General features: G+C 68.4%; 111 protein-coding genes and 1 tRNA gene (2 of these 112 cut by a window edge). 72 read left to right on the forward strand and 40 right to left on the reverse strand.

Features of this window, described 5'->3' with window-relative positions; all coding sequences use genetic code 11:
- The 4 genes from NK1_RS07345 to NK1_RS07360 form a co-directional block, all read right to left on the reverse strand.
- Positions 1-751, reverse strand: partial view of an ABC transporter substrate-binding protein gene (locus tag NK1_RS07345; protein WP_063007803.1) — the 5' portion only. 272 nt of this gene lie to the left of the window's left edge; only the first 751 of its 1023 coding nucleotides appear in the window; the start codon lies at positions 749-751; its stop codon lies beyond the left edge, outside the window.
- A gap of 5 nt (positions 752-756) precedes the next feature.
- Positions 757-1485, reverse strand: coding sequence for an ABC transporter ATP-binding protein (locus NK1_RS07350; RefSeq protein ID WP_245660383.1), 729 nt, complete (start codon positions 1483-1485; stop codon positions 757-759).
- A gap of 152 nt (positions 1486-1637) precedes the next feature.
- Entirely contained in the window at positions 1638-2669 is a 1032-nt protein-coding gene (locus tag NK1_RS07355; protein WP_063007804.1) for a FecCD family ABC transporter permease, read from the reverse strand.
- Between the two features lie 187 nt (positions 2670-2856).
- Complete coding sequence (locus NK1_RS07360; protein WP_036500482.1) at positions 2857-3441, reverse strand: TetR family transcriptional regulator; 585 nt, start codon at positions 3439-3441, stop codon at positions 2857-2859.
- Positions 3442-3540: 99 nt separating this feature from the next.
- On the opposite strand from NK1_RS07360, the gene bioB reads away from it, so the two are divergent.
- From bioB to NK1_RS34925, 5 genes are all read left to right on the forward strand, one after another.
- Positions 3541-4554 carry a biotin synthase BioB gene (gene bioB / locus NK1_RS07365; RefSeq protein WP_030514661.1) on the forward strand — a complete coding sequence of 338 codons (1014 nt, stop codon included), beginning with the start codon at positions 3541-3543 and terminating at the stop codon, positions 4552-4554.
- Positions 4555-4637: 83 nt separating this feature from the next.
- Complete coding sequence (gene bsaP / locus NK1_RS07370) at positions 4638-4862, forward strand: biotin synthase auxiliary protein BsaP (protein ID WP_036500577.1); 225 nt, start codon at positions 4638-4640, stop codon at positions 4860-4862.
- Complete coding sequence (locus NK1_RS07375; RefSeq protein ID WP_063007805.1) at positions 4862-5488, forward strand: DUF2567 domain-containing protein; 627 nt, start codon at positions 4862-4864, stop codon at positions 5486-5488. The genes bsaP and NK1_RS07375 overlap by 1 nt, the downstream gene beginning before the upstream one ends.
- 334 nt (positions 5489-5822) lie before the next feature.
- Positions 5823-9941, forward strand: coding sequence for an NACHT and WD repeat domain-containing protein (locus NK1_RS07380; protein WP_063007806.1), 4119 nt, complete (start codon positions 5823-5825; stop codon positions 9939-9941).
- Between the two features lie 104 nt (positions 9942-10045).
- Positions 10046-10213, forward strand: coding sequence for a hypothetical protein (locus tag NK1_RS34925; RefSeq protein ID WP_167354239.1), 168 nt, complete (start codon positions 10046-10048; stop codon positions 10211-10213).
- Between the two features lie 18 nt (positions 10214-10231).
- On the opposite strand, the gene NK1_RS07385 is transcribed toward NK1_RS34925, so the two are convergent.
- Together NK1_RS07385 and NK1_RS07390 are read right to left on the reverse strand one after the other, a co-directional pair.
- Entirely contained in the window at positions 10232-10876 is a 645-nt protein-coding gene (locus NK1_RS07385; RefSeq protein ID WP_063007807.1) for a DedA family protein, read from the reverse strand.
- 239 nt (positions 10877-11115) lie between these two features.
- Positions 11116-11892, reverse strand: coding sequence for an NUDIX hydrolase (locus NK1_RS07390; protein WP_063007808.1), 777 nt, complete (start codon positions 11890-11892; stop codon positions 11116-11118).
- A 104-nt stretch (positions 11893-11996) separates the two neighbouring features.
- Here NK1_RS07390 and nadA point away from each other — a divergent pair, with 104 nt between their 5' ends.
- Genes nadA through nadC form a run of 3 tightly spaced genes read left to right on the forward strand, consistent with a single transcriptional unit; the run spans position 11997 to position 15746 of the window.
- Entirely contained in the window at positions 11997-13049 is a 1053-nt protein-coding gene (gene nadA / locus NK1_RS07395) for a quinolinate synthase NadA (protein WP_063007809.1), read from the forward strand.
- A 41-nt stretch (positions 13050-13090) separates the two neighbouring features.
- Entirely contained in the window at positions 13091-14851 is a 1761-nt protein-coding gene (locus NK1_RS07400; RefSeq protein WP_374726742.1) for an L-aspartate oxidase, read from the forward strand.
- Between the two features lie 34 nt (positions 14852-14885).
- Positions 14886-15746, forward strand: a complete 861-nt coding sequence (nadC, locus tag NK1_RS07405; protein WP_063007913.1) for a carboxylating nicotinate-nucleotide diphosphorylase — start codon at positions 14886-14888, stop codon at positions 15744-15746.
- A gap of 6 nt (positions 15747-15752) precedes the next feature.
- Here nadC and NK1_RS07410 read toward each other — a convergent pair whose 3' ends face one another.
- On the reverse strand, positions 15753-16922 hold the full coding sequence (locus NK1_RS07410; protein WP_063007810.1) for a winged helix DNA-binding domain-containing protein: 1170 nt from the start codon (positions 16920-16922) through the stop codon (positions 15753-15755).
- Positions 16923-16931: 9 nt separating this feature from the next.
- The gene (locus NK1_RS07415) at positions 16932-17843 is read right to left on the reverse strand and encodes an alpha/beta hydrolase (RefSeq protein WP_063007811.1); all 912 of its coding nucleotides are present in this window, start codon (positions 17841-17843) and stop codon (positions 16932-16934) included.
- Between the two features lie 41 nt (positions 17844-17884).
- On the opposite strand from NK1_RS07415, the gene NK1_RS07420 reads away from it, so the two are divergent.
- From NK1_RS07420 to NK1_RS07440, 5 genes are all read left to right on the forward strand, one after another.
- The gene (locus NK1_RS07420) at positions 17885-18361 is read left to right on the forward strand and encodes a MarR family winged helix-turn-helix transcriptional regulator (protein ID WP_063007812.1); all 477 of its coding nucleotides are present in this window, start codon (positions 17885-17887) and stop codon (positions 18359-18361) included.
- A 101-nt stretch (positions 18362-18462) separates the two neighbouring features.
- On the forward strand, positions 18463-19329 hold the full coding sequence (locus NK1_RS07425; RefSeq protein WP_063007813.1) for an arylamine N-acetyltransferase family protein: 867 nt from the start codon (positions 18463-18465) through the stop codon (positions 19327-19329).
- 84 nt (positions 19330-19413) lie between these two features.
- Positions 19414-21180, forward strand: a complete 1767-nt coding sequence (locus tag NK1_RS07430) for a penicillin-binding transpeptidase domain-containing protein (protein WP_063007914.1) — start codon at positions 19414-19416, stop codon at positions 21178-21180.
- 233 nt (positions 21181-21413) lie between these two features.
- Positions 21414-22979: a serine/threonine-protein kinase gene (locus tag NK1_RS07435; protein ID WP_063007814.1), complete on the forward strand. Its 1566-nt coding sequence runs from the start codon at positions 21414-21416 to the stop codon at positions 22977-22979.
- A 101-nt stretch (positions 22980-23080) separates the two neighbouring features.
- Positions 23081-23686, forward strand: coding sequence for a maleylpyruvate isomerase family mycothiol-dependent enzyme (locus NK1_RS07440; protein ID WP_245660384.1), 606 nt, complete (start codon positions 23081-23083; stop codon positions 23684-23686).
- Positions 23687-23693: 7 nt separating this feature from the next.
- On the opposite strand, the gene NK1_RS07445 is transcribed toward NK1_RS07440, so the two are convergent.
- A complete protein-coding gene (locus NK1_RS07445; RefSeq protein WP_063007816.1) occupies positions 23694-24545 on the reverse strand; it encodes a helix-turn-helix transcriptional regulator in 852 nt (283 codons plus the stop codon).
- A gap of 143 nt (positions 24546-24688) precedes the next feature.
- Between NK1_RS07445 and NK1_RS07450 the strand changes: the two genes are divergently transcribed.
- The 6 genes from NK1_RS07450 to hisH all read left to right on the forward strand — a co-directional run bounded on the left by NK1_RS07450 (position 24689) and on the right by hisH (position 29926).
- Positions 24689-25723: an aldo/keto reductase gene (locus NK1_RS07450; protein ID WP_063007817.1), complete on the forward strand. Its 1035-nt coding sequence runs from the start codon at positions 24689-24691 to the stop codon at positions 25721-25723.
- A 29-nt stretch (positions 25724-25752) separates the two neighbouring features.
- Entirely contained in the window at positions 25753-26040 is a 288-nt protein-coding gene (locus NK1_RS07455; protein ID WP_063007915.1) for a putative quinol monooxygenase, read from the forward strand.
- Positions 26041-26203: 163 nt separating this feature from the next.
- Positions 26204-27541, forward strand: a complete 1338-nt coding sequence (gene hisD / locus NK1_RS07460) for a histidinol dehydrogenase (RefSeq protein WP_063007818.1) — start codon at positions 26204-26206, stop codon at positions 27539-27541.
- Positions 27538-28671 (forward strand): histidinol-phosphate transaminase, encoded by a 1134-nt coding sequence (locus NK1_RS07465; RefSeq protein ID WP_063007819.1) that lies wholly within the window; start codon positions 27538-27540, stop codon positions 28669-28671. Before hisD ends, NK1_RS07465 begins: the two co-directional genes overlap by 4 nt.
- On the forward strand, positions 28668-29300 hold the full coding sequence (hisB, locus tag NK1_RS07470) for an imidazoleglycerol-phosphate dehydratase HisB (protein ID WP_063007820.1): 633 nt from the start codon (positions 28668-28670) through the stop codon (positions 29298-29300). Before NK1_RS07465 ends, hisB begins: the two co-directional genes overlap by 4 nt.
- Positions 29297-29926, forward strand: a complete 630-nt coding sequence (gene hisH, locus NK1_RS07475) for an imidazole glycerol phosphate synthase subunit HisH (RefSeq protein WP_036500510.1) — start codon at positions 29297-29299, stop codon at positions 29924-29926. The genes hisB and hisH overlap by 4 nt, the downstream gene beginning before the upstream one ends.
- Before the next feature lie 2 nt (positions 29927-29928).
- On the opposite strand, the gene NK1_RS07480 is transcribed toward hisH, so the two are convergent.
- Positions 29929-30405, reverse strand: a complete 477-nt coding sequence (locus NK1_RS07480; protein WP_063007821.1) for a hypothetical protein — start codon at positions 30403-30405, stop codon at positions 29929-29931.
- A gap of 231 nt (positions 30406-30636) precedes the next feature.
- On the opposite strand from NK1_RS07480, the gene priA reads away from it, so the two are divergent.
- The 4 genes from priA to hisI all read left to right on the forward strand — a co-directional run bounded on the left by priA (position 30637) and on the right by hisI (position 33391).
- Entirely contained in the window at positions 30637-31368 is a 732-nt protein-coding gene (gene priA / locus NK1_RS07485) for a bifunctional 1-(5-phosphoribosyl)-5-((5-phosphoribosylamino)methylideneamino)imidazole-4-carboxamide isomerase/phosphoribosylanthranilate isomerase PriA (RefSeq protein WP_030514642.1), read from the forward strand.
- Position 31369: 1 nt separating this feature from the next.
- Positions 31370-32212 (forward strand): inositol monophosphatase family protein, encoded by an 843-nt coding sequence (locus NK1_RS07490; protein ID WP_063007822.1) that lies wholly within the window; start codon positions 31370-31372, stop codon positions 32210-32212.
- Positions 32209-32982: an imidazole glycerol phosphate synthase subunit HisF gene (gene hisF, locus NK1_RS07495; RefSeq protein ID WP_063007823.1), complete on the forward strand. Its 774-nt coding sequence runs from the start codon at positions 32209-32211 to the stop codon at positions 32980-32982. Before NK1_RS07490 ends, hisF begins: the two co-directional genes overlap by 4 nt.
- 61 nt (positions 32983-33043) lie before the next feature.
- A complete protein-coding gene (gene hisI / locus NK1_RS07500; protein WP_036500517.1) occupies positions 33044-33391 on the forward strand; it encodes a phosphoribosyl-AMP cyclohydrolase in 348 nt (115 codons plus the stop codon).
- A gap of 4 nt (positions 33392-33395) precedes the next feature.
- Here the strand turns inward: hisI and NK1_RS07505 are convergent, their stop codons facing one another.
- The 3 genes from NK1_RS07505 to NK1_RS07515 all read right to left on the reverse strand — a co-directional run bounded on the left by NK1_RS07505 (position 33396) and on the right by NK1_RS07515 (position 35274).
- Positions 33396-33992 carry a MarR family winged helix-turn-helix transcriptional regulator gene (locus tag NK1_RS07505; RefSeq protein WP_245660385.1) on the reverse strand — a complete coding sequence of 199 codons (597 nt, stop codon included), beginning with the start codon at positions 33990-33992 and terminating at the stop codon, positions 33396-33398.
- Between the two features lie 78 nt (positions 33993-34070).
- Positions 34071-34667: a hypothetical protein gene (locus NK1_RS07510; RefSeq protein ID WP_063007824.1), complete on the reverse strand. Its 597-nt coding sequence runs from the start codon at positions 34665-34667 to the stop codon at positions 34071-34073.
- 130 nt (positions 34668-34797) lie between these two features.
- Positions 34798-35274 (reverse strand): peroxiredoxin, encoded by a 477-nt coding sequence (locus NK1_RS07515; protein ID WP_063007917.1) that lies wholly within the window; start codon positions 35272-35274, stop codon positions 34798-34800.
- A gap of 98 nt (positions 35275-35372) precedes the next feature.
- Between NK1_RS07515 and NK1_RS07520 the strand changes: the two genes are divergently transcribed.
- The 9 genes from NK1_RS07520 (at position 35373) to NK1_RS07560 (ending at position 45272) form a co-directional block, all read left to right on the forward strand.
- Entirely contained in the window at positions 35373-36950 is a 1578-nt protein-coding gene (locus NK1_RS07520) for an anthranilate synthase component I (RefSeq protein ID WP_373282180.1), read from the forward strand.
- Entirely contained in the window at positions 36947-37981 is a 1035-nt protein-coding gene (locus NK1_RS07525) for a Trp biosynthesis-associated membrane protein (protein ID WP_084460667.1), read from the forward strand. Before NK1_RS07520 ends, NK1_RS07525 begins: the two co-directional genes overlap by 4 nt.
- A gap of 151 nt (positions 37982-38132) precedes the next feature.
- Positions 38133-38957 (forward strand): indole-3-glycerol phosphate synthase TrpC, encoded by an 825-nt coding sequence (gene trpC, locus NK1_RS07530; RefSeq protein WP_030514633.1) that lies wholly within the window; start codon positions 38133-38135, stop codon positions 38955-38957.
- Positions 38954-40228 (forward strand): tryptophan synthase subunit beta, encoded by a 1275-nt coding sequence (gene trpB, locus NK1_RS07535; protein ID WP_063007825.1) that lies wholly within the window; start codon positions 38954-38956, stop codon positions 40226-40228. Before trpC ends, trpB begins: the two co-directional genes overlap by 4 nt.
- The gene (trpA, locus tag NK1_RS07540; protein ID WP_063007826.1) at positions 40225-41016 is read left to right on the forward strand and encodes a tryptophan synthase subunit alpha; all 792 of its coding nucleotides are present in this window, start codon (positions 40225-40227) and stop codon (positions 41014-41016) included. Before trpB ends, trpA begins: the two co-directional genes overlap by 4 nt.
- A 50-nt stretch (positions 41017-41066) precedes the next feature.
- Positions 41067-42353 carry a prolipoprotein diacylglyceryl transferase gene (gene lgt, locus NK1_RS07545; RefSeq protein WP_084460668.1) on the forward strand — a complete coding sequence of 429 codons (1287 nt, stop codon included), beginning with the start codon at positions 41067-41069 and terminating at the stop codon, positions 42351-42353.
- A 31-nt stretch (positions 42354-42384) separates the two neighbouring features.
- On the forward strand, positions 42385-42837 hold the full coding sequence (locus NK1_RS07550; protein WP_062998966.1) for a TM2 domain-containing protein: 453 nt from the start codon (positions 42385-42387) through the stop codon (positions 42835-42837).
- A gap of 103 nt (positions 42838-42940) precedes the next feature.
- Positions 42941-44362: a pyruvate kinase gene (pyk, locus tag NK1_RS07555; protein WP_084460670.1), complete on the forward strand. Its 1422-nt coding sequence runs from the start codon at positions 42941-42943 to the stop codon at positions 44360-44362.
- A 1-nt stretch (position 44363) separates the two neighbouring features.
- A complete protein-coding gene (locus NK1_RS07560) occupies positions 44364-45272 on the forward strand; it encodes an acyl-CoA thioesterase (RefSeq protein WP_051024518.1) in 909 nt (302 codons plus the stop codon).
- 11 nt (positions 45273-45283) lie between these two features.
- Here NK1_RS07560 and NK1_RS07565 read toward each other — a convergent pair whose 3' ends face one another.
- The 4 genes from NK1_RS07565 to NK1_RS07580 all read right to left on the reverse strand — a co-directional run bounded on the left by NK1_RS07565 (position 45284) and on the right by NK1_RS07580 (position 47352).
- Positions 45284-45688 (reverse strand): hypothetical protein, encoded by a 405-nt coding sequence (locus tag NK1_RS07565; protein ID WP_063007827.1) that lies wholly within the window; start codon positions 45686-45688, stop codon positions 45284-45286.
- A gap of 107 nt (positions 45689-45795) precedes the next feature.
- Complete coding sequence (locus NK1_RS07570; RefSeq protein WP_036500531.1) at positions 45796-46425, reverse strand: arsenate reductase/protein-tyrosine-phosphatase family protein; 630 nt, start codon at positions 46423-46425, stop codon at positions 45796-45798.
- Between the two features lie 147 nt (positions 46426-46572).
- Entirely contained in the window at positions 46573-47154 is a 582-nt protein-coding gene (locus tag NK1_RS07575) for a monooxygenase family protein (protein WP_063007828.1), read from the reverse strand.
- A gap of 111 nt (positions 47155-47265) precedes the next feature.
- A tRNA-Leu gene (locus NK1_RS07580) sits at positions 47266-47352 on the reverse strand.
- A 197-nt stretch (positions 47353-47549) separates the two neighbouring features.
- Here NK1_RS07580 and NK1_RS07585 point away from each other — a divergent pair.
- The 4 genes from NK1_RS07585 to NK1_RS07600 all read left to right on the forward strand — a co-directional run bounded on the left by NK1_RS07585 (position 47550) and on the right by NK1_RS07600 (position 52827).
- Complete coding sequence (locus tag NK1_RS07585) at positions 47550-48176, forward strand: ANTAR domain-containing response regulator (protein WP_036500534.1); 627 nt, start codon at positions 47550-47552, stop codon at positions 48174-48176.
- 170 nt (positions 48177-48346) lie between these two features.
- On the forward strand, positions 48347-51157 hold the full coding sequence (gene polA / locus NK1_RS07590) for a DNA polymerase I (RefSeq protein WP_084460671.1): 2811 nt from the start codon (positions 48347-48349) through the stop codon (positions 51155-51157).
- Between the two features lie 190 nt (positions 51158-51347).
- Entirely contained in the window at positions 51348-51992 is a 645-nt protein-coding gene (locus tag NK1_RS07595; RefSeq protein ID WP_063007830.1) for a class I SAM-dependent methyltransferase, read from the forward strand.
- Positions 51993-52398: 406 nt separating this feature from the next.
- Positions 52399-52827 (forward strand): 2-isopropylmalate synthase, encoded by a 429-nt coding sequence (locus NK1_RS07600; RefSeq protein WP_063007831.1) that lies wholly within the window; start codon positions 52399-52401, stop codon positions 52825-52827.
- Between the two features lie 90 nt (positions 52828-52917).
- Here the strand turns inward: NK1_RS07600 and trxA are convergent, their stop codons facing one another.
- Both trxA and NK1_RS07610 read right to left on the reverse strand, forming a co-directional pair.
- Positions 52918-53283 carry a thioredoxin gene (gene trxA / locus NK1_RS07605; RefSeq protein WP_062998952.1) on the reverse strand — a complete coding sequence of 122 codons (366 nt, stop codon included), beginning with the start codon at positions 53281-53283 and terminating at the stop codon, positions 52918-52920.
- A 77-nt stretch (positions 53284-53360) separates the two neighbouring features.
- A complete protein-coding gene (locus NK1_RS07610; RefSeq protein ID WP_063007832.1) occupies positions 53361-53882 on the reverse strand; it encodes a 2'-5' RNA ligase family protein in 522 nt (173 codons plus the stop codon).
- 167 nt (positions 53883-54049) lie between these two features.
- Here NK1_RS07610 and NK1_RS07615 point away from each other — a divergent pair, with 167 nt between their 5' ends.
- The 4 genes from NK1_RS07615 (at position 54050) to NK1_RS07630 (ending at position 57902) form a co-directional block, all read left to right on the forward strand.
- Positions 54050-55132 (forward strand): isocitrate/isopropylmalate dehydrogenase family protein, encoded by a 1083-nt coding sequence (locus NK1_RS07615; protein WP_063007920.1) that lies wholly within the window; start codon positions 54050-54052, stop codon positions 55130-55132.
- A gap of 119 nt (positions 55133-55251) precedes the next feature.
- Complete coding sequence (locus tag NK1_RS07620) at positions 55252-56160, forward strand: ABC transporter substrate-binding protein (protein WP_157104129.1); 909 nt, start codon at positions 55252-55254, stop codon at positions 56158-56160.
- Positions 56161-57117 (forward strand): amino acid ABC transporter permease, encoded by a 957-nt coding sequence (locus NK1_RS07625; protein ID WP_084460672.1) that lies wholly within the window; start codon positions 56161-56163, stop codon positions 57115-57117.
- Positions 57114-57902, forward strand: coding sequence for an amino acid ABC transporter ATP-binding protein (locus NK1_RS07630; protein WP_063007833.1), 789 nt, complete (start codon positions 57114-57116; stop codon positions 57900-57902). The genes NK1_RS07625 and NK1_RS07630 overlap by 4 nt, the downstream gene beginning before the upstream one ends.
- Positions 57903-57912: 10 nt before the next feature.
- On the opposite strand, the gene NK1_RS07635 is transcribed toward NK1_RS07630, so the two are convergent.
- Complete coding sequence (locus NK1_RS07635) at positions 57913-58755, reverse strand: oxidoreductase (protein WP_063007834.1); 843 nt, start codon at positions 58753-58755, stop codon at positions 57913-57915.
- A gap of 90 nt (positions 58756-58845) precedes the next feature.
- Between NK1_RS07635 and NK1_RS07640 the strand changes: the two genes are divergently transcribed.
- The gene (locus tag NK1_RS07640) at positions 58846-59739 is read left to right on the forward strand and encodes a LysR family transcriptional regulator (protein WP_063007835.1); all 894 of its coding nucleotides are present in this window, start codon (positions 58846-58848) and stop codon (positions 59737-59739) included.
- A gap of 121 nt (positions 59740-59860) precedes the next feature.
- Here NK1_RS07640 and NK1_RS07645 read toward each other — a convergent pair whose 3' ends face one another.
- The gene (locus NK1_RS07645; protein WP_063007836.1) at positions 59861-60772 is read right to left on the reverse strand and encodes a LysR family transcriptional regulator; all 912 of its coding nucleotides are present in this window, start codon (positions 60770-60772) and stop codon (positions 59861-59863) included.
- A 71-nt stretch (positions 60773-60843) separates the two neighbouring features.
- Here NK1_RS07645 and NK1_RS07650 point away from each other — a divergent pair, with 71 nt between their 5' ends.
- The 4 genes from NK1_RS07650 to NK1_RS07665 all read left to right on the forward strand — a co-directional run bounded on the left by NK1_RS07650 (position 60844) and on the right by NK1_RS07665 (position 64325).
- Entirely contained in the window at positions 60844-62208 is a 1365-nt protein-coding gene (locus tag NK1_RS07650; RefSeq protein WP_063007837.1) for an FAD-binding oxidoreductase, read from the forward strand.
- A gap of 83 nt (positions 62209-62291) precedes the next feature.
- Positions 62292-63230: an SPFH domain-containing protein gene (locus NK1_RS07655; RefSeq protein WP_063007838.1), complete on the forward strand. Its 939-nt coding sequence runs from the start codon at positions 62292-62294 to the stop codon at positions 63228-63230.
- The gene (locus NK1_RS07660; protein ID WP_062998936.1) at positions 63230-63409 is read left to right on the forward strand and encodes a type II toxin-antitoxin system antitoxin; all 180 of its coding nucleotides are present in this window, start codon (positions 63230-63232) and stop codon (positions 63407-63409) included. The genes NK1_RS07655 and NK1_RS07660 overlap by 1 nt, the downstream gene beginning before the upstream one ends.
- Positions 63410-63518: 109 nt before the next feature.
- Positions 63519-64325, forward strand: coding sequence for a hypothetical protein (locus tag NK1_RS07665; protein WP_174552702.1), 807 nt, complete (start codon positions 63519-63521; stop codon positions 64323-64325).
- Here the strand turns inward: NK1_RS07665 and NK1_RS07670 are convergent.
- Positions 64300-65181 (reverse strand): class I SAM-dependent methyltransferase, encoded by an 882-nt coding sequence (locus NK1_RS07670; protein WP_063007839.1) that lies wholly within the window; start codon positions 65179-65181, stop codon positions 64300-64302. The genes NK1_RS07665 and NK1_RS07670 overlap by 26 nt on opposite strands.
- 475 nt (positions 65182-65656) lie before the next feature.
- Between NK1_RS07670 and rpsA the strand changes: the two genes are divergently transcribed.
- Both rpsA and NK1_RS07680 read left to right on the forward strand, forming a co-directional pair.
- On the forward strand, positions 65657-67126 hold the full coding sequence (gene rpsA / locus NK1_RS07675) for a 30S ribosomal protein S1 (protein WP_063007840.1): 1470 nt from the start codon (positions 65657-65659) through the stop codon (positions 67124-67126).
- A gap of 188 nt (positions 67127-67314) precedes the next feature.
- On the forward strand, positions 67315-68844 hold the full coding sequence (locus tag NK1_RS07680; protein WP_063007923.1) for a phospholipase C: 1530 nt from the start codon (positions 67315-67317) through the stop codon (positions 68842-68844).
- A 54-nt stretch (positions 68845-68898) separates the two neighbouring features.
- Here the strand turns inward: NK1_RS07680 and NK1_RS33520 are convergent, their stop codons facing one another.
- Positions 68899-69105: a hypothetical protein gene (locus tag NK1_RS33520; RefSeq protein WP_083870720.1), complete on the reverse strand. Its 207-nt coding sequence runs from the start codon at positions 69103-69105 to the stop codon at positions 68899-68901.
- A 290-nt stretch (positions 69106-69395) separates the two neighbouring features.
- Here NK1_RS33520 and coaE point away from each other — a divergent pair, with 290 nt between their 5' ends.
- Positions 69396-70592, forward strand: coding sequence for a dephospho-CoA kinase (gene coaE, locus NK1_RS07685; RefSeq protein WP_063007841.1), 1197 nt, complete (start codon positions 69396-69398; stop codon positions 70590-70592).
- On the opposite strand, the gene NK1_RS07690 is transcribed toward coaE, so the two are convergent.
- The 3 genes from NK1_RS07690 to NK1_RS07700 form a co-directional block, all read right to left on the reverse strand.
- Positions 70474-71154 (reverse strand): aldo/keto reductase, encoded by a 681-nt coding sequence (locus tag NK1_RS07690; RefSeq protein WP_157104130.1) that lies wholly within the window; start codon positions 71152-71154, stop codon positions 70474-70476. The genes coaE and NK1_RS07690 overlap by 119 nt on opposite strands.
- Positions 71155-71283: 129 nt before the next feature.
- Complete coding sequence (locus NK1_RS07695; RefSeq protein WP_063007842.1) at positions 71284-71808, reverse strand: ribonuclease FAU-1 family protein; 525 nt, start codon at positions 71806-71808, stop codon at positions 71284-71286.
- An 85-nt stretch (positions 71809-71893) separates the two neighbouring features.
- Complete coding sequence (locus NK1_RS07700; protein ID WP_084460688.1) at positions 71894-72457, reverse strand: DUF402 domain-containing protein; 564 nt, start codon at positions 72455-72457, stop codon at positions 71894-71896.
- A gap of 855 nt (positions 72458-73312) precedes the next feature.
- Here NK1_RS07700 and uvrB point away from each other — a divergent pair.
- Positions 73313-75496, forward strand: a complete 2184-nt coding sequence (uvrB, locus tag NK1_RS07705) for an excinuclease ABC subunit UvrB (RefSeq protein WP_063007925.1) — start codon at positions 73313-73315, stop codon at positions 75494-75496.
- A 71-nt stretch (positions 75497-75567) separates the two neighbouring features.
- Here the strand turns inward: uvrB and NK1_RS07710 are convergent, their stop codons facing one another.
- Positions 75568-76038, reverse strand: a complete 471-nt coding sequence (locus tag NK1_RS07710; protein WP_063007843.1) for a VOC family protein — start codon at positions 76036-76038, stop codon at positions 75568-75570.
- 76 nt (positions 76039-76114) lie between these two features.
- Here NK1_RS07710 and NK1_RS07715 point away from each other — a divergent pair, with 76 nt between their 5' ends.
- The 3 genes from NK1_RS07715 to NK1_RS07725 all read left to right on the forward strand — a co-directional run bounded on the left by NK1_RS07715 (position 76115) and on the right by NK1_RS07725 (position 78434).
- A complete protein-coding gene (locus NK1_RS07715) occupies positions 76115-77020 on the forward strand; it encodes an AraC family transcriptional regulator (RefSeq protein ID WP_245660386.1) in 906 nt (301 codons plus the stop codon).
- A 104-nt stretch (positions 77021-77124) separates the two neighbouring features.
- Positions 77125-77538 carry a DoxX family membrane protein gene (locus tag NK1_RS07720; protein WP_063007844.1) on the forward strand — a complete coding sequence of 138 codons (414 nt, stop codon included), beginning with the start codon at positions 77125-77127 and terminating at the stop codon, positions 77536-77538.
- A 443-nt stretch (positions 77539-77981) separates the two neighbouring features.
- Positions 77982-78434 carry a universal stress protein gene (locus tag NK1_RS07725; protein WP_063007845.1) on the forward strand — a complete coding sequence of 151 codons (453 nt, stop codon included), beginning with the start codon at positions 77982-77984 and terminating at the stop codon, positions 78432-78434.
- 27 nt (positions 78435-78461) lie between these two features.
- Here NK1_RS07725 and NK1_RS07730 read toward each other — a convergent pair whose 3' ends face one another.
- Entirely contained in the window at positions 78462-80849 is a 2388-nt protein-coding gene (locus NK1_RS07730; protein ID WP_063007846.1) for a HelD family protein, read from the reverse strand.
- A 202-nt stretch (positions 80850-81051) separates the two neighbouring features.
- Positions 81052-82392 (reverse strand): diguanylate cyclase domain-containing protein, encoded by a 1341-nt coding sequence (locus NK1_RS07735; protein ID WP_310406498.1) that lies wholly within the window; start codon positions 82390-82392, stop codon positions 81052-81054.
- A gap of 306 nt (positions 82393-82698) precedes the next feature.
- Here NK1_RS07735 and NK1_RS07740 point away from each other — a divergent pair, with 306 nt between their 5' ends.
- Positions 82699-83841, forward strand: a complete 1143-nt coding sequence (locus NK1_RS07740; RefSeq protein ID WP_063007848.1) for a beta-ketoacyl synthase N-terminal-like domain-containing protein — start codon at positions 82699-82701, stop codon at positions 83839-83841.
- 131 nt (positions 83842-83972) lie between these two features.
- Positions 83973-86927, forward strand: coding sequence for an excinuclease ABC subunit UvrA (uvrA, locus tag NK1_RS07745; protein WP_063007849.1), 2955 nt, complete (start codon positions 83973-83975; stop codon positions 86925-86927).
- A gap of 60 nt (positions 86928-86987) precedes the next feature.
- Here uvrA and NK1_RS07750 read toward each other — a convergent pair whose 3' ends face one another.
- Together NK1_RS07750 and NK1_RS07755 are read right to left on the reverse strand one after the other, a co-directional pair.
- Positions 86988-88286, reverse strand: coding sequence for a hypothetical protein (locus tag NK1_RS07750; protein ID WP_063007850.1), 1299 nt, complete (start codon positions 88284-88286; stop codon positions 86988-86990).
- Positions 88286-88507, reverse strand: coding sequence for a hypothetical protein (locus NK1_RS07755; protein WP_063007851.1), 222 nt, complete (start codon positions 88505-88507; stop codon positions 88286-88288). Before NK1_RS07755 ends, NK1_RS07750 begins: the two co-directional genes overlap by 1 nt.
- A 198-nt stretch (positions 88508-88705) precedes the next feature.
- Between NK1_RS07755 and NK1_RS07760 the strand changes: the two genes are divergently transcribed.
- The 3 genes from NK1_RS07760 (at position 88706) to NK1_RS07770 (ending at position 91363) form a co-directional block, all read left to right on the forward strand.
- Positions 88706-89674, forward strand: coding sequence for an NAD(P)H-dependent flavin oxidoreductase (locus NK1_RS07760; RefSeq protein WP_063007852.1), 969 nt, complete (start codon positions 88706-88708; stop codon positions 89672-89674).
- A gap of 241 nt (positions 89675-89915) precedes the next feature.
- Positions 89916-90743, forward strand: coding sequence for a class I SAM-dependent methyltransferase (locus tag NK1_RS07765; RefSeq protein ID WP_063007853.1), 828 nt, complete (start codon positions 89916-89918; stop codon positions 90741-90743).
- Positions 90744-90748: 5 nt separating this feature from the next.
- On the forward strand, positions 90749-91363 hold the full coding sequence (locus NK1_RS07770; RefSeq protein ID WP_063007854.1) for a TetR/AcrR family transcriptional regulator: 615 nt from the start codon (positions 90749-90751) through the stop codon (positions 91361-91363).
- Positions 91364-91385: 22 nt separating this feature from the next.
- On the opposite strand, the gene NK1_RS07775 is transcribed toward NK1_RS07770, so the two are convergent.
- Positions 91386-91760, reverse strand: coding sequence for a DUF1844 domain-containing protein (locus NK1_RS07775; RefSeq protein ID WP_051042309.1), 375 nt, complete (start codon positions 91758-91760; stop codon positions 91386-91388).
- 376 nt (positions 91761-92136) lie between these two features.
- Here NK1_RS07775 and infC point away from each other — a divergent pair, with 376 nt between their 5' ends.
- From infC to NK1_RS07795, 4 genes are all read left to right on the forward strand, one after another.
- Positions 92137-92817: a translation initiation factor IF-3 gene (gene infC / locus NK1_RS07780; RefSeq protein WP_063007855.1), complete on the forward strand. Its 681-nt coding sequence runs from the start codon at positions 92137-92139 to the stop codon at positions 92815-92817.
- Between the two features lie 66 nt (positions 92818-92883).
- Positions 92884-93078 carry a 50S ribosomal protein L35 gene (rpmI, locus tag NK1_RS07785; protein WP_030518931.1) on the forward strand — a complete coding sequence of 65 codons (195 nt, stop codon included), beginning with the start codon at positions 92884-92886 and terminating at the stop codon, positions 93076-93078.
- A gap of 73 nt (positions 93079-93151) precedes the next feature.
- On the forward strand, positions 93152-93532 hold the full coding sequence (gene rplT / locus NK1_RS07790; RefSeq protein ID WP_025348785.1) for a 50S ribosomal protein L20: 381 nt from the start codon (positions 93152-93154) through the stop codon (positions 93530-93532).
- Positions 93533-93603: 71 nt separating this feature from the next.
- A complete protein-coding gene (locus NK1_RS07795; protein ID WP_063007927.1) occupies positions 93604-94473 on the forward strand; it encodes a TrmH family RNA methyltransferase in 870 nt (289 codons plus the stop codon).
- A gap of 60 nt (positions 94474-94533) precedes the next feature.
- Here NK1_RS07795 and NK1_RS07800 read toward each other — a convergent pair whose 3' ends face one another.
- Positions 94534-96948, reverse strand: a complete 2415-nt coding sequence (locus NK1_RS07800; protein ID WP_245660387.1) for an MFS transporter — start codon at positions 96946-96948, stop codon at positions 94534-94536.
- A gap of 190 nt (positions 96949-97138) precedes the next feature.
- Positions 97139-97711, reverse strand: coding sequence for a TetR/AcrR family transcriptional regulator (locus tag NK1_RS07805; RefSeq protein ID WP_063007856.1), 573 nt, complete (start codon positions 97709-97711; stop codon positions 97139-97141).
- Between the two features lie 235 nt (positions 97712-97946).
- Between NK1_RS07805 and NK1_RS07810 the strand changes: the two genes are divergently transcribed.
- The 8 genes from NK1_RS07810 to NK1_RS07845 all read left to right on the forward strand — a co-directional run bounded on the left by NK1_RS07810 (position 97947) and on the right by NK1_RS07845 (position 106226).
- On the forward strand, positions 97947-99272 hold the full coding sequence (locus NK1_RS07810) for a DHA2 family efflux MFS transporter permease subunit (protein ID WP_084460674.1): 1326 nt from the start codon (positions 97947-97949) through the stop codon (positions 99270-99272).
- A 213-nt stretch (positions 99273-99485) separates the two neighbouring features.
- Positions 99486-100634 (forward strand): phenylalanine--tRNA ligase subunit alpha, encoded by a 1149-nt coding sequence (gene pheS, locus NK1_RS07815; protein ID WP_063007858.1) that lies wholly within the window; start codon positions 99486-99488, stop codon positions 100632-100634.
- A gap of 57 nt (positions 100635-100691) precedes the next feature.
- Positions 100692-103193: a phenylalanine--tRNA ligase subunit beta gene (gene pheT / locus NK1_RS07820; protein WP_063007859.1), complete on the forward strand. Its 2502-nt coding sequence runs from the start codon at positions 100692-100694 to the stop codon at positions 103191-103193.
- 36 nt (positions 103194-103229) lie between these two features.
- Positions 103230-103442, forward strand: a complete 213-nt coding sequence (locus NK1_RS07825) for a ribbon-helix-helix protein, CopG family (protein WP_062966132.1) — start codon at positions 103230-103232, stop codon at positions 103440-103442.
- On the forward strand, positions 103442-103786 hold the full coding sequence (locus tag NK1_RS07830) for a type II toxin-antitoxin system PemK/MazF family toxin (RefSeq protein WP_063007860.1): 345 nt from the start codon (positions 103442-103444) through the stop codon (positions 103784-103786). Before NK1_RS07825 ends, NK1_RS07830 begins: the two co-directional genes overlap by 1 nt.
- A gap of 50 nt (positions 103787-103836) precedes the next feature.
- Positions 103837-104619, forward strand: a complete 783-nt coding sequence (locus tag NK1_RS07835; protein WP_063007861.1) for an alpha/beta hydrolase — start codon at positions 103837-103839, stop codon at positions 104617-104619.
- Positions 104620-104658: 39 nt separating this feature from the next.
- Positions 104659-105144, forward strand: a complete 486-nt coding sequence (locus NK1_RS07840; protein ID WP_063007862.1) for a hypothetical protein — start codon at positions 104659-104661, stop codon at positions 105142-105144.
- Positions 105145-105185: 41 nt separating this feature from the next.
- Positions 105186-106226, forward strand: coding sequence for a hypothetical protein (locus NK1_RS07845; protein WP_063007863.1), 1041 nt, complete (start codon positions 105186-105188; stop codon positions 106224-106226).
- Positions 106227-106276: 50 nt separating this feature from the next.
- Here the strand turns inward: NK1_RS07845 and NK1_RS07850 are convergent, their stop codons facing one another.
- Both NK1_RS07850 and NK1_RS07855 read right to left on the reverse strand, forming a co-directional pair.
- A complete protein-coding gene (locus NK1_RS07850; protein ID WP_063007929.1) occupies positions 106277-106762 on the reverse strand; it encodes a carboxymuconolactone decarboxylase family protein in 486 nt (161 codons plus the stop codon).
- Between the two features lie 200 nt (positions 106763-106962).
- Entirely contained in the window at positions 106963-107919 is a 957-nt protein-coding gene (locus NK1_RS07855; protein ID WP_218023079.1) for an LLM class flavin-dependent oxidoreductase, read from the reverse strand.
- 294 nt (positions 107920-108213) lie between these two features.
- Between NK1_RS07855 and NK1_RS07860 the strand changes: the two genes are divergently transcribed.
- The gene (locus tag NK1_RS07860) at positions 108214-109755 is read left to right on the forward strand and encodes an amino acid permease (protein WP_063007864.1); all 1542 of its coding nucleotides are present in this window, start codon (positions 108214-108216) and stop codon (positions 109753-109755) included.
- Positions 109756-109790: 35 nt separating this feature from the next.
- Here the strand turns inward: NK1_RS07860 and NK1_RS07865 are convergent, their stop codons facing one another.
- Positions 109791-110657, reverse strand: coding sequence for an oxidoreductase (locus NK1_RS07865; protein WP_063007865.1), 867 nt, complete (start codon positions 110655-110657; stop codon positions 109791-109793).
- Positions 110658-110783: 126 nt separating this feature from the next.
- Here NK1_RS07865 and NK1_RS07870 point away from each other — a divergent pair, with 126 nt between their 5' ends.
- Positions 110784-111215, forward strand: a complete 432-nt coding sequence (locus tag NK1_RS07870; RefSeq protein WP_063007866.1) for a winged helix-turn-helix transcriptional regulator — start codon at positions 110784-110786, stop codon at positions 111213-111215.
- A 148-nt stretch (positions 111216-111363) separates the two neighbouring features.
- On the opposite strand, the gene NK1_RS07875 is transcribed toward NK1_RS07870, so the two are convergent.
- Positions 111364-111570: a DUF397 domain-containing protein gene (locus tag NK1_RS07875; protein ID WP_062966123.1), complete on the reverse strand. Its 207-nt coding sequence runs from the start codon at positions 111568-111570 to the stop codon at positions 111364-111366.
- The gene (locus NK1_RS07880) at positions 111560-112456 is read right to left on the reverse strand and encodes a helix-turn-helix domain-containing protein (RefSeq protein ID WP_063007867.1); all 897 of its coding nucleotides are present in this window, start codon (positions 112454-112456) and stop codon (positions 111560-111562) included. The genes NK1_RS07875 and NK1_RS07880 overlap by 11 nt, the downstream gene beginning before the upstream one ends.
- A gap of 723 nt (positions 112457-113179) precedes the next feature.
- Between NK1_RS07880 and NK1_RS07885 the strand changes: the two genes are divergently transcribed.
- On the forward strand, positions 113180-114916 hold the full coding sequence (locus NK1_RS07885) for a pyruvate dehydrogenase (protein ID WP_063007868.1): 1737 nt from the start codon (positions 113180-113182) through the stop codon (positions 114914-114916).
- Between the two features lie 62 nt (positions 114917-114978).
- Here NK1_RS07885 and NK1_RS07890 read toward each other — a convergent pair whose 3' ends face one another.
- On the reverse strand, positions 114979-115343 hold the 3' portion of the coding sequence (locus tag NK1_RS07890; RefSeq protein ID WP_063007869.1) for an acyl-CoA synthetase. It continues 1168 nt past the right edge of the window; only the last 365 of its 1533 coding nucleotides appear in the window; its start codon lies off the right edge, out of view — the gene reads right to left on this strand; its stop codon occupies positions 114979-114981.

A 115343-nucleotide genomic window follows, 5' to 3' on the forward strand; every position in this document is an offset into this window, starting at 1 on the left:
CCCACGACACCGCCGTCCAGGTGTCGGCCACGTCGTCGAGGGCGTTGCGGGCATCGGCGGCCTCGAGGACGGCCTGAGGCCCGCCGAATCTGCCGCTGGAGAAGATGGTTTCGCTCGCGGTGTCGAAGACGAACAGGGTTGGCGGTGTGGCGGCCCGCGGTGCGGCGCGCAAGCGCTGGAGGCGGGTATCGATGTCGGCGACGAGGGCGGTGGCCCGGTCGGAGTGTCCGGTGATCGCGCCCAGATTCGACAGATCCGCGCGCAGCGCCGCCCACGGTTCGACGGTGCCGCGTTGCCGCTGACCGGCGTGCGGTCGGCAGCTCTCGGTGAGGATGTAGGGCGCGATACCGTTGGCGCGCAGCGTATCCGGTGTGAGATCGGTGGCCTCGCTGTAGCCGTAGTTCCAGCCGGCCACCATCACATCGGGGCGCCGGGCCAGCACCGTCTCCCGGGACGGCGAGCTCGGCGCGACATTGTCCAACCGATCGACGACGTCACCGTAGTGCCGCCGCAGGGTCGCGACATCCTGTTGCAGACCGGCCACCGCGGCGACCGAATCCTGTGCGCCCAAGGCCAGCGTCATCGCGACCATATTGGTGTCGTTGACGAACATGCGCTGCGCCGGAGCCGGAAACCGCACCTGCTCACCGCAATTGGTGAGGGTCAGATTGCCGTCGGAGGTCTGCGCGGGGCCACACGCCACCAAGGACGCGACGGTCGAAGCGACGGCGAGCCATCGCAGAAGTCGCATAACGTCTATGCCTCCGTATTCGGTTCCAGCAGAAGATGTGTCGCGCCTGTCTCCGGATGTCGCACGCGCGCTGCCCGCACCCCGAAGACCGTGGCGAGAACCTCCGAACTCAACGCTTCTCGCGGAGCCCGCAGGTCCGAGGCGGATCCGTCGTGCACGACCAGCACCCGGTCGCAGTAGCGGTCGGCCAGGGTCAGGTCGTGCAGGGCGACCACGACGGTGCGGCCCAGTCCCCGAACCAGATCCAGCAGCGCGAGCCGGTGGGTGATGTCCAGGTGATTGGTCGGCTCGTCGAGCAGCAGCAGCGGGCTCGCCTGCGCCAGGGCCCGGGCCAGCAGCACCCGCTGCCGCTCACCCCCGGACATCCGCCACACCGGGCGATCGGCGAATCCGTCGAGATCGACAGCCGCCAAGGCCTCGCCGATCGCGCGGCGTTCGGCCGGACTGCCCGCGCCCCACGGCGGCAGATACGGCGTGCGGCCCAGCGCCACCACGTCGCCGGCGCACAGATCCGCCGGCGGCTGGTCGTCCTGCCCGACCATGGCGGCCGTTCGAGCGCGGCGTCGCGCCGGGAGGGCATGCAGCGCACTGCCATTCACCAGGACGCGGCCTCGGCGCGGGCGCAGAAGTCCGCCGATGGTGCGTAGCAGCGTGGACTTTCCGGCGCCGTTGGGTCCGACGACGCCGACCACCTCACCGGGACGGACGTCGAAGTCGGCATCTGCCAGTACCACTGCGCCGCGCGGCCCGCACGTCAGGTGCTCTACCCGTAGTGTGGCGGCGACCGTTTCCGGCGAGCGCTCAGCGGCGAGCGGGGGCGAGGGGACAGGTGCCGACGGGGCGGCCGGGACGCCTCCGTCCGCCGGGAACTGCGGCGCAGGCCCGTTCATGCCGCACCGAACCGGTAACGCCGCCGGCCCATCAGCAGCAGAAACACCGGCGCGCCGATCAGCCCGGTGAGCACACCCACCGGAATTTCGGTGGGCCGCACGAGAACTCGTGCCGCCGCGTCGGCCACGACCAGGAACAGCGCACCGCACAGCGCCGCGACCGGCAGTAACCGCCGATGGGTGGAGCCCACCAGCATCCGCGCCGCATGCGGTACCACCAACCCCACGAAGCCGATCCCGCCGGACACCGCCACCAGGACGCCGACCAGGATCGCCAGTCCGACGAACAACCCGTATCGCAGGGCCCGCACCGGCACTCCCACCGATGCGGCGGTCTCGGCGCCGACGCTCAACGCGTCGAGCCACCCGTGTACGGCCAGCAGAGTTGCCGCCGCGAGCGCAACGACGGTGGCGGGTACCGCGATTCGTGTCCAATCGGCTCCGGCCAGGCTGCCGAGCAGCCAGAACAGCACCGACTGCGCGGCCTTCGGGTCGGCGCTGCGGAAGATGAGGTAGCTGCTCAGCGCCGAAAACGCCGATCCCAGCACGGTTCCGGTCAGGACGAGGCGCAGTGGCGTCAACCCGCCCTGCGCCATCGCGATCGCGAACACCGTGGCCGCCGCCGTCAAGGCGCCGGCGAGCGCGCCGCCCGACAGCGCCCAGATTCCGGCGCCGGCGAACAACCCCGACGTGATCACGGCCGCCGCGCCCACTCCCGCGCCCGAGGACACACCGAGCAGATACGGATCGGCCAGGGGATTGCGCACCAATGTCTGCATGGCGGCCCCGGCGAGCGCCAGGCCCGCACCGACCACCGCGGCCAGGATCGTGCGCGGCACCCGCAACTGCCACACGATGGTGTCGAAGGCGGAATCGACCGCACCGGAGCCGCCCAGATGTCCGCCCAGCACCTCGAGCACCGCCGGGATCGGAAGCGGCTCGGCGCCACACGCGGTCGCCACCACCATGGCGACGAGCAGCGCCGCCAGTGTCACGGGGACGACGATCGTTGTCCGGACGCGATTCATCGCCGGAACTCCACAGGCATCACGCGACCTCTTCAGAGCAGTGCCCGGCGACCGAGGTCTGACTCCCGCAGCGGTCCGCACGTCGGCGCCCGCCCACGGTCACAGTGGCGCGACCGTTCCGGATTCTCACCGGATTCCCGCGCCGCCGGGGATGACGGTCCCGAATACTACCGTCCGAAATGTCCGGCTAGCGCACCCGGCTCCCGAGCAGATGCAGCACTCCGCCCACGAACAGTTGCAACCCGAAGTCGAATCGCTCGGTGGCCGAGGTGTTCTCGTAGAGCGGGGAATCCTCCTCCGCCAGCGCGCCCGCGGAGTCCATCTGCATCCGCGACTGCTCGTCCACCGTCTCGCCGAGGACGTAGTACAGCAGCGTGTAGGCCGCCAGATCGGCCTCCTCGTGGGTCATGCCGCCGCGAATCATCGCACTGGCCAAGCGTTCCCGGCCCTTGCTGGTGGTCAGGCGGGAGGCGTAGGTGGCCGAGACCACCTCCGCGCCGTCGCGATAGGCCAGCAGACACGACCGCAGCCGATGCGCCAGTTCGCTGATCTGGCCCGGCCAGTCCGCGGCGGCGACCGGTTCCTCCATCGGGGTGAGGATGCGGTCGGCGACCGCGCCGAGCAGCGCCTGCTTGTTCGGGAAATGCCAGTACAGCGCCCCCGGCTGCACGTGCAGAGCGGTGGCGAGGCGGCGCATGGTCAGATCGGCGAGCCCGTACTGATCGAGGATGGCGATGGCGCCGTCGATCACATCCGCCCGATGTAGCTGCACTTCTACCCCTCGCGTGTTTTGACTCACTGACCCCGCTACCCTAGCCTGAACACCGTTCAAGTTGCACGGCCGCATCGGCCGGAGGAAGGGATTCGTGCTGTGACGCAGGCACCCGTGAAGACCGACATTCTGGCCACCGCGCGCGAGCAGGTTCTCGAACGTGGCGTCGGACTGACTCAGGAGCAGACCCTCGAGGTGCTGCGCCTGGGCGACGACCAGCTCGAGGCGCTGCTGGAGCTCGCGCACGAGGTGCGGATGAAGTGGTGTGGCCCGGAGGTCGAGGTCGAGGGCATCATCTCGCTCAAGACCGGCGGCTGCCCCGAGGACTGCCACTTCTGCTCGCAGTCGGGCCTGTTCCAGTCGCCGGTGCGCGCCGCCTGGCTCGACATCCCGAGCCTGGTCGAGGCCGCGAAGCAGACCGCCAAGACCGGCGCCACCGAATTCTGCATCGTCGCCGCCGTGCGCGGTCCGGACGAGCGGCTGATGGCGCAGGTCGCCGCCGGCGTCGAGGCCATCCGCAACGAGGTCGACATCCAGGTCGCCTGCTCGCTGGGCATGCTGAACCAGGAACAGGTCGATCAGCTCGCCGCGATGGGCGTGCACCGCTACAACCACAACCTCGAGACCTCGCGCTCGCACTTCCCGAACGTGGTCACCACCCACACCTGGGAGGAGCGCTGGGACACCCTGCGCATGGTGCGCGAGGCCGGTATGGAGGTGTGCTGCGGCGGCATCCTCGGCATGGGCGAAACCCTGGAGCAGCGGGCCGAATTCGCTGCCAACCTGGCCGAATTGGAGCCCGACGAGGTTCCGCTGAACTTCCTCAACCCGCGCCCGGGCACCCCGTTCGGTGACCTCGAGGTGCTGCCCGCGGCCGATGCGCTGCGCGCCGTCGCCGCGTTCCGGCTCGCGCTGCCGCGCACCATCCTGCGTTTCGCGGGCGGCCGGGAGATCACCCTCGGCGACCTGGGCGCCAAGCAGGGCATTCTCGGTGGCATCAACGCCGTGATCGTCGGCAACTACCTGACCACGCTGGGCCGTCCCGCCGAAGCGGACCTGGACCTGCTCACCGATCTGAAGATGCCGATCAAGGCGCTCAACGAGACCCTCTGAGCGCTCGCGGCCGCGGCGGTTCGGGTATTGTCGAGCAGCTGGAGAGCTGCACTTCATGAGGGGTTTCGCGAATGGTGGTCCAGATGCCACAGCCTGATATGCAAGAGCGCTACAACCCGTACACCGGGAAGCGGATCGTCGTGGGCCTCGACGATCCGGTGCCGGCGGCCGCGGCCCTGGGCCTGGAACCGCCGCGCTTCTGCGAGCAGTGCGGTCGCCGGATGATCGTGCAGGTGAGTCCGGACGGCTGGTGGGCGAAATGCTCGCGGCACGGGGTGATCGATTCCCACAGCCTGGACCATCGCTGATGACCTCCCGCGGCGCCGCCGCAGCCTCTCCCGCACCGCGCGAGCTGCGCGCGGCGCTGTGGATCGTCGCGGCGGTGCTGGTGGTCAGCATCATCGGCGGCGGAGTGTGGGCCATGCTCGCACCGACCGAGAAGGTCTTCGTCGTCGAACCCGGTAGCGGTATGGCACTCACCGGGGAAAGTGCGCACCGCTTCGACGCGGTGGCGATCTTCGCCTGCGTCGGCCTGGTGACCGGACTGCTGAGCGCCGCCGCGGTGTGGCGCCGGCGCGCGATGCGCGGGCCGATCATGCTGGTGAGTCTGCTGATCGGTTCGCTGGCCGGAGCCTGGGTGATGTCGTGGTTCGGCGAACAGGTCGCGCGCTGGATCCACCCCCGCTCCCACAACCCGCCCGTGCACACCGTCGTGGAACTCGCGCCCACCGTCGAAGGCTGGACCGCGCTGCTGCTGCAGCCGCTGGTCGCCGGACTGGTCGTGCTCCTGCTCTCGGCGCTGAGCACCTCCGAGGACCTGGGAAGCGGACGCGGTGAACCGCTGGAACCCGCACCCCGCACCCCGCTGTCCGAGGTGACCTACGGGCCCTACCATCGACCCGGGTCGTATCAGAACGCCGACTCCCAGCGCTGAGTCGTTCGCGCCGCGGGTGTTGCGCTCGGGACGGCTCCGGAGACGCGCGCCCGGGTTCGGCCCGCGTCGGTGAGATCGATGCGGCGACAGCCGGTTCGGTCTGCGGACGGTTGCGGGGGATATGACTCCTGCCGTCGGTGGGTAGCCTGAATCCGGCACTGTGGGGAGGGGGCCGGCGGGTGGATCGGGGGTTTCGGGACCGTGCGAATATCCGGTCCGGAATTCGAATTATTGGCCCCTACCACGGCTTTCGTCATATCCTACGGCTCCCGGCCGGGTGGGCCCGCGAAGCTGCACAGTGTCCGAACGATCACCGACTGTGCAGGAGGTACCCGTGGAATCCGCACCGCCGCGGCGGGGACGGCCCCGATCCTCGCCGAGAACTCTTTTCTCCCAACGCTTCGCGGAACTGTTCGCCGCCGCCGGCAATCCCACGCTGCGACGGGTCGCGGCGGCAGCCGAGGCGCGGATGCGCGCCACCCGCGGCCCGGGACAGAAGTCTCCGGTGTCGGTGCAGCGCCTCAGCGATTGGAAGGCGGGCCGGAATGTGCCCGCGCGCTTCGAATCCCTGCTGCCGGTGCTGCTCACCCTGATCGACGAGGCCCGCAAATCCAGCCTTCCGGTGACCCCGTCGCTGCTGGATCTGCACCAGTGGCAACAACTGTGGACCGATTCGAACGACTGGGATCCGAATTCCGAAGCGGCCGATGTCGTCTGCCCGTATCTCGGTCTGGCGTCGTACCGATCCGAGGACGTCGACGTCTTCTTCGGTCGCGCCCGGCATACGGCGGACCTGGTCGGCCTGATCCGCACCACCGCTGCGGGCGACGGCGGACTTGTGGTTCTCGTCGGCGCCTCCGGGGCTGGTAAATCCTCCCTGCTGCATGCGGGAGTGCTTCCGGCCCTGACCGATTCGGATCCCGCATGGGCGATCGCCACCATGACACCCGGCCCGGATCCGATGCGGGCGTTGCTCGCGGCGGTGGATTCCCAGGGCGTCTCGTCGATTCCGCCCGATATCGCCGATCGCCGTGACACCGCCGCGGAGACAGGACGTCCGGACCTGACGGGCTCGTCACCGGGCGGAGAGTCCGACCGGTCCGAACCCGAACCGGGACAACCGGTGTCACCTGCGCACCCGCCGACGGGTGCGCGGCAGGTCGCGGTCGGCTCCGAGGTCGATCTGGTGGGTTCGGTACCCGATGCTGTCGCCCGATGGGCATCGGCCGGGCGGCGGATATTGGTGGTCGACCAGCTGGAGGAACTGTTCACGCTGTGCCGGGAGGAGCGCGCGCGTGCCGAATTCCTTGCGGTGCTGGAACATCTGGCCGTCGCGAACGAACATGCCCCGGTGGCGGTCGTCGCCGCGATCCGGGCGGACTTCTACGCGCGTTGCCTGGACGAGCCCGTTCTGGAAGACGCGCTGAAACATCGCAGCTATCTGCTGGGCCCGATGCGGCTGGACGAGTTGGCCGACGCCATCACCCGCCCCGCCGAAATGGCCGGATACAAACTGGAATCCGGCCTCGAGGAACTGGTGATCAGCGAGCTGTGTGGCCTCGGCGGCGGAGGGGACCGCCGAAGCTACGACCCGGGTGCGCTGCCGCTGGTGTCCCATGTGATGGAGGCGGTGTGGGAGCGCCGCGACGGCTCCCGGCTGACGATCGAGGGCTACCGAGCCGCCGGGGGAGTGCTCGGCTCGGTCGCGGCCACCGCCGAACAGGCATGGAACGACCTCACCGACCTCCAGCGCGCCGTGGGTAAACAGGTGCTGCTCGGCCTGGTCGCGGTCGGTGACGACTCCCGCGACACCCGCCGTAAGGTCTCGCGCGCCGAATTGCTCACCCGCACAGTCGAAGCCGCCGACGCGGCCCTCGACGCCCTGGCCCGCACCCGCCTGATCACCCTCGACGCCGACACCGCCTACCTCACCCACGAAATCGTCCTGGACGCCTGGCCCCGCCTGCGCTCTTGGATCGACGACGACCGCGTCGGCTACCTGGAACGCCAACGCCTGCACACCGATGCCGCCGACTGGGCGGAGCACGACCGAGACCCGTCGCTGCTGTATCGCGGAGCACGTCTGACCACGATGCGCGACCACGCCCGCAACGCCGCCCTCGGTCCGGTGGCGGCGGAATTCCTGGGCGCCTCGGAGTCGGCCCGCAAGCGCGCACAGCGCCGCGCGACGGCACGAAGGTCGGCGCTGGCCGTGCTGACCGTGGTCTCGCTCGCCCTCGCCGGTGTCGCATTCGTCCAGAGCCACAACGCCTCCCACGAACGGGACAACGCCGTGTTCCGTTCGGTGCTGGCCGAGGCGGATCGAGTGGAGGGCTCGGATCCGTCGCTGTCGGCGCAGTTGGATCTGGTGGCGTACCGGATGAATCGCGATGATCCGGGGGCTCGTGCCCGGATGGTGAACACGCAGACCATGCCCCTCGCGGCACGGCTGCCCGGCCACGACGGATGGGTCTATTCGGTGGCCATCAGCCCCGACGGCACGACAATGGCATCCTCCGGCGGCGACAACACGATTCGGCTATGGGACATTTCGGATCACAGCCATCCGCACTCGCTCGGCGCGCCGATTACCGGGCACACCGACTTCGTGTACGAACTCGCATTCGGTCGTGAGGGGTCTGTTCTGGCGTCCAAGAGCGCAGATCACACCGTCCGGTTGTGGGATGTTCGTCACCCTGGTCGTCCCGCGCAACTCGGACGCGAGATCCCCGCAGGATACGCGCGCGGGCTGACGATGAGCGCGGACGGCGCCACATTGCTCACGGCCGCTGACAGCGGCGGAATCGACGCGTTCGATATTTCTCATCCGGACAACCCGGTCACGGTCGGCACGATCATCCCACGTTCGGGAGCGCCGGGGGACTCGTACGAGATGGTGAGGTTCAGCGCCGACCTGCACCGGGCGCTCACGCTGACCCTCGACAAACACACACAGATCTGGCAACTGGACGATGTGCGGAAACCCGCAGTCCCGCAGGGAAATTTGGCCGAAAAGGTCAACTCTATCGCCTTGAGTCCTGACGGTGATACTGCCGCTGTTGCAGTGAACAGGACGGTGGAGTTGTGGAATGTCTCGGCGCCGTCGCACCCGCAGCGGGCGCCGTCGCCTCTCCAGGACGCACAGGTGACGATGCACGCGCCGCTGGCGTTCCGCGCCGACAGTCGAGTTCTCGCCGACGAGTCGAATGGAGTGGTGCGGCTGTGGGACGTGAGCGACATCGGCAATCCCTTGCCGGCCGGACGGCCGTTGGCGGGGGTGAAGGGAGCATTGAGCGGGTTGTCGTTCACCCCGGGCGGAGGGGAGGTTGCCACAGCTGGACAGGACGGGAGTGTGCGGCTGTGGTCGCTGCCGGGCCCGGTCGGGAGGGATAAGCCGCATGGCCGAGTGGTTGCGGTACGGAGCAATCGGGTGGCTATGCTCGACGGACCAGCTATCGAGATCTGGTCACTGGAAGGATCGGCAACCGCGCATCGGATCGGCCGGATCGCTCTGCACGGGGGCGGATCGCGAGGGCCGCTCCGTGTGACCATCAGTTCCGACGCTCGAAGGGTCATGGTGATCGATGCCTTCTCGAATCCCGAACTGTTCGATATCAGCGATGGGAAGACGATCGCCTCGCTCGGGCGAATACCGGTTGACCCGTCGACAGGCGGGCGCGATGACGGGATTGTTGATGCGGTTGCATTCGACGGCCGATCCGAACGAATAGTCGTCGCGGGACGTAGCGCCGACACAACGTGGTTCCAACTGTGGGATATTTCCGATCCGGCTCGGTTCGCGGCGGCGAGTGCACGGATGCCTATCACTGGCAGGAAGTACCCGTACATATTCAGCGTCGAATTCGTGGCGGGTGGAAGATATCTCGCCGTGAGCCAGCTCGGCGGGGCGGTCGGCCTGTGGAATATCGGCGAGCATGCCGAGCTCCGATACGTCAGCGAGGTGCGGGGCGGTTCCGCCGAATCTGGACTGCCGTCAGCCGTCACACCGGACGGTCGCATCTTGGTGACCGCCGCCGATGATCAAAAGATCCGCGTGTGGGACATTTCGGATCCGGGGGCGCCCAAGCTGGTCGGTGGCCCTCTCAGCGGGCATACATCCATGGTCGCGTCGTTGGTGTTCGCGCCGGACGGAAAGACACTCGCGTCCGCTGACAGAACCGAGGTCCGGCTGTGGGACTTCAGTGATCCACACCGTCCGCACGGTGTCGACCATGCTGTGGTCTCGGCGGGCAAGTCGATGTTGGGTCACATCGACTTCTTCCTCGACGGGAAACATTTGGTCGGTGGCGCCGGCGACAGAAGCGCACAGGTGTGGGATCTCGACCCGCAGCACGTTGTCGACCGAATCTGCTCCACTACGAAATCCGTACTCACCGAAGAGGTATGGCGCGAACACCTGCGGCAGAGGGCGTACCGGCCCCCATGCGGGTGACCGTTCTCGACCCCCGGATCGCCATTTATTCGATGGCGATCCGGGTTCACGGTAGTTACCGTTGCGTCCGGTCAGCCAGGAGGGGAGGTGTAGGAATGGCAGGAATGACGACGCGATCGGAAAGTGATTGCGCGGCAATCGAATCCAGTGAGCGGCCCGATCTCACCGCGTGGCGGCGGCGCCACGAACTTCGCAGATCCGCTGCGGCGCAGCCGGTGGCGAACAAGCGCACCTATCGGCGCACGGTCAAGCATCGGGACCGGCAGTGGTGAATCGGCGGGGGTAGGGATTCAGCGCCCGTCGTGGGTGGCGTGGTATTCGGATTCGATCTTCTTCTCTTGGCGTCGTTCGCGCAGCTTCCACACGATCAGCGCCACGACGACGATCACCACCACCGCGATCGCCATATCGCGGCCGACGGTCTTTGCCACCGTCTCGTAGGAATTGCCGGCGACGTAGCCGAGGACCACGAAGGTCGTTCCCCAGACGATGCCGCCGAAGGCGTTGAACGAAAGGAACTTCGGGTATGGCATGCGGGAGGCGCCCACCAGGGCGGGCATCACCGCGCGGAAGAAGGCGGTGAAGCGGCCGAGGAAGACCGCCCAGCCGCCGCGGCGGGCGAGGAAATCCTGCGCCTTGTCCAGGCGGCCGCGGTGTTTGTCGAGGAAGGAGGCGGCGAGCAGACGGCTGCCGAAATGTTTGCCCACCTCGTAGCCCACCGAGTCGCCGATGATCGCCGCGGCCACGACCAGCACGATCATCGCCCAGAGCACGACGTGACCCTGACTGGCGGCCACGCCGCCCAGGACGGCCGCGGTCTCCCCCGGAATCACGAATCCGACGAAGATCGCGTCCTCGGCGAACACCAGCAGCCCGACCGTGAGATAGACCCACACCGGCGCGATATCGAGAATCCGGTGCATCAGCGATTCCATTCCGCCGACGCTACCGTGCGCGGACCCAGGCGTCCGGCGGCGGTCGGCGCAGTGTTCCGGCGGCCCCCTGTCCGCGCGCCGACCACACGCAGCCCGCTCACGCGGCAGTCGATGCCCTCGGGCTCAGCGGCCGGCAACCCCCGATCCGATGCCGGACGATGTCGGATCCGGGCGCGCGACGGCGCGACCCGAGGTGGACCGCACTCCACGCATCGCCCGGAACACGCCGTGCAAGCCGTTCACCCCGGGGGTCGCAGCGCCGCGAATTCGTCGGTCACGCGGATCTCGTCGTCGGTGAACCGATAGACCGCCGCGGGCCGCCCACCCGATTTACCCGGCGCGGCGGTCTCTCCGGTCGGCGTGATCACCTTGCGGCGGCTCAACACTCGTTGCAGGTTGGTGGTGTCGACATCGTAACCCAGTGCGGTGCAATATATTTCGCGCAACGTCGACATGGTGAACGACGAAGGTGCCAGGGCGAAGGCGATATTGGTGTACGAGAGCTTCGCCGCCAGCCGGGTGCGGGCGTGATGCACGACGGTGCCGTGGTCGAACGACATGTTCGGCAGGGCCGACACCGGATGCCAGCGGGTGTCGGCGGGCAGTTGCGGGTCCGCGGTCAGCGGCACCAGTCCCAGATAGGCCGAGGCGATGCGGCGCACCCCGGGCACTCGATGCGGATCGCTGAAGACCGACAGCTGCTCGATATGCCACAGCTCACGTACATCGACCTTCTCGGCCAGCTGACGGCGGGCGGAGGTGTCGAGATCCTCGTCGTCGCGCAGCCGGCCGCCGGGTAGCGACCAGGTGCCGGTCTGGGGTTCCATCGCCCGCTGCCACAGCAACACCCCGAGTTCGGTGCGGAGGCCGTGATTGCCGCGCGGACTCTGCGGATCCACCGGTTCGCTCGCAATCACCGAGTGATCACCCCCCGGACCTGCGGTGACGGTGTCCATGAAGCGACGAACCTGGAACACCGCGGTGAGCGATTCGTGAATGGTGCTACTATGGGCCACGTTTTCGATTGTAAGTCGAAAACCGGGTTGAAGCGAATCGGCCCGGGGTGATGCGCGTGGCGCGAGTGCCGCGCGCATGAGGAAGGAGCCATGCCATGGCGTCAATGAGTCTGACGACAGCGACCACTGGTCCGACGACGCAGGCATTCGCAGCGCAGGTCATCGACGGTCCGGACGGGTTCGGCGGAGTCGAGGCCACGCCGGAGTGGGCGCAGGAGATCAAGCGGCTGGCGCGCGAGCGCAACGCCACCATCCTGGCGCACAACTACCAGCTACCCGAGATCCAGGATGTGGCCGATCACGTCGGCGATTCCCTGGCCCTGTCGCGGATCGCCGCCGAGGCGCCCGAGGACACCATCGTGTTCTGCGGCGTGCACTTCATGGCCGAGACCGCGAAGATTCTCAGCCCGGACAAGACCGTGCTGATTCCGGACCAGCGCGCGGGCTGCTCGCTGGCCGACTCCATCACCGCCGACGACCTGCGCGCGTGGAAGGCCGAACATCCGGGCGCCCTCGTGGTGTCGTATGTGAACACCACCGCCGCGGTGAAGGCGCTGACAGACATCTGCTGCACCTCGTCCAATGCCGTCGACGTGGTCGCCTCCATCGATCCCGACCGCGAGGTGCTGTTCCTGCCCGACCAGTTCCTCGGCGCCCACGTGAAGCGGGTGACCGGGCGGGAGAACATGCACATCTGGGCCGGTGAATGCCACGTGCACGCCGGCATCAACGGCGACGAACTGACCGAACAGGCCCGCACCCATCCCGATGCCGAGCTGTTCGTGCATCCCGAATGCGGTTGCGCCACCTCGGCTCTGTATCTCGCGGGGGAGGGCGCGTTCCCGGCCGACCGGGTCCACATCCTGTCCACCGGCGGCATGATCGACGCCGCGAAGGCGGCGCAGTCGAGCCAGGTCCTGGTCGCCACCGAGGTCGGCATGCTGCACCAGCTGCGCAAGGCCGCCCCGGGCATCGACTTCCAGGCCGTCAACGATCGCGCGTCCTGCAAGTACATGAAGATGATCACGCCGGCCGCGCTGCTGCGCTGCCTGACCGACGAACTCGACGAGGTGCACGTCGATCCGGAAACCGCAGCGCTGGCACGTAATTCGGTGCAGCGCATGATCGCCATCGGCAATCCCGGCGGCGGCGAATAGCACCGGCACCCGCCTCCGGGCGGGCCGGAAAGGTTCGATCGATGATGATGACGCCTTCGATCGGCTGGGAAGCCGAAGCTGATCTGGTGGTGATCGGTGGCGGTGTCGCGGGTTTGACCGCGGCCCGCACCGCCTCGCTGCGGGGGTTGCGGGTCCTGACCCTGAGCAAGGGTGGCCCGACGGATACGTCCACGCAATACGCACAGGGTGGGATCGCGGTGGTCGCGCCCGACGGCGACACCGTCGACTCGCATGTCGCCGACACCGTCGACGCCGGAGCGGGACTGTGCGACGCACAGGCGGTGCGCTCCATCGTGGCGGGCGGCCGGGATGCCGTCGCGGCCCTGACCGATCTGGGTGCGGTCTTCGACCTCGGGCGCGACGGCCAGGTCTCGCGCACCCGCGAGGGCGGGCACAGCACGCGCCGCATCATCCACGCCGGCGGTGACGCCACCGGCGCCGAGGTGCAGCGCGCGCTGAACGCCGCCGGACTGCCCGTGCTGTTCGGCACCGCCGCCCTCGACATCGTCACCGGGCCCGACGGGGTGCGTGGTGTGATCGTGGTGTCGGATCAGGGTTTCGGCATCGTCCACGCCCCGGCCGTCCTGCTGGCGACCGGCGGCCTCGGACAGCTCTACGCCTGCAGCACCAACCCGCCCGGGGCCACGGCCGACGGCATCGCGCTGGCGCTGCGGGCCGGTGCGCTGGTCGCCGATCTGGAATTCGTGCAGTTCCACCCCACCGTGCTGTTCAGCCCCGGGGGGCTGGGGCGTCGGCCGCTGATCAGCGAGGCGGTGCGCGGCGAGGGCGCGGTGCTGGTCGACTCGAACGGTGATTCGGTGACCGCCGGTGTCGATCCGCGGGGCGATCTGGCACCGCGCGATATCGTCTCCAAGGCCATCGCCGCCAGGATGCGACAGCTCGGCACCGATCACGTGTATCTCGACGCCCGCGCGATCGACGGGTTCGGGCAACGGTTTCCGACGATCACCACCTCGTGCCGCGCCGCGGGGCTGGATCCGCGCACCGATCTGATCCCGGTCGCGCCGGCCGCGCATTTCCAGTGCGGCGGCGTCGTCACCGATACGCACGGGCGCACCGCCGTCCCCGGCCTGTACGCGGCCGGCGAGGTGGCGCGCACCGGTCTGCACGGCGCGAACCGGCTGGCGTCGAACAGCCTGCTCGAGGGTTTGGTCGTCGGCGAGCGGGCGGGGGCCGCCGCGGCCGAGCGGGTCGCTTCCGCTCCGGAGGTGACGTCGGTGCCGGAGATGTCGCTGCCGCGCATCGATCGCACCGCGCTGCAGCAGTTGATGTCGGCACATGCCGCCGTCGTTCGCGACGGTGACGGGCTGCGCGGGGCGATGCTGCGCGTGCTGCATCTGCGGGGCAGCGGCACGGCGAAGTCCGGGACCACGGATGCGGCTGCCGATTCTTCGGAAGGTGATGCGGCACAAGGGGTTCCCGGTCCGGCGCAGGCCGGTTCCGCGGACGGCCGACGCGACCGCGAGGCTGCAGCGCCGGAAATGGCTGCACCGCAGTCAATTTCGCGGCTGCACGGTGAGCGGGCCGGAGTGCTGGCCGCCGTGGAGGACGCCGCTCTGACACTGGCCGCGCGGACCCTCCTCCTCGCGGCCACCGCCCGCGCCGAAAGCCGCGGCTGCCATACCCGATCCGATTACCCCGATCCGCGCGAGGAGTTGCGGCGCAGCGTCGCGATCCGGCTCGGCGACGACGGCCGCCCGCAGGTCGTCGCCGAGCCACTCACCACCGCCGACCCCCTGCCGGCGGTGAGCGCCCGATGACCGCCGCCGCCCACCACATGCCGAGGAGTAGATGATGGCACTGGATCCGCAACTCGACCCCGGGGAACTGCGCACCCTGATCCGCACCGCCCTCGACGAGGATCTGCGCTACGGGCCCGACATCACCTCGGCCGCAACCGTTCCCGCCGAGGCGACCGTCAAGGCCGCGATGGTCTCGCGGCAGCCGGGCACGGTCGCCGGCATCGATGTCGGGCTGCTGGTGCTCGACGAGGTGATCGGCGCCGGGAACTACGAGGTGACCGATCGCGTCGCCGACGGTACCCGGGTCGGCCCCGGCGACGCGGTGCTGACCGTCGTCGCACCGACGCGGCAGCTGCTCACCGCCGAACGCACCATGCTCAACCTGGTCACCCACATGTCCGGGATCGCCACCGCCACCGCCGCCTGGGTGGACGCGGTCGAGGGCACGAACTGCCGGATCCGCGACAGCCGCAAAACCCTGCCGGGTCTGCGTGCGCTGCAGAAGTATTCGGTGCGCGTCGGCGGTGGCGTGAACCATCGGATGGGCCTCGGTGATGCCGCCCTGATCAAGGACAACCACGTCGTGGCGGCCGGGTCGGTGGTCGCCGCGTTGCGCGCGGTGCGCGAACTGGATCCCGGCATCGAATGCGAGGTCGAGGTGGACAGTCTCGATCAGCTCGACGCCGTCCTCGCCGAAGATGTGCAACTGGTGCTGCTGGACAACTTCCCGCTGTGGGCCACCCAAGCCGCCGTCCAGCGCCGCAACAGCCGCTCGCCGCGCACGAAACTCGAATCCTCCGGCGGGCTCTCCCTCGAGGCCGCCGCCGACTACGCGCGCACCGGAGTCGACTACCTCGCGGTCGGCGCCCTCACCCATTCGGTGCGGGTGCTGGACCTGGGCCTCGATATGTAGGTCGGATCAGCTGGTGAGTTCGCGTTCCAGCGGAGTCCGGAAGCGGGGGATGGCGCGCACGTCGCCGTACCAGGCGGCGGTGCGCTCGACCTCGGCGTCGATCAGCGCCTTCGCGTCGGCGCCGACGTCTTCCAATAGCCGCCAGGCGATTTCACCGTCCGCTCGCTGCGCCCAGCCGCCGACGATGCGGCCGTCCACCCAGATACTCGGGCCGATATTGCCGTTGGTGTCGAACAGGGCCGGGGTGTGCGGGCCGAGGAACCAGTCGCGCGACTGCCAGCCCATCGGCGTCGGGTCCAGGGCGGGCAGCAGCGCCGCCCACGGTCCGGATTCGGGTTCGGGCTCCGTATCGTCGGACAGGATCACTCCGGTCCTGCCGTCGAGGTCGACCTCGGTGAGATCCAGACTCGACAGTGTCTTGCGCACATCCGTTTTCGTCCACCCGGTCCACCACACCAGATCGTCCACGGGAGCCGGGCCGAAGGCGCGCAGCCAGCGGCGGACGAGCTCGGCGCGCGCCGTGTCGAGTGCGATCGGCGCGGCCTCGGGCAGCCATGCCTCCCGGGGCGCCCAGGTGTACTGGCTGCTGGTCCAGCTGCCGTTGGGGCGTCCGCGCACGATGAGCCCGTCGCATCCGAGGATCAGCAGCACCCAGGTGGTGATGTTGGTCGGTTTCGAATACGGCTTGCCGGGTGCGGTATCGACCTGGGTGCGCAGCCGGGGCACGGCGGCCGACAGTTGCGCGCCGGTCGCGCTGCCCCGGGCCAGCAGTTCCCGATGGGTTTCGTCGGCCACTTCGGCCAGCCAGGCGTCGATATCGCCCTCGACGGCCTGGGCCAGGTACTTCCCGTAGTTGCGGCGCTGCTTGACCGCCAGCGCGTCGGCCACCGCGGCCTGCAGCACGGGAACCAGGCCGACCGGCGCGACGAACATGGTCCGGCGCATCGCCAGCAGTCGCAGCAGTGACCGATCGTCGTAGAGCGCGCGCTCCACATCGGCGGGCGCCAGGCCGTGGGTGCGGGCGCATACCGACAGGTACACCGTCGCGGGATCGGTGGCGTGCAGAGCGACCATCGACTCGGCGATATCGGCGGGATCGGTACCGCGGGTTTCGAACGCGAGCCGATGCCGCCGCGCCAGGCGCGCGCGTCGCTGAGCGACCGTAATCGAACGCATGGTCGAATCCTAGCGTGCTCGGTCCCCGTTCCGGATGCGCTGGCCGAGGAAATGCGCCGCCCGGTCCAGGGCCTCGTCCGCCTCGTCGAGAATGCCGGTGAAGGACTGGAAGACGTGAGGCACATCGGCGGTCACGTCGAGGATGACGTCCACGCCGGCTTCCCGCGCGCGTGCGGCCAGGCGAGTGGAATCGTCCAGTAGCATTTCGTTGGTCCCCACCTGGAGCAGGATCGGCGGAAAGCCGGTGAGATCGGCCGAGACCGCAGGGCTGAGCAGCGGCTGCCCGGCATCCTGCCCGTCGAGATACATGGCGCCGGTGTGGTCCAGGCTTGCGCGGGTGAACACCGGGTCGATGCCGGCTTTGGTTTCCATGCTCGCCCCCGTGCGGGTCATGTCGAGGCCGGGGGAGAAGGCCACGATCGCGGCCGGCAGGGGCAGGCCGGCGTCGCGGGCCGCGAGAGTCGTCGTGATGGTCAGGCCACCGCCCGCGGAGTCGCCCGCGAAGGCGATCGCCGACGGGTGCGCGCCGCTGTCGAGCAGCGCGCGGTAAGCGCCGAGGGTGTCCTCTATCGCGGCCGGGAAGGGATGTTCCGGCGCGAGCCGGTAATCGACCGACAGCGCCCGGAAACCCGTCTTGCGCACCAGGTTTCCGGTCAGCGTCATCGCCGTCTCGGGTGAACCGAAGACGAAGCCACCGCCGTGGAAGTACAGGATCGTTCCGGCTCCGGCCGGCTCCGGCGGTTCGACGAGCACCGCGGGCCGACTACCCAGTGCGATTGTCCGCGTGTGTATTTCGGACGGGACGGCCATCTGCGCCATCAGTGTCCGGAACTCGGCCCGTATGTCGGCCACGGATCGCGGCTGCGCGGGTTGTGGCCGACGCAGAATCGCGTCGACCTGCGCGCGTTGTTGTGCGCTCATATACACCTTCCTGGGAACTATATTCCTGTACAGTATATGCCATGGAATGTAGTTCGGGACCGGATACCGTGGATCTGCCGACGCTGTTCGCCGATCTCGTCCGCTGCGAGACGCGGCTGTACAACGCCGTCAACGACCGGCTCCGGGAACGGCACGGCATCGTCGCGTCCCAGTTCGAAGCGCTGCGTTTCCTGCGCGATCATCCGGAGGCTCGGGTGGCCGATCTCGCGGCGGAATTCGCGGCCGGCATCGGGGCGATCAGCAAGGGCGTCGACCGGCTGGTGGCCCGGGGATGGGTCGTGCGCAGACCGCATCCGTCGGATCGCCGCTCGTCGGTGCTGGCTCTGACCGAGGACGGTGCCCGGCTCGTGACCGCGGCCGAAGAGAGCTTCGCGGAGCGGCTCACCGAGCTGTTCGGCACCATCGCCCCCGATGCGTCCCTGCCGGTCGTGGCGCGCACGCTCGCGCGGCTGCGCGGTGAACTCGAACGGGGCCGGATCGGCATGCCGGCGGGGTGATTGCCGCGGGGCGAACGCGGCCGGTCGCAGTGGTGGGAAGGATGCGGGACACGCGGTCGTTGATCATGGGGGCGAACGACGGTGACAAGACAGGAGAAGTCATGACGGAAAATCCGGCCCCGGTCTCGAACTGGGACGGCGCGGCACTGGATCTGCCGGCGTATCTCGCCCGCATCGGCTTCACCGGAGAGCCGGCGCCGACCCTCGACACCCTGCGCGCGCTGCAGTACGCGCACACCACCACCATCCCGTTCGAGAACATCGAGCCGGTGCTGAAACGACCGGTGCTGCTGGACCTTCCGTCGTTGCAGGACAAGCTCGTCCGATCCCGGCGCGGCGGCTACTGCTACGAGAACGTGGGTTTGTTCGCCGCCGCACTGGAGCGGATCGGCTTCGGCGTCACCGGATTACACGGACGGGTGAGTATGGGCGCGCGCGGTGAGATCCGCCCGGCGACGCACGCGTTGCTGCGTGTGACCACCGCCGACGACGAGCGGGTGTGGCTGTGCGATGTCGGTTTCGGGTCCGGGCCGCTCGCCCCGCTCGAACTGAATCCCGATGCGGGGGAGGTGCGCGCCGGTGACTGGCGATTCCGGCTGGAACGCACACGCGGCGAACTCGATTCGGAGCTGTGGGTGCTGCACCACTTCGCCCGCGACGGCTGGATCGATCGCTACAGCTTCACCCTGAACCCGCAGTACCGCATCGACTACGCGGTCGGCAATCACTTCGTCTCCACATTTCCGCGTTCACCGTTCGTGACCCGGCCGTATGTGCAGCGGTTCCGGCCGGACCGGCACGACATCGTCGACAACACCACCTGGATCACCGAATATCCGGACGGCACCGCGCACAGCCGCGACCTGCCGCCGGCCGATCTGCCGAAGATCCTGGCGGCCGAATTCGATATCGAACTCGCCGACGCGGATGCGGCGAAACTGGCGGCAGGGGTCTGGCTGCCACGCTGACGAGCGGCGGTGCGGCTGACCGGCGGCCCGCGCGCGACGGCCGATTACCCCGCCGCGGCGGCTCGCGGCGGTAGTGTCGGCCGCGTGCGCACCGGATCGAAGTTGTTCGCCCTGCTCGCCGCCCCGATTCTCGCTGCTGCCGCGTGTTCCGGAGACAGTTCCGCCGATCGGCTCGACCGCAGTGTGCACACCTTCGCCGATGCGTTGAGTCACGGCGATCCCGCCGCCGCGGCCGCCGTCACCAGCGATCCGGCACAGGCGACGACCATCCTCGGCGCCCTCTTCGACAGCCTCGGCAAGAAGGTCCGCGTCGACGTGCGTTCCGTACACCGGTCCGACCAGCACGCGACATTCGACCTGGCCACCACGTGGACCTTCGGCGCGGCCGGGAATCAGTGGACCTACACCACCGCCGGGACGGCCGACGAATCCGGGGACGACTGGAAGGTCCGGTGGAATCCAGCCACCGTGGCGCCCGGCCTCGAGACCGGGCCGCTGTCCTACGACACCGTGGCCCCGCAGCCGGCCGCGCGCGTGCTCGACCGCGACGGCGCGGAATTGATGACGCAGCAGGTCGTCACCCTGGTCCAGCCGGCGCCCGGCGCCGACCCGAATGCCGTTGCGGCCGTGCTCGGTCCGATCGATCCGAGCATCTCCGCGGCGAGCCTGCGCCAGGACATGGACAAGGCCCAGGGCAAACCCGTCACCGCGATCGCGCTGCGAGCAGGCGATCTCGCCCCCGTGCAGGATCGGCTCGCCGCGCTGCCGAATGTGACGCTGGCGCCGCAGACCCGGCTGCTCACCGTCGACAAGGCGCTGACCTCCCCGGCCCTGTCCGGGGTGAGCGACCTGTGGCAGCACAGCACCGATGCCGCGGCCGGCTGGGCGGTGCGCGCGCAGGGCGCCGACGGCGCCCATACGGTGGGCGGACAGGATCCGAAACCCGTCGCCGACATCAGGACCACGCTCGACACCGGGATGTTGCGGCGTGCCGAGGCCGCGCTCGCGCCGATCCCCACTCCGGCCGCGATGGTGGTGCTGCGACCGTCCACCGGCGATGTCCTCGCCGTAGGGCAGAACGCGCCCGCCGACGCGCAGGGCCCGATCGCGCTCACCGGACTGTATCCACCGGGTTCGACCTTCAAGACCGTCACCGTGTCGGCCGCGTTGCAGGCCGGGCAGGTCACCGCCGACACCATGGTCGCCTGCCCCGGCACGGAGAACATCGAGGGCCGGCAGATTCCCAACGACAACCACTTCGATCTCGGCACCGTGCCACTGCACGCCGCGTTCGCGCGATCCTGCAACACCACGATGGGACGGCTCGCGGTGAACCTCCCGCCCGACGGGCTGACCCGTGCGGCCGCACAGCTCGGCCTCGGTGTGGATTTCACCGCCCCCGGCATGACCACGGTGACCGGAAAGGTGCCCACCGCAGACACTTCCGCGCTGCGGGTCGAGGAGGGGATCGGCCAGGGCCGGGTGACCGCGTCGCCGTTCGGCATGGCGTTGGTCGCGGCGACCGTCGCCCGCGGTTCGGTGCCGGCGCCCACCATCGTGGCGGGATCCCCCGGAAAGGCCGACCGAACCCCGGATCCCGTGCCCGCGTCGGTGCTGGATCAGGTGAAATCCATGATGCGCGAGACCATTACGAACGGCACGGCCACCAGTCTCGCCGACATTCCGGGCATGCTCGGCAAGACCGGCACGGCCGAATACATCGACGACACCCACGCGCACGGCTGGTTCGTCGGCATCGACGGTGACCTGGCACTGGCGGTCTTCGTCGGCGATGCCGGGAGCTCGACGCCGGCGGTCGAGGCGGCCGGACGTTTCCTGCGGAATCAGTAGTAGCGCACCGCGCAATCGAGTGAAGTTCGTCACATATACTCTCGCTGTATAGCGAACTGATCTCGACCGCATCGCATGGTGGTCACACATATTCCGCGCAGATCTCGCTCCGGCGTCAAAGCAGCCCGTCACGCCCGCTACACTCGTCCGGGAACACGCGCGGGACATGACCCCGCGCGCGGTAAGTCACGGATCGCGGAGAAACTCGGAGTAGTGCCATCGAAACCGGCCAAGTGATCGCAGGGCATTACCGCCTGGTCGAGCGGATTGGTAGCGGCGGCACAGGCGTCGTCTGGCGTGCCGTCGACGAACGACTCGAACGGTCGGTCGCGATCAAGCAGATCCTCACCCAGCCCAGTCTGCCGCCGGGTGAGAAAGAGATCGTGCGTCAGCGCGCGTCTCGGGAGGCCCGCAACGCGGCACGCTTCCAGCACCCCAACGCGATCGTGGTCTTCGACATCACCGACCACGAGGGCGATCCCTGCCTGATCATGGAGTATCTGCCGTCGCAGAGCCTGGCCGTGGTGCTGTCCTCGCAGGGGACGCTGCCGCTGCCGCAGGTGGCGCGCATCGGTGAGCAGATCGCCTCGGCGCTGGTGGCCGCCCATCGCGCCGGCATCGTGCACCGAGACATCAAGCCCGGCAACGTATTGCTCGGCGACAACGGCACCGTGAAGATCACCGACTTCGGTATCTCCAAGGCCAAGGGCGACGTCACCCTCACCGCCACCGGCCTGATCTCCGGCACCGCCGCCTATCTGGCCCCCGAGGTCGCCCGCGGGGCGGAACCCAGCCCGGCCGCCGACGTCTTCGCCCTGGGCGCAACGCTTTTCCATGCCCTCGAGGGTGAGCCGCCCTACGGCACCAACCCGAATCCCCTGGCGCTGCTGTACGCCGCGGCCAACGGTCAGCTGAGTCAGCCGCGCAACGCCGGCCCGCTCACCGATCTGCTGCTGGATCTGCTCAGCTTCGAGCCGGAGGACCGGCCGAACATGACCGACATACGTGATCAGCTGGCCGATTTCGCAGATCAGGCCGCCGATGCCGAATCGACCCGGATGCTGGCGACCCACCGCGGGGGCGCGCGCCGCCAGGCCACGCGCACCCTGGATCGCCGTGCAGCACAGGCGGATATCTCCACCGCGGAGATGATGGCCACCGCGGCGGTACTGTCCGAACCGGAGATGCAGCCGGTGCGGCCCGCCGCGGCCGCCGCGCATCCCACCCGCTCCAATCCGGTGCCCGCCGCCGCGCCGGCACCCGCCCGCAATGCGAAACCGTGGGTGTTCGCCGGTGGTTTCGCCGCCGGTCTGGTGATCGTCGCCGCGGCGCTGTATCTGATGTTCGGCGGCGCGAAGACGGAATCGCCCGGTTCGCAGGCGAATTCGCCGGCCGCGACCGCCACCGCGCAGGCGGGTACCTCGACGCAGAGCGTCGCGGCCGTGGGACAGACCAAGAGCGCCGGTAAGACGGACGTCGGTTCGGCGGCCGGTGTCATCCAGAACTTCTACGACGCCCTCGTCGACCAGAACACCGGCACCGCATGGAATCTGCTCACTCCAGCGGCCCAGCAGGTGTACGGCAGCCAGCAGGCGTTCGCGACCTACTGGAAGCAGAACCAGATCACCGCGTACAACACCATCGAGGGCGCACGCGGGGGCGGCAGTAGCGCCAATTCCGATGGCTCGGTGGATATGTCGGTCGCCAGCATCACCTACGGTGGCCAGAACAAGTCGATCGAACTGCGCGTCGTGGTGGGCAGCAGCGGACGTCTGCTCATCGACAGCGATACGCACTGATTCGCGCACGGTAGCGGCGCACGGTTTCCGCCCCGCGATGGATGTGACAATCCGTCCCGGGTATGTGTCGTGGCCGGGTGCCGCGCCGGTACTCTCGCCCTGTGCACACCGCGGAGCTGCTGGCCGACGAACGGGCGGAACTGATTGCGCTGCTGCGTGATCTGAGTGACGACGAGTGGGAGGCGCCGTCGCTGTGCGCGGGATGGCGGGTGCGGGATGTGGTGAGCCACCTGCTCTACGATGAGATCACCCCGCTCGGTTATGCCCGGTTCGCGCTGCGCCGCCGGATGAACACCGATCGCATCAACGGCGACCTCGTCGACCGCACCCGGGAGCTGACCACCGCCCGGCTGCTGGACCGCTTCGAGCAGTGTGGCCGGCGCATCACCCGCCTGCTGCCGAGAATCGGGCTTGCCGACATCCTGATCCATCAGCAGGACATTCGACGACCTCTCGGCCGGCCCCGCACCATTCCGGCGGCCCGGGTGATCGCGGTCCTCGAACACCCCGATCCCTTCGCCACACCCGGCAGGTACACGCGCGGACTGCGTTTCGTCGCCACCGATATGGAGTGGTCCTCGGGGATCGGACCGGAGGTACGCGGCCCGGGGGAGGCACTCGCGCTGGCCGTGGTGGGCCGCCCGGTCGTGCTGGACGAGCTCACCGGTGACGGGGTGGCGACCCTGCGGCAGCGTCACGGGTTTTGAAACGCCCTCAGTGCGAAGCGGATTCGGTGTCGGCGGCCCAGTCGGTGAGCAGTCGCAGGGCAGTCGCACTCGGCGAATCCGCGTCCACCGTATGGGCGACCAACGCCTGGTCCGGATCGTCGGGCAGGCGCAGCGTCTCGAAGCCGAGGTCGAGCCGTCCGACCACCGGATGCCGGTAGACGTAGCGGCCGTGGGTCTTGTCCTTCAGTGCGTGGCGCGCCCACAGCCGCTCGAAATCCGGATCACGCCGCCGCAATTCGTCGATCAGCGCCGCGATGCGGTCGTCGCCGGGATTGCGGGCCGCGTCCAGCCGGAGATAGGCGACGACGTCGGCGGCCTTGCCGGGCCAGTCCTCGTACAGCTCGCGCATCCCCTCGTCGAAGAACACCAGCCGCGCCAGATTGCGCTGCTCCGGCGGCAATGCGCCGAAATCGGTGATCAGCGCGGCGGCCGTGCGGTTCCAGGCCAGCACGTCGGTCCCGCGGCCGACGATGTAGGCGGGCACGTCGGCGGTGTCGAGCAGTCGGCGCAACCCGGGGCGGACCTCTTGCGCGGCAACGGGTTCGGTACCCGACCACGGTCGTGCCAGCCGGTACAGGTGGTCGCGTTCGAGCGGGTCGAGTCGTAACGCCCGCGCCACCGCGTCCAGCACCGATTCCGAAAAGTGCAGGGTGCGGCCCTGTTCCAGGCGCACGTAGTGATCCACGCTCACTCCGGCCAGCAGCGCCAGTTCCTCGCGGCGCAGTCCCGGCACCCGGCGGCGGGTGCCGTGCTCGACCAGACCCGCCTCCTCCGGACGCAGGCGGGCGCGGCGCGAGCGCAGGAATTCCCCGAGTTCGGCGCGTCGATCCAGGCTCATGCGGCCAGTATCGCGCGTCCGGCGCCGCCGAGCCTGGTCACGGCATGCCCAGGCTCGGCACGCACTGGTAGCCGGCGCCGCCGCCGACGACTCTCGGAAAGCGGCGCCGCCACCGGGGCGGCGCGAGCGAAGGAGACACATCGATGAGCACCACCCGCCGCTTCGGCAGCACCGGAATGGACATCACCCGCTTGGGCTTGGGCACCTGGGTGATCTCCGGCCCCGGCTGGCAGTACTCGTGGGGCAGCACCGACGACACCGATTCGGTCGCCGCGATCCGGCACGCCGTCGGAGCCGGACTCAACTGGATCGACACCGCGGCCGCCTACGGGCTCGGTCATGCCGAGGAACTCGTCGGCCGCGCCCTGGCCGGCATTCCGGATCGGGATCGGCCGTACATCTTCACGAAGGCCGGTCTGATCTGGGAAGACGGCGACGATCCGAACGGCCCGCCGCTGCGGGTGATGCGACCGGAGTCGGTCCGCCGCGAACTCGAGAATTCGCTGCGCCGCCTCGGCACCGACCACATCGACCTGTATCAGGTGCACTGGCCCGATACCGGCGCCCGCTTCGTCTACGGCGCCGAGGGTGAGCCGACCCCCGACGCGACACCGCTCGAGGAGTACTGGCAGGTGATGGCGGACCTGCGCAAGGAGGGCAAGGTGCGTGCCGTCGGCCTGTCCAATCACGATGTGCGGCAACTGGATATCGCCGAATCCATCGCACACGTCGATGCGATCCAGCCGCCGTTCTCGGCACTCAACCGCGCCGCGGCACCGGAGATCGCGTGGGCGGCCGCGCACGACACCGGTGTGATCGCCTATTCGCCGCTGCAGTCGGGCCTGCTCACCGGGGCGTTCACCGCCGATCGCGTGCTCGCCGCCGACGACTGGCGCCGCGGCTACGCCGAGTTCACCACCGACCTGCCGGTCAATCTCGCCTTCGTCGATGCCCTGCGCCCGATCGCCGCCCGGCACGGTGTCGGGGTGGCGGAGGTGGCGCTGGCCTGGGTGACGGGCTGGCCCGGCATCACCGGGGCGATCGTCGGCGCCCGCACCCCGGCGCAGATCGACGGATGGGCCGGCGCTCGCGAACTGGTGCTCACCGCCGCCGACCAGGCCGAGATCACCGCCGCACTGGTCGCCACCGGGGCCGGTACCGGTCCGGTCCGCCCGTGAATCCGTCCGAACCATCGAAGGAGAACACCGTGGTCCTGCACGTCGTCGCCGAACTGCACGCCCGCGCCGGCCGGGAGGATCGGCTGCGCACCGCCTTGGAGGCGATGATCGAACCGTCGCTCGCCGAACCAGGATGCCTGGACTACCGGCCCTACGCCGACCCCAACGATCCGGCCCGGATGGTGGTGGTGGAACGCTGGCACGGTCCCGACGCTCTCGAGACCCATTTCGCGACCCCGCACTTCCGCCATATCGCCGAGGTTCTGGACCGGATCCTGGCCGAGCCGATGACGCTGTATCGCCTGGTGCCGGAATGAGCCGTCGCGGCCCGAGCCGGACGCGGGAGCGTGGCGCCGCGTCCGGCTCGGGCGGCGGATATGGACTGGCGCCGACCCGATAGGCTGGTAGGCGGTCCGGAGCATTCGCTTCGATGTGATGACCAGCACAGACCGGCCGGACAGACAAGGATTTCACACCGCTATGACTAGCCGCATCGAGCTCGCCCGCGTGGATCTGCGCGGACGTACGCCCTCCGCTGCCGAACTGCGCGCGGCGCTGCCGCGCGGGGGAGTGGATGTGGACTCGGTGCTGCATCATGTGCGGCCGGTGGTGGAGGCGATCCGTGATCGCGGGGTCGAGGCCGCGCAGGAGTTCAGCGCGAAGTTCGACGGCGTCACCCCGGCGAGCGTGCGCGTCCCGGCCGCCGAACTCGACAAGGCCCTCGCCGAGCTGGCGCCCGCCGTGCGGGCGGCGCTCGAGGTGGCCATCGAACGCACCCGCAAGGTGCACGCCGATCAGCGCCGCACCGACACCACCACCGAGGTCGTGCCCGGCGGCACCGTCACCGAACGCTGGGTGCCGGTCGAGCGGGTCGGGCTCTACGTGCCCGGCGGCAATGCCGTCTACCCGTCCAGTGTCGTCATGAACGTCGTCCCCGCGCAGGCCGCGGGCGTGGAGTCGCTGGTGGTGGCCTCACCGCCGCAGGCCCGGTTCGGCGGACTGCCGCATCCGACGATCCTCGCCGCGGCGAGACTGCTCGGCGTCGAGGAGGTGTGGGCGGTGGGCGGCGCCCAGGCGGTCGCCCTGCTGTCCTACGGCGGCATCGACACCGACGGCGCGCAGCTCGCCCCCGTCGACATGATCACCGGTCCGGGCAACATCTACGTCACCGCCGCCAAGCGGCTGTGCCGCGGCCTGGTCGGCATCGACGCCGAGGCCGGTCCCACCGAGATCGCGATCCTCGCCGACGCCACCGCCGATCCGGCACATGTGGCCGCCGACCTGATCTCGCAGGCCGAACACGATGTGCTCGCCGCGAGTGTGCTGGTCACCGACAGTGTGGCGCTGGCCGACGCGGTCGACGCCGCGGTCACGACCCAGCTCGAGGTGGTCAAGCACCGGGAGCGGGTGTCGGAGGCGTTGTCCGGCAAGCAGTCCGGCGTCGTGCTCGTCGACGATATCGAGCAGGGGCTGCGGGTGGTCAACGCCTACGCCGCCGAACACCTCGAGATCCAGACCGCCGACGCGGCCGCGGTCGCCGGGCGGGTCCGCAGCGCGGGTGCGGTGTTCGTCGGCGCGTGGTCGCCGGTGAGCCTCGGCGACTACTGCGCCGGATCGAATCACGTCCTGCCCACCGCCGGGTGCGCCCGCCACTCCTCGGGGCTGAGCGTGCAGACGTTCCTGCGCGGCATCCACGTCGTCGAATACAGCGAAGCCGCGCTGAAAGACGTTGCCGGCCACGTCGTTTCCCTGGCCAACGCCGAGGATCTGCCGGCCCACGGCCAGGCCGTGCAGGTGCGGTTCGAGGCCCTGTCATGACCGCGACCGCCGATATCCCGGGCGCCGCGGCGACCCTCGACGACCTGCCGCTGCGCGAGAACCTGCGCGGTAAGAGCCCCTACGGCGCACCGCAATTGGCGGTGCCGGTGCAGCTGAACACCAACGAGAATCCGCATCCGCCGAGCCGGGCGCTGATCGACGACGTGGCCGAATCCATTCGCACCGCGGCCGCCGACCTGCACCGCTATCCCGACCGGGACGCGGTGGCGCTGCGCACCGACCTGGCCGCGTACCTGACTCGCCAGACCGGCGTCACCGTGCACACCGCGAACGTGTGGGCGGCCAACGGATCCAACGAGATCCTGCAGCAGCTGCTGCAGGCGTTCGGCGGGCCCGGCCGCAGCGCCCTCGGCTTCGTGCCCTCGTATTCGATGCACCCGATCATCTCCGAGGGCATCGACACCGAATGGATCGAGGCCAAGCGCAACAGCGACTTCTCCCTCGACATCGACTACGCGGCCGCGGTGATCGCCGACCGCCGCCCCGATGTGGTGTTCGTGACCAGCCCGAACAATCCGACCGGGCATTCGATCGCCCTCGCCGATCTGGAACGTCTGCTCGAGGCGGCGCCGGGCATCGTGGTGGTCGACGAGGCGTACGGCGAGTTCTCCGCCGCACCCAGCGCACTCGGGCTCATCGACCGGTATCCGGCGAAGCTGGTGGTCAGCCGCACCATGAGCAAGGCCTTCGCCTTCGCCGGCGGGCGGCTCGGCTATCTGGTCGCCGCGCCCGCGGTGATCGAGGCGATGCTGCTGGTGCGGCTGCCCTACCACCTGTCGGTGGTCACCCAGGCCGCCGCTCGCGCCGCGCTGCGTCACGCCGACGAAACCCTCGCCAGTGTCGCCGAACTCGCCGCACAGCGGGACCGAGTGGCGAAGGCGTTGCGAGAGATGGGGTTCGAGGTGGTCACCTCGGACGCGAACTTCCTGTTGTTCGGCTACTTCGCCGACGCCCCGCGCACCTGGCAGCGTTATCTGGACGAGGGCGTGCTGATCCGCGACGTCGGCATTCCCGGATATCTGCGCACCACCATCGGTTTGGCCGCGGAGAACGACGAATTCCTGCGGGTGAGCGAGAAATTGGTGGCCACCGAGGTGATCTCCCGATGAGCACGGAAGCGAGTATGAATCGAACCGCCCGGGTGGAACGCACCACCCGCGAATCCAGCATCGTGGTCGAGTTGAACCTCGACGGCGCCGGCCGGACCGACATCTCCACCGGCGTCCCGTTCTACGACCACATGCTCACCGCCTTCGGCCAGCACGGCAGCTTCGATCTGACCGTGCAGGCCAAGGGCGATATCGAGATCGAGGCGCATCACACCGTCGAGGACACCGCCATCGTGATCGGGCAGGCGCTCGGCGAGGCATTGGGTGACAAGAAGGGCATCCGCCGCTTCGGCGACTGCTACATCCCGATGGACGAAACCCTCGCCCACGCCGTCGTCGACGTGTCGGGGCGGCCGTACTGCGTCCACGACGGCGAGCCGGAGCGGCTGCTGCACACCGTGATCCCCAGCGCCGGTCCCGGTGCGTCGTATTCCACGGTGCTGAATCGGCACGTCTTCGAATCGATCGCCCTCAACGCCCGGATCGCACTGCATGTGCGGGTGCTGTACGGCCGCGACCAGCACCACATCACCGAGGCCGAATTCAAGGCCGTCGCACGGGCTCTGCGCGCCGCCGTCGAACCGGACCCCCGGGTCACCGGTGTGCCGTCCACGAAGGGAACGCTGTGAAATCGGTTGTGCTGCTGGACTACGGCTCCGGCAATCTGCATTCCGCGGCGCGCGCGCTGGCTCGCACCGGCGCGGAGGTGACCGTCACCGCCGATCCGAAAGCAGCGCTCGACGCCGATGGTCTGGTCGTACCCGGCGTCGGCGCGTTCGCCGCGTGTATGGCCGGTTTGACGCAGGTGCGCGGCGAGCGGATCATCGGCACCCGCCTCGCCGGGGGCCGGCCGGTGCTGGGCATCTGCGTGGGGATGCAGATCATGTTCGAGCGTGGGGTCGAATTCGGGGTCGAGTCCGAGGGCTGCGGCCAGTGGCCGGGCACGGTGGAACGGCTTCCGGCGCAGGTACTTCCACATATGGGCTGGAACACCGTGCAGGCTCCTGCCGACAGCGTGCTGTTCGCCGGGATGGATCCCGAGACGCGCTTCTACTTCGTGCATTCCTACGCGGCGCAGAAGTGGGAATGGGACGACAACGGCACCATCGCCCCGGCGAAGCTGATCTGGGCCGAACACGGCGGGCCGTTCCTCGCCGCGGTGGAGAACGGGCCGCTGTGCGCCACCCAGTTCCACCCGGAGAAGTCCGGCGACGCCGGTGCGCAGCTGCTGCGCAACTGGGTCGGCTCGCTGTAGGACTACGTCTGCGGGGCCAGCGTGTCGACCCGGCCCGCGAGCCAGCGACCGTCGACGTTGTCGAGGAACACCCGCAGCTGGGACCGTTCGGGCCGGGGCAGGCCGAGCGTGGCGTCGCTGCGTTCGGACCGGTCCACGGTCACCACGACCTGCGAATGTTCGGGATCGGCCACGTCGGTGCGGCATTCCACCGAGTTGGCCTCGGAGCGGACGTGCACCGAGGTCGCGTGGGCGCGCCGATCGGGCGCCGACGCGGCGAACTGGTCGTGGAACTCGCCGGTGGACAACTCCAGGACCCGTCGGTCGTAGTCGTCGTAACCGGCCCAGTCGTAGGTGGTGAACTGGCGCCCGAAATCACAGGCGGCCAATTGAATCGGGTCGGCGGGAGTTGCCGTCGCCGTGGCGGGTACGAGCATCGCGGCGCCGGCCGCCCCGCACGACAACGCGAACATGATGGGCCGCAACGTGATCCGCGACATGGGTGAAGGTCCTCTTCGTCGACAACGATGGCAGTACGTGCCCCCGACCCAGGGTACGTACGCGGAAGCCGCCGGTCTGGACCTCCTGCGCACAGTGACACACGCAGACTTCGGATTGCCCGGTGTTGTCCAGCTCAAACGTGTGATGCTCGTCCCCGCAGGCAGTGACCGGCGTCCCATATGCGCCATCCCGGCACCGCGACGCCAACCGGTAGCCAGTAGGCTGCACACGTGAGTCTTGTGCTGCTACCCGCCGTCGATGTCGCCAATGGTGAGGCCGTGCGCCTGGTTCAGGGGGAGGCCGGCAGCGAAACCAGCTACGGTGCCCCCCGCGATGCCGCGCTGGCCTGGCAGGAGGCGGGTGCCGAATGGGTGCATCTGGTCGACCTGGACGCGGCCTTCGGACGCGGCTCCAACCGCGAACTGCTCGCCGAGGTCGTCGGTGAGCTGGATGTGAAGGTCGAGCTGTCCGGCGGCATCCGCGACGACGACTCGCTGAAGGCCGCGATGGCCACCGGCTGCGCCCGGGTCAACCTGGGTACCGCGGCACTCGAGGATCCGCAGTGGTGCGCCCGCGCCATCGCCGAATACGGCGACCGGGTCGCCGTCGGCCTCGACGTGCGGATCATCGACGGCGACTACCGGTTGCGGGGCCGTGGCTGGGTGAGCGACGGCGGCGACCTGTGGGAGGTGCTCGAGCGCCTGGAACGCGACGGCTGCGCCCGCTACGTGGTCACCGACGTGAGCAAGGACGGCACCCTGCAGGGCCCCAACCTCGACATTCTGCGGCAGGTGTGCGCGGCCACCGAGGCGCCGGTGATCGCCTCCGGCGGCGTCTCCACCCTCGACGATCTGCGCGCCATCTCCGGGCTGGTGTCCGACGGGGTGGAAGGCGCGATCGTCGGAAAAGCCTTGTACGCCGGGCGTTTCACGCTGCCCGAGGCGCTGGACGCGGTTCGCTGACGTGACCGCCGCCGTCTCCGACCCGGCCGCGCTGCTCGCGACGGCGAGCGAGATATTGGACGGTGCGACACCGCGTTTCGTCGAAGGGCTGGGGGCGCCGAGCGCGGTCCAGAAGGGCCGCGGCGACTTCGCCACCGCACTGGACTTGGAACTCGAGCGCACGCTGTCGCAGCAGCTGGCCGAGCGCACCGGAATTCCGGTGCACGGCGAGGAATTCGGCGGTCCGGAACTGAGCTCGGGCACCGCGTGGGTGCTCGACCCCATCGACGGCACCTTCAACTACTCCGCGGGCCATCCGCTGTCGGCGATGCTGCTGGCACTGGTGGCCGACGGACAGCCCATTCTCGGCCTGACCTGGCTGCCGCTGCTGGACCGCCGCTACGCCGCGGCGGCCGGTGGCCCGCTGCTGCTCAACGGAAAACCGTTGCCGCCCTTGGAACACGGCCGACTCGCCGAGTCGATGATCGGCTTCGGCGCGTTCAACATCGACGCCCACGGCCGGATCCCGGGCCGGTTCCGCTTCGACCTGCTGGGTGCGCTGAGCCGGTTGTCGAGCCGGGTGCGCATGCACGGATCCACCGGTATCGATCTGGCCTACACCGCCTCCGGGGTGCTGGGCGGCGCGGTCGTCTTCGGCCACCATCCGTGGGACAACGCGGCCGGAGTGGCGCTGGTACGCGCCGCGGGCGGTGTGGTGACCGATCTGCGCGGGGAAGAATGGTCGATCACCTCGCGGTCGGTGCTGGCCGCCGCGCCCGGGGTGCACGAAGAACTCCTGGACATGATCGACAGCGCCGTCGACCGCGCCTCCGAGCGCAACGAGAATTCGGAAGGGACGCAATGACTCTGGCGGTACGCGTGATTCCGTGCCTGGACGTCGACGCCGGCCGGGTGGTCAAGGGCGTGAACTTCGAGAATCTGCGCGATGCGGGCGACCCGGTGGAACTGGCCGCCGCCTACGACGCCCAGGGTGCCGACGAGCTCACCTTCCTCGACGTCACGGCGTCGAGCGGCGATCGGGGCACCATGATCGACGTGGTGACCCGCACCGCCGAGCAGATCTTCATCCCGCTCACCGTGGGCGGCGGCGTGCGCACCGTCGAGGATGTGGACCGGCTGCTGCGCGCGGGCGCGGACAAGGTGTCGGTGAACACCGCGGCGATCGCGAATCCGGAGATCCTGCGCGAGATGTCGCAGCGTTTCGGCTCGCAGTGCATCGTGCTGTCGGTGGATGCGCGCCGCGTGCCCGACACCGGCTCGCCGACCCTGTCCGGGTGGGAGGTGACCACCCACGGCGGCAAACGCGGCACCGGCATCGACGCGGTCGAGTGGGCGGAGCGCGGCGCCGAACTGGGGGTCGGGGAGATCCTGCTCAACTCGATGGACGCCGACGGCACCAAGGGCGGTTTCGACCTGCCGATGATCAGCGCGGTGCGCGCCGCCGTCTCGGTGCCGATCATCGCCAGCGGCGGCGCCGGAGAGGTCGACCATTTCGCGCCCGCGGTGCGGACCGGTGCGGACGCGGTATTGGCCGCGAGCGTCTTCCACTTCGGTGACCTGACGATTCCGCAGGTCAAAGACGCGATGCGAACCGAGGGCATCACCGTCCGCTGAGGGCGAACGGCACCCTCGGCAGAGGGCGAACGGCACCGACAGGACAGGTATAACGATGGGTATGAGTTTGGATCCCGCCGTCGCCGCCCGGCTCAAGCGCAACGAGGCGGGCCTGGTCGCGGCGATCGCGCAGGAACGCGGCACCGGTGATGTGCTGATGATGGCGTGGATGGACGACGAGGCCCTGGCCCGCACCCTCGCCACCCGCAAGGCCACCTACTACTCGCGTTCGCGGCAGCAGTACTGGGTCAAGGGCGAGACGTCGGGGCATACGCAGTATGTGCACGAGGTGCGGTTGGACTGTGACGGCGATGCCGTGCTGCTGATCGTCGACCAGCAGGGCGCGGCCTGCCACACCGGCACCCACACCTGCTGGGACGGGGATCTGCTGCTCGCCGACGCGACCTGAACGGTCAGCCGGCGGCGCCGGCCGTGGCTTCGGCGGACGGGGGGTCGGGCAGTCCGTCGGCGCGGCCGATACCCCGGGACAGGCCCGCGTCGAGCTGCGCCACGAGTGCCTCTCCGAGGGCGAGCAGCTGGTCGACCTGCTCATCGTCCAATCCGTCGAAGACCAGCCCTCGCACGCCTTCCAGATAGGCGGGAGTGGCCTTCTGCACCCGTTCGAAACCCTCGTCGGTGAGCACCGCGTAGGCGCCGCGGCGGCCGCGCACCGCGTCGCGTCGCGCCCAGCCCAGCCGTTCCAGCTTCGTCACCACATGCGACAACCGTGATAGCGATGCGTTTGCCCTATTCGCCAGTTCGCTGAGTTGCAGGCGATGTCCGGGCTCTTCGGACAGCAGGGCCATCAGAAAATACTCGAAATGCGTCATACCGGCTTCGCGTTGCAGCTGGGTGTCCATCGCCGCGGGTAATCGCGTGGTCAGCGCGACCAGAGTCCGCCACGCTCGCCGTTCGGTGGGATTGAGCCATTCCGTCACTTCGCGCCCTCTCTTGCAGCCCAGTGACGTAAAACGCAGTTCACCGTCACTCGCGACCAACAAGTTTGCCACGACTTCGCTCGACGGTCAGCCCGGTTGCCGGTGACGTGACAGCTATCACGCCGCGGCGCGATCGCGACGCTGTCGGGTTCACTCCTTGATATCGCCTGGTGGCCGCGTGGCGTTAGCGGTATCGGGTGCGGTGACCACGCCGGCTTCGGAGCGGCGGGCCGACCGTGCCCGCCACTGTTTGCGTAGCAGTAGCACGAGCAGGATCACGGAGATCGCCGCTGCCACGATGGCGCCGACCAGCGAGGCGCCGCGGAATCCGGGCGCATCGACGTCGAGGACGCGTTCCCCGGCGTGTGCGGCGCTGTTGCCGCCCAGCACGATGGTCAGTGTCATCAGATTGGGCAGCGCCACGATCAACGCCAGCACCGCCGCGGCGCCGGCGGCGAACTTGCCGGCTCGGGTGCGCCACACCCGGACCGCGCCCAGCAGGAGCAGCAGGGGGATCAGCGTGCACAGGAACCCGACCGCCAGGCCCGACCAGATGCCCTGGGCGAAGCTGCCGTGCCCGGACATGCCGGCGATCCGCTGCGCCCACCAGCGCGGAATGAAGGCCGACAGCACGAAATAGGCGACGACCAGCACGATGATGACCGCGAGCAGGCCGAGGGCTCGATTCCGCCACACGGTGGCTCGGGGTTTGGTCCCGGAGTTCGTGAGGGAGCTCGTCGATGTCATGAATCCAGCGTATGCGCGGGGCCCGCGCATACGCCGGGAAAATCGGGACGTGTCACGTCGGCCATGCGCTCTCACCGGGGAAAGAGCGGGAGCGCATCCGGGGTGAACCGGGGTGTGTCCAGCGGTCGATTCAGGCCCGGTGCTCGCGCAGGGCGGCCAGCGCGGCGTCGGCGTGGACGTTGGCGCGCAGTTCGCCCGAGATCACCGCGAGGACGGTGCGGTCGGTGTCGATCACGAAGGTCTGCCGCTTCACCGGCAGGAAGTTGCCGAGCAGCCCGCCGATCGCCCCGGAACGTTTGACGCCGAACCGTTCCGCCACCGCGCCGTCGCGATCCGACAGCAGCGGATAGCCGAGGGTCTGCGACTGGGCGAAACCGGCCTGGGTGTCGACCGAATCGGTGCTGATTCCCGCGCAACTGGCGCCCAGGGCCGCGAATTCGCTTGTCAGATCACGAAAGTGGCAGGCCTCCGCAGTGCACACCGGGGTGTTGGCGGCGGGGAAGAAGAACAGCGTCAGCGGTCCGTCGGCCAGCAACGAATCGAGCGACCGGACGGTGCCGGTCTGATCGGGAAGTTCGAACCCGGGTGCGCGCTGGCCTTTTTTCACAATCGCGAGGGTACCGGTCGGCACCCTCACCCGGTACCCGGCGCGGATCGTGTGGGGGTCGCGGCGGGGCCAGGGAATCTCGGTTGCGGCCGACTGGAATGATGAGCGATATGCACGGCGCCGCATTCGACCGTCCGGAAACCGCAACCACCACCACCCGGGACCAGTTCCGCGTGCTGGCGGCCGCGCACCGCGTGGTGCCGGTGACGCGCAAGGTGCTGGCGGATTCGGAGACCCCGCTGTCCGCCTACCGGAAGCTGGCCGCGGACCGGCCGGGCACCTTCCTGCTGGAGTCGGCCGAGAACGGTCGTTCGTGGTCGCGCTGGTCGTTCATCGGCGCCGGCAGCCCCACCGCGCTGACGGTCGTCGACGGTCAGGCGGCGTGGCTGGGCGCCACACCCGCCGACGCTCCGGCCGGTGGTGATCCGCTGGAGGCGCTGCACGACACCCTGGAACTGCTGCGCACCGAGCGGCTGCCCGGCCTGCCACCACTGACCGGTGGCCTGGTCGGCTATCTGGGCTACGACATCGTGCGCCGCATCGAGCGGCTACCGGAGCTGACCACCGACGATCTGCGGGTGCCGGAGATGGTGCTGCTGCTCGCGGCGGATCTGGCCGCCTTCGACCATCACGAGGGCGCGATCACGCTGATCGCCAACGCGGTGAACTGGAACGGCACCGACGAACGCGTCGACGAGGCCTACGACGACGCCGTCGCCCGGCTCGACCGGATGACCGCGGCGCTGGCCGCGCCCGCCGAATCGACCGTCTCCGTCTTCGACCGTCCCGAGCCGGATTACATCCGCCGCCGCACCAGCGAGGATTTCGGTGCGGGCGTGCGGCGGCTGGTCGGCGAGATCGAGGCCGGCGAGGCGTTCCAGGTGGTGTTGTCGCAGCGGTTCGAAATGGACTTCGACGGCGAACCGCGCGATGTGTACCGGATGCTGCGCGCCTCGAATCCGAGCCCGTACATGTATCTGATGCACATTCCCGACGGCGCGGGCGGGACCGCCTTCTCCATCGTCGGCTCGAGTCCGGAATCGCTGGTGACGGTGAAAGACGGTGTGGCGACGACACATCCGATCGCCGGCACCCGGTGGCGCGGTGCGACCGAGGAGGACGACGTGCTGCTGGAGAAGGATCTGCTCTCCGACGAGAAGGAGAACGCCGAACACCTCATGCTCGTCGACCTGGGCCGCAACGACCTGGGGCGGGTGTGCGAACCGGGCACCGTGCGCGTCACCGAATACCGCCACATCGAGCGCTACAGCCACGTGATGCATCTGGTGTCCACGGTCACCGGGCGGCTGGCGGCCGGTCGCATCGCCCTCGACGCCGTGCGCGCCTGCTTCCCGGCAGGCACGCTCTCCGGTGCGCCGAAGGTGCGGGCGATGGAGTTGATCGAGGAGAACGAGCCCACCCGCCGCGGCGTCTACGCCGGGGTCGTCGGCTACCTCGACTTCGCCGGCGACGCCGATACCGCGATCGCGATCCGCACCGCGCTGCTCAAGGACGGCATCGCCTATGTTCAGGCCGGTGCCGGCATCGTCGCCGACTCCCAGCCCGACTACGAGGACGAGGAGTCGCGCAACAAGGCGATGGCCGTCCTCAAGGCCGTCGCCGCCGCGCGCACCGTGCGCACCTTCACCCCCGAACCCGACGGCACCCTGCTATGAGCAACCCGGAATCCGATCCAGCCCAACGACATTCGCCCGACCAGCCGGAAGGCGCGCCCGGCACGAACGGCACGTCGCCCACGGCGGCGCATCCGCGGCGGTCCGATGCCGACAGCTCCGCCGCCGATCGCGCGCCGGTCCCACCGGGCGCCGACAGCGATCCGATCCGTACCGGGCCCGGTGGCGAAGCTGTGGGCGGGGATGCCGACGCATTCGCGGCGGCTGTCCGGCGCGACGACCCGGCCGCCACGCGGGCCGGCGACGGTGACCCCGACCGCTACGTTCCCGAGACGGATACCGGCGAGTCCGAGGACGACACGACCGCGAAACGCGCCCGCCCGGTGCTGCCCGTCGCGCTGCTCGCGGTCGGCGCGGCCGCGCTGTGGGGCTCCTCGCGCATGACCTGGGTGACGCTGCGGTCCTCCGACGGTCTGACCGAACCGCGCACCCAGCATCTCGACGGCGGTCTCTGGTTCGGCGCGCTGACACCGCTGGCGCTGGTGCTGCTGGCCTCGATCGCGGCCGTGTTCGCCACCAAGGGCTGGCTGCGCCGGTTGATCGGTGTGGTGGTGGCGCTGGTCGCCGCGGTCGCCGCGGTGCCCGGCCTGGCCCTGCTGACCCAGCACGGCAAACTCGCCGAACGAGCCGCCCGGCTCGCCGAACTGCCCGCCCGCGCGCATGTCGACGCGGCCACGGCAGCCACCTTCCCGGCCGCACTCAGCGTCGTCGGTGCGCTCGCGGCCTTCGCCGCCGGAGTGCTGCTGGCCCGCATGCCGGAAACGACGGCCCGCATGTCGGGTAAGTACGACAATCCGGTGTTCCGCCGGGCCGCCGCCGCCGAACAGGTCGCCGAACTACGCCGCACGGGGGAGGCGGAGTCGTCCGCGAAGGGCGCCGACACACCGCGCCCGGCGACGCCGGCGTCACCTCCGCAGACCCCGGAGCCGGAGTCGGGCGAACTCTCCCAGCGCGTGCTGTGGGACGCGCTCGACGCGGGCGCCGACCCGACCGACGACGAGGCGGGCCGATGAGCGCTTTATCACGGCGAGCCGGGCGGCAGGCGTCACACCCCGCCGTCGGCTCGGTGAACACCTCCATTTACTCTTTATCAGCATCGGTGAGACAGCACCTGGGGGGATTCTCAGGTAGCAAGTCCGTCTCCCCAGAAAGGATTCGAGCCAGATGACGGTACTCGACTCGATTCTCGACGGGGTCCGCGCGGATGTGGCCGCTCGGGAAGCCCTCCTGGATTTCCAGGCCGTCAAGAAGGCCGCCGCCGCGGCCCCCTCGCCGCGCGATGCGCTCGCCGCACTGCACGCGGACGGGATCGGAGTCATCGCCGAGGTCAAGCGCGCCAGCCCCTCGAAGGGTGAGCTCGCCGACATCCCGGACCCGGCCAGCCTGGCGAAGTCCTACGAGGACGGGGGCGCGCGCATCATCAGCGTGCTCACCGAGGGCCGCCGCTTCCACGGCTCGCTCGACGATCTGGACGCGGTCCGCGCGGTCGTCGACGTGCCGATCCTGCGCAAGGACTTCGTCGTCGGCCCGTACCAGATCCACGAGGCCCGTGCCCACGGCGCGGACGTGATCCTGCTGATCGTGGCCGCCCTGGAACAGGACGTGCTGGCCTCGCTCATCGATCGCACAGAATCGCTGGGTATGACCGCGCTGGTCGAGGTGCACACCGAGGAGGAGGCCGACCGCGCATTGACCGCCGGCGCCTCGGTCATCGGCGTGAACGCCCGCAACCTGAAGACCCTCGAGGTCGATCGCGACGTCTTCGCCCGCATCGCGCCCGGACTACCCACCGAGGTCATCCGGGTCGCCGAATCCGGCGTGAGCGGTACCGCCGATCTGCTCGCCTACGCCGGCGCCGGCGCCGATGCGGTGCTGGTCGGCGAGAGCCTCGTGACCAGTGGCGATCCGCGTGCCGCCGTCTCCGAGCTGGTGACCGCCGGTACCCACCCGTCCTGCCCGCGGCCGCTGCGGCGGGGTGTCACCCGATGACCGGCGTGCACGAGCAGCTGCCCCAGGCCAGCGAGGGCGTCACCCATCGCAGCCACGAACCGGATATCGGCGGCCACTTCGGCGTCTACGGCGGCCGGCACGTGCCCGAGGCGCTGATGGCGGTGATCGAGGAGGTCTCCGCCGAATACGACAAGTCGCGCCTGGATCCCGATTTCCTGGCCGAACTCGACCGGCTGCAACGCGATTACGCGGGCCGGCCCTCGCCGGTCTTCGAATGCAAGCGGCTCTCCGAGCACGCCGGCGGCGCCCGCATCCTGCTCAAGCGCGAGGATCTGAACCACACCGGTTCACACAAGATCAACAATGTGCTGGGCCAGGCGCTGCTCGCCCAGCGGATGGGCAAGACCCGCGTCATCGCCGAGACCGGCGCCGGTCAGCACGGCGTCGCGACGGCCACCGCCTGTGCGCTGCTCGGTCTCGAATGCGTGATCTACATGGGTGCGGTCGACACCGCGCGCCAGGCGCTCAACGTCGCGCGGATGCGGCTGCTGGGTGCCCAGGTGGTGTCGGTGACCACCGGCTCGCAGACCTTGAAGGACGCGATCAACGAGGCGCTGCGCGATTGGGTCACCAACGCCTCGGAAACCTACTACTGCTTCGGCACCGCGGCCGGCCCGCATCCGTTCCCGCTGATGGTGCGCGATTTCCAGCGCATCGTCGGCCTGGAGGCCCGGGTGCAGGTACGGACGCAGACCGGGCGCCTTCCCGACGCCGTGGTGGCGTGCGTGGGTGGTGGCTCGAACGCGATCGGCATCTTCCACCCGTTCCTCGACGACGAGGGCGTGCGCCTGATCGGCTACGAGGCGGCCGGTGACGGTGTCGAAACCGGCAGGCACGCAGCCACTTTCGCCGGGGGCCGGCCGGGTGCGTTCCAGGGCGCCTACTCGTACCTGCTGCAGGACGAGGACGGCCAGACCATCGAATCGCATTCCATCTCGGCCGGTCTGGACTATCCCGGCGTCGGACCCGAACACGCCTATCTGAAGGACATCGGCCGCGCCGAGTACCGGCCGATCACCGATGTCGAGGCGATGGACGCGCTGCTGCTGCTCTCGCGCACCGAGGGCATCATCCCGGCCATCGAATCGGCGCACGCGGTGGCCGGCGCGCTGCAGCTGGGCCGGGAATTGGGTTCGGGCGCAATCATTCTGGTGAATCTGTCCGGACGCGGCGACAAGGACATGGATACCGCGGCGCGCTGGTTCGGCCTGTTCGACGACGCCGCCGCCCCGGAGGAGAATCGCTCGTGAGCCGTCTGGAATCGACCTTCGCGGCCAGCCGCGGCGAGGGCCGCGCCGCGCTGATCGGATATCTGCCCGCGGGCTACCCGGACCTGGCCGGATCCATCGACGTGTGCACCGCGATGGTCGAATCCGGTTGCGACATCATCGAAGTCGGTATCGCCTATTCCGATCCGGTGATGGACGGCCCCACCATCCAGGCCGCCACCGAGCAGGCCCTGCGCGGTGGCGTCCGCGTGCGTGACGTGTTCACCGTCGTCGAGGCGATCACCGCCGCCGGGGGCAACGCCGTGGTGATGACCTACTGGAATCCGGTGCTGCAGTACGGCGTCGACCGTTTCGCGCGCGACCTGGCCGCGGCCGGCGGGCTCGGGCTGATCACCCCCAACCTCATTCCCGAGGAGGCGGGGGAGTGGTTCGACGCCTCCCGCGCCCACGATCTGGACCGCATCTTCCTCGTCGCCCCGTCCTCCACCGAGGAGCGTCTGGTCAAGACCATCGAGGCCAGTAGCGGATTCCTCTACGCCGCCTCCACCATGGGCGTCACCGGCGCCCGCGACGCGGTGTCCTCGGCGGCCCCGGAACTGTGCGCGCGGGTGCGCGCCCACTCCGATATCCCGGTCGGTGTCGGCCTGGGTGTGCGCAGCGGTGCGCAGGCGGCCGAAATCGCCTCCTATGCCGACGGAGTCATCGTCGGCTCGGCCCTGGTGACGGCCGCGGGACAGGGTCTGGACCAGGTCCGGACGCTCACCACGGAACTCGCCGAGGGCGTGCGTTCGGCGACCGTCACCAGCTGATCGCCGACGCGAACTGGGCGGCGGGCGCACCCTCCGTTACGGTGGGGCCCGTGACTTTTCCAGTCCTGGCAGACGGCATCGATGTGCACGGTGGGGCGGTACTGGCCTATATTCCCAGTCCGCCGCGAGGCGTATGGGATGTGGGGCCGTTCCCGCTGCGTGCCTATGCGATCTGCATCATCATCGGCATCATCGTCGCGATCTGGTGGGGTGAGCGGCGCTGGCGCGAGCGCGGCGGCGAGCAGGGCAAGGTGCTCGACGTCGCGATGTTCGCGGTGCCGTTCGGACTCGTCGGCGGCCGGCTCTACCACGTGGCGACCGACTGGGAGAAGTACTTCGGCGCCGGCGGCCATCCGATCAACGCGCTGAAGATCTGGGAGGGTGGCCTCGGCATCTGGGGCGCGGTGCTGCTCGGCGGCATCGGCGCCTGGATCGGCTGCCGCGTGTACCGAATTCCGTTGCCCGCCTTCGGTGATGCCATCGCCCCGGCGATTCTGCTCGCCCAGGCGATCGGCCGCCTCGGCAACTACTTCAATCAGGAACTCTACGGCCGCAAGACCGACCTGCCGTGGGGTCTCGAGATCTATCTGCGGTTCGACTCCGACGGCCGGCTCGACATGATGAACGGCGTGTCCACCGGCGTGGTGGAGAAGGTCGTGCAGCCGACCTTCCTCTACGAGCTGATCTGGAATCTGCTCGGCGTCCTGGTGCTGGTGATGGTCGACAAACGCTGGCGGATCGGCCACGGCCGCCTGTTCGCGCTGTATGTGGCGATCTACACCTTCGGCCGCTTCTGGGTCGAACTGCTGCGCGACGACGAGGCCACCCACATCTTCGGCATCCGGGTCAACTCCTACACCTCGGCGATCGTATTCCTGTGTGCGCTGGCGTATTTCGCCCTCGCCACCAAGGGCCGCGAAACCGCCGCCCAGCTCGCCGCCGGCGGTGAACGCCCCTGGCCCTGGCAGATCGGCGCCCTGCGCCGGCACGGCGCCGCCGGACAGCAATCGGCCGCCACCGAGAGCGCGGCTGCGAGCACGGCCGATGAATCCGCCGACGGCGACGAGTCCGACCCCGCCGCCGGGAAGGCCGGCGACCCGTCCGCGGCCGGGAAAGCCGACGAGGGTGCCGCGGAGTCCGACCCCGCCACCGCCCCCGCATCCGGCGAATCGGACGAGTCCACCGCCGGCTCCTCCGATTCGGCGGCGACCGGCAACGAACTGGATCCGCCCGCCGATGACAAGGATGCGGCCGGTGTCACCAGCGCCGGGAACAGTGAGCGGCGGGCCGAAGGCAAGTCGGGTAAGCCGGGCCGGAAGAAGGCGGACAAGAGCTGAGCGGGGCGACCGCTCGAACCAGGAGGACTTCGTGACCGACCCCTATCAGCCGCAGCCCGGCTACGGCCCGCAGTACGGTGCGCCGGGTACCGGACCGGGGAATCCGGGCGGCTACGGCCCATCCGGCCCCTACGGCTACAGCCAGCCCTACGGCCAGCCCGCCGACCCGTATGCCCAGCCCTACGCTCCCGCCCCCGGCTACCCGCCCGCGCCCTACGGCATGGATCCGGAAGCGCCGTACGGGCGCAACATGTATGGCGAACCGTTCTCGGACAAATCGAAGCTCACCGCCGGGCTGCTGCAACTGTTCGTCGGCGGCCTCGGGATCGGCCGGTTCTACCTCGGCTACACCGGCATCGGCGTCGCCCAGCTGCTGGTCACGCTGTTCACCTGTGGTCTGGGCGGCATCTGGCCGTTCATCGACGCGATTCTGATCCTCACCGGCAAAGTCCGCGACCCGTACAACCGTCCGTTGCAGGAGTGACGACCATGCCGGGCAATAATGTGATGTGCGTCATATTTTCGTCGATTGACAGTGGCGGGTGTGCCGATCAGCGCCACTGCGGCGGCAGGACTAGGCTCGGTTCGTGATGCGACGGACAAAGATTGTGTGCACCCTCGGACCGGCCACCGCCACCGAGGACCGGATCCGTGAACTTGTCGACAGCGGCATGGACGTGGCCCGGTTGAATTTCAGTCACGGAGAACACGCCGATCACGCCGAGAACTATCACAAGGTGCGGCACGCCGCCGAGCAGATGGGCCGTGCGGTCGGCATTCTCGCCGACCTGCAGGGACCGAAGATCCGCTTGGGCCGATTCATCGACGGCCGCACCGTGTGGGCGACGGGCGAGGAGGTGCGGATCACGGTAGACGACGTGGAAGGCACCCACGATCGCGTCTCCACCACCTACAAACAACTATCCGAGGACGCCAAGGCCGGTGACCGGCTGCTCGTCGACGACGGCAAGGTCGGCCTGACCGTGATCCGCGTCGAGGGCAACGACGTGGTGTGCCGTGTGACCGAGGGCGGTCCGGTCTCCAACAACAAGGGCGTCTCGCTGCCGGGTATGGACGTTTCCGTTCCGGCGTTGTCCGACAAGGACATCGAGGATCTGGAATTCGCCCTGCGGCTGGGCGTCGACTTCATCGCCCTGTCGTTCGTGCGGTCGCCGGCGGACGTCGAGCTGGTCCACGACATCATGGATCGCGTAGGCCGCCGGGTGCCGGTGATCGGCAAGCTCGAAAAACCCGAAGCCATCGACAATCTCGAGGCGATCGTGCTCGCGTTCGACGCGATCATGGTGGCCCGTGGCGACCTCGGCGTCGAGCTGCCGCTCGAGCAGGTGCCGCTGGTGCAGAAGCGGTCGATCCAGATGGCAAGGGAGAACGCGAAACCCGTCATCGTCGCCACCCAGATGCTGGAGTCGATGATCGGCAACTCCCGCCCGACCCGCGCCGAGGCCTCCGATGTCGCCAACGCGGTGCTCGACGGCGCGGACGCGGTCATGCTCTCCGGTGAGACCTCGGTCGGCCAGTATCCGATCGAGACGGTGCGCACGATGGCGCGCATCGTGCACGCCGTGGAATCCGAATCCTCGACCCGGGTGCCACCGCTGACCCACGTCCCGCGCACCAAGCGCGGCGTGATCTCCTATGCGGCCCGCGACATCGGCGAGCGGCTCAACGCCAAGGCGCTGGTGGCGTTCACCCAGTCCGGTGACACGGTGCGCCGGCTGGCCCGCCTGCACACCACGCTGCCGCTGCTGGCGTTCACCCCGCTGCCGGATGTGCGCAGTCAGCTGGCGCTGACCTGGGGTGTGGAAACCTTCATCGTCCCGCCGGTCGGTACCACCGACGAGATGATCGGCCAGGTCGACAAGGAACTGCTGTCGCTGAATCGCTACGCCAAGGGCGACCTCGTGGTGATCGTGGCCGGTTCCCCGCCGGGAACCGTCGGCTCCACGAACCTGATCCACGTGCATCGCATCGGCGAGGAGGACCACTGAGGTGAGTGCATCACTGGGCGAATCGGTCGGCACCGGCCGCGAGAGCGGGGGCGATCTCGCCGTCCTGCTCGGCCTGCTCGAACTCGAGGAGATCGGCGAGGACGTTTTCCTCGGTCACCATCCGGAGAAGGTGTGGAGTCGCACCTTCGGCGGCCAGCTGGTGGCGCAGGCGATCATCGCGGCCGGTCGCACGGTCGGGCCGGGGCGCCCGGTGCATGCGGTCAACGCGCATTTCGTGCGCGGCGGGGATGTGCGCAAACCGATCGAATACCGGGTCGAACGCCATCGTGACGGGCGTGCCTTCGCCAACCGCACGGTGACGGCGTATCAGGGCGATCAGGAACTGTTCGTGATGCTGGCGGCGTTCCAGGACTGGGCCAAGGGCCTGGAACACGCCAGCCCGCAGCCGCAGGTGCCCGATCCGGACGGGCTGCCCCGGGTGGAGGAGTCCTTCTCCGGGCTCGAGGACAAACTGCAGATGTTCGTGCAGGCGCCGCATCCGATCGACATGCGCTACACCAACGATCCGGCGTGGATCCTCAAGGGCACCGGCGGCACCCTCAACCACAACCGGGTGTGGATGAAGGCCGACGGCGAACTGCCCGACGATCCGCTGATCCACGTTGCGACGCTGGGCTATTCGTCCGACACCACGGTGCTGGATTCGATCATCACCACGCATGGGTTGTCGTGGGGTCACGACCGGATCGTGGCCGCCACGGTGAACCACTCGATCTGGTTCCACCGTCCGTTCCGCTTCGACGACTGGGCCCTGTACGCGACGCAGTCACCGGTGGCCGCCGGTTCGCGCGGTCTGGCCACCGGTCACTTCTACTCCCGGGCCGGTGAGCTGCTGGCCACCGTCGTGCAGGAAGGCGTGATCAGGCACTTCCCGGCGCGCGGCAAGTAGCGCGGCGCCGGTCAGAGCCGTTCGCGGTTCTCGTCGAAGTCGTAGCTGTCGCGATGGAGCGCGGAAATCGTGTAGGGGATGGCGTCGGCGGTGGTGGCGATCCCGAGGACCAGTCGATGCTCGAGTGCGGCCAGGCCGGATTCGGTCAGCTGATCGGGATCGCCCACCAGGCTGAGCGCAATCTCGTAGGTGCGCCGCGAGCCGGGGTCGCGGTGGGGGTGTTCCAGGCGCCACTGGGTCTCCAGCACCGTGTGACCGGGCTGATCGGCGTCGACGGGCAGGGTGAAGCGCCAGGCGAAAACATCGTGCTCGGCGAGGTGGTCGTCGACCAGGCAGCGCACGGTGTGCACGACGCGGTCGAGCGTTTCCGGTGTGACGTAAACATGGAGTGAAACATCCGAAATTCGTTTCGGCATGCCTGTGTCCTGTTCCGGTGTCGAACCATCGGCGTCGGCAGTTTCCGCGGGGAGTCTAACCCCGGATCCCGATCTGCGGGAGAGCGGCATGCCCGGCGCCGGATTGTTCAGGCGTGACGGCCGATTCGCACGGGCTCGATACCCCACGGCGGGGTCTCGATGCGCCCGCCGGGCAGCAGGACCAGCCGGGGCCGGCCGGACTCCGTGCGACCTGGGTCACGATGAGCGTGCAGCGCGAGCAGCAGCGGGACCAGCGTCTCGGCGATCCGATCGCCGACGGCACAGTACTTTTCGCTCGACAGCCCGACCGGGTCGGCGATGTTCTCCCGCCCGACCAGTGCGAGATCGTTTCGGGCACTGTCGATGTGGGCGATCGTGCGAGCGCCGGAGACCTTCGCCACCCGGTAGGCCTCGAGCAGCGTGAAGGTCCGGGACCGGGCATTCGGCACCAGGTCGATGATGTGGTCGCGGATCTGCTCGGTCATCGCGAGCACGAGATCCGCACGCGCGACCATCTCCGGCTTCACCTTGCGTGCTGAAAAGTTGCCAGGATCGCCGCCGAGGCCCGTGATGATCTGTGCCGCAAGGGGATCGACGCCGAAGCCGACGAGTGCGCGGGTGCCGGCGCTCTCGGCGGTGAGGTCGTCGAGACCGTGTTCGGCGGCGACGGCGCGGGTCAGACGTTCGGCGATCACCGAGCGGCAGACGTTGCCGGAGCAGACGAACAGGACGTGCATGACTGTTACGGTATGTGGCCGCGCCGCGCGGCAGAAGCCGGGAACGGCCGAAAACCGCTTATTTTACGTGATGTTCAACTGCCGGTAGCGGGTCGCGTTCGACCGTTTGCCGAACTTTCGCTGACCGGGTGTGCGACGGGTGTGGCGCTACGCCGGCCGGTCCGTATCGGAACCGTCGGCGCCGGAGGCGTTTCCGTAGTAGGAGGCTTCCTCGACGACGGGCGCGACCGTCGGCTCCGCACCGAGGTGCGCGCTGTCCGCGCCGGCGCGGGCGGCGTTGTCGTGGGCCCGGCCGCGCGCACTGAACAGCGGTCCGCGCATCGCCCGGGTCGGGGCGAACGCGCCCAAGCCGGTGGGTGTGGTCATATCGTCGTACATGGTGTCGATGCCGCCGCGCAGGAAGTAGGCCTCGTGCCAGAATCCGGTGCCGCCGGAGTCGCGCAGGAACCGCTGCCACCAGTCGCGGTGCGGCTGAGAGCGGGTCCAGCGCTCCAGGCTGTCCAGATCACGCCAGTATTGGCGGGCGCCCCAGTGTGGTGGGAACAGCGACCAGATGATGTCCTCGTGCCGCAGCAGCCCGTCGGGCCGATCATGATGGGAGCGATACAGTTTCGGTCCGAGGCCGAGCAGACGCAGCATCCCGCGCGGGGTCCGCACCCGCATTCCCAGATAGATCACCACCAGATCGGGATATCCCGAAAGATCCGCGGTGAGCCGGTTCACCCGCATACGCGACCTCCTCCTGCCCGGGGTCGTGTGCCCCACCCTACGCGTATTCACGGGGCAACCTGCCGATTCGGTTCGAATACGACAAAGGCGGCCCGAATGGACCGCCGAAGATGGTGCCGAGTGTGGGACTCGAACCCACACGTCCGTGAGGACAACGGTTTTTGAGACCGTCGCGTCTGCCAGTTCCGCCAACTCGGCGCACCGGGAGGAAATGATAGCCGGTGGGTGCCCAGGTTACCGAATCGGTCCCGCGAGGGCGGGTTCCCGCTGGGTAGATGGGTTGTGAGCGAAGTTGAACGGTACGCTTTAGGACACTCGGCTGTGCGTGGCCGGTGACAGGGTGGCACCGGAGGCGCACATCGGGTATCGGCATCGGAATATCGAGGGGTCTGTCTATGGGAACGAATGCAGGGGGCGCGGGCGCGAAGCAGGACGCGCCGGCTGCCGCGAAGCGTGTCGTGGTGGCCGAGGACGAGGCGCTCATCCGGATGGACCTTGTGGAGATGCTCTCCGAGGAGGGCTACCAGGTGGTGGGCGAGGCCGGTGACGGCCAGCAGGCGGTCGATCTGGCTGTGGAACTGCGCCCCGATCTGGTCATCATGGACGTGAAGATGCCGCGGCGCGACGGTATCGATGCCGCCGGTGAAATCGCCTCCAAACGTGTTGCGCCCGTGGTGATTCTGACCGCGTTCAGCCAGCGTGACCTCGTGGAGCGGGCGCGTGACGCCGGTGCGATGGCCTATCTGGTGAAGCCGTTCACCAAATCGGATCTGGTGCCCGCGATCGAGTTGGCGGCCAGCCGTTTTCACGAGATCTCGGCGCTGGAACAGGAGGTCGCGAACCTCTCCGACCGCCTGGAGACCCGCAAACTGGTCGAGCGCGCGAAGGGCGTGCTGATGCAGACGCAGGGGCTGTCGGAACCGCAGGCGTTCAAGTGGATCCAGCGCACCGCGATGGATCGGCGCACCACCATGAAGGCGGTCGCGGAGGTCGTCCTGGACAATCTCGCGCCGAAGTCCTGATCGCCGCTCGTGGCCGGCCGCGCATCGTGTGCCGGCCGCGACGGCCGTGCGTGGGCACGACATAGCTGCCGGTCCGGTGGGGCGGGTGTGGCCCGCGTGACAGCGGGCGGCCGGATGCGCGCCGGCCGATTCGAACGCGACACAGGCCGGTCCGTGCCCGGTGGCCGGGGATGTCGGTGCTTGTCCCTAGACTCTGTGCCGTGACTCCAGCCTCCACCGATCAGCGTCCGGGCAGTGTGTCGTCCACCACCGCCGCAGCGGCAGCGCCGAAAGCCGGCAGTACGGCGGCGGGTGCCCCCGGCGAACGTCCCACGCTGTTGTTGCTGGACGGCCACTCACTGGCCTACCGCGCCTTCTACGCGCTACCGGCGGAGAACTTCAAGACCGTCACCGGGCAGACCACCAACGCCGTCTACGGCTTCACCGCCATGCTGATCAACCTGCTGCGCGACGAGCGGCCGACCCATGTGGCGGCCGCGTTCGACGTCAGCCGGAAGACCTTCCGGGTGGAGGCCTATCCGGAATACAAGGCCAACCGCATCACCACTCCGGACGAATTCCGCGGGCAGGTGGAGATTACTCAGGAGGTGCTGGGCGCGCTCGGCATCCCGACCATGGCCATCGAAGGCTACGAGGCCGACGACATCATCGCCACGCTCGCGACTCAGGCTGTGCCGCAAGGTTTCCGGGTGCTCATCGTCACCGGGGACCGGGATTCGCTGCAACTGGTCAATCCCGATGTCACCGTGCTGTACCCGAAGAAGGGCGTCTCCGAGCTCACCCGGTTCACGCCGGAGGCGGTCGAGGAGAAGTACGGCCTGACCCCGGCTCAGTACCCGGATTTCGCGGCCCTGCGTGGCGACCCGAGTGACAACCTGCCCGGCATTCCGGGCGTGGGGGAGAAGACGGCGACCAAGTGGATTCGCGAGTTCGGCGATCTGCCGTCCCTGGTCGAGCGGGTCGACGAGGTGCGCGGCAAGGTCGGCGACGCGCTGCGCGCGAACCTGTCCAGCGTGGTGCTCAACCGGCAGCTCACCGAGATGGTCAAGGATGTTCCGCTGCCGTACACCCCGGAGCAACTGGCCCAGCAGCCGTGGGATCGCGACAAGATCCACCGCCTGTTCGACGATCTCGAGTTCCGGGTGCTGCGGGACCGGCTGTTCGAGACGCTGGCGCCGCCGGAGCCGGAGGCCGAGAGCGGTTTCGAGATCAGCGGCGGCCCGGTCGCGCCCGGCGCCGCCGCGGACTGGCTGGCCGAACACGCGAAAGCCGGTGCACGCCACGGCGTTTCGATCGTGGGGACGACCACGCCCGTGCAGGGTGATGTGAAGGCGATCGCGATCGCCGCCGCCGACGGGGAGGGCGGCTACTTCGACGTGGTCGCGCTGACCCCCGAGGACGAACTCGCCCTCGGTCGCTGGCTCGCCGACGCCGAGACCCCGAAGGCCGTGCACGAGGCCAAGGCGGCCATTCACGCCCTGCGCGGGCGCAACTGGCGGCTGGCCGGGCTCACCAGCGACACCGCGCTCGCGGCCTATCTGGTCCGCCCCGGACAGCGCACCTTCAACCTCGACGATCTGTCGTTGCGGTACCTGTCGCGGGAGTTGCGGGTCGAGGCCGCCGAGGACGCCCAGCTGTCGCTGCTCGACGATGAGGACCAGGTCGACACCGAACTGGCTCAGGCCGAGATCCTGCGCGCCCGCGCGGTGGTGGATCTGGCCGAGGCGTTCGACACCGAACTCGACCGCATCGAATCCGTCCCGCTGCTCACCGAGATGGAACTGCCGCTGCTGGGTGTGCTGGCCGAACTCGAGCACGCCGGCATCGCCGTCGACTGCGACAAACTGGACGAGTTGCAGCGCGAATTCGCCGACCGGGTGGCCTCGGCCGCGGAAGCGGCCTACGAGGTGATCGGTAAGCAGATCAACCTGGGTTCGCCGAAACAGTTGCAGGTGGTGCTGTTCGACGAGCTGGACATGCCCAAGACGAAGCGGACCAAGACCGGTTACACCACCGACGCCGACGCACTCGAGTCGCTGTTCGAGAAGACCCAGCATCCCTTCCTCGAACATCTGCTGGCACACCGCGACGCCACCCGCCTCAAGGTCACCGTGGACGGGCTGCTGAAGTCGGTCGCCGACGACGGCCGCATCCACACCACGTTCAACCAGACCATCGCCGCCACCGGCCGGCTGTCCTCGACCGAGCCGAATCTGCAGAACATCCCGATCCGCACCGACACGGGCCGGCGCATTCGCGACACCTTCGTCGTCGGCCCCGGCTACGAATCGCTGATGACGGCGGACTACAGCCAGATCGAGATGCGGATCATGGCGCACCTGTCCAAGGACGCCGGGCTGATCGAGGCGTTCAACTCCGGCGAGGACCTGCACAGCTTCGTCGCGTCCAAGGCCTTCGACATCCCGATCGCCGATGTGCACCCGGAGATGCGCCGCCGGATCAAGGCGATGTCCTACGGCCTGGCCTACGGCTTGTCCGCCTACGGGCTCTCGCAGCAACTGCGGATCAGCGCCGAGGAGGCGAAGGCGCAGATGGAGGTCTATTTCTCCCGGTTCGGCGCGATTCGTGACTATCTGCGCGACGCGGTGGACCAGGCGCGCAAGGTCGGCTACACCGAGACGCTGTTCGGCCGTCGCCGCTATCTGCCGGACCTGGACTCCAGCAACCGCCAGCGTCGCGAGGCCGCCGAGCGGATGGCACTCAACGCGCCCATTCAGGGCACCGCCGCCGACATCATCAAGGTCGCGATGATCAACACCCAGGCCGCCATCGCGGAGGCGGGCCTGCGTTCGCGCATGCTGCTGCAGATCCACGACGAACTCGTCTTCGAGGTCGCCGCGGGTGAGCGGGAGGCACTGGAATCGCTTGCCCGCGAACAGATGTCGAGTGCCATCGACCTGTCGGTGCCGCTCGAGGTCTCCGTCGGCGTCGGCCGCAGCTGGGACTCGGCCGCGCACTGACGGGACCGCTGAAGGCGCCGATCGAGTCGGTCCCGCGATACGGACGAATTCTCCGGGCCGCTCCGCGGGGGCGGCATAGGAGTGTGCCGGCCGTTGCGCCCTCGTGCCAGTGATCGGATGAGCACCGCGGATCGCCCGGGGTCCGCAGCGGTCGGTGGGCGGTCGAGCGGCTGCATCGTAGGGTGGCGCGATGGGTGCATGGGACTGGGATCACAACGCCTTCTATCACCGGACGCTGCTGCGACAGCTGCCGCAGCACTGTGATCGGATCCTCGAAGTCGGTTGCGGGGCGGGCACTTTGGCGGCCGAGCTGGGGCGCCGTGCCGAGCGGGTGGACGCGCTGGACCGGTCGCCGGAGATGATCGAGGCCGCCCGTCGCGTCGTTCCGGACAACGTCGAATGTCTGCGGGCCGACATACTCGAGCACCCGCTGCCGGAGGCCGCCTACGACGCCGTCGTCTCGCTCACCACCCTCCATCACATGCGTCTCGACCAGGTGCTGCCGCGGCTCGCGCACACGCTGCGGCCGGGCGGGGTACTCGCGGTGATCGCGCTGCCGCGGGCCGATCCACTACGCGAACTGCCCGCCGAAGTCACGGCGGCACTCGCGCAACGCGTCTTCGGCCTGGCCTTCGCGACGCTGCGCGCGACGGGCCGCGGCACCTGGTACGCACACGAACCCACGCATGCGGCGATGCCGGTGGTGCTCGATCCGCCACTCACCACGCGCGAGGTCGCCCGCCGGTCGCGCCACATCCTGCCGGGCGCGCGAGTGCGCCGACTGGTGTTCTGGCGCTATCTGTTGCGGTGGGACAAACCCCCGCAACCCCGGTGACGACACGCCGAACCTGTCCGCGACGCATCCTGTGAACCCGCTGTGGCCTGCGCGAATGCGGCGCTCACCACGGCACTGTCCGTTGGCATACCGTTCACTCGAAAATGTGACGAAGTTACTCGTTGGTTCCGCCGCAATATTGTTGCCATCGTCGCGACGAGTCCATATTCTCGAAGCCGTGCCGAATCCCGCCGCAAGCCACAGCGCCGCGCGCAACGTCGCCGACCGCGACCGCGTGGTGCTCCTTCCGCTTACCGCGATGGTGGCTGCGGCGCGACTTCTCGTAGTACCTCGCCGTAGCGGGAGCTGATTCGGACCGGCCCCCTCGCTGCGGCCGTTGACAAGTGTTTGCGCTGGTCCCCTCTGTCATCCGACCAACGACAAAGCTTCGGGAAGACCTAGTCCAATGACGATCACCATCGATACACATGACTTCATCGCGGCCGCGCCCAAGGGGCTGCGCGCCGAATCCGCCGACCTGACGCCCGCGGAGTTCTACGACCGCTACTGTGCGCACACCGGCCCGGTCAAGCTCAGCGACTGGGCACGGGCCGAACAGCGGGCGACCTACACCGCCACCCTCGAACTGGCCGGACATGCGCGGACCGTGGTGTCCGCCGGTAGCCCGGTCGCCGCGCTGACCTCGGCGCTCTACGACGAGGGCTATCCGGTGGAGATTCTGCAGTTCCACCAGCGGCGCACCGGCAGCGGCACCGCCACCTTCGTGCAGTGCGAATGCAACGGCCGCCGAGGCTGGGGCGCCGCGCTCGCCGGAGACGGGCCGGAGTCGACCGTCCGGGCCATGATCGCCGGCATCAACAAACTCGGGAACTGAGCCGAGCTCGGCAACCGGGCCGACAGGCGAAAAGGCCGGTGCCGCATTCCGTTTCGTGAGAAATCGGGATGCGGCACCGGTTCCGGCGAGTCAGCTCTGCTGCTGTTCGGCGAGCTGCTTGCGCACCTCTTCCATATCGAGCGCCTTCACTTGGGAGACCAGATCCTCCAGCGCGGCCGGCGGCAGTGCGCCCGGCTGCGCGAAGACCAGGACACCCTCGCGGAAGGCCATGATCGTGGGGATGGAGCGGATGTTGGCGGCGGCGGCGAGGCTCTGCTCGGCCTCGGTGTCGACCTTGCCGTGGACGACATCGGGATGCTGTTCCGAGGACGCCTCGAAAGTGGGCGCGAACGCCTTGCAGGGCCCGCACCAATCGGCCCAGAAATCGACGAGTACGACGTCGTTTCCGGTCACAATCTCGTCGAAGTTCTGCGCGGTCAGGGTCTGGGTGGCCATGGGTTCCTCTCGTGTCGTTGTATGCGGTGCAACGCGGGACGCTGCGCGTATCTTCCGTGCGGCCGGCGTCCGCTGGCTCAACCGTGGTCCCCACCCCCTGGGGCGATCGGCCACTCGATCCGCCGATCACCGTCCCACCGCCGAATACCCACCACGGTAGCCGCCAAATCCCGCTCGGCGGTCACCGCGTCGATCGCCGCGGGCCAGTGCTCCGGTCTCGGCCGCCGTGCCAGCGTCACGTGCGGGGTCCACGCGTCCGGGCACATGTTCGCCGGAACGCCGGGGCACCCGTCGACGACCGCCGCGATGCGCCGTTGCATCGTCAGCAGCTCCTCGGTGGGCACCACCAGCCGTACCAGAATGGGATGGCGGGCGCCGAATATCAGCAGCCCGCCGAGCCGGATCGGGAGCGGGCGGAACGGGAGGGCGGCCAGCGTCCGGTCCAGCCGGGGCCAGATCTCGCGGGCGACCGCGACGGTGATGTGCGGCCGGTGTTGCGGTGTGGGACTGTGCATTCCGGCCTCGGACAGCATGCGCCACTGCCGGCGAATCTCGGTCTCCGCCGCCTCGTCGAGTACCAGTTCCACCGACTGCACCATGATTGAGCCAACTTACGCGCGAGGATCGCGTGCGGTGCGTCGATTACCCGACTTCGGCCGGTGGCCCGGGCCCGCGGTGGGCTGGATGAGGCGACACCCAATAGGGTGACCCGGTGTGCCGGGCCGCGGACCGGCCGGGACGGGGTGCGAGCAGAGGAGTGAGCGCGGTGGTTGCGCGGCGGGCGGTGCGGCTCGGGCTGATCGAGGGCGACGGCATCGGGCCGGAGGTGGTGCAGGCGACCCGGGCGGTGGTGGACGAGGCGCTCGCCGCGGCCGGCGCGCCGACGCCGGAATGGGTCGAACTGCCGATCGGGCATGCGGCCATCGCCGAATGCGGGGAACCCCTCCCGGAGACCACGCTGTCCGCTCTCGCCGACCTCGACGCCTGGATTCTCGGTCCGCACGACAACGTCTCCTACGCGCCGCACCACCGCATCGGTGCTCCGCCGGGCGGGGCGATCCGCAAACGCTTCGGCCTGTACGCGAATATCCGCCCGGCTCGGACCTTTCCGGGCGTGCGGGCGGCGGCGAAGGACATCGACCTGGTGATCGTGCGCGAGAACAGCGAGGGCTTCTACGCCGACCGCAACATGTTCGCCGGTTCGGGCGAATTCCGGCCCACCGCCGATGTGGCGATGGCCGTGGCCGTGATCACCCGAGCCGCCTGCGAACGCATCGCGCACCAGGCCTGCGCGCTCGCGGCAGCCCGGCGCGGCCGGTTGACGATCGTGCACAAGGCGAATGTGCTGCCGATGACGATGGGTCTGTTCCGCGACGTCTGCTCGGAGGTGGCCGCCGGATACTCGGGTGTCGAGGTCGACGACGAACATGTCGACGCCGCGGCGGCCCATCTGGTCCGGGCGCCCGGTGACTACGACGTCCTGGTGACCGAGAACCTGTTCGGCGACATACTTTCCGACCTCGCGGGGGAACTCGCCGGTTCGCTGGGTCTGGCGGCCTCGTTGAACTGCTCGGCCGACAAGGCGATGGCGCAGGCGGTGCACGGCGCGGCGCCCGCGCTGGCGGGACGCAACCGGGCGAATCCGGGGGCCCTGCAGCTGTCGGCGGCGATGCTGCTGCGCTGGCTGGGCACCCGGGACGGCGATCCGGCGCTGCTCGGCGCGGGCGACCGGATCGAGCGTGCGGTGGCGGCGACCCTGGCGGCCGGTATCGCCACCGCCGACCTCGGTGGACTGGCCTCGACCAGTGAATTCACCGAGCAGGTCCGGGCACGGGTGCACCGCCGGTGAATCGGCGTGTACCCCTGCCGCCGGTCGCGGCGCGCATTAACCTTCGGTAACCGACCGGCGCATCCCGTGCCGATCGCCTAGATTTTCGATTGGCTGCATTGCTGAATACGGAGGGCCGCGTGTCAGTTCGACTCGGCGCCCGCGGGTACATCCTGCGAGCCGCGTGCGTGATCGTCGGTGCGGCGGTGCTGGCAGCGGGATGTGCGGACAACACCGAGGACGAATCGCCGAAGGTGCCCAAGGTGCCGGTGACGAAGGTCGAGTCGATCGCCGCGCAGCTGCCGCCGAAGATCGCTCAGGCGGGACGGCTCGTGGTCGGTGTGAACGTTCCGTACCAGCCCAACGAGTACCGGGATCCGCACACCGGGCAGATCATCGGATTCGACGTCGACCTGATGGACGCGGTCGCCGCCGTACTCGGGGTGCGCGCCGACTATCAGGAAGCCGACTTCGAGAAGATCATCCCCGCGATCGAGGCCGGCACCGTCGACGTGGGCATGTCGTCGTTCACCGACAACCTGACGCGGGAGAAGACCGTCGACTTCGTCGACTATTTCTCCGCCGGCATCCAGTGGGCCCAACGCAAGGGCCGTCCCATCGATCCGAACAACGCCTGCGGCAAGAAGGTCGCGGTGCAGCGCACCACCACCGAGGACATCGACGAGATCCCGGCGAAATCGAAGGCCTGCACCGATGCCGGCAAGCCCGAGATCCACAAGATGTCCTACGACGAACAGAGTGCAGCGGCCACCGCGCTGGTCCTCGGCCAAGTCGACGCCATGTCCGCCGATTCCCCGGTCACCGCGTACGCGATCAAGCGCAATCCCGACACCATCGAGGCCGCGGGTCCGGTGTTCGAGGCCGAACCCTACGGCTGGCCGATGCCGAAGGGTTCGCCGCTGGCCCCGGTGCTGCAAGCGGCGCTGCAGCATCTGATCGATTCCGGCGTCTATCGCACCATCGCGCAGAACTGGGGCGTGGAGGCCGGTGCGATCACCACGTCGGTCATCAACGGCGCGAAAGGCTGAATGCACATGTCCGCGCAACCCCCCGCCGGCTCGCAGGCCGGCCAGTCCGAGGCATCGATGCCGGAGCCGATCGAGGCCGTACCGCTGCGGCGGCCGGGACGCTGGATCGCCGCGGCGGTGCTACTGATCCTGCTCGGGCTGTTCGTCTACGGCGCCGCCACCAATCCGGCCTATCGCTGGGACACCTACGGGAAGTATCTGTTCGATCGGCGGATATCCGAGGGTGCGGTGGTCACCCTCGAACTGACCGTGCTGGCGATGGCGATCGGCGTCGTGCTCGGTGTGATCCTCGCGGTGATGCGGCTGTCGCCCAATCCGGTGCTGCGGTCGGTGTCGTGGGTGTATCTGTGGATCTTCCGCGGCACCCCGGTGTACATCCAGCTCGTCTTCTGGGGCCTGTTCCCGGCGCTGTACAAATCGATTCAACTCGGAATCCCGTTCGGTGGGCCCAGTTTCGTGCAGTGGGATGTGCAGGACTGGTCGCAGCCGTTCATCTTCGCCATGATCGGCCTGGGACTGAACGAGGCCGCCTACATGGCCGAGATCGTGCGTGCCGGAGTCAATTCGGTGGGTGAGGGGCAGCGCGAGGCGTCGGTGGCGCTGGGCATGTCGTGGGGGCAGACCATGCGGCGCACGGTGTTGCCGCAGGCGATGCGGGTGATCATCCCGCCCACCGGCAACGAGCTGATCTCCATGTTGAAGACCACCTCACTGGTCACCGCGATCCCGCTGACCACCGATCTGTACGGCCGCGCCCGCGATATCTACGGCATCAACTTCCAGCCGATCCCGCTGCTGCTGGTCAGCGCGACCTGGTATCTGGCGATCACGAGTGTGCTGATGGTCGGCCAGTTCTATCTCGAGCGGTACTACTCGCGCGGGGTGACGCGGCAGTTGACCGGGCGCCAGCTGCGCGCCCTGGCCACCACCCAGCAGATCACGGAGGCCGGCAAATGAGCAGCGCCACGGCGGCTTCGGCCGATGTCCCGATGATCCGCGCCGAGCGGGTGTGCAAGAACTTCGGTGCGCTGCAGGTGTTGCAGGGTGTGTCGCTCGAGGTCGCGCGGGGGCAGGTGATGTGCCTGATCGGCCCGTCCGGCTCCGGCAAGTCGACCTTTCTGCGCTGTATCAACCATCTGGAACGGGTGAATGCCGGGCGGCTCTACGTCGACGGCGATCTGGTCGGCTATCGCGAGCGCGGCGGCAAACTCTACGAACTGCGTCCGCGGGAGTCGGCGCGCCAGCGTCGCGACGTCGGCATGGTGTTCCAGCATTTCAACCTGTTCCCGCATCGCACCGCGCTGGCGAATGTGGTCGAGGCGCCGATTCATGTGAAGAAGCTCTCCCGCTCCAAGGCGGTCGCTCGCGCTCGGGAACTGCTCGATCGAGTCGGCTTGGCGGACAAGGCCGATGCCTATCCCGCGCAGCTGTCGGGCGGCCAGCAGCAGCGCGTCGCCATCGCCCGCGCCTTGGCGATGGATCCGAAGCTGATGCTGTTCGACGAGCCCACCTCCGCCCTGGATCCCGAACTGGTCGGCGAAGTCCTCACGGTCATGCGCGAATTGGCGCAATCGGGCATGACGATGGTGGTCGTCACGCACGAAATGGGTTTCGCCCGCGAGGTCGCCGACCAGCTGGTGTTCATGGACGGGGGAGTGGTGGTGGAGGCCGGGAATCCGCGCGAGGTGCTGGCGAATCCGCAACACGAGCGAACCCAGGCCTTCCTGTCCCGAATCCTGTAGGAAACGAGGGTCAGTCCTCGTCGAAAGCCGTTGCGCGCGCGACCTTCTCCCACTCGCCGATTTCGGCGCGCACAGAGTCCAGGTGGCCGAGCAGGGTGTCGACCGAATCGCTGCCCAGCGGAAGCCGCAGCGGGGTGCGCTCGGACTCGAGGGCGGCGCGGATGGCGGCCGCGGCCTTGGCCGGGTCGCCGGGCTGGGTGCCGTCGCCGCCCTCGATCATGCGGCGGGTCTTGCCGGCGGTGTCGGCGTAGACGTCGGATTCGGCGCTGAAATAGGCTGCGCCGGAACCGAACAGGCCGGTGCGGAAGGCGCCCGGTTCGACGACGAGCACCCGGATGCCGAACGGCGCCACCTCGTCGGCCAGCGCCTCCGACAGTCCCTCCAGCGCGAATTTGGTGGCGCTGTAGGCGGAGAAACCGGCGAACGACATCTGACCGCCGACACTGCTCATCATCACGATCGCTCCGCTGCCCTGGGCGCGCATCTGCGGCAGGACGGCGCGGGTGAGGGCGGCGGGACCGAAGACGTGCAGGTCGAACAGGTCACGCAACTCCCGGTCGGTGGTTTCCTCCACCGCGCCGACCTGGGTGCGCCCGGCATTGTTGACCAGCACGTCGATGCGGCCGTACCGGGCGATCACATCGCTGACGACCGCATCGACGCGGTCGGTGTCGGTGACGTCGAGCGCGACGGCCTCGATGCGATCGGGGTGGGCGGCGACCAGATCGTCCAGCGCCGCGGTGCGGCGGGCGACCGCGACGACGATATCGCCGGCGTCGATCGCGTCCTGGGCGATCGCGCGGCCGAAACCGCTACTGGCGCCGGTGATCAGCCAGACCTTGCCTGTGCTCACGGAAACTCTCCTCGATAGTTCTGGGTACGAGAGAAATCCTTGCCTGTCCCCAGTGGTGGAGTCCAAGACCTTTCGCTATAACCATGGGTTATGGATGTGCACGGACGTGATCTGCGGTACTTCGTCGCTGTCGCCGACGAACTGAACTTCACCCGTGCGGCCGAGGCTCTGTTCATCTCCCAGCCCGCGCTGTCGAAGCAGATCCGCGCTCTGGAACGCCAGATCGGGGCGCCACTGTTCGATCGCGACGGCCGGTCGGTCCGCCTCACTCCGGTAGGTCGGACGCTGGTGCCGCATGCGCGAAAGCTGTTGGCGGACTGGGACAGCGCGCGTGCCGAGGTGGAGGCCGCGAAGGCCGGCCAGCATGCCACCGTCACCATCGGGATCAGTACCAGCCCGGGGCGCGGTTTACTGCCGGCCGTGAGGTCCCGGTTCGCCACCGCGTTCCCGCATGCGAAACCCGCGTTGCGTCAACTGGGCTGGTCCGATCCGACCGCCGGATTGGCCGATGCCGGCGCCGATGTCGCCTTCGTATGGCTGCCGCTGGCCCAGCCGGACCGCTACGACTGGATCGTGGTGGCGCGCGAACCGCGCATGGTGGCGCTACCCGAAAACCATCCTCTCGCAGCGCATTCGGTGGTGGATTTCGCGGATCTGCTCGATGAACCGTTCCTCGCGCTGCCGGAGTCGGCGGCCGAGTTGCGCGACTACTGGCTGGCCGTCGACGCGCGTGGCGGCCGCGCGCCGATCATCGGGGCAGTGATCTCCAGCACCGAGGAAACCTACGAGGCACTGCTGAACGGTGACGGTGTGGTGCTCCTCGCGGCGGGCAATGTTCCGCTCATCGCCCACGAGGGCGTGGTGGCCCGCGAGGTACGCGGCATCGGCCCGAGCGAACTGGCGCTGGCGTGGCGGCGCGGCGAGTCCCGCCCGCTCGTCCGCGGATATATCGACGCGTGCCGCTCGGCAATCGGCGCCGGCTGAGCCGTCGGCGGGTGCGAGCGGCTCGGCTCGCAGCGGTGCCCGCCGGATCGGGATGTCGTCGCGCCGGCCTCGGGTCGGCACACGCCTGGAGTTCCGAGGCCCGACCTGCGCGTGACCAGTCTCAGCGGTGCGCCGCCTTCCGGCGGCCCAGGGCGATGCGCAACTGCCCGAGCAGTACCTTCGCGGCCGGCGCCGCCGGTCGATCCGAACGCCAGACCAGGCCGAGCTGTCCATGCATCTGCGGGTCGGTGATCTCGATCATCCGGACGCCCGCGGCCTCGGCGTGGGCGGCGCCGAGGGCCGGAACCACGGCGATTCCCAGCCCACCGGCCGCCAGTTGAACGAGCAGTGGCGGCGCGGCGGCCTCGAACTCGATTCTCGGCGTGAATCCGGCAGCGGCACAGCAACGTTCGAGCACGCCGCGAATCCCGGTGCCGCGCGGCAGGCAGATCAGGGAGCGCTCGCGCAACTCGGCCAGCGCGATCCGCGATCCGAATTCGTGGTCGTCGCGCGCCACGGCCGCAGCCAGGCGCGTCTCGAAGACGACGTCGACGGCCAGGCGTTCGTCGAGTTCCGCGCCGGTCAGCCCGACCAGGGCGATATCGAGTTCGCCGTGGGCCAGCGCGGCGAGCATCCGGTCCGTGGTGTCCTCGGTGAGGGTGATGCCGACCTGCGGATGATCCCGGTGGAATGCCGACAGGACCGTCGCGACGTCGAACTCCTCGGTCGCCGCCCCGGAGATCAGGCCGATGCGGACCTGCCCCCGCAACAATCCGGTGAACTCGTCGACGGTGAACGAGATCTGTTGTGCCGCAGCCAATGCCGATCGTGCATACGGCAGTACGGCGGCACCGGCGGCGGTCAGTGTCACGGTGCGGCCCGACCGGTCCAGCAGCGGCTGACCCAATTCCCGTTCCAGCTGCCGGATCTGCGCCGAGAGACCGGGCTGCGCCAGATGTAGCCGCTGGGCCGCCCGGGTGAAATTCGCCTCCTCGGCGACGGTGACGAAGTAGCGCAACTGCCGCAGTTCCATAACTGATCATTCTAGTGTCGAGAAGAACTATCTGTTTTACTTCTCATTCGCACGGCGGCAGAGTTCAGGACATGACGAACTCGACCTTCCCCGCCGAACTGCCCACCGTCACCGGCCCGGTCTTCCGCCCGGGTGCGGACGGCTACGGCGCCGAGGTCTCCGGCTTCCAGACCGCCTACACGCATCGGCCGGATCTGGTCGTCGGCGCGGTCCACGCCGAGGATGTGCGCGCGGCCGTGGAATTCGCCGCCCGGCACGGGCTGCCCGTCGCGGTCCAGGCGACCGGCCACGGGCTCTCGGTGCCGGCCGCGGGCGGTGTGCTGATCAGCACGCGCCGGATGACCGACCTGCGCGTCGATCCGGAAGCCCGCACCGCCTGGGTGGCCGCGGGTGTGCAGGCCGAGGCGCTGATCGCGGCGGCGGTCGCGCACGGTCTGGCGCCGCTGAACGGCTCCTCGCCCTCGGTCGGCGTGGTCGGCTATCACCTGGGTGGGGGGCTCGGCATTCTGGCGCGCACCTTCGGCTACGCCGCCGACCGGGTCCGCGCCCTGGAACTGGTAACGGCCGACGGGCGGCTGCGCCGCCTCACGCCCGGTGACGAATTGTTCGGTGCCGCACTGGGATCCGGCGGTAACTTCGGTGTGGTCACCGGTATGGAGCTCGAACTGTTCCCGATCACCGAGGTCTACGGCGGACAGCTCACCTTCGACACCCCGCTGGTCGAACCCGCGCTCGAGGCGTGGCGGCAGTGGACCGCCGAGGTCCCCGAGGAGATGACCTCGGCGATCACCATGATGACGATGCCCGACGTCCCGGCGATTCCGGAACCGCTGCGCGGGCGCTACCTGGCCACCGTCAACATCGCGTTCACCGGGCCGGCCGCCGACGGTGAGCGGCTGGTCCGGCCGCTGCGTGAGGTGGGTGCCCGGATCGCCGACGATCTGCGAACCATGCCCTACCGCGACACGCACGGCATCTACCGCGACCCGAGTTTCCCGCACGCCTATACCGCCACCAATGCCCTGCTGTCGGATCTGACCGCGGATGCGGCGTCGGCCTTCCTCGACGCCACCGGCCCCGAGGCGCCGGTCGCGGCGGTGGCGGGCTTCCGCCATCTCGGCGGTGCGCTGCGCCGCCCGGGTCCGGCGGATATCGCGATGGATCACCGGCAGGCCGAATACAACGCGCGCATCATCACGATGCCGAACTCGGGCGGCCCCGATCAGCGGGGCTACCACGACCTGGTCGCGAAGACGTTGGCGCCGTGGACGATCGGCCACAATCTGAACTTCCTGTACGGCGCCGGGGAGTGGGCCGACGAGAACCAGACCCGCGCCGGATACGCCGCGCGGACCTACGACCGGCTGCAAGCGCTGAAGTCCGCATACGACCCGGCCAACCTGTTCCGTTTCAACCGCAACATCCCGCCCGCCTGAGCCGCTCCGGCGACCCGGGCCCTTGTCGCGGGGAGTATCGCTGCGCTATCGTCGTGATATCACTTCAATATTGGGAGGATGTCATGTCGCTGCGTCCGGCCTTCCGGCTGAACGGGTTCTTGATGCTGTTGGTGCTGCTGGTGGTCGGCACCGCCGGACTGATCGGCGGGGTCGCCGCCTCCAGCGCCGCCGGCTCGGGTGGGGGTGCCGGTGCGGCGATCGGCGCGGTCGCGGGCTATGTGATCCTCGCGGTCGCGGTGATCCTGCTGACCGGACTCACCACCGTCGGCCCGAACGAGGCCAAGGTGCTGCAGTTCTTCGGCCGCTACGTCGGCTCGGTCGCCGACGCCGGCTTCTTCTGGACCCTGCCGCTGACCACCAGACGGCGAATCTCGTTGCGGGTCCGCAACTTCGAGACGCAGAAGTTGAAGGTCAACGACTTCGACGGTAATCCGGTGGAGATCGCGGCGGTGGTCGTCTACCGGGTCGTGGACAGCTTCAAATCCGCCTTCGCCGTCGACGACTACGAGGAGTACGTGCAGACCCAGTCCGAGGCCGCGGTCCGGCACCTGGCCACCGTGCATCCCTACGACGCCGCCCCCGATGTGATGCCCGCGGCCGTGGCGGTGACGCCCGCTCTCGCGGGGGCCGACGACCCGGCTCCGACCAGCCTGCGCAACGGCGCCGAGGTCGCCGAGGAACTGACCACGGAACTGCGCGAGCGCACCGCGCTCGCCGGTATCGAGATTCTCGAAGCGCGCATCACGCACCTGGCGTACGCGCCGGAGATCGCCCAGTCGATGCTGGTCCGCCAGCAGGCCGCGCAGGTGGTGGCCGCGCGCAGCCGCATCGTGGAAGGCGCGGTCGGCATGGTGGGCATGGCGCTGCAGCGGCTCACCGAGGAGGGGATGGTCGACCTGGACGAGGAGCGGCGAGCCTCGATGGTGTCGAATCTGCTGGTGGTGCTGTGCGGCGATCGGTCCGCCCAGCCCGTCGTCAACACCGGAACGCTCTACTCCTGATGGCCAAGCGCGAGCCCAAGAAGGTGCTCGTCCGGCTCGATCCGGCCGTCCACGAGGCGATAGCCAAGTGGGCGGCCGACGACCTGCGCAGCATCAATGCTCAGATCGAGTACGCCCTGCGGATGGCGCTCGATCAGGTGGGGCGCTCCCCGCGGCGGGCCGGGGAGACCCCAGAATGAAAACAAACCTGACACCCGTTTCGTCCGGTATTTATTACCAGGTGGTCACGCCTTGAACACAAAACGCCCCAGGAAGTGCGAAAAGGTCACGAATGGGTAGCTTGGTTGCGTGCCAATCGTGTTCGAAACCGGGGGACTGCAGCAGCTTGACCAGACCACGTGGGGGAATCCGGCCACCCGTGACATCATCACGCTGAGCTATATCGATCTGGTACCGGACTTACCCGCCCCGCTGTCCGACATCGACACGTTGCGCCGCCGCCTCACCGAACTACAGGCCGAGTTCGGCTGCCTGATCGAGGCACATGCCATCAGTGTGGACTCCCAGCCGGCCCTGCTGCGGCTGGAGAAGTTCCCGCTGGCCGATCAGGCGACCGGATTGGGCTTCACCGCCGGAATCGTCGTGCCCAAGGCCGGGTGCAGCGCCATCGTGAAGATCATGTGCCCGGAAACCGGCCGCTCCGGCGTCCGCGAGGCCGCGGTCGTGCCGAAGGTCGGCTTCGCGAACATGTTCCCGCCGCATCCGTACGCGCCCGAGGTCAAGGGCAAGCTGCCCTACAACGTCGCCGACGACGCGCGCTGGGATTCGCAGTTCCCGGACCATCCGCTGACCCGCGCGCGGCGCTGGATCACCCACGTCAGCCGGACCGCGCGCATCGATCCGCGGTTCGCGGCGCTGCCGCCGTTCCTCGGTCCGGGCGGTGCGGAGGCGTCGACCGGTAAGTCGGCGCCCACGGGTAAGACACCCACGGGGAAGACGGAGCCCACCGCGGCGCCCGCCACACCGGTGGCCAAGCCGGATCCGGGTAAGACCACGCCCATTCCCGCGCAGACCTCGTTGTCCGACGGCGAGGCGACGGTGGCGCCGCCGCTCCCACGCGCCGCGCGGGCTAATGCCGCGGCGGCTTCTCGGTAACGAAAATGGCTGTGCCGGGGAAGATCTCACCGCGCAACGGGCTCCACTGACCCCATTCGCGCTCGAGCCATTCCGGCCATTCGGGTTCGACGATGTCGAGCAGGATCAGGCCCGCGCCGACGATGTCGCGGACCCGATCGCCGACCGTGCGGTGATGTTCGACGTAGATCGGTTCGTCGTCGGCGTCGACCTCGACATACGGCGTCCGGTCGAAATACGGGATCGTTGCGCGCAGTCCGTCCGGGCCCGGATCGTCGGGGAAGATCCATCGCATCGGGTGGTTCACCGAGAACACCCAGCGCCCGCCCGGTCGCAGCACCCGGGCCACCTCGCGCATCACCTGGGCGGCGTCGGCGACGAACGGGATCGCGCCGAACGCGGAGCAGGCCAGATCGAACGATTCGTCCGCGAACGGCAGCGCCTCGGCACCGGCCTGCACCAGCGGCACCCGCGGGCCGCCGCGCGCCATGGCCGCGAGTCCGCGGTCGAGCATCGCCCGCGACAGATCCAGTCCGACCGGATGCGCCCCCCGGCCGGCGAGCCAGCGCGAACACGGCGCCGATCCGCAGCCGATCTCGAGCACCCGCCGCCCGGCGACCTCGCCCAGCAGATGCCAGTCGCCCTCGTGCAAGCCCTCCGGGCACCAGACGAATTCTCCGGCCTCGGAGTCGACGCCCAGGAAGTCGGCGTGGGTCTCGTGGTACTGCGCGGCGTCGGCGTCCCACCAGCGCCGGTTGGCGCGCTCGCTGACGGCCGAGCCGACGCTCGTGCGGGTCACCCGAGCGGTGCCGAGCAGGGCGTTGGCCTGGGCATGGCGAGCGTCGTCGAGGTGGGCCGGATGCGGGTCGTCGGACATGGTTCGCAGCGTATGGCACGGGGCGGGCGCGGGCCCTCGCGGACGCCGTCGGGATGTGCCCGCCGGGATGCGCGCGAGCGGGGCGATTACCTCCGGGCCGTGACGGGTACCACACTGTGCGGGAACGGTGTTCGGTGCGGACGTATGATCATGATGCGGGCGGGGACCCGTGTTTGCTTGGCGTAACTCACGTCGCGTACGCTGTTTCCCGCGAGTGTCTTCGGCATTTGCGTAGCCGCTGTCGGTACTGTAGCGCTCGGTACCGGGCGCAGGGGTTACGAATTTCGGAAGTCGCCCGCGGGCTGTGATTTCGCAGCCGGTGCTGTGAGTTTCTGCAGTGAGTACAGCGTTGTGCTGTGTCGCAGCGATGTGCTGTACATGGCCGTCAACGTAGTTCCACCGCTGTGACTTCACAGCAAAACCGAGAGTTCCAATGTCCACTACCGACCACAATCCGTCCGGAGCAACCCAACATATGCCCACCACCGTCACCTCGCCGCAGGTAGCCGTCAACGACATCGGCTCCGCCGAGGACTTCCTCGCCGCCATCGACAAGACGATCAAGTACTTCAACGACGGAGATATCGTCGAAGGCACGATCGTCAAGGTCGACCGCGACGAGGTTCTGCTCGACATCGGTTACAAGACCGAAGGCGTCATCCCTTCCCGCGAACTGTCCATCAAACACGATGTCGACCCGGCCGAGGTCGTTTCCGTGGGCGATGAGGTCGAGGCCCTCGTTCTCACCAAGGAGGACAAGGAAGGCCGCCTGATCCTGTCGAAGAAGCGGGCTCAGTACGAGCGGGCGTGGGGCACCATCGAGGAGCTCAAGGAGAAGGACGAGGCCGTCAAGGGCACCGTCATCGAGGTCGTCAAGGGTGGTCTGATCCTGGACATCGGCCTGCGCGGCTTCCTCCCGGCGTCCCTGGTCGAGATGCGCCGCGTCCGCGATCTGCAGCCGTATGTCGGCAAGGAGATCGAGGCCAAGATCATCGAGCTGGACAAGAACCGCAACAACGTGGTTCTGTCCCGCCGCGCCTGGCTGGAGCAGACCCAGTCCGAGGTCCGCAGCGAATTCCTGCACCAGCTGCAGAAGGGCCAGGTCCGCAAGGGCGTCGTGTCCTCGATCGTCAACTTCGGTGCGTTCGTCGATCTCGGCGGCGTCGACGGTCTGGTGCACGTCTCCGAGCTGTCCTGGAAGCACATCGACCACCCGTCCGAGGTCGTCGAGGTCGGCATGGAGGTCACCGTCGAGGTTCTCGACGTCGACCTGGACCGCGAGCGGGTTTCGCTGTCGCTCAAGGCGACCCAGGAAGACCCGTGGCGTCAGTTCGCCCGCACCCACGCCATCGGCCAGATCGTGCCCGGCAAGGTCACCAAGCTGGTTCCGTTCGGTGCGTTCGTGCGCGTCGAAGAGGGCATCGAGGGCCTGGTGCACATCTCCGAGCTGGCCGAGCGCCACGTCGAGGTGCCGGACCAGGTTGTCGCCGTGGGCGACGACGCGATGGTCAAGGTCATCGACATCGACCTGGAGCGTCGCCGGATCTCGCTGTCGCTGAAGCAGGCGAACGAGGACTACCACGCCGAGTTCGACCCGTCGAAGTACGGCATGGCCGACAGCTACGACGAGCAGGGCAACTACATCTTCCCCGAGGGCTTCGACCCCGAGACCAACGAATGGCTCGAGGGCTTCGACAAGCAGCGGGAAGAGTGGGAAGGCCGCTACGCCGAGGCCGAGCGTCGTCACAAGATGCACACCGCTCAGATGGAGAAGATGGCGGCCGACGCCGCCGCCGAGGCCGCCAACGGCGGTGCCTCCGGTAACTACTCCTCCGAGAGCGGCGCGCAGAGCTCGTCCGCCAGCTCCTCGGAGCCGGCCGGCGGTTCGCTGGCCAGCGACGCGCAGCTCGCCGCGCTGCGTGAGAAGCTGTCCGGCAACGCGTAATTCGCCGAGCTGAAACGAAGGCCCCGGTCCATCGGACCGGGGCCTTCGCCCATCTCCGGGCTGCCCATTCAGACCGTCGTCACCGCGTCGCTACCGCCGGTCCATTATCCTCGGCGAGGATCTGCCACTGCGCTGGCTTGTCATCCGGCACTGTTGTGTTCACCGACGCGGAAGGTCTCGGCACCGGAATGGGTCTGTTCGACGGCATCAAGAGGCGTGATTTTCTGGCGAAGGCCATGGCGGCCGGTGGGGTCGGGGCGCTGGCCGCCTGGGCGAACCCGATCATCGAGCGTGCACACGCGGCCGACCCGGCGGGGATGGGCGGGCTCGGCGACATCGAGCATTTCGTCCTGCTGATGCAGGAGAACCGCTCGTTCGACCACTACTTCGGAACCCTCTCCGGCGTAAGGGGTTTCGACGACGCCTCGCCGGCGTGGAAGCAGTACGGCTACGCTCCCGGCGTCGGGCCCACCGCCGACGGGTTCATCGTCCCGTTCCGGCTCGACACCACCCGCGGCGCGACCCTCGACGGCGAATGTATCAACGATCCCGATCATTCCTGGGGCGGTATGCACGAGGCGTGGAACGGCGGCCGCAACGACCGCTGGATGCCGATGTCGGTCGCCGGCGTCGGCGCCGCCAACGGTCCGGCGGCCATGGGGTATTACACCCGCGCCGATATCCCGATTCACCACGAGCTGGCCGATGCGTTCACCCTCTGCGACCACTACCACTGCTCGGTCCTCGGCCCGACCGACCCGAACCGGCTGTACTGGGTCTCCGCCACCATCGACCCCGACGGTCTGGCCGGCGGTCCGCTGGTGGAGACGCCGACGCTGATCCCGCAGAACGCCTACAGCTGGCGCACCTACCCGGAGAACCTGTCCGAGGCCGGCGTCGACTGGAAGATCTACAACAATCGCGACGTCGGCCCCATCTCGTCGGTGATCCTCGACGGCATGATGGGCTGCTTCAAACAGGCCGCGGACCCGAATTCCGAACTGGCCAAGCGCGGCAAGGCTCCGGTCTATCCGCAGGATTTCGCGGCGGACGTGGCCGCCGACCGCCTGCCCTCGGTGTCGTGGGTGATTCCGCCGCTGTTGAACTGCGAACATCCGGCGCTGCCACCGGCATTGGGCGCGGTGGGCATCATGCAGGTGCTCGACATCCTCACCTCCAATCCGAAGGTGTGGGAGAAGACCGCGCTCATCGTGAGCTACGACGAGAACGGCGGATTCTTCGATCATGTGACCCCGCCGACCCCGCCGCCCGGCACACCGGGGGAGTACCTCACCGTGGATCTCGGCCGGGTACCCGCCGCCAAGGGGGTCGCGGGCCCGGTCGGATTGGGCTACCGCGTCCCGTGTTTGGTCATCTCGCCGTATTCCCGCGGCGGCCTGGTCGCCTCGCAGACGTTCGATCACACCTCGCAATTGCGTTTGCTGGAACGTCGTTTCGGCGTGGACGTTCCGAATTTGACCGCCTGGCGCCGCAGCGTCACCGGCGATATGACCTCGGCCTTCGATTTCGGTTCGGCACCCGATTCCGTGCCGCCGCGAATTACCGATCCGAGACCGAAATCGGATGCCGCTCTGGCGCAATGTGGTCCGAATATCGCGCTCGGCACCGAGGATAAGGGAATTCCCTATCCGGTGCCGCCGAATGCGATGCCGAGCCAGGAACCGGGCTCGCGCCGAAGTCCGAGCGGTCTGGTGTGAAATACCGGCGGCCCACCGAGTACGCGGTGGGCCGCCGAACGTTCGAGGTACTGGTCAGCTTGCCGTGGCGGGAATCCAGCGGGTGGCGCCGCTGCGGCTGCGCATGGCGGCGAAGCTGTGCCGAGCGGGGCTGAGTAGGGCGGTCAACCACGAACGGCGATGTTCGGCCAGTGCTGCCGCAACGGCGGGTATCCGAATGCAGTGCACGGTGCCTGCCAAACCCAGCCGGTGGCGACCCGACTGGATGTGTGTGGTGCCCAATGATCGTCCTTCGCTAGCTCGGATGGCCTGGATCGCCCGGGGCGAAACAGTAGCGGAACAAAAGTGCGGGGCTGCGGATTTTGCGTGACTTCGGACCCGGCGTGTCGGAAAGTTGCCGACTCCAGGTCGGTATCGGGCGGAAAAAGTTGCGAATTGATATCACCGGCGTCACGGAATGGGTAATACCGCGCGGATGAGGTGAAAAAGAAACACGCGGTGGGTAATCAGTTCGATCGGCCCGCGGCCGGGGTGCGGGCGCGGACGCCGGCAGTGGATGCGAGACTGGGGAAATGTTGCGTATCGGTCTCACCGGAGGCATGGGAGCGGGTAAGTCGACGGTGGCGCGGCTGCTGGTGGAACGCGGGGCGGTGCTGGTCGACAGCGACGCCATCGCCCGCGAGGTCGTCGAACCCGGCACCGAGGGCCTGGCCGCACTGGTCGCGGCATTCGGCCCGGACATTCTGGCCGAGGACGGCAGTTTGAACCGCCCGGCGCTCGCGGCGGTCGCCTTCGCGGACGAGCAGTCGCGAACGACGCTGAACTCGATCACCCATCCGCTGGTCGGCCGGCGCACCACCGAGCTGATCGCCGCCGCGCCCGCGGACGCCGTTGTGGTGCAGGATGTTCCGCTTCTGGTCGAGAACAATCTCGGCGCGATGATGAATCTCGTCGTGGTGGTGATGGCCGACGAGCAGACTCGCGTGCACCGGCTCGAGCAGTTCCGTGGCGTGAGCCGTGCGGACGCGCTGGCGCGGATCAAGGCGCAGGCGAGTGACGACCAACGGCGTGCGGCCGCGGATGTCCTGTTGGACAACAATTCCGATGCCGAGGCGCTGGCACCGCAGGTGCGAGCGCTGTGGGAGCAGCGCCTGCTGCCCTTCGAACACAATGTGCGCACCGGGACTGCGGCGCGCTCGACCGGGCCGGTGCGGTTGGTCGAGCCGGATCCGCAGTGGGCGGCGCAGGCGCAGCGGTTGATCGGTCGGCTGTGGCTGGCCTGCGGTGGCGACGCGCGCCGCATCGATCATATCGGTTCCACCGCCGTGCCGGGGCTGGCCGCCAAGGATGTCGTCGACATCCAGATCACGGTCGCCGACCTCGCGACGGCCGACGCGCTGCGAGATCGATTGGCCGCCGCCGGTTTTCCGCCGATCGACTCGGTCACCGGCGACAACCCGAAGCCGACGCCTCAGGACCCCGCGGGCACCGATGCCGAGCTGTGGGCGAAACGTCTGCACGGCAACGCCGATCCCGGGCGGCTCGCGAATGTCCATGTGCGCGTGGACGGTTCGCCGGGGCAGCGGTTCGCCCTGGACTTCCGCGACTGGTTGCGAGCCGACGCCGACGCCCGTGCCGAGTACCTGGAGATCAAGCGCCGCGGGGAGGCGGAGGCGACGGGCAAGGTGGGCGATGAGGCCGTCGAGGCGTACCTGTCGGTGAAGGAACCCTGGTTCGACAAGATCTACGAACGGGTTCCGCGCGCCTGACGCAGTATTCGTTCTGCGCGCTGATGAACCGCTCGAGATTGCCTGTGCGGGCGGTCCACTCGGCGTCGGCGGTCTGCCAGCCGGTGAAGTTGGAATGGCCCAGGTACCGGATCTTGCCCTCGTGGACGAGATCGTCCAGCGCGGACAGCGTCTCCTCGATCGGCGTAGCCGGATCCGGGCGATGCAGCTGGTAGAGATCGATCCAGTCCGTACGCAGCCGGCGCAGCGACTGCTCGACGGCCCGGCGGATGTAGCGGCGTGAGCCGCGCGCCCCCCAGTCCTCGCCGTTGTCCTCGCCGAGGCGGCGCACATCGTTGCCGAACTTGGTCGCGATGACGACATCGTCGCGTCTGCCTTGCAGGATCTCGCCGATTCGCCGTTCCGATTCCCCGTAGGAGTCGGCCGTATCGATCAGGTTGATGCCGTGGTCGAGCGCGGCGTGCAGCACGGCCCTGCTCTGCTCGAGATCGAGCTTCATCCCGAAATTGTTGGTGCCCAGCCCGACGACCGAGACCGCGAGCCCCGAACTCCCGACACGACGCAACGACGACGACTCACCCATGGCTCTCCCGGTTCTCGAGGGGCCGTGAACGACCAGGCTGGACCCTGGTGGCGTGGCCCCACGCGAAGAAGAGTTCGGCGCAGCCCGACTCGTTTCCGGCATCTGCCGCCCAGGGCTCGGCGCTGGGTCTCACCGCCAGCCGAGGGTGATACCTCGGGAGCGCAGCCAGGCTTCGAAATCGTGTCCGTGCGCGGCGATTCCGTCGATGGCGATGGTGGCGGCCTCGATCGCCTGCTGGGCCTCGGCCGCGCTCAGATATCCGGCGGCGTGGGCGGCCAGCAACTCGTCGACGTCGAGCAGAATCGCCTCCCGTCCGGTGCGGACGACGATGTCGAGGTAGTGGTCGACCGACTTCCACATCTGCGGGCCCGCCGGGGAGAAATCACCGATATCGAGGTAGAAGTCCTGATCGCGCGGGTGGGTGGGGCGGAAGTGGAACACGGTGGCGCGCAGCGACAGCTGCGGTAGCAGCCAGGACTCGAGGTAGTGGAATTCCGGATGATCCGCGGCGCGGGCCATGTAGAGGCCCCAGGGTTCGGTCCGGTACGTCTCGACCGGCCGCACGAAACCCTTGGGATCGGTATTGGTGGACCCGGCGAGGTCGAAGTACTCGATCTTCGGCCGATGCAGATCGACCACATGCCCCTGCGTCATGCTCCGAATCTACCGTCGCCGGCCCGCGAAACGCCCGCTCGCGCCGCGATTCGATGATCATCGGCGCGAGCGGGTGGTGACGGGGTTACAGCCAGTGCAGTGTGACGCCCTGGGTGGTGAGCCAGCGTTCGAAGTTGTGATCGTGCGAGGCGATACCGTCGACGACGGCGGTGGCCTGCTCGAACGCCCGCTGGGCCGTCTCGGCCGACACATGGCCGGCCGCGTGCGCGGCGAACAGTTCGTCGACCCCGTGTAGCTCGCAGACATGGCCGTTGCGGGCGACGATGTCGATGTAGTGGTACTCGGCCCGCCAGCGCTTCGGCTCGATCTTGGCGAAGTTGCCGATATAGATGTGATAGATCGGATCGCGATCGTGTGCCGCGTTGACGTGATGCATGGTGACGCGGACCGACTGCTTGGGCAGGAGCCAGGTCTCGGTGTAGCGGTAGGGCGGGGTGTCGGCCGCCCGGACCAGATACAGACCCCACGGCTCGACGTGATAACTGTCGACCGAATGGACGAATCCGCGGGAATCGGTTCTGGTGAGATCGGCGATGTCGAAATATTCGACGTGCGGTCTGTGTGCCGTGCCCGATGGTGGCACCGGAATCGGTGTTTTTCGGCCCGGAATGTTGCGATTCGACGGCATTGGGCTGACTCCATTGGGCGCGGCAGTGCGCAGAGTCCGGGTGACACGTTCAGCGAGGAAACCGGCCATAACACTTGCCCTTCTCGACTTCCGACCGGATCAGCGTACACCCGGGCAACCCCCTCCGGCGGGGTGAAAACGACACGGAATCCGGCTGATTCGGCCGTGTCGTTATCGTCGAGCCGCCCTGCTCTACCAGACATTTCGGGCATTTGGTCGCTTGATTCACTGCTGCGCGCGCGGTTGCCGGGGCAATGCTCCCGGGGCCCCGGCAAACCTCCGGCCGGACCTGTCGCAATGGTCGGCGGCGGCGCTTCGGTGGCGCCGCTGGGCGGGACTGTGTCGTCACTTCGGGCGAATTGTCGAATTATTCTGTGGAGCAGTGGGTCCGGCCTGTTGTGGCCGAAAGATGGTGGCATGAATCGAATTGTTCGAAATGTCCGAACGAGTCGGCCGGGAATTGTGGTGTCGGTGACGCGAGTCCGGTCGAAATGATTGGGATAGGGCGTGTTCCGGAGGGGTGAACGGGTTCCGTCGCCGGGCGATCGTATCGACGTCCGATATGGCGGCTTCGGTTCGCGGTGGACGATGCCGGCGGGTGTGGAAGCGGGAGCGGCGGCCGAGCCCGCTGTGACGGTCCTCGCGTCGGGGGTCGGCGGGCCGCTGGTATTGCCGTGTGGTTGCCCTGAGCAGTCGGTGCATCCAGCGCCGCGGCCGGGCGGCCCCTGGCCACGCCGCCGCAGCGCCTGTGCCCGCCGATACGGAGTCGTGGCCGAAAAATGATCACCGGGTGTGTCGCTGTGCCCGCGATCACGGCGCCGGAACTTGTCGGTGTCGCGGCTTACCCTGGTGACCATGGCTTTCGCAACGGAGATCCCCGCGGATTCGGACGCACCCGGCGAGCAGCCGCTGGCGCATTCGGAATTCCGGCCGATCGGGGCGATCGAACGCTCCGACGGGCGGTTCGAGGTCGTCAGCGAGCATCGGCCCGCCGGTGACCAGCCTGCCGCGATCGCGGAGCTGGAGCGGCGGTTGCGTGGCGGTGAGAAGGACGTGGTGCTGCTCGGCGCCACCGGGACCGGCAAGTCGGCCACCGCGGCCTGGCTGATCGAGCGGGTCCAGCGCCCGACCCTGGTCATGGCGCCGAACAAGACCCTGGCCGCCCAGCTGGCCAACGAACTGCGCGAGATGTTGCCGCACAACGCGGTGGAGTATTTCGTCTCCTACTACGACTACTACCAGCCCGAGGCCTACATCGCGCAGACCGATACCTACATCGAGAAGGACTCCTCGATCAACGACGACGTGGAGCGGCTGCGCCATTCGGCGACCTCGAGCCTGCTCTCGCGCCGCGATGTCGTGGTGGTCGCCTCGGTCTCGTGTATCTACGGCCTGGGTACGCCGCAATCCTATCTGGACCGCTCGGTGCAGCTCGAGGTCGGCGCCGAGGTCGAGCGCGACCGGCTGCTGCGCCTGCTGGTCGATGTCCAGTACACGCGCAACGACATGGCCTTCACCCGCGGTTCGTTCCGGGTGCGCGGCGACACCGTCGAGATCATCCCCTCCTACGAGGAACTCGCGGTCCGCATCGAATTCTTCGGCGACGAGATCGAGGCGCTGTACTACCTGCATCCGCTCACCGGCGATGTGGTGCGCCAGGTCGACACCCTGCGTATCTTCCCGGCCACCCACTATGTGGCCGGACCGGATCGGATGGAGCGCGCGGTCGCCGATATCGAGACCGAACTCGAACAGCGGCTCGCGGATCTGGAGCGGCAGGGCAAACTGCTCGAGGCGCAGCGGCTGCGCATGCGCACCCAATACGACCTGGAGATGATCCGGCAGGTCGGGTTCTGCTCCGGTATCGAGAACTATTCGCGGCATATCGACGGCCGTCCGGCCGGTTCGGCGCCGGCGACGCTGCTCGACTACTTCCCGGAGGACTTCCTGCTGATCATCGACGAGTCGCACGTGACCGTGCCGCAGATCGGCGGCATGTACGAAGGCGATATGTCGCGCAAGCGCAACCTCGTCGAATACGGTTTCCGGCTGCCCTCTGCGGTGGACAACCGCCCGCTCACCTGGGAGGAGTTCGCCGACCGGATCGGCCAGACCGTATACATGTCGGCGACGCCCGGCCCATACGAACTGGGCAGCACCGGCGGTGAATTCGTCGAGCAGGTGATCCGCCCGACCGGACTGGTCGACCCGCAGGTGGTGGTCAAGCCGACCAAGGGCCAGATCGACGATCTGGTGCACGAGATTCGTACCCGCACCGAACGCGATGAACGCGTCCTGGTCACCACCCTCACCAAGAAGATGGCCGAGGATCTCACCGACTATCTCCTGGGCATGGGTGTGCGCGTGCGCTACCTGCATTCGGAGATCGACACGCTGCGCCGCGTCGAACTGCTGCGGCAGTTGCGGCTGGGCGAATACGACGTGCTGGTCGGCATCAACCTGCTGCGTGAGGGCCTCGACCTGCCGGAGGTGTCGCTGGTCGCGATCCTGGACGCCGACAAGGAGGGGTTCCTGCGCAGCGCCACCAGCCTCATCCAGACGATCGGGCGTGCCGCGCGCAACGTCTCCGGCGAAGTACACATGTACGCCGACAAGGTGACCGATTCGATGCGCCAGGCCATCGACGAGACCGAACGGCGGCGGGCCAAGCAGGTCGCCTACAACGAAGCCAACGGCATCGATCCGAAACCGCTGCGCAAGAAGATCGCCGACATCCTCGATCAGGTCTATCGCGAGGCCGACGAGACCGAGGTGGAGGTCGGCGGATCCGGGCGCAACGCCAGCCGCGGCCGCCGAGCCCAGGGTGAACCCGGCCGCGCGGTGAGCGCCGGGGTGTACGAGGGCCGCGATCTCGCGAACATGCCGCGCGCGGAACTGGCGGATCTGGTGGCCCAGCTGACCGATCAGATGATGAACGCCGCCCGCGAATTGCAGTTCGAGCTGGCCGGGCGATTGCGCGATGAGATCGCCGACCTGAAGAAGGAGTTGCGTGGTATGGATGCCGCCGGGCTGAAATGAGTTCCCGCGCAGCGTCTTTCCCACCTACGCCGGGGTGCCCCGGCCGGACCGGGGCACCCGCGCGGGCCGCGTCAGCTCTGCGTGGCCATCCACTCGTCGACCCGGCGCTCGGCCTCCTCGCGCGAGACGTCCTCGACCCGGGTCATGACCACCCAGCGATGTCCGAACGGATCCATCACCAGCCCGTAGCGATCGCCGGTGACGAACGTCTGCGGCTCCTCGACACGGGCGGCGCCGTGTTCGGCGGCGCGGGCGACGACCGCGTCGGCATCGGGGCAGTAGTGCACGATGCTGGTGTGCACCCAGTCCGATTCGGGTGCGCGCACCCCGTGTTCGGGGATGGGCATCCCCATCTGGATGGTGGAGTCGCCGATCGCCAGTTCGGCGTGTGCCGGTTGCCCGTCGGGAAGGTCGTTGCGGCTGAGCACCTTCGCGCCGAAGACCGCGGAGTAGAACTCGATGGCCTTGTTGCCGTCGGGTACGGCCAGGAAACAGTTGATGGAGTGGTAACCCTCGGGAACGGGATTGACGTCGTTGCTCATAGGAACAACTCTCGGCCCTCGCGGGGAATGGATCTTGTAAGAAAGCGACAGCCTCGTCCGCGGCGGGAGACGGGCCGTGCCGGCCGGTGAGGAGCGCGCGAAAAGCGCTGCGCTGCATCCGGTTCCGGTGCCTCCGCCGGAGGTCACCAAGGGCATCCTGCATCCCCGCGAGCAGGAGCGTCACCGGCGGCTGATCCGGTTGCCGGCCGGCCCGCAGACGGCCGAATTCGTCGAATGGTATTGGTCGGTCTCCTGGGATCTGCGCGGCCGGCCGCCCTATCAGGCGCAGGTGCTGCCGTTCCCCTCGGTCAACGTCAGCTTCGAACGATCCGCCACCCGCACCGGCGGATTCGTCAACGGTGTGACCACCGGCAAATTCGTGCGCGAACTGACGGGGAAGGGGGAGACCTTCGCCGCCAAATTCCGTCCCGGCGGCTTCGGCGCCTTCACCGGCATCGACGTCGGCGCCCTGCGCGATACCGCGATCGAACTGACCGAGGTGCTGCCGGAGGCCGCGGGCCTGACCGAACGCGTGCTGGCGACCGACAGGGCCGAGGAGCGCCGTGACATCGTCGACGCCTATTTCGCCCGGGCCGCGGGCCGCCGCGCACCCGACGACAACTACCTGCTGGTGTTGCGGATCATCGCCGCGATGGAAGCCGAGCCCGAGCTGACCCGGGTCGATCAGGTCACCGCCCGTTTCGACATTCCGATCCGCACCCTGCAACGCCTGTTCCGCCGCTACGTCGGCGCTGGGCCGAAATGGGTGTTGCGCCGCTATCGCCTCCAGGACGGCGCACAACTGCTGGCACAGGGCCGCACCGACGATCTGGCGACGCTGGCGCTGGAACTCGGCTATTTCGATCAGGCCCATTTCGGTCGCGAATTCGCGACCGAGATCGGAATGGCGCCGCTGGAATACGCACGCGCATCGCTACTGTCACACCACGCCTCACCGGGCGATCCCGCGCCGGATCGCTGATTCGTTTCAGCCGCCCCGGTTCCGGGAATATCCGAACTCATAAGTAGTTGAATTCTGTACTACCAGCCCGGCGGCGGTGCTGCCGGCCGACAGAGGAGTTGGCGATGAGTGTTCTGGTGCTGATCGGGCGCATTCTGTTCGTCATATTGTTCGCGAGTTCGGCGATCGGGCATCTGACCCAGGCCGACGCGATGACCGGCTACGCCCGCAGCAAGGGTGTTCCGATGGCGAAGGGGGCGGTGCTGGGTTCTGGGGTGGTCCTGCTGCTCGGCGCCTTGAGCGTGCTGCTCGGAGTGTGGGCCGATCTGGGTGCGCTGCTGCTGTTCGTCTTCCTGCTGCCGACCGCATTCCTGATGCACCCCTTCTGGAAGGAATCCGATGCGCAGGCCAAGCAGGGCGAGATGATTCATTTCAACAAGGATCTCGCATTGGCCGGTGCGGCCCTGATGCTGTTCGCCTTCTTCGCCCGCGTCGACGATCTCGGCGCCACAATCACCGGACCGTTATTCCACCTCTGACGAACGCGGAAGGACCCGCATTCCACATTCGGCGGTTATTGCCTCGCGTATCCGGAAACCGCCGGAATCGGTTCTCGCCGTCGTGAATTGTGAGTTCTCACCATCACGCCCGGGTGCGCTCTGTGCATCCGGGCAATCGCGGTCCGGGCAATTGAGGAAAACCGTTCTGTGACGAAAATCCCAGGGCCACAAGCGGGTTCGCGACTGCGACGACGATCGCAGCGCGACACCGCCGGATTCGGGATCGGCGCTGGTGAGACGGGGTCGCGCGGCCGCCGGGCCGGCGAATGTGTCCTGTGGATCGCGGGGCGCATCGATGTGATGTATTGCGATTGTCGATGATTCCGCCGCGATAACGGTTATGGTCTAGCGCAGTTGCCCGCGCGGGTTTCTGCTCCGGAATTGCGCGCAGGCATCCGCCCACTTGTACGTTTGGAGGAAAGATGACCGCCTACCGGTCCATTGTCGTCGGTACCGATGGCTCGGATTCGTCGTATGTCGCTGTCGAGAAGGCTGCCGCGCTGGCCGGCGACGCGGGCGCCACCCTGTACGTCGCGTGCGCGTACTACCCGACCGACGACCGCGATGTGGCCGCCGCGGCCGACGTCCTCAAGGACGAGGCCTACCAGGTACGCGGCTCGGCCCCCACCAACGAGATCCTGCGGGTCGCGCGGGACAAGGCGGTCGCCGCCGGGGCGGCCAACATCGTGGAGCGGGCCGTCGTCGGCGAACCCGTCGAATCGCTGCTGAACCTGGTCAAGGAGGTGGAGGCCGATCTGCTGGTCGTCGGTAACCGCGGCCTCAACACCCTGGCCGGGCGCCTGCTCGGCTCGGTGCCCTCCGATGTCGCCCGCAAGTCGCGCAGCGATGTCCTGATCGTGCACACCGTCCGCTGACGTTCGCATGACCGGCCGCCCGGGGCCTCAGCGCAATGCGCCGAGGACCTCGGGCAGCGTCCCGGTGTGCACCACCGATAATCGCTGGGTGGCACGGGTGAGCGCCACGTACAGATCGTTGAGCCCGCGCGGCGATTCGTCCAGGATGGCCTGCGGTTCCACCAGCACGACCGAGTCGAACTCCAGGCCCTTGACCTCGGCCACCGTCAGCACCTGCACGGACTCGCCCGCCAGCGAGGCGAATTCGCTCACCGTCGCATGCGGGGCCAGGACCGCCGTGATGCCCGGCTTGCCGGCCTCGGCGGCGACGAGTTCGGTGACCGCGGCCAGCGAACCGCCGGCCGCGACCTGCACGGCCCGCGGCGGAAAGCCGGATTCCCGGACCGACCGCGGGATGGTCGCCTCCGGATCGATCGCCGCCAGCACGTCGGCGGCCACCGCCATGATCTCGGCGGGCGTGCGGTAGTTGACCGTCAGTTCCGTGAGCTTCCAGCGCTGTGCGACATAGGGTTCGAGCATCCGCTGCCACGACGACGCGCCCGCCGGATCGCCGGTCTGCGCCACATCGCCGACCACCGTCACCCAGCGATTCGGAATGCGCCGCATCACCATTCGCCACGCCATCTCCGACAGTTCCTGCGCCTCGTCGATGATCACGTGTCCGTAGGTCCAGCTGCGGTCGCCGGCGGCCCGCTCGGCGGTCGTCTGACGATTGCGCACATGCTGGCGTTCGGCGAGCTGACCGGCGTCGATCAGGTCGTAGGCCATCAGGATTTCCGGATCCAGGTCGTCCTCGAGGTCCTGCGGCGCCGAACCGGTCAGGATGTCGAGCGCCTCCTGCGCCTCGGCCAGCTGCGCACGCCACCGCCGGCGGGAGCGCTCCCGCTCCTCGGCGTCGTCGATGCCCAGCAATTCGGCCAGCTCGTCGAGCAGCGGCGCGTCCGCGGCCGCGAAGGCGGGCCCGCTCGCCGGGTCGAGGGCGCGGAACAGCTCCTTGCGGTCCTCGGCGCTGAGTCGGTCCGCGGCACGCGCCAGCCGCTCAGGTTCGGCCCACAGGTCGGCGAGCACCTGCTGGGGGGTCAGGATCGGCCACAACTGCGCGATCGCGCGCTGAATGCCGGCGTCGGCACGCATCTCGTCGCGGATCTCGGTGAGGTCGGCCTGGCTCAGCAGATTGCGCCCGGAATTCGACGGGCGGCGGCCGGCGGCGGCATCGGCCTCGTCGACGGTGTCGGCGAACTGGTCCTTACCGATGATCTGCGCCAGCTGGTCGGTCAGCGCGTCGACCACCGAGGCGGCGAAGATCGGGCGGGCGAGGTTGTGTGGGCGGCGCGAGGAGCGGGCCCGGCCGCGAGCGCGGGTGGCGATCTTGCGATCCAGCGTCAGCTCGTACCCGTCGAAGTCGAGGCGGACCGGGTCGCGCGGCACCTCCTGCCGGTCGCGCACCGCCTTCTTCAGCACATCGAGCATGTCGAGCGAACCCTTGAGTTCGCCCGCGCGCAGCGAATCCTCCAGTGTCGCTTCGACTCCCGGATACAGATTGCCGATCGTGGACAGCAGCACACCGGTCTCGCCCAGTGACGGAAGCACCTGGCCGATGTAGTCGAGGAAGGTGGAATTGGGGCCGATGATCAGCACACCGGCCTTGTCGAGCTGCTGACGGTAGGTGTAGAGCAGATACGCCGCACGATGCAGCGCGACCGCGGTCTTGCCGGTACCCGGACCGCCCTGGACCACCAGGACGCTGCGGTGTTCGGAGCGGATGATGGCGTCCTGCTCGCTCTGGATCGTCTCGACGATATCGGTCATATGGCCGGTGCGCGCCGCGTTCAGGGCGGTGAGCAGGGCGCTCTCACTGCCGACGCCGCCATCGTCGGACTCGATCGCGCCGGCGCGGCGCGCCATCTCCAGATCGAGGTATTCGTCGCTGATTCCGGTCACGTTGCGATTGCGCGAGCGGATGTGCCGGCGCCGAGTCACGCCGTCGGGGGCAGCGGTGGTCGCGAGGTAGAACGGCCGGGCCAGCGGGGCCCGCCAGTCGAGCAGCAGGGTGTTGTAGTCGTCGTCCTCGTCGAGGATGCCGAGGCGGCCGATGTAGCGGTACTCGCCCTCGGCGCCCGTCTCGCCGGGGTCCTCGGTGTTCTCCGCGGCCAGATCGATCCGGCCGAAGCACAGCCCGTTCTCGGCGGCGTCGTATTTGGCCAGATCCTCGGAGTAGAGCTGGGTGAACGATTCGCGTTCGCTGCGGGCCTGCGGGGTGCCGCCGGTTTCCAGCAACACCGTCCGCAGCCGGCGCTGTGCGTATTCGCGCATACCGTCCAGCCGCTGATACAGCAGGGTGAGATAGCTCTGCTCCCGCTCCAGTTCGGCGGCGCGATCGGTGGCGGGGCGATCCTCGGTGAGGCGGTCGGGCAAAACGGAACTCCTTGTCACCACAGGGGCCGAGCGGGCCGCGCGCGAAGAGAACGGAATCGTCGAGTCTAGTTGGGGTTCGCCGGACTCGCCGTAGTCGCAGGTGAACGCGCCGCGAATACGGTAGTGAAATGTTGCACCACCAGGCCCGTGCGATCGGGCGCGGCGGACAGCAGGGCGTGTTCGAGGATCATCCGCGGATCTTTCAGGAGGCGTGGGTGTTGTTCGGCCGCCGTCCCAGCGCGTTGCTCTCGGAGGTCGCCGGCTTGGCACGGTACATCGCCAGATCCGCGTCGTGCAGCACCGCTTCGGGAGTGCGCGGATCACCCGGGCGCAAAGCGGTGACGCCGATCGAGGCCTCGATGTGGATGCGGTGGCCGCGGGCGATGATCGGCTCGGCCATGGTCTGGCGCAGCCTGGTGATCAGTCCGTCCAGATCGTCCGGCTGTGTGCGGCCGGACAGCAGCACCAGGAATTCGTCGCCGCCGATACGGCCCACCACGTCGTCGGTGCGCAGGCCGCGCTGCAGCCGCTGGGCCACGATCTGCAGCACCGTATCGCCGATCGCGTGGCCGAGGGTGTCGTTGATCGCCTTGAATCCGTCGAGGTCGATGAACAGCACGTTCGACACCGGCGACTGTTCGTCGACGCCCAGCGCGGTCGCCAGCCGCGAGAGCACCAGCGACCGATTGGCCAGCCCGGTGAGCGGATCGTGGGTCGCCTGATACTCCAATTGCCTTCGGCTGGCACGGAATTCGGTGACATCGTTGAACGAGGAGACGGCCGGCGAGTCGGGTGCGCCGGGGTTGAGCAACCGGCTCGAACCCGACAGCCAGCGCCGCTGCCCGTCCGGGCGGTCCACGCCGAACACGTAGCGGGAGATGGTTTCCCCGGTGGCCAGCGTCCGCGCCACCGGGTGATGGCTCGGGGCCAGCGGCTGGGCGTTCGCGTCCAGCAGCGCCAGCGGCAGCGAATCGATGCGGCGGCCGATCAGATTGTCGCCCTCCTGACCGAAGATGCGCAGCGCCGCCGGGTTGATCGATTCGATCCGGCCCTCGCGGTCGATGACGACCACACCCTCCTCGAGTTGCGACACCACGGCCGTGAAGTGGTGTTCGGCCCGGCGTTGCGCGGCCTCGGCCCGGCGTTGCGCGGTGAGGTCGTGGATCACCACCTGATAGGCGAGCCGGTTCTGCCAGACGGTGAGCACCGAGACCGTCTCGACGTCGACGGCCTGGCCGTCGCAGCGGATCAGGGTCATTTCCGCTGTTTCGGACGCGTCGCCGGTCTGATGCAGCCGGTCGATGCGCTCGAGCATCGCCGGCACGTCACGTTGCGCCACGAACTGGGCGACCGGATGCCCGACCACCTCGTCCACTCCCGGGGCGGCCAGCAGCCGCACGATCGCCGGATTGGCGAAGACGACGACGCCGTCCTCGTGCACGACGACACCGTCGGGACTGTGCTCGACCAGTGTGCGGTACCGCTGGGCGAGTTGCTCGGCGTCCATCACGCCGTCGGACCGGTTCTCACCTGCCTCAACCACATGTAACCCCCTGATCATGGTCTGTTCAGGTCAATTGGCGCACGGGATCATTCTGATGGTGACGTACCGCGGATCACAGTGTGGACGGTATTGGTTCGGTCACAGTTCAGGTGCTGATCGGGCGGGTGGGTGATCATGACGGGTGCCGGTTCCCGTGTTGTCGGCGGAGGGTACGCTGTCGGGTTCGGGTACGGTCCGGTCGGGGGGCCGGACCGGGTGTGACGCCGGAGGCAGTAGCCCAGGCCGGGTGTAGGAGCGCGAATGCCGAGCACAACCCCGATATCAACTCGAGAATATCAAGATCGTATGCCGATCGCAGGTATCGGCGTGGTCAGCGGTTACGGCTGGGGCCGGGAAACGCTGTGGCGCGGTCTGCACACCGGTAAGGCGGCCGCCGGGCTCTACCCCGGCTACGGTCCCGACCGCGACGAATACGCGTGGGTTGCGCTGGTACCCGACGGCGGCGACGAGTCGCTGAGCCCGAGCCGATACGCCCGCGCGGTGCAGGAGGCCGCGCGCGAGGCGATCGCCGATGCCGCCGAACGAGGCTGGCGTCCGGGCGGCACGGTCGGGGTGATCCACGCGATCGTGCTCGGCGATGTCCGGGACTGGGAGGATTTCTACCTCACCGACGACAGCCGCCGTCGTTCCCGCGACTATCTGCGGCTGCTGCCGTCGACCCCGATTTCGCTGCTGATGCAGGAGTTCGGCTTCCACGGACCGTCGATGAACGTCTCGGCGGCCTGCAGTTCGGCCAATGTCGCGCTGATCACCGCGCAGATGTGGCTGGATCAGGGTTTCGCCGACGACGTCGTGTGCGTGACCACCGACCTGTCGTCGAGCCCCGATATGGTTCACCACTTCGTGCAGATGGGCGCGGCGGTGATCGACGCCGATCCGCTGGAGGCGTGCCGGCCGTTTCAGGAGGGCAGCCGGGGATTCAGCTTCGGCGAGGCGTCGGTGGCGTTCGTGGTCTCCCGGCAGGTGGAGCGGCCGTACTGCGCGATGCTCGGCGGGGCGATGACCAATGACGCTTATCACGTCGTGTCCGTGGACCCCGGTCTGGAGCGGATACTGGACTGTACGCACCGGGCCCTGGACCGGGCCGGGGTGCGCCCCGGGGACGTGAGCTACTACAACGCCCACGGTCCGGGGACCCGGCAGTGCGATGTGGCCGAACGGGCCGTGCTGGCGCGGATCTTCGACGACCGCCCGCAGGTCTATTCGATCAAACCGCTGACCGGACATTGCATGGGTGCGGCGGCCGGCGTCGAGATCGCGGCGACGGCCCTGGGTTACGAGCGCGGCGTCGTGGTGGCGCCGCCGATCGTGGCCGAGGCGCATCCTCGCCTGCTGGACGGACCCACCCCGTTCGACGGCGGATTCACGGTGAAGACCTCGCTCGGTATGGGCGGGCACAACTCCGTGGTGGTGCTCGGTCCGGCGTGACGACCGGGCCCGCTCGCGGCGGTGCCGAGGCGTCCGCTCGCGGTCGTGTCGCCGAACTTGTCGGTGGGTGTGCCTAGCATGGCGTCCGGGGAGATTCTGGACGCCGAATTTCGATCGAGAAGGGACAGCCGGTGGCGGATCTGTTGACCGTGCGCGGAGCTCGGGAGCACAACCTGAAGGGAGTGGACCTCGACCTGCCACGCGACAGCCTCATCGTGTTCACCGGACTCTCCGGATCCGGTAAATCGAGCCTCGCCTTCGACACCATCTTCGCCGAGGGTCAGCGCCGCTACGTCGAGTCGCTGTCGGCGTACGCGCGCCAGTTCCTGGGGCAGATGGACAAGCCCGATGTGGATTTCATCGAGGGACTCTCCCCGGCGGTGTCGATCGACCAGAAGTCGACCAACCGCAATCCGCGCTCGACCGTCGGCACCATCACCGAGGTCTACGACTATCTGCGCCTGCTGTACGCCCGCGCCGGAACGCCGCACTGCCCGGTCTGCGGTGAGCTGATCGCCAAGCAGACCCCGCAGCAGATCGTGGATCAGGTGCTGGAGATGGAGCCCGGCACCCGCTTCCAGGTGCTGGCTCCGGTGGTGCGGACCCGCAAGGGCGAATTCGTGGACCTGTTCGACCAGCTCAACACCCAGGGGTACTCCCGGGTGCGCGTCGACGGTGTGGTGTATCCGCTCACCGAGCCGCCGAAGCTGAAGAAGCAGGAGAAGCACGACATCGAGGTCGTGATCGACCGGCTGGCGGTGAAGCCGACTTCCAAACAGCGACTGACGGATTCGATCGAGACGGCGCTGCGGCTGGCCGACGGCATCGTGGTCCTGGACTTCGTCGACCGCGACGAGCACGCCCACGACCGCGAGCGGCGGTTCTCCGAGAAACTGGCCTGCCCGAACGGTCACCCCCTCGATATCGAGGATCTGGAACCGCGGTCGTTCTCCTTCAACTCGCCCTACGGCGCCTGCCCGGACTGCACCGGTCTCGGCATTCGCAAGGAGGTCGATCCGGATCTGGTGGTACCCGATCCGGAACTGAGCCTCAACGACGGCGCGATCGCCCCGTGGTCGCGCGGGCAGACCGCCGAATACTTCAACCGGTTGCTGTCCGGGCTGTCCGAGGCGATCGGCTTCTCGATGGACGCGCCGTGGAACACGTTGCCGCTCAAGGCCCGTAAGGCGGTACTCGAGGGCAGCTCCGACCAGGTGCACGTGTCCTACACCAACCGCTACGGCCGCAAGCGGTCGTATTACGCCGATTTCGAGGGCGTGATGCCGTTCCTGCAGCGGCGGCTGGAGAGCACCGAATCCGAGCAGATGAAGGAGCACTACGACGGGTACATGCGCGATGTGCCGTGCCCGGTCTGTAGCGGTGCGCGACTGCGCCCGGAGATTTTGGCCGTCACGCTCAACGCCGAGGGCGGGCGCCGCTCCATCGCCGAGGTGTGTGATCTCTCGATCCGCGACTGCTCACGCTTCCTGAACTCGCTCGAGCTGGGGGAGCGGGAGGCCGCGATCGCCGGTCAGGTACTCAAGGAGATTCAGGCCCGGCTGGGCTTCCTGCTCGACGTCGGCCTGGAATATCTGACGCTGTCGCGGGCGGCGGCGACGCTGTCCGGCGGTGAGGCGCAGCGCATCCGGCTGGCCACCCAGATCGGCTCGGGGCTGGTCGGCGTGCTGTACGTGCTGGACGAGCCGTCCATCGGCCTGCACCAGCGCGACAACCGGCGTCTGATCGAAACCCTCACGCGGCTGCGCAATCTCGGCAATACGCTGATCGTGGTCGAACATGACGAGGACACCATCCACTCCTCGGACTGGGTCGTCGACATCGGCCCGCTGGCCGGCGAGCACGGCGGCCAGGTCGTCTACAGCGGCCCGTACCCGGGACTGCTCGAGGATCCGAACTCGCTGACCGGCGCCTACCTGTCCGGTCGCGAGGTGATCGAGGTGCCGCTGGTGCGCCGGCCGGTGTCGAAGAAGAAGCAGCTCACCGTGGTCGGGGCGAACGAGCACAATCTGCGCGGTATCGACGTGGCCTTCCCGCTCGGCGTGCTGACGTCGGTGACGGGCGTCTCCGGCTCCGGGAAGTCGACGCTGGTCAACGACATTCTGGCGACCGTCCTGGCGAACAAGCTCAACGGTGCGCGACAGGTGCCCGGCCGGCACACCCGGATCAACGGGCTCGACCATCTCGACAAGCTGGTGCAGGTCGACCAGTCGCCGATCGGACGCACCCCGCGTTCGAACCCGGCCACCTACACCGGCGTCTTCGACAAGATCCGGACCCTGTTCGCGGCCACCACCGAGGCCAAGGTGCGCGGCTATCAGCCGGGCCGGTTCTCCTTCAACGTCAAGGGCGGGCGGTGTGAGGCCTGTTCCGGCGACGGCACGTTGAAGATCGAGATGAACTTCCTGCCGGATGTGTACGTGCCCTGCGAGGTGTGCCACGGCGCCCGCTACAACCGGGAAACCCTCGAGGTGCACTACAAGGGCAAGACCATCGCCGAGGTACTCGACATGTCGATCGAGGAGGCGGCCGAATTCTTCGAGCCGGTCACCTCGATCCACCGTTACCTCAAGACGCTGGTCGATGTCGGCCTGGGATATGTGCGGCTGGGCCAGAGCGCCCCGACGCTGTCCGGTGGTGAGGCGCAGCGCGTGAAACTGGCCGCCGAGCTGCAGAAGCGCTCGACCGGGCGCACGGTCTACATCCTCGACGAGCCGACCACCGGCCTGCACTTCGAGGACATCCGCAAACTGCTCGCGGTGATCAACGGATTGGTCGACAAGGGCAATACGGTGATCGTCATCGAACACAACCTGGACGTCATCAAGACCTCCGACTGGGTGATCGATATGGGTCCCGAGGGCGGCTCCGGTGGTGGCACCGTGATCGCAGAGGGCACCCCGGAAGACGTTGCGGCCGTTGCCGACAGCTACACCGGTCAGTTCCTGCGCGAGGTCCTCGACAAGCCGGCCGCACCGAAGAAGACGACCAGGGCCAAGAAGGCGACGGCTGCCAAGTCGGCGGCTGCGAAGCCGGCCGGGCGCCGCAAGACCGCCGCCGTCGGCTGAGCCCCGAGCATCGCGCGACGGACTCGCCAGGTTTCCGGTGGGTCCGTCGCGTCTGGACGTTCAGACGGCGTCCCAGCTGTCGGCGCCACGGCGCCGGCCGAGCTGCCGACGCCGGAAGAAGACCTCTTCCACCGAGACCGAACTGGCGGCCACCGCGCCGGCCACCGTGGTCAGCCGCGGGTCGTCGCCGCGTTCGTCCAGATGCCATTGCACACCCGCGCGGCGCTCCGGCGGCAGCATCGCCCAGCGGCTGCCGATCCGCGTCTGGACCGAATGATCACCGGTGGCAACGATATCCAGCAGGACGGGCCATAGATCGGCCTCGGTGGCGTGCGAGGGCAGGGCCGCGATGGTGGCATCGGACTGCTGCGCGAGCATATCGGCCAGCGCCGGCCGCATCGTGGGATCGAGCTGTGCCAGCAGGGCGAACAATCCGCGCCAGGGTGCCGGATCGGAGCAGCCCTCCAAGCCCTGCAGCAGGGCGGCGGTGACCGCGGTATCGGTGAAGATCGGCAGTGCCGCCATCGAAGCCAGGGCGGCCGGACGCAAGGTGTCGAAGAAGACGGCCATATCGCGCACTGCTCGCCCGTGGATCGCGGTCGTCACCAGATTGCCCAGCACGGCGGGCGTCCCGAGGCCCAGCACGATATCGCCGACATCGGCGACGACGTCGGTGTCGCAGCGCGCGAAGATCGACAACGCCGCCAGCCGCAGTTCCGGCGACCCGTGCAGGACGGTCTGGATCATGCGCGGCATCCGGCGCGCCGGGCCGTTCAGCAACTGGCGCAGCACCGCAGTCAGGGCGCTGGTCGAGAACGCGAACGATGCCGAGAAGATCAGGCCTTCGTCGTCGGGCACGCCGCGCTCCACGGCCTCGATCAACCGTGGCGAGGCATAACCGAGAAACGGTCCGGCGGTGATGTAGTCGCGCCGGCGCAGCACCTCGTTGACGATCTGCACGATCGGTTCCGGCGGCGCGATATCGGCCAGTTCGCCGACCGTGCGCGGATCCAGATACGGCGCGCAGTCGGCGGCGTAGCCGACGCCCAGCAGCGCGACGGTTTCGGCGGCCTTCTTCGGATGGTCGACGCCCACCGCGCCGGCCGCGCGCCCGGTCAGCGCCGGCGGCACCAGCTTCTGCACCAGCGGCATCGAGATGCCGAGCGGGATGATCGGCACCAATCTGCTTATGCGCTTGAAGGTTTCGGCATGCTGATCGAAGACGATCGCCGCCATTCGCTGCTGTAATTCGTGCAGATTCCCGGCGCCGAGCCGTTCCAGATGCGCGAGCCGTTCCGGCGGTACGTGCAGGGTGCGGGCGAGCAGGATGAGCTGGGCGCGTGTTACCGGATCCGTCATCAGTCCAGCAGGTTCCCGAACATGATCTTCTTCGCCGGCGTGCGCAGCGGTCGCGGCAGGGCGCTGATCATCGCGTCCACCGACTGCGACAGCGCCGTCGACTCCTCCTGACGTGCCTGCGTGAACAGCAGCAACAGGTCGGCGCACTCGTGATCGGTCAGTAGATCCGTGGCGGCGGTCGGGCCGCCGAGTTCGTGGTCCAGATCTCTTCTGGCGGTCATGCTGCACCCCGATATCGTCACGTCTTCCGCTGGAACGTACCCAGGAAGACATTCGGCGAATCATAGAGGGTGGCTACCGTGTGGCGACGGCGAAAATGCCCGGATTGGGGCAAGTCACCGCGCGAAGTGGGTGGTGCTCGAGCGCGATAACGACCAACCGGTCCGCGCGCCGCCGCACACACCTGCGACGATCGGGGTATGCCGATCCCGACCGCGTTCACCGAAATCCTCTCCGTCCGCCACCCGATCGTGTCCGCGCCGATGGGTGGGGAAGCGGGCGGTGCGCTGGCCGCCGCGGTGTCCGAGGGTGGCGGCCTGGGGCTCATCGGTGGCGGTCGCGGCGATCGGGAATGGGTCGAGCGCGAACTGCGACTGGTACGCGAGAACACCACCGCGCCATGGGGAGTCGGCTTTTTGAGCTGGGCGATCGACCGGACCGTCCTGGACCACGCGCTGTCGTTCGACCCCGCGGCGGTCCTGTTGTCCTTCGGCGATCCGCTGCCCCTGGCCGCGACCGTCCGGGACGCCGGTGCGGTGTTGATCGTCCAGGTCACCGATGCCGACGAGGCGCGCCGGGCGCTGGACGCGGGCGCGGATGTGCTGGTGGCGCAGGGCAGCGACGCCGGCGGGCACTGCGCCGCCCAGGGCATCGGGACCCTCTCGTTCGTGCCGACGGTCGTCGATCTGGCGGGTGCGGTGCCGGTGCTCGCCGCCGGTGGCATCGCCGACGGTCGCGCGATCGCGGCCGCCTTGGCGCTCGGCGCGGCGGGAGCGATGGTGGGCACCCGCTTCCAGGCGACCCACGAGGCCCTGGTGCCCGCCGAACTGGGCAAGGCCCTGGTGGATGCCACCGGCGGCGATACCGAGGTGAACTGGACCCTCGACATCGCGCGCGGCGCACCGTGGCCCGAGAAGTATCCCGCCCGCACGCTGCGCAACCCCTTCATCGACCGGTGGCGCGGGCGCGACGACGAACTGCGCACCGACGAGGCCGCCCTGCGCGAGTACCGTGACGCCGCCGCCCGCAACGACCTCACCGCGGTTCCGGTGTGGGCGGGCCAAGCCGTCGACCGGATCACCTCGATCGCTTCGGCCACCGAATTGGTGGGCGTTCTCGCCGCCGAGACCGAAGCGGCTCTGCGCCGAATCGCTGTGCGCGACAACTGATCCGCGACGGACTCGTAAGCCGCGTTGCCCCGGTGGCCCGCCGGTTCGGCCGGGACGCGTGATTCGCCCAGGGTGCTCGGGTGTCCGATCCGCCGACACGGCTGAGGAATGCAGGGGCTCGATGGTGGCCGGAATTCCGTGGCCGCTGATGCGCTGCGGCCGTTGACGACCGTACGTCCCGTCGGTCACTATGAACACTCGTTCATGAACGCGTGTTCATAATAATCGCGAGGAGACCGTGATGACCCACATCGTCAACACCGCACAGTCCGAGGCGTGGAACGGATACGAGGGCGAACACTGGGCAGACCATGCCGGCCGCTACGACGCGGTGAACTCCGGAATCAACGAGCCGTTGCTGGCCGCGGCTCAGGTCGGGCCGGGAGATCGCGTCCTCGATATCGGTTGCGGGAACGGGCAATTGACGCGAGCGGCGGCGCGCAGGGCGGCCTCGGCGACCGGGGTCGACCTCTCCGGGCCGATGCTCGCGCGGGCGCGCCTGCTCGCCGAAGCCGAAGGCGTGCGCAATATTTCGTTCGAGCAGGGCGATGCCCAGGTGTTCGGCTTCGCACCCGGCTCCTACGAGGTGGCGATCAGCCGGTTCGGCATCATGTTCTTCGCCGACCCGGTGGCGGCGTTCACCAATATCGCCCGCGCGCTGGGCCCCGGCGGGCGGCTCGCGGTGGCGGTCCCGGCCATGGCGGACTCGGAGATCGCCGGCGTCTTCGCCGCCGCCGCGGCGCATCTGCCCGGCTTCGAGGTGGGACACGGCTTCGACGTCTTCGCCGATCCCGAGGCCGCCGCCGACCTGCTCGGCGCGGCCGGATTCGCCGGTATCGGGAACGAACTCGTCGTCACCGACAGCGTCTGGGGCGCGGACGTCGACGATGCCACCGAATTCGTCGTGGGCTGGGGGCCCGTCCGATATCACCGGCTGCGCAACGATTTCCGCACCGATGCCGAGGTCCGGGCAGCCGTCGCCGCCGCGCTCGCGCCGTACGCCGGTGACGGCCCGGTCCGGTTGCGCGCGGCCTCCCGGCTCGTCACCGCCACCGTCGCACTACCGTAATCCGCATGTCACCCCGACGGGCGGCGGCGCTGCACGACCGCGACGACCGCGATCTGCGTGCCCATCTGATCGCCACGGCCGAGAAATTGTTCGCCGAACAGGGCAGCGCCGGGCTCACCGTGCGCGCCATCGCGCGGGCGGCCGGGGTGTCCGACGGGGTGCTCTACAACCATTTCGCCGACAAGGAGGAACTGCTCGCCGCGGCGCTGCGGGCCCACGTGGAATCGGTGGATCGGAGCTTCCCGCCGCTGCCCGCCGCCGGGAGCGGCGATCTCGCGGAGAACCTGGCGGTGTGCCTGCGTCAGGGGCTGGCGCTGCATCAGGCGGTATTGCCGGTGTTCGCGGGCCTGATCACCCAGCCCGCGGTCCTGGCCAGATTCGCCGAAATGCAAGGCCGGCAACGGATTTGGCGCGAGGAACTGGTCGTCTATCTGCGTGCCGAACGCGATCTGGGACGGCTGGCGGCCGATGCGGACGTCGATGCGGCCGCCGCCGTCCTGGTGGGCATCTGCCACGACGCGGTGCTGTCGTCGTTGCTGTCGGGAGCGTCGCGCCCGTTCGCGCCACCACCGGTCGATGCCGTCGTCGCCACCCTGCTGTCGGGGATCGCCGTGCGGTGAATCCCCGGCGCAGAACCTCAGCTCAGTAGACCGGCCCGGTGTACTTCTCGCCCGGTCCGGCGCCCGGCGCGTCCGGATGTGCCGACGACTCCCGGAACGCGCGCTGCAGCGACTGCAGACCCTCGCGGATGGGGCCGGCGTGCGGGCCCAGATATTCGACCGAGGCCGTCACCAGGCCGGCGAGGGCCGTGATCACGCGGCGGGCCTCGTCCAGATCGCGGCGAGGGCTGGAATCGGGATCCTCGTCGGCGAGGCCGAGCTTCTCGGCGGCCGAGCTCATCAGCATCACCGCGGCCCGGCTGATCACCTCGACGGCGGGGATGTCGGCCAGCTCCCGCACCGTTTCCTGATCGGCGGACTCACTCAGGGCCGACGGGTCGCCGGCATGCTCGCTCATATCCGTAGCATGTCATCGAGTTCGCGCCGACGAGTTGCGGGGGCGGCCGATTGGGAGTAGGGGCGCCTGCGGTGTTAAAGTGGTCGGCGACGACCGCCCCGGTCTCGTGTTGGAACCGATCCAGCGCATCGGCTCGGGGCTGTAAGTGGAGCCCGACTCCCACCATCGGCCGGCCTGCGTGCCAGGTTCGATGGTCCGGTCACCCGCCGTATGCGGCGGGTTCTCGCTCGGATCCGTCCGTGGCGAGGTCGAGGTGGCAGTCCTGTTGGTGGACGCCCGCGGCGACCGGTCGACATTCGGGCCCCGTGGCGGTGAAATACCGCAACGGGGCTTTCGTGTTGGGTATGGGGTTGCAGTTGTTGCTCGCGGTCGTTGGATGACACCGCTTGACCTAGGAGGCCCCATCAGCACTGAGACCCGCATCAACGATCGCATTCGCGTGCCCGAGGTCCGACTCATCGGACCGGGGGGTGAGCAGGTGGGGATCGTGCGTGTTGAAGATGCACTACGCGTCGCCCAAGAGGCTGACCTCGACCTCGTCGAGGTCGCACCGGACGCGCGTCCACCGGTCTGCAAGATCATGGACTACGGCAAGTTCAAGTACGAGACCGCGCAGAAGGCGCGCGAGTCCCGCAAGAACCAGCAGCAGACCGTGATCAAGGAGCAGAAGCTCCGTCCGAAGATCGATGACCACGACTACGCGACCAAGCGGGGACACGTGATGCGGTTCCTCGAGGCCGGGTCGAAGGTCAAGGTCACCATCATGTTCCGTGGTCGCGAGCAGTCGCGTCCCGAACTCGGGTTCCGGCTGCTGCAGCGGCTGGCCTCCGATGTCGCCGACCTCGGCTTCGTGGAGACCTCCGCCAAGCAGGACGGCCGGAACATGACGATGGTCCTCGCACCTCACAAGGGTGCGAAGACCCGGGTGAAGGCGCAGACCGCCGCGCAGCAGACCGCGCAGCGTGGTTCGTCGCCGGGCAGTTCCGCGCCCGCTGGGGGCGACGCTGCGGCGGGTTCGGCGCCCGCGCCGGAAGCCGAAGCGGCCAGCCCGCAGTAAACCGATACAGCACCGGCGGTATCGCACGACGCGATGCCGCCGGAACGAGACAAGATTGAGGAATCCATGCCGAAGATGAAGAGCCACAGCGGCACCTCGAAGCGATTCAAGGTGTCCGGTCGCGGCAAGCTGCTGCGCCAGCAGGCGAACCGTCGCCACCTGCTCGAGCACAAGTCCAGCCGCCGGACTCGTCGTCTGGACGGCACGGAGGTCGTCGCGCCCGCTGACGTCCGTCGCGTGAAGAAGCTGCTCGGTATCTGAGCGCGCTCGCGCACCGTTCCCTCTCCCAACCTGTGGGCGCCGCCGCGCCCCTCGATCGAACAAGGACTGACCAGTGGCACGCGTCAAAAGGGCCGTCAACGCTCAGAAGAAGCGCCGTTCCGTGCTCGAGGCCTCCAAGGGCTACCGCGGGCAGCGCTCGCGGCTGTACCGCAAGGCCAAGGAACAGCAGCTGCACTCGCTCACCTACGCCTACCGGGACCGCCGGGCGCGCAAGGGTGACTTCCGCAAGCTGTGGATCGCGCGCATCAACGCCGCGGCTCGGCTCAACGACATCACCTACAACCGCTTCATCCAGGGCCTGAAGGCCGCGGGTGTCGAGGTCGACCGCAAGATCCTCGCCGAGCTCGCCGTCTCCGACGCCGAGGCGTTCGCCGGCCTGGTGGCGGTGGCCAAGGCCGCCCTGCCGGAGGATGTCAACGCGCCGGCCGCCTGAGCTGCGACCAGTTGACCAACACGTCGAAACGACCCGCGGAGCGCGGCTCCGACGACCGGACGAATCCGGAACTGTCGGAACGCAATCCGCGGGTCGTTTCCGCTGTCAAACTGCACCGCTCCGTGTCGCGCCGCAAAACCGGCCTGTTCCTGGCCGAGGGCGCCAATTCCGTGGCCGCGGCCCTGGATACCGAGCGGGTCGAGGAGCTGTTCTACTCGACTCGCGCGGCCGAACGCGAACACGAACTGGTGGCCACGGCCGCCGCGCTGGGCGTGCGCACCACGCTGGTGAGCGAGCGCGCCGCCGAACACTTGGGTGAGACGGTCACCCCGCCCGGATTGGTCGCGGTCTGCCGCCTCGTCGATCGGCCACTGGCACAGGTTGTTTCGCCGCGCGGAGACGTACGGGGTGCGCCGCCGGCCGCGGAGCCCGGGCCTGTTTCCGGAAAGGTAGCCTCGGGTTCCCGCTTGCTCGCCGTTCCGGTCGAGATCGCCGATCCCGGAAATGCCGGAACCCTGATTCGTGTGGCAGACGCGGTCGGTGCCGATGGTGTGGTGCTGGCGGGTGATTCGGTGGATCCGCACAACGGCAAATGTGTGCGCGCCTGCGCGGGCAGCCTGTTCCACGTCCCGATCGCCCGCGACCGCGATATCGACGCGGTGCTGACGACCCTGCGCGACAACGACATCACCGTTCTGGCCACCACCGCGCGCGGCGAGGTCGACCTCGACGACGCCGACGATCTGCTCCGTGCCGCGGGCGAATCCGGCGGCACCGCATGGCTTTTCGGCAACGAGGCGCACGGCCTGGACCCCGCCGTCGCCGCCCGCGCCGACCACCGCATCCGCATCCCCATCCACGGCCGCGCGGAAAGCCTGAATCTGGCCGCTGCCGCCGCGATCTGTCTCTACGCCGACGCCCGGGTGCGCCACCGCCCATAGCGGCCCCGAATACGACTGTGGGCGCCGGATATTCGTATCCGGCGCCCACACTGTCGCTGATCAGTCGCGCGGGTGCGCCAACTCGATCACGTGGTCGTCACCGGTGCCCGCGGCCAGGGTCAGCGTGGAGGTGGTCGCCGGGTAACCGGCCGCCACCACCGTGTAGTCGCCGACCGCCAGATTGGCGAACAGGTAGCTGCCGTCCGCGTCGGTGGTGGTGCTGTCGATCACCGCACCTCCCGCATCGACGAGGGTCACCCGGGCATCGCGCAGCGGACCGTGGGCGCCGTGCACGACACCCCGCAGTTGCGCGCCGCGCGAGAGCACCACGTCGAGCTGGGTGATGCCCTGGCCCGCGACCTCCGCCGGCAACGCCACCGGCTGGAACGTGGCGGCGTTGACCGCGACGGTGACCGGTCCGGGAACCAGTTCGGTCAGCGCGTAGTCGCCCTCGGGGCCGGAAGCGCCCGCCGCCAGGACGTCACCGCGGCTGTCGGTGACGATCACCAGCGCATCGGCCACCGGTGTGCCGTCGTCGGCCGCTCGCACGGTGCCGGCCAATCCGCTCATGCCGCTCAGGCGCACATCGTGTTCCAGCGGTCGCGCGCCCACGGTGATCGGCGTGGCCTGCGGCTGGAAGCCGTCGGCGGAGGCGATCAGCACATAGGAACCGGGTTCCGGTGCGTCGAGCGCGTAGTGCCCGTCGCCACGGGCGATGGCACGGCCGATCTGGCGGCCGGTGGGGGAGATCAGGGTGAGCGCGGTGCGCGTCACCGGTGAGCCGTCACCGGCCTGGACACGGCCGTGGATCGTGATTCCGGTGCTCACGAACTCCTCCGGCACCAGGCCCGAGGCGTCCTCGGCCATGATCTGTGCCGGGAGCACCGGCTCCGGGCCCGATTCGGCGGCCTGGGCCAGCGCACCGGTGGTCCGCAGTGCGACCTCCTTGATGAACAGGGTCAGCAGGAAGGCGACGAGCGCGATGGGCGCCGCGATGAAGAACACATCGGCGATGCCGTGACCGTAGCCGTCCTCGACGACCGTGCGGACCGGGCCGGGCAGGGCGGAGATGTCCGGGATCTGGTTGCCACCGCCCATGGCTTCGGCCGCGGCCGGGTTCAGGTGGCTCAGCCCGTCGCTGATGTAGTCCTTCACCCGCTCGGCCATCACCGCGCCGAGCGCCGAGACGCCGATCGCACCGCCGAGGCTGCGGAAGAAGGTGACCAGCGAGCTGGCCGCGCCCAGTTCGTGCGGCGCCACCTGGTTCTGGGTGCACAGCACCAGGTTCTGCATCGTCATACCGATGCCCAGGCCCATCAACGCCATGTAGATCGCGACCAGCCAGTAGTTGGTGTCGTAGCGGATGGTGCCGAGCAGGCCCAGTCCGGCGGTCACCAGGAAGCCGCCGGTGACCAGCCACGCCTTCCACCGGCCGGTGCGGGTGATGATCTGGCCCGACACCGTGGAGGAGATGAACAGGCCGCCGATCATCGGGATGGTCATGATGCCCGACATCGTGGGCGATTCGCCGCGCGCCAGTTGGAAGTACTGGCTGAAGAACACGGTGCCCGCGAACATCGCGACACCGATGAACAGCGAGGCGGCCGAGGCGAGGGTGATGGTGCGATTGGCGAACAGGTGCATCGGCACGATCGGCTCGGCGGCCCGCAGTTCGGCGAAGACGAACAGTACGGCCAGGGCGACGGCGCCGAGCACCATCACCAGGGTCTGCCAGGAGGCCCACGCGTACTTGTCGCCGGCGAAGGTGACCCACACCAGCAGCAGGCACACCGCCGCGGTGACCAGGAAGGCGCCCAGCCAGTCGACCTTCACCTCGCGCCGGGTGACGGGCAGCCGCAGCGTGCGCTGCAGCACGATCAGGGCGACCACCGCGAACGGCACACCGACGTAGAAGCACCAGCGCCAGCCCAGCCAGCTGGTGTCGGTGATGACACCGCCGAGCAGCGGGCCGCCGACGGTCGCCACCGCGAACACCGCGCCCAGGTAGCCGCTGTAGCGGCCGCGTTCGCGCGGCGAGATCATCGCGGCCATCACGATCTGGGCCAGTGCGGACAGACCGCCCGCGCCGATGCCCTGCACCGCGCGGCAGGCGATCAGCATGCCCGGATTCTGCGACAGGCCCGCGACCACCGAGCCGGCCACATAGATCAGCAGGGCGATCTGGACGAGGGCCTTCTTGCTGAACAGGTCGGCGAGTTTGCCCCACAGCGGGGTGGTGGCCGTCATCGCGAGCAGGGAGGCGGTGACGACCCAGGTGTAGGCGGACTGTCCGCCGCCCAGCGTGCCGATGATCTTCGGCAGCGCATTGGTCACGATCGTGGAGGAGATGATCGCGACGAACATGCCCAGCAGCAGGCCGGACAGGGCCTCCATGATCTGCCGGTGCGTCATCGCCGCCGCTTCACCCGTATCCGGGGATCTGCGCGCGGCGTCGTTCGCAGAGGTGATTGCCATCGTTCTCTTTCCGGAAGCGGTCGATGCGGCGGTCGGCCGGTGGGGGCCGATGTCGCCGCAGCAAGAGGTGTTCGGGGGATATCAAACAAGTTGATTAACGAAAGTAACTATAATCCTGTGAGAACGCTGCGCAAAGGCCGAAGGGGCGGTGTGCTCGATCACATCGGCGCAAAAGAGACGAAACGCCTGGTCAGTCGTCCTGGAGGCAGGCGTTGATTTCCTCGGCCCAGCGGGTCGGCACCGCATCGGGACCGATCACCTGCATGGCCGTCATCACGGTGATGAGCATGCCGGTGGCGATGAATTGACGGGCGTCGTCGGCATCGGCGCCGGTGAGTTCGCGGACCAGATCGTAGATGCGGCCGAAGCGGTCACGGACGTGGTCGCCGATCGCCGGATCGGCGCTGGCGGAGAAGCCGTGCAACAAGAGGAGCGGCAATTCCCGTTCGGCGAGGAAGGTCTCGTATCCCTTGCCGAGTGCCTGCAATGCTTCCTGGGCGGTCGCGTTCGCCGGCGCATCGGCGCGCGCCGCGCGGAAGACCTCTTCGATCCGCCCGCAGGCCTTGTTGACCGCGGCGACGAACAATCGTTCCTTGGTGCCGAACAGCCGGATCACGTAGGGCTGCGACACTCCGGCGAGCCGGGCGATCTCGTCGGTTTTAGTTGCGGCGTAACCGGTTTCGGCGAACGCGGTGACCGCGGCGGCCAGCACCTGCTCGCTGCGCTCGGCCGCGGTCAGGCGCGTGCGGGTCGAGTCCGCCATGGTCCTCCTTACGTCGTTCGACGGTCACGGTAGCGCGGTGCGGGCGGGCGTAAGGCCCGGCACCGTCACCTGTTGACATGTTATCAGCGAATGCATACTCTTTCGGCATCAAGTTATCAGTCGATAACAACAAAGGATCTGCGATGACCACCACCCTCGAAACCCCCCCCGCGCCGGTTCATCCGGCGCCACCGCCAGGCCGCTCGGCGCGATCCTCGCCGCCGTCGGCATTCCGATGTTCATGGTCACCCTGGACAATCTGGTCGTCACGAACGCGCTCCCGGTGATCCGCACGGAACTGGGCGCATCCCTGGCCGACCTGCAATGGTTCGTCAACGCCTACACACTGTCTTTCGCGTCGCTGCTGCTCACCGCCTCGGCGCTGGGCGACCGCTTCGGCCGCCGCCGGATGTACCTGGCGGGTATCGCCCTGTTCACCCTCGCCTCGGCGGCATGCGCGCTGGCGACCGAGCCGTGGATGCTCATCCTCGCCCGGGCGATACAGGGCTTCGGTGGCGCCGCGGTCATGCCGCTGTCGCTGACGCTGCTGGCGAATGCGGTGCCGGTCGCGAAGCGCAGCGCGGCGATCGGGATCTGGGGTGGTATCTCCGGACTCGGAATCGCCGTCGGCCCGGTGGTCGGCGGCCTGGTCGTCGACGGGCTGAGCTGGCAGTGGATCTTCTGGCTCAATGTGCCGATCGGGTTGCTGGCCCTGCCGTTCGTGGCCCGAGTGCTCGGCGAATCCTTCGGCGGCGGTAAGCGTTTGGACCCGGTGGGGCTGGTGCTCTCGGCCGGCGGCGTGCTCTCGGTCGTGTGGGGCGTGGTGCACGGTGCCGACGACGGCTGGACCTCGGCGCCGGTGCTGGCCACACTGTTCGCCGGCGCCCTGGCCCTGATCGCGTTCGTCGGATGGGAACTGCGCTCGCCGGCGCCGATGTTGCCGATGCGGCTGTTCCGCTCCCGGGCTTTCGCGGTGATGAACGTGTCGGCGTTCGCGTTCGCGGTCGGCGTCTTCGGTTCGATCTTCCTGCTCGCCCAGTTCTTCCAGGTGGTTCAGGGATACTCACCGCTGGCGGCCGGGGTGCGGACGCTGCCGTGGACGATGGCGCCGATGGTCGTCGCGCCGCTGGCGGGCCTGGTGGTCGACCGGATCGGCGCGCGAACCCTCATCGTGGCTGGGCAGGTGTTGCAGGCGGCCGCGCTGGCCTGGATCGGAGCGATCGTCACCGCCGACCTGTCCTACGCGTCGCTCATCGGCCCGTTCCTGCTCGCCGGTATCGGCATGGGCCTGACCTTCGCGCCCGGTTCGACCGTCGTGATGGCCAGTGCCCCGCCTGCCGATCAGGGGGTCGCGTCGGGGACCAACAACACCATCCGCGAGGTCGGTGTGGCGATGGGCGTCGCGATCCTGGCGTCGATCTTCGCCTCCTACGGTTCGTACCTCAGCCCGGCCGATTTCGTCGCCGGCATGGCGCCGGCGGTCCGGGTGGGTGCCGTGGTCGTGGCGCTGGGCGCGTGCGCGACGGCATTGCTGCCGCGCCGGATCACCCCGGTCGGGTAACCAGGGGCAGTAGAGACACGCGCACCGCCCGGATGTCCGGGCGGTGCGCCTGTCGTATCTCGGATTGCCGGAATATCCGGGCGAGGCGGGCTGCCTGCATCGCTTACGATTCGACCGGCCGCACTTGCTTTCGGGCTGGGTCGTTAGCCTATAAGCAATAGCGTCCAGGCAAATCGCACGGACCCGACCAGCCCAGGGGAGAGACGAACCATCGTGGCCGACGAGAAGGATGCAGCCGAGCAGTCAGCGACGCCGGCGGAGGCGCTCAGCGAAGAGGCTCTCTCCGCTGCGGCCGCCGCCGCGGAGAAGGCGTTCGCGGCCGCGGCCGACCTGGATGCGCTCGCCACCGCCAAGACCGAGCATATGGGCGGCAAATCGCCGATCGCGCTGGCTCAGCGGGCGATGGGCGGGCTGCCCAAACAGGACAAGGCCGATGCCGGTAAGCGCGTGAACGTGGCCCGTGGCCGCGTGTCGGACGCCTTCGAGGCCCGCCGCGCCCAGCTGCTCGCCGAACGTGACGCCGCCGTCCTGGTCGCCGAGGCGATCGATGTGACGCTGCCGGCCCGGCGGGGTCCGATCGGCGCTCGCCATCCCATCACGGTGATCTCCGAGCAGATCGAGGACGTCTTCGTCGGCATGGGCTGGGAGGTCGCCGAGGGTCCCGAGGTGGAGACCGAGCACTTCAACTTCGACGCGCTGAACTTCCTGCCCGACCACCCGGCCCGCACCATGCAGGACACCTTCCACGTGGCGCGGTATATATCGGCGTCCGAGGCTGGGCCTGCGGGGTCACGCTCCGCTACCGCCTCCGGCCCTGACGCCTCGGACGCGGAAGGCTCCCGCCAGGTCCTGCGCACCCACACCTCCCCGGTCCAGGTGCGCTCGATGCTGTCGCGCGAGCTGCCGATCTACGTGGTCTGTCCGGGCCGGACCTTCCGCACCGACGAACTCGACGCCACCCACACCCCGGTCTTCTCCCAGGTCGAGGGTCTGGCCGTGGACAAGGGCCTGACCATGGCGCATCTGCGCGGCACGCTGGACGCCTTCGCGCGAGCGCTGTTCGGACCGGATACGCGAACCCGCATGCGCCCCAACTACTTCCCGTTCACCGAGCCCTCCGCCGAGGTCGACGTGTGGTTCCCGGACAAGAAGGGCGGCGCCGGCTGGGTCGAATGGGGCGGCTGCGGCATGGTCAACCCGAAGGTGCTGATCGCCAGCGGGATCGATCCCGAGGTCTACAGCGGATTCGCCTTCGGCATGGGACTCGAGCGCACCCTGCAGTTCCGCAACGGCATTCCGGATATGCGCGACATCGTCGAGGGCGATGTGCGCTTCACGCTGCCGTTCGGCATCCGCGCCTGAGTCCGGCCTCCCACACCCACCACCCGAGAACCTTCATACGAGGAAGCGAAACGTCACGTGCGAGTAGCGCAGTCCTGGCTGACGGAAACCCTGCAGCGGACCACCCCCGGCTGGTCGCTGACCCCCGAGCAGCTCGACGCCGGTTTCGTCCGCGTGGGCCTCGAGGTCGAGGAACTCGACACCCTGCGGCCGGTCACCGGCGATATCGAGCATCCGCTGGTGGTCGGCCGGGTCGCCGAGATCACAGAGCTGACCGAGTTCAAGAAGCCGATCCGGTTCTGCAAGGTCGATATCGGCAAGCCGGAACTGCAGGAGATCGTTTGCGGCGCACGCAATTTCGCGGTCGGTGACCTCGTGGTCGTGGTGCTGCCGGGTGGTGTGCTGCCGGGGGGATTCGCCATCAGCTCGCGCAAGACCTACGGCCACGTCTCCAACGGCATGATCTGCTCGGTCGCCGAACTCGGTATCGGCAAGGATCATTCGGGCATTCTGGTGCTGGAGCCGGGCACCGCCGAACCGGGCGCCGACGCCAACGAACTGCTGGGCCTCGACGACACGGTGATCGAACTCAACATCACCCCGGACCGCGGTTACTGCTTCTCGGTGCGCGGCCTGGCGCGCGAACTCGCCTGCGGTTTCGACCTCGACTACGCCGATCCCGCGGTGCGCACGCTGCCCGACGACGAGGCCGACGCGTATGCGGTGACGGTCGAACCGGAATCCGGCTGCACCCGGTTCGCGGTGCGCAGGGTCACCGGGGTCGACCCGAACGCGGTGAGCCCGTGGTGGTTGCAGCGCCGGCTGCTGCTGGCCGGTGTGCGCCCGATCTCGCCCGCGGTCGATGTCACCAACTACGTGATGCTCGAACTGGGCCAGCCGCTGCACGCCTTCGACGCCGCGAAAGTGACCGGGCCGCTGGTGATCCGGCGCGCACACACCGGTGAGACGCTGCGCACCCTCGACGAGGCCGAGCGCACGCTCGACGCCGAAGACGTTGTGATCACCGATGATTCGGGTGTGATCTCGCTGGCCGGCATCATGGGTGGCGCGAGCACCGAGGTCGGCGACGACACCACCGACATCCTGCTGGAGGCCGCGACCTGGAATCCGCTGGCGGTCTACCGCACCGCGCGCCGGCACAAGCTGGTCTCGGAAGCGGGTAAACGCTACGAGCGCGTGGTCGATCCGGAGATCAATGTCGCTGCCCTGGATCGTGCCGCCTCGCTGCTGGCCGAAATCGCCGGTGGCACAGTCGAATCCGCGCTGACCGATGTGCGGCTCCCGGTGCCCGCCACCGAACCGATCCGGATGGATATCGATCTGGCCGACCGCACCGCGGGCGTCGTCTATCCCACCGGCACCTCGGCGCGCCGGCTCGCGCAGATCGGCTGCTCGGTCGAGGTGAGCGTCAGCGAGACCGGCCACGGTCAGCTGGTCGTGACCCCGCCGAGCTGGCGGCCCGACCTCACCCAGCCCGCCGATCTCGTGGAGGAGGTGCTGCGGCTCGAGGGTCTGGAGCAGATTCCCTCGGTGCTGCCGACGGCTCCGGCCGGGCGCGGCCTCACCGCCGTGCAGCGCCGTCGCCGGGCCGTCAGCCGTGTGCTCGCCTTCTCCGGATGTGTGGAGGTGCCGGCGCCGATCTTCATAACCGCGGGGGTCTTCGACACCTGGGGCCTGGACGCCGACGATCCGCGCCGCAACACCATGCGCGTGCTGAACCCGCTCGACGTGGAGAAGGCGGAACTGGCGACCACGCTGCTGCCCGCCCTGCTCGAGGTGGCCGCCCGCAACATCTCCCGGGGTGAGCGCGATCTGTCGATCTACGGCATCGCCCAGGTCGTCCTGCCCGGTTCCGACACCCACGCGGTGGCCGAACTGCCGGTCGACCGCCGTCCCACCGACGAGCAGATCCGCGAGCTCATCGAGTCTCTGCCCGCCCAGCCGGTGCACGTCGCCGCGGTCCTGACCGGCCGGCGGGAACCGCGTGGCCCGTGGGGACCGGGCCGGGTCGCCGAGGCGGCCGACGCGTTCGCCCTCGCCGACGCCGTCGCCGATGCTGCCGGGGTCACCATCGAGCGCCGTGCCGCCGCCTACCTGCCGTTCCACCCGGGCCGCTGCGCGGAACTGCTGGTCGACGGCACGGTGGTGGGCCATGCCGGTGAACTGCATCCGGCTGTCCTCGAGCGCAGCGGGCTGCCGCCGCGCACCTGTGCGCTGGAACTGGATCTGGACGCGCTGCCGCTGCGCGAATCCCGGCCCGCGCCAGTGGTTTCCGCCTTCCCGGCGGTGCTGCAGGACGTGTCGGTGAGTGTCGAGAAGACCGTCGGCGCCGCGCAGGTCGAAACGGCGCTGCGCACCGGTGCGGGCGAGCTGCTCGAGGACATCGCCCTGTTCGACGTCTACGAGGGCGCCCAGGCGGGCGAGGGCCGCAAATCCCTCACCTACGCGCTGCGCTTCCGTGCGAGCGACCGCACCCTCACCGAGGACGAGGCCAGCGCGGCCCGCGATTCCGCGGTCGCGGCGGCGGCCGACGCCGTCGGCGCGGTTCTGCGCGGGTAGTGTGAACCTTATTCCTACCCTGGTAGCATTACGGGTATGAAGCTGAGTGTGAGTCTGTCGGAGGACGACCTGGCGACGATCGACGAGGAAGTGTGTCGGTCGGGTTTGCCTGGTCGGTCCGCCGCTGTGCACAAGGCCATCGAGCTGCTGCGTGCCCGCGCCCTGGAAGATGCCTATGAACAGGCGTGGGAAGAGTGGGAAGAAGCGGGCGAGGAAGCTGCCTGGTCGGTCGCGACCGGTGACCTGTAGTGCGGCGCGGGGACGTCGTGCTGGTCGACCTCGACCCGGTTCGAGGAAACGAGGTGGCGAAGACTCGTCCCGCCGTCGTCGTCAGCAACGACGGCGCCAACCGGCGTGCCGTACAGCTCGGCCGCGGTGTTGTCACCGTGGTGCCGGTGACAAGCAACACGGAGAGAATCTTTCCGTTCCAGGTGCTGTTGGAGGATGTCCCAGGGTTGCGAGTGGCGTCGAAAGCGCAGGCCGAACAGGTTCGTTCGGTATCTGTGGAACGGGTAGGGCGGGTGCTCGGCACCTTGCCACCCACGCTGGTCAAGGAACTGGACCGGGCGCTACGCCTGCATCTGAACCTGTGAATTCGGTGGCCGGGTGGAGACTCGGCGGTGGTTCGCGTTAAGAAGGGACTATGCGACATCCGGCCGAGGGCGTGCTCAACGCGCTGACGTTCCATCCCGAACGTCGGATCACCATGACCCCCGAGCAGTTCGGGTTCGACCACGACGATCTGTGGCTGACCGCGGCCGACGGTGCCCGGATCAACGCGTGGTTCGTGCGCGCCGAGAAGCCGATCGCCCACGTGCTCTACGCCCACGGCAACGGCGGCAATATCGGCGACCGCTCGCCGATCCTGGCCTTGCTGGCCGCCGCGGGCCTGAACGTGCTGACCTTCGACTATCGCGGTTACGGTCGCAGTCCGGGCCGGCCGAGCGAACGCGGACTGTATCTGGATGCCCGGGCCGCCCGCCGGGCGCTGCTGGAGCAGTCCGGCGTGGATCCGAAACGCGTTGTCTACCTGGGCAAGTCGCTCGGCGGCGCGGTCGTCACGGAGTTGGCGACCGAGTATCCGCCCGCGGCGATGATTCTGATGTCCACCTTCACCGGACTGCGCGAGGCGGCCCGCGCGGTCTACCCGTTCATCCCGAAACCGTTGGTGCCGAACGCCTTTCCGACGTTGCAGCGGCTCCGCGCGCTGCGGGTGCCCACGTTCGTCATGCATGGCGAGGCCGACGAACTACTCCCCGTCGAGATGGGCCGCACCTTGTACGCGGCGCTCGCCGAGCCGAAGCGGTTGCTGATCTACCCGAACGCCGGACACAACACCCTGGTCTCGATTCCGGGGTGGTCGGGAACCGTATCGGCGTGGGTTCGCGACGTTCTCGCGAACGTGGAATCGGTGACCGGCGAGTGAAATCGGCCGGACCGCGGTCGCGATGCGTAGCCTGGGAGCATGTCCGACACCGGTGATATGGCGGCCCTGCTCGCCGCGCTGCAGGATGAGGATCTGCTCGAGGTCGTGGTCACCGCGACCACGGGCCGGCCGGGTCTGGAGAAGTTGCATCTTACCGCGGTCGAACTGGCGGCCCGTCCCACTCGTGCCGAGCCCGAGGCGGATGTGACTTCGGACACTCCCGGTGCTGCCGCGGCCGTGCCGCCGCCGATCTCCGGCGGATTCGGGCAGGTCGCGGTGGGCTCGGGCGTGCCGCTGCCGCCGGAGGGCTTCGGTGTGCCCGGTGGGTACTCCGAATCCGGAGTCCCTACTTTCGAGTCAGTTCGCGATAAGGTCGAGCAGCGCTACGGCACCGCCCAGGGATTGGGCGAACTCGACCGGCAGACACCGGCGGGCCGCAGCGCCGACGAACAATGGCAGGCGCGGGAGAAAGCCGCGCGGGAACGCCTGGACGAGATTCGGAAGTCGATGCGCGACGACGTGTGATTCCGGCTGGTCCGGCGGTCCGGACAGCTGAAGGGGAACCGATGACCGCAGCACAGGACGTCGCCGCGAAACTGCTCGACGCGCAGGTGGACTACCTGCTGGCGGAGGTGACGGGAGATCGGTTCGCCGAGGTCGTCGCCCGCGATGTCGACGATGTGCTGGCGGTCGCGGACACGATCGTCTTTCGCGATGTGGTGTCCGTCGAAGACGCTCGCCAGACCGTGCGCACCGTCGTGAACCGCATCGGCGGCAGCCCGGTGCTCCAGGATTCGGTGGCGGTGTTCGCCGACGCGATCTACGACAATATCGCCGAGAACAACGACTACACCCTCGGCGACGTCGTGGACCGCGAACCCGTGGAAGCGTTGCTGGAGAAGATCTTCGGCATGCATCAGGCCCAGGAGCGCCTGCTGGAGCGGCTGACCGAAAGCCCGCTGGTGGCGACGGCGGCGTCCAAATTCGTCGACAAGCTGATCGATGACTTCATGGAGTCGAACCGGCAGATGGCCAGCAAGGTGCCGGGCGTCGGATCGCTGGTGTCGTTCGGCACCAACGCGGCCAAGTCCGCGCGCAAGGCCGCCGAGAAGGCCAGCAGCGGCACCTTCATCGGTGATATGGCCGGTAAGGGTGCGATGTTCGCCCTCAAGCGCACCAACAACGCGATCCGGGAAATGCTGCGCGACGCCCCGGTGCACGGCGCGGCGATGGAGTTCTGGGATCTGCACGCCGGTGAGCCGGTCAGCGGCCTGCGCGACTACCTGACCCAGGCCGACCTGCGCGAACTCGCGCTGCTGGTGCACCGCATCGTCGTCACCACCCGCGACAAGGAGTACGTGGGTGTGCTCCTCGACGAATGCGTCGACGTGTTCTTCACCAAGTACGGCGACCACACCCTCGGCGCGCTGCTGCCCGAACTCGGCCTGTCCGCCGACGACATCCGCACGGAGATCCTGCGATACGGCCCCGCGGTGGTCGAGGCGGCGAAACGAAACGGCGTGCTGGCCAAGCTGATTCGCGAACGCCTCGAACCGTTCTACACCTCCGAGCCGGTGCTGGCGATCCTGGCCGAGGCCACGAAGTAGCGGTCCGGCCCAGGTCGACTACCCGGGCCGGGTCGCGTTTCGCTCGCCGATCAGCCGTCGATATCGGCGAACATGCCGGGCTCGTACGAGCCGCCCTGCTGGCGCACGATCACGCCGAGCCGGTTGGCCGCGTTGATCTGCGCGACCAGGCCGACCAGCGCCGCGATCTGATCGTCGTCGTAATGCTTGCGCACCTGCGCCCACGTCTCGTCCGAGACTCCCTGGTGGGCGTCGGCGAGACGGGTGCCCTCCTCGGCCAGCGCCAGCGCGGCCCGCTCCGCCTCGCTGAACACCGACGCCTCGCGCCACGCGGCGACCAGGTTGATGCGCACCGCGGGTTCGCCGGCCACAGCGAGGTCCTTGCTGTGCACGTCGGTGCACCAGCCGCAGCCGTTGATCTGGCTGACGCGCAGCATCATCAGGTCCTGGGTCGCCTTGGGCAGGGACGACTGGAGGATGACCATGCTGGTGTTGCCGAATCGCTTGGCGAACGTGGCGCCGAGTGCATTGTCGGTGAGGGTGAAACGGGGTTCCATGACGTGGTCCTTGCTGTCGTGATCGGTGAACGAACACAAGATGCCGCTCGCACGATCGGTGTGACAGTGCGGGAAAGTGAGGTGCGGCATAGGTATTCGGTGTCACAAACAGCGGTCGCCCGCCGTCGGGTTCGCCGCGATCCCGATGGACCGCGGCGCGCGTCGACCCGGCTCACCCGAAGCCAGCGCGGGATCACGTGTCAGTGCGAAATCGTCACGGGCCGCAGCAGGGATTCGATCAGGGCCAATTGCCCGGTGAAATCGGCCGGGTCCAGGGCGGCGATGCGCAGGAGGATGTGTTCGGCACCCGCCTCGATGTACCGATGCAGTTGCGCCGCAACGTGTTCGGCGGTGCCGGTCAGCAGGACCTGAATCGTTTCGACCGTGTCCACCGGCATCCGGTAGGTCGCCTGCGCGTAGCGGTCCAGCGCCGCCCGGCCGGCGTGCGGGTCGTCGCTGAGGTAGACCGTGGCGAACAGTGCTGGTGTGATCGATGTTTCGGTGCGTCCGGCGGCGGTTGCGGCGGACCGGACGGTGGCCAGGCCCTCGGCATAGGTGGTCACATCCGGCGGGTAGGGCAGCCAGCCGTCGTAGCGCCGTCCGGTCCGGGCGAGCGCGGCGGGCGTGATGCCGGTGGCCCAGATGGGCGGCCCGCCCGGCCGATGCGGCTGCGGCACGTCCGGCAACCAGTCGTAGTGGAGGACCTTGCCGTGGAACGGGTCGGTGTTGCCGGACCACAGCCGCCGCCACAGGTCGACGGTGTCGTCGAGCTGGGAGAAGCGGGTTCGGTAGTCGACACCGACCAGGTCGAATTCGGCTCGGCTGAGTTCCGGGAATCCGGCGCCGACGCCGAGGATCAGCCGCCCCGAGGCCAGCTGATCCAGCGATGCGAGGGTGGCGGCGGCCTGCACCGGGTGCCGGTACGCCGGCATCAGCGCCGCCGTCCCGAGAGTGATCCGCTCGGTCCGCGCCGCCGCGGCCGCCAGGACGGTCAGTGGTTCGATCCGGGCCCGGCTCAGCGAATCGCCCAGCCATACCGAATCGAATCCCATACGTTCGGCTGTCACCGCCAACTCGGCCAGGCCGCGGGCCGCGCCGTCGCGCTGCAGCTGCGCGACGCCGCCGGGAAGGAGTAGGCCGTATCGAATGTCGTTCACGAGCTCAGCGTCGGCGTCCGGGTGCCGCGCGACAACTCCTTCGAGGGTATCGCCGGGTGCCGGCGCCGGGCGCATCGGCGATCGCCGGACCCGGAACGGCAGGACGGTTCCGCGACAACGAATTTCGCGTCGTCGAATTCGCCTCCATTGGTTTGAATTCTCGGCCCAGCGGGTAATGGGACTCACTCGGTGAGAACCAACCGCACGGTATTTCGATATTCCCACTCCTGAACGTAACGCTGTGCGGCAGTACGTTGTTTGAAGATTCAATGTTGTCCACCGGAAGGTCCGGTCATGAGCACAGACCACCGACCCGTCGAATTGTCGGCTCTGGCCGCGGCGTTGCATACCGAGCAGGACGGCTACCGAAAGTCGTTGCGCAACCGTCAATTGCAGATGATCGCGATCGGCGGAGTGATCGGCACCGGACTGTTCCTCGGTGCGGGTGGACGTCTCGCCGATGCAGGTCCAGGGCTTTTTCTGGTCTACGCGGTCTGCGGTGTCTTCGTCTTCTTCGTGCTGCGGGCGCTGGGGGAGTTGGTGCTGTACCGGCCGTCATCCGGATCGTTCGTATCCTACGCGCGCGAATTTTATGGCGAGAAACTCGCTTTCGCCGTCGGCTGGATGTATTTCTTTCACTGGTGTATGACCGGCATCGTCGACATTACCGCGATCGCGACATATGTCCGATATTGGGGTGCGTTCACGGTGGTGCCGCAGTGGCTGATCGCACTGGTGGCGCTGATCGCGGTGGTCGGCACGAATTTGATCTCGGTGCGGTGGTTCGGGGAACTCGAATTCTGGGTGGCGCTGGTGAAAGTCGTCGCCCTCATCGGATTTCTGATCGTGGGCACGGTCTTCCTCGCCGGCCGATTCGCCCTCCGGGGCGAGTCCACGGGGGTGAGCGTGATCACCCATCACGGCGGACTGTTCCCGACCGGTGTGCTGCCGCTCGTCACGGTGACCACGGGCGTCGTCTTCGCCTATGCGGCAGTGGAATTGGTGGGAATCGCCGCGGGGGAGACCGAGAATCCCCACGAGGTGATGCCGCGGGCCATCAACTCGGTCATCACCCGCATCGGGGTGTTCTACGTCGGCTCCCTCGTCCTGCTGGGACTGTTGCTGCCCTACACGGCCTTTCGTGACGGCGAGAGCCCGTTCGTCACGTTCTTCGCCCGCATCGGCGTCCCCGCCGCCGGGTCGATGATGAATCTGATCGTGCTCACCGCCGCGTTCTCCAGCCTCAACGCGGGCCTCTATTCCACCGGCCGCATCCTGCGGTCGATGTCGGCGAACGGCAGCGCCCCCGCCGTCGCCACCCGGATGTCGCGCACCGGCGTGCCCTACGTCGGCATCCTGGCCACCGGCGCCATCGCGCTGATCGGCGTCGGACTCGATGCGGTGGTGCCGGACAAGGCATTCGAGATCGTCCTGAACGTCTCCGCCCTCGGCACCATCGTGTCGTGGATGGTGGTGCTGCTCTGCCAGCTGCGCCTGTGGCGCCGCTGGTGGGACGGCATCTCCCACCGCCCCGCCTACCGCATGATCGGCGCCCCCTACACCGGTTACGCCACCCTCGCCTTCCTGGTGGCCGTGATCGCCCTGATGGCGTGCAGCAGCGACCCGATCCAACGCTGGGCGGTCGTGGCGACGGTCTGCGTCATGGGACCGGTGCTGGTCGGAGGATGGTTCCTGACGCGGCGAAAAGTGTTGCGAATAGCCGCCATTCGCCACGACCATACGGGGCAGTTCCCGGTGGTCGCCGAGCGCCCGTGGCCAGGGCGGCCGGCGGAACCCCAAGTGATCGTGGAAGATCCGGGCCCGCGCGGTGGATGAGCGGCCGCAGGGCGAGCGGCTCCTCGACGGCATGGTCAGCGAGCGATTCCGTCCAGCTCGGCGACGTCCTCATCCGACAGCGAGAGCCCGGCCCCGGCGATGTTCTCGCGCAGGTGAGCCGCGGACGACGTACCGGGAATGAGCAGAATGTTCGGTGCGCGCCGCAACAGCCAGGCCAGCGCCACCGGCAGCGGCGCGGCACCCACCCGGGTCGCGACCCGGGCGAGGGTCTCCGACTGCAGCGGTGTGAAGCCACCGAGCGGGAAGTACGGTACGTAGGCGATGTCGTCGTCGGCGAGCCGGTCGATGAGGTCGTCGTCGTGGCGATGGCCGAGGTTGTACATGTTCTGCACGCACACGATCGCCACGATGCTCCGCGCCTCGGCGACTTGATCCGCGGTGACGTTGCTGACTCCGAGATGGCGTATCAGCCCGTCTTGCTGAAGGTCGGCGAGCGTCTCCAATGCCGCTGCGAGCGAGCCGGGCCGGGGGCCTGCGGCATCGCCCATGCGCAGGTTGACCAGGTCGAGCGTCTCGACCCCGAGCGACCGAAGATTCTGGTGCACCTGTTCGCGTAAGTCTTCGGGACGCCGGGCCGTAGGCCAGCCGCCCTGCGCGTCGCGGCGCGCTCCGACCTTCGTGGCGATGTACACCGTGTCCGGGTAGGGGTGCAGCGCCTCGCGGATCAACTCGTTCGTCACATCAGGCCCGTATGCGGCACTGGTGTCGATGTGGGTGATACCGGCATCGACTGCCTCGCGCAGCACGGCCAGCGCGCCGTCGCGGTCGGTGGGCGGCCCCATGACCCCGGGGCCGGCAAGCTGCATGGCGCCGTAGCCGAATCGGGTGACAGTCGCGTCGCCGAGCATCCGGGTACCGCCGGGAAGGAGGGGTGCGTTCACGTGGTGCCTTTCGTCTCCGATCGGGAGGAGGTGTCTGCGACCTCCTGGCACCATTGTTGGAGAGCTACTTCCTTTCGGGAAGTAGGCACTCGAAAGTGCGTAACTCTCCGATGAAAGGCGAGACCGGTGACAGCGAAGGTATTCGAGGGGGCTCGAAGCAGTTCGGAGTACAACGCATTCCTGGCGGCGTGCCCCAGTCGTCAACTCCTCGATCGAATCTCCGACAAATGGGTCGTGCTGATTCTGTGCGCGTTGAGCGGGGATGCGGGCGACGCGTCCGATCGGCCCGGTGCCCCGAGAGCGATGCGTTACTCCGAACTGTCTCGCCTGCTGGTCGGAGTCAGCCAGAAGATGCTGACCCAAACCCTGCGGGCTCTCGAGCGTGACGGTCTGCTCACCCGCACAGTGACGCCGACGGTCCCGGTCACGGTCACCTACGAGCTCACCCAACTCGGCCTCTCACTCCATCACTTGACGCGCGGCCTCCGATCCTGGGCACAGGACCACATGGGCGAGGTGATGGCCCACCGTGAGAGCCACGACGCTCGCAGCTCATGAGCGGACCGGACGGCGGTGGTGCGTGAGCGGTGAACCACCGTGCAGCACAGATCGATTCAGGACAGCAAAGTCCCGAAGCTTCGTGAAGACGGCCACACGACAAGGGCGTTCGGGTTCAATGGCCCGAACGCCCTTGTGGTGCAGAAGGTCAGGTGAGGTCGAAGCCGCCGCTCTCGAGGCGGGCGGTGAACGCGTCCCATTCGGTGGGGGCGAACACGAGGGCGGGGCCGGTGGGGTTCTTGGAGTCTCGGACGCCGACGTGGCCTTCGCTCAAGTGCGCGACCTCGACGCACTCCTTCTGAGACGTGCTGCGGCTGGACTTGAACCATTGGGCGCCGGATAGATCAATGTTCACTCGCGAACTCCTTCGCTACCGCCAGGATCAGATCTCTGGACATGTCCTGATCCAACGCTACACGGCTGATCTCCTGCAGCGCAGCACGATAACGGTTCACTTCGGGTTCGCGTTCGAGGTACAAGTCCCCGGCGAATTCTTCGACATAGACGATAGGTGGCTCGGTGATCCTGGAGTGCGGAAGCACGGGGAACTCCATCAGGATCGCCGAGCCGACGCACGAACCGAGGTGGTTCGACGCTCCGAAGGGGACGACGCGGACCGAAACATTGGGCCTCTGAGCGACTTCCGTGAGGTGCAGTAGCTGGTCGCACATGACAGCCGGCCCGCCGATGTGGTCACGCAGAACCGCTTCCCACAGCAGGACGTCCATCGTAAAGGCGGGGTCGTCGAGACGTGCTTGTCGATGCGTTGCCATCTCCACTCGCTTCTCGATCTGTTCGGAGGGGGCGGCAGGTGACTCGGTCCAGGCTATGGCTCGGCGATAACTGGCTGTCTGGAGGAGTCCGGGAACGATCGCGACCTTCCAGGCGACCATCTTGCTGGCGGCCTCCTCCAGAGAGAGGTAGTGGTCGAAGTCGGTGCCGAGTTCATCGGCATAACTCCTCCACCAACCTCCGCCGCGCTCTCGCGAAGCTCGCACCTCGGACACCAGCCTCAACAATGTCCGCCGGTCTTCATCCGACGCTCCATAGAAATCACACAGCGCATTCACCTGCAGCCCAGTGGTTCTCGTGGACAGCCCCTCTTCGATGCGGCCGATGGATTGGGGTGAGGTTTCGGCGGCGCGGGCGGCGGCGGCCTGTTTCAGCCCCTTGGCCTCGCGGAGGCGGCGCAGTTCGCGCCCCAAAGCGCGGCGGGCGAGGGTGCTGCCGGTGACGGACATATTGTTAGCCTCCCTAGTGATCGAGCCTGTTTCTGGAAGCCACCCTGTGGTGGCGTTCGAAGTTCTGTCCCCGTAGTGAATGTCCGGGATCCGTGAAAGACATTCGGGCGCTTGCCCATTCCGGATGCGGGACGTTTCGAGTGTACTGGCATCGGCCTCGGTAGCCGGGAAGAACCAACCGCCGAATTCCTCTCGCTTTTCACAGGACGGTGGTCTCGTGCCCCGGCTATCGGGCATACCATCACCGAAAACGGCAGGAGCGCACCGATGTACGTCCGATCACCGATCACGTCGAGATCACGGCGGTGATCGCTCGACGTCGCCCGCGCGTTGTCGGTTGTATTCGCAATCCGGTGCCACGGTCGGACTGCATATCGAGACCCGTTGTCCACCAGCATCTTTGCGTGTGCGAGATCGAGGCGGAAGACGGCTCGGCTCACCGGCAGGTTTGCGCTGTGAATATTCAAGGAGCAATTTCTCTGACGGTCGCCGAGCCTGTCCGTGAATCGCCTCCGGCATCGAATGTGGGGCCGAGTCCCGGCGTTCTTCCCGAAAATCGCCCATCCTTCGGCGAACATCCAAGCGTGACGTCCGACGCCATTTCCATGTCGCCCTGCCCGGTAGTATTCGTGGCGATCGCGAATCTGTTCATCCGGGAAGGGAGCTTCGGCTCCGGGCGAAGGCGAATACGCCGGCGCCGATCACAGCGGTGGAGGAGAGCGCATGGCGAAAACGAATGTGGCCGATCAATTCGTGCACGTTCTCGTACAGGCCGGAGTGCGCCGGATCTACGGCGTGGTGGGGGACAGCCTCAATCCGATCGTCGACGCGGTGCGCCGCACCCCGGACATCGAATGGGTGCATGTGCGCAACGAGGAGGCCGCCGCCTTCGCCGCGGCGGCACAGGCGCAATTGACCGGCCGCCTGGCCGTCTGCGCGGGTAGCTGCGGTCCGGGCAACACGCACCTGCTCCAGGGCCTCTACGACGCGCACCGCACCGGAGCGCCGGTGCTGGCGCTGGCCTCCCACATCCCCTCCGACCAGATCGGCACCCAGTTCTTCCAGGAAACGCATCCCGAACGGCTCTTCGTCGAATGCAGCGGGTACTGCGAAATGATCAGCCGGCCCGAGCAGATGCCGCGCATGCTGCGGATCGCGATCCAGCATGCGCTGGCTCGCCACGAGGTGTCGGTGGTGGTCCTGCCGGGCGATGTCGCGCAGTTGGATACCGCGCATCCGACCGGCGAGACGAGTCTCGTCTCCGAACTCGGCCACGTCATGCCCGCCGCCGAACAGGTGCAGGCGCTCGCCGACGCGCTGAACGCGGCGCGCACCGTCACGCTGTTCTGCGGTGCCGGCGTGCGCGACGCGCACGAGGAGGTGATGCGGCTCGCGGAACTGCTGCACGCGCCGATCGGACACAGCCTGCGCGGTAAGGAATGGATCCAGTTCGACAATCCCTACGACGTGGGAATGAGCGGTCTGCTCGGCTACGGCGCCTGCTACAACGCGATGCACGAGGCCGACCTGGTCGTGCTGGTCGGCACCGATTTCCCCTACGACGAATTCCTGCCGGGAACCAATACGGTGCAGATCGACCACGACGCCGCCCGCCTCGGCCGGCGCACGCCGCTGCAACTGGCCGTGCACGGCGACGTCCGGGAAACCCTGCGCGCGGTTCTACCCCTCCTGAAGCAGAAATCCGACCGCGAATTCCTGGATCGCATGCTCGGCGAGCACTACCGGCTGCTCGAGCAGGTCGTCGACGCCTACACCCGAAATGTGGCCGACCACAAACCGATTCACCCCGAATACGCCGCCGACATCCTCGACGAACTCGCCTCCGACGACGCGATCTTCACCGTGGACACCGGTATGTGCAATGTGTGGGCGGCGCGCTATCTCACGCCGAACGGCCGTCGCCGGGTGATCGGGTCGTTTCTGCACGGCACGATGGCCAACGCCCTGCCGCATGCCATCGGCGCGCAATTCGCCTATCCGGACCGGCAGGTGATCTCGATGTCCGGCGACGGCGGATTGGGCATGCTGATGGGTGAGGTACTCACCGTGGCGCTGCACCGGCTGCCGGTCAAGATCATCGTCTTCAACAATTCGTCGCTGGGTATGGTGCGGCTGGAGATGCTGGTGGACGGCCTGCCGAATTTCGAAACCGACCATGCCCCAGTCGATTTCGCCGCGGTGGCCCGCGCCGCGGGCATCCATGCGGTGCGAGTGACCGAACCGTCCGCCATCCGCGCCGCCCTCGCCGAGGCGCTGGCACATCCGGGTCCCGCGCTGGTCGACCTGGTCACCGATCCGAACGCCCTGTCCCTCCCACCGCACATCACCGCGGCGCAGGTACGTGGCTTCGCGCTCGCGGCCAGCAAGATCGTGCTCACCGGCGGGGTGGGCCGCATGATCGACATGGCTCGATCGAACCTGCGCAACGTGCCGCGCTGAAAAGCGCTGCTTGCCAAGGAGACTCGTGGTTGCCGGGCGAGGCGAATCCGCCCGGCCGACTCTCACACGTACTGCTCGCGCAGCTTGCCCTTGACCAGCTTTCCCGTCGGTGTACGGGGCAGTTCGTCGGCGAAATCGACGCTGCGCGGCACCTTGTAATGGGCGATGCGCTCGCGCAGGAATTCGCGAAGTCGTTGCGCCAGTTCGGGTCCCGGCTCCGCGCCGGGGGCGGGCTGGACGACCGCCTTCACCGATTCGCCCATCTCCTCGTCGGGGACGCCGATCACCGCCACATCGAGGACGTCGGGATGCAGGGCCAGGGCGTCCTCGATCTCCTGCGGGTAGATGTTCACCCCGCCGGAGATGATCATGAACGCCTTGCGGTCGGTCAGGAACAGGAACCCATCGGCGTCGATGTAGCCGATAT

This window comes from Nocardia kruczakiae NBRC 101016 (assembly GCF_001612965.1).
GTDB classification, from domain to species: Bacteria; Actinomycetota; Actinomycetes; order Mycobacteriales; family Mycobacteriaceae; genus Nocardia; species Nocardia kruczakiae.

What these genes read in the sequence shown, in the direction of transcription:
- NK1_RS07740 (WP_063007848.1), top strand. Translation starts at nt 82,699, where the DNA reads ATGCCGATCGCAGGTATCGGCGTGGTCAGCGGTTACGGCTGGGGCCGG.
- NK1_RS07630 (WP_063007833.1), top strand. Translation starts at nt 57,114, where the DNA reads ATGAGCAGCGCCACGGCGGCTTCGGCCGATGTCCCGATGATCCGCGCC.
- NK1_RS07755 (WP_063007851.1), bottom strand. Translation starts at nt 88,507, where the DNA reads ATGACCGCCAGAAGAGATCTGGACCACGAACTCGGCGGCCCGACCGCC.
- NK1_RS07805 (WP_063007856.1), bottom strand. Translation starts at nt 97,711, where the DNA reads ATGGCGGACTCGACCCGCACGCGCCTGACCGCGGCCGAGCGCAGCGAG.
- NK1_RS07690 (WP_157104130.1), bottom strand. Translation starts at nt 71,154, where the DNA reads ATGGGTGAGTCGTCGTCGTTGCGTCGTGTCGGGAGTTCGGGGCTCGCG.
- NK1_RS07355 (WP_063007804.1), bottom strand. Translation starts at nt 2,669, where the DNA reads ATGAATCGCGTCCGGACAACGATCGTCGTCCCCGTGACACTGGCGGCG.
- NK1_RS07775 (WP_051042309.1), bottom strand. Translation starts at nt 91,760, where the DNA reads ATGAGCGAGCATGCCGGCGACCCGTCGGCCCTGAGTGAGTCCGCCGAT.
- NK1_RS07660 (WP_062998936.1), top strand. Translation starts at nt 63,230, where the DNA reads ATGGCCAAGCGCGAGCCCAAGAAGGTGCTCGTCCGGCTCGATCCGGCC.
- NK1_RS07420 (WP_063007812.1), top strand. Translation starts at nt 17,885, where the DNA reads ATGGAATGTAGTTCGGGACCGGATACCGTGGATCTGCCGACGCTGTTC.
- rpmI (WP_030518931.1), top strand. Translation starts at nt 92,884, where the DNA reads ATGCCGAAGATGAAGAGCCACAGCGGCACCTCGAAGCGATTCAAGGTG.
- NK1_RS07650 (WP_063007837.1), top strand. Translation starts at nt 60,844, where the DNA reads ATGACGAACTCGACCTTCCCCGCCGAACTGCCCACCGTCACCGGCCCG.
- NK1_RS07610 (WP_063007832.1), bottom strand. Translation starts at nt 53,882, where the DNA reads ATGGTGCAGTCGGTGGAACTGGTACTCGACGAGGCGGCGGAGACCGAG.
- coaE (WP_063007841.1), top strand. Translation starts at nt 69,396, where the DNA reads ATGTTGCGTATCGGTCTCACCGGAGGCATGGGAGCGGGTAAGTCGACG.
- bsaP (WP_036500577.1), top strand. Translation starts at nt 4,638, where the DNA reads ATGCCACAGCCTGATATGCAAGAGCGCTACAACCCGTACACCGGGAAG.
- trpB (WP_063007825.1), top strand. Translation starts at nt 38,954, where the DNA reads ATGACCGGCGTGCACGAGCAGCTGCCCCAGGCCAGCGAGGGCGTCACC.
- NK1_RS07645 (WP_063007836.1), bottom strand. Translation starts at nt 60,772, where the DNA reads ATGGAACTGCGGCAGTTGCGCTACTTCGTCACCGTCGCCGAGGAGGCG.
- NK1_RS07695 (WP_063007842.1), bottom strand. Translation starts at nt 71,808, where the DNA reads ATGACGCAGGGGCATGTGGTCGATCTGCATCGGCCGAAGATCGAGTAC.
- NK1_RS07375 (WP_063007805.1), top strand. Translation starts at nt 4,862, where the DNA reads ATGACCTCCCGCGGCGCCGCCGCAGCCTCTCCCGCACCGCGCGAGCTG.
- uvrB (WP_063007925.1), top strand. Translation starts at nt 73,313, where the DNA reads ATGGCTTTCGCAACGGAGATCCCCGCGGATTCGGACGCACCCGGCGAG.
- hisD (WP_063007818.1), top strand. Translation starts at nt 26,204, where the DNA reads ATGACTAGCCGCATCGAGCTCGCCCGCGTGGATCTGCGCGGACGTACG.
- rpsA (WP_063007840.1), top strand. Translation starts at nt 65,657, where the DNA reads ATGCCCACCACCGTCACCTCGCCGCAGGTAGCCGTCAACGACATCGGC.
- NK1_RS07400 (WP_374726742.1), top strand. Translation starts at nt 13,091, where the DNA reads ATGATGATGACGCCTTCGATCGGCTGGGAAGCCGAAGCTGATCTGGTG.
- NK1_RS07640 (WP_063007835.1), top strand. Translation starts at nt 58,846, where the DNA reads ATGGATGTGCACGGACGTGATCTGCGGTACTTCGTCGCTGTCGCCGAC.
- NK1_RS07765 (WP_063007853.1), top strand. Translation starts at nt 89,916, where the DNA reads ATGACCCACATCGTCAACACCGCACAGTCCGAGGCGTGGAACGGATAC.
- NK1_RS07465 (WP_063007819.1), top strand. Translation starts at nt 27,538, where the DNA reads ATGACCGCGACCGCCGATATCCCGGGCGCCGCGGCGACCCTCGACGAC.
- NK1_RS07810 (WP_084460674.1), top strand. Translation starts at nt 97,947, where the DNA reads ATGTTCATGGTCACCCTGGACAATCTGGTCGTCACGAACGCGCTCCCG.
- NK1_RS07425 (WP_063007813.1), top strand. Translation starts at nt 18,463, where the DNA reads ATGACGGAAAATCCGGCCCCGGTCTCGAACTGGGACGGCGCGGCACTG.
- nadA (WP_063007809.1), top strand. Translation starts at nt 11,997, where the DNA reads ATGAGTCTGACGACAGCGACCACTGGTCCGACGACGCAGGCATTCGCA.
- NK1_RS07415 (WP_063007811.1), bottom strand. Translation starts at nt 17,843, where the DNA reads ATGAGCGCACAACAACGCGCGCAGGTCGACGCGATTCTGCGTCGGCCA.
- NK1_RS07585 (WP_036500534.1), top strand. Translation starts at nt 47,550, where the DNA reads ATGGGAACGAATGCAGGGGGCGCGGGCGCGAAGCAGGACGCGCCGGCT.
- NK1_RS07655 (WP_063007838.1), top strand. Translation starts at nt 62,292, where the DNA reads ATGTCGCTGCGTCCGGCCTTCCGGCTGAACGGGTTCTTGATGCTGTTG.
- NK1_RS07450 (WP_063007817.1), top strand. Translation starts at nt 24,689, where the DNA reads ATGAGCACCACCCGCCGCTTCGGCAGCACCGGAATGGACATCACCCGC.
- trxA (WP_062998952.1), bottom strand. Translation starts at nt 53,283, where the DNA reads ATGGCCACCCAGACCCTGACCGCGCAGAACTTCGACGAGATTGTGACC.
- NK1_RS07680 (WP_063007923.1), top strand. Translation starts at nt 67,315, where the DNA reads ATGGGTCTGTTCGACGGCATCAAGAGGCGTGATTTTCTGGCGAAGGCC.
- NK1_RS07480 (WP_063007821.1), bottom strand. Translation starts at nt 30,405, where the DNA reads ATGTCGCGGATCACGTTGCGGCCCATCATGTTCGCGTTGTCGTGCGGG.
- NK1_RS07840 (WP_063007862.1), top strand. Translation starts at nt 104,659, where the DNA reads ATGTCCGACACCGGTGATATGGCGGCCCTGCTCGCCGCGCTGCAGGAT.
- NK1_RS07595 (WP_063007830.1), top strand. Translation starts at nt 51,348, where the DNA reads ATGGGTGCATGGGACTGGGATCACAACGCCTTCTATCACCGGACGCTG.
- NK1_RS07600 (WP_063007831.1), top strand. Translation starts at nt 52,399, where the DNA reads ATGACGATCACCATCGATACACATGACTTCATCGCGGCCGCGCCCAAG.
- NK1_RS07385 (WP_063007807.1), bottom strand. Translation starts at nt 10,876, where the DNA reads ATGGAATCGCTGATGCACCGGATTCTCGATATCGCGCCGGTGTGGGTC.
- NK1_RS07570 (WP_036500531.1), bottom strand. Translation starts at nt 46,425, where the DNA reads ATGCACGTCCTGTTCGTCTGCTCCGGCAACGTCTGCCGCTCGGTGATC.
- NK1_RS07575 (WP_063007828.1), bottom strand. Translation starts at nt 47,154, where the DNA reads ATGCGGGTGAACCGGCTCACCGCGGATCTTTCGGGATATCCCGATCTG.
- NK1_RS07565 (WP_063007827.1), bottom strand. Translation starts at nt 45,688, where the DNA reads ATGCCGAAACGAATTTCGGATGTTTCACTCCATGTTTACGTCACACCG.
- NK1_RS07720 (WP_063007844.1), top strand. Translation starts at nt 77,125, where the DNA reads ATGAGTGTTCTGGTGCTGATCGGGCGCATTCTGTTCGTCATATTGTTC.
- NK1_RS07700 (WP_084460688.1), bottom strand. Translation starts at nt 72,457, where the DNA reads ATGCCGTCGAATCGCAACATTCCGGGCCGAAAAACACCGATTCCGGTG.
- infC (WP_063007855.1), top strand. Translation starts at nt 92,137, where the DNA reads ATGACACCGCTTGACCTAGGAGGCCCCATCAGCACTGAGACCCGCATC.
- NK1_RS07760 (WP_063007852.1), top strand. Translation starts at nt 88,706, where the DNA reads ATGCCGATCCCGACCGCGTTCACCGAAATCCTCTCCGTCCGCCACCCG.
- NK1_RS07710 (WP_063007843.1), bottom strand. Translation starts at nt 76,038, where the DNA reads ATGAGCAACGACGTCAATCCCGTTCCCGAGGGTTACCACTCCATCAAC.
- hisF (WP_063007823.1), top strand. Translation starts at nt 32,209, where the DNA reads ATGACTCTGGCGGTACGCGTGATTCCGTGCCTGGACGTCGACGCCGGC.
- NK1_RS34925 (WP_167354239.1), top strand. Translation starts at nt 10,046, where the DNA reads ATGACGACGCGATCGGAAAGTGATTGCGCGGCAATCGAATCCAGTGAG.
- hisI (WP_036500517.1), top strand. Translation starts at nt 33,044, where the DNA reads ATGAGTTTGGATCCCGCCGTCGCCGCCCGGCTCAAGCGCAACGAGGCG.
- trpC (WP_030514633.1), top strand. Translation starts at nt 38,133, where the DNA reads ATGACGGTACTCGACTCGATTCTCGACGGGGTCCGCGCGGATGTGGCC.
- hisB (WP_063007820.1), top strand. Translation starts at nt 28,668, where the DNA reads ATGAGCACGGAAGCGAGTATGAATCGAACCGCCCGGGTGGAACGCACC.
- NK1_RS07725 (WP_063007845.1), top strand. Translation starts at nt 77,982, where the DNA reads ATGACCGCCTACCGGTCCATTGTCGTCGGTACCGATGGCTCGGATTCG.
- NK1_RS07800 (WP_245660387.1), bottom strand. Translation starts at nt 96,948, where the DNA reads ATGGCAATCACCTCTGCGAACGACGCCGCGCGCAGATCCCCGGATACG.
- NK1_RS07850 (WP_063007929.1), bottom strand. Translation starts at nt 106,762, where the DNA reads ATGGAACCCCGTTTCACCCTCACCGACAATGCACTCGGCGCCACGTTC.
- NK1_RS07750 (WP_063007850.1), bottom strand. Translation starts at nt 88,286, where the DNA reads ATGACGGATCCGGTAACACGCGCCCAGCTCATCCTGCTCGCCCGCACC.
- NK1_RS07525 (WP_084460667.1), top strand. Translation starts at nt 36,947, where the DNA reads ATGAGCAACCCGGAATCCGATCCAGCCCAACGACATTCGCCCGACCAG.
- NK1_RS07410 (WP_063007810.1), bottom strand. Translation starts at nt 16,922, where the DNA reads ATGCGTTCGATTACGGTCGCTCAGCGACGCGCGCGCCTGGCGCGGCGG.
- NK1_RS07825 (WP_062966132.1), top strand. Translation starts at nt 103,230, where the DNA reads ATGAAGCTGAGTGTGAGTCTGTCGGAGGACGACCTGGCGACGATCGAC.
- NK1_RS07770 (WP_063007854.1), top strand. Translation starts at nt 90,749, where the DNA reads ATGTCACCCCGACGGGCGGCGGCGCTGCACGACCGCGACGACCGCGAT.
- NK1_RS07670 (WP_063007839.1), bottom strand. Translation starts at nt 65,181, where the DNA reads ATGTCCGACGACCCGCATCCGGCCCACCTCGACGACGCTCGCCATGCC.
- NK1_RS07625 (WP_084460672.1), top strand. Translation starts at nt 56,161, where the DNA reads ATGCACATGTCCGCGCAACCCCCCGCCGGCTCGCAGGCCGGCCAGTCC.
- NK1_RS07835 (WP_063007861.1), top strand. Translation starts at nt 103,837, where the DNA reads ATGCGACATCCGGCCGAGGGCGTGCTCAACGCGCTGACGTTCCATCCC.
- NK1_RS07510 (WP_063007824.1), bottom strand. Translation starts at nt 34,667, where the DNA reads ATGACATCGACGAGCTCCCTCACGAACTCCGGGACCAAACCCCGAGCC.
- NK1_RS07860 (WP_063007864.1), top strand. Translation starts at nt 108,214, where the DNA reads ATGAGCACAGACCACCGACCCGTCGAATTGTCGGCTCTGGCCGCGGCG.
- nadC (WP_063007913.1), top strand. Translation starts at nt 14,886, where the DNA reads ATGGCACTGGATCCGCAACTCGACCCCGGGGAACTGCGCACCCTGATC.
- NK1_RS07445 (WP_063007816.1), bottom strand. Translation starts at nt 24,545, where the DNA reads ATGAGCCTGGATCGACGCGCCGAACTCGGGGAATTCCTGCGCTCGCGC.
- NK1_RS07885 (WP_063007868.1), top strand. Translation starts at nt 113,180, where the DNA reads ATGGCGAAAACGAATGTGGCCGATCAATTCGTGCACGTTCTCGTACAG.
- NK1_RS07880 (WP_063007867.1), bottom strand. Translation starts at nt 112,456, where the DNA reads ATGTCCGTCACCGGCAGCACCCTCGCCCGCCGCGCTTTGGGGCGCGAA.
- polA (WP_084460671.1), top strand. Translation starts at nt 48,347, where the DNA reads ATGTCGGTGCTTGTCCCTAGACTCTGTGCCGTGACTCCAGCCTCCACC.
- NK1_RS07520 (WP_373282180.1), top strand. Translation starts at nt 35,373, where the DNA reads ATGATGAGCGATATGCACGGCGCCGCATTCGACCGTCCGGAAACCGCA.
- NK1_RS07845 (WP_063007863.1), top strand. Translation starts at nt 105,186, where the DNA reads ATGACCGCAGCACAGGACGTCGCCGCGAAACTGCTCGACGCGCAGGTG.